The following is a 110,057-nucleotide window of genomic DNA, read 5'->3' on the forward strand; positions in this document are numbered from 1 at the left end:
GGGGGCTGAGCTGGCCTAGTTGAGCCAGCCAGTGGTGAAAGGCTTGAGTATCCATGAGCGGCAGACCTCCCGAGCGGATGCCTGCCTTTCAGATTAGTTCTTGCAACACATCATTGGGACATAGCCTTTTTTATGGCCTGGATTCCTCCGGCCTATCCTCGGCGAGCAGCTGGCTGCGCAGTTCGTCCGAGAGGCCCTGCGGGGCCAGCCAGATGGCCAGGTAGGCTGTCGCCAGTTGCGGGTCCTTGCTGGTGAACAGCCTTGCGCCGTTGCGGATCAGCTGTAGCCCTGATTGCGGGTGGTAGTCCAGGCTGTAGCGATCGCCGGCGCGGATGTCGCGAAAGCTCGCATGCAGGGCGTCCAGCTCATAACGCAGTTTGGCGAGCAGGCTGTCCGGCTGTTGGCGTCTGAGGGTGATCCAGGCGGCTTCGATCACGTCCTCGCGGTCGATGTCGCGAAAGTAATAGAGCGTCAGGCGCTTGCTGTGTCGCTCCTGCAGCGCCTGGCGTGGGTCGATCTGAGGCTCGCTGTAGAAAGCCGCTGCGTAAACATCGACCCAGAGGTAAGTCAGTACTGCCTGGTTTTTCAGTTCCAGGGTGGCCTGCGCCTGGTGTACCCGCTCGGGGAAGTTCGCCTCGCGCAGGCGGTCGCTGTCGTTGGCGAGCAGGCTGGGGCTGAGCATCAGCAGGGCGGTGAGCGCGAGTAACTGGTGCATGGCGAGGTTCCGGCTGCACTGGATGCCAAGGGTTCACCGATGCGGCATTTGCTGTCAAGTTCGCGCCTTTGCCCCGTTGCAGAAAGTTCAAAAAAAGCAAGCGCTTGGGTGGTCAGTGGAAGGGGCGGTCTCTATAATTGAGCGGATTTTTTACCCGCGCTCGGCATCGTCGTCCACACCTATATTCATGTCGGTATGGATGCGGCTATTCAGGTTACCGGTGCCGCTCGTATTCTAAAAAAAGCTTATAAATCAGTGGTTAGGCGAACCTATGATCAAATTGAAACATGGGCTTGATTTGCCCATAACAGGCGTGCCGACGCAGCGTATAGAGGCCGCGAGGCCGGTACGTAGTGTCGCAGTCATCGGCTCCGACTATCCGGGGATGAAGCCGACCATGCAGGTGCAGGTCGGCGACCGCGTCAAGCTCGGCCAGGTGCTGTTTTCCGACAAGCGAACCGCAGGGGTGCACTACACCGCGCCGGCCGCCGGGGTGGTGAGTGCCATCCATCGCGGCGAGAAGCGTGTGCTGCAGTCGCTGGTCATCGATATCGACGGCGATGAGCAGGAAACCTTCGCCCAGTATCCGGCTGCCCAGCTGGACAGCCTGAGCGAGGCCCAGGTGCGCGAAAACCTGCAGCAGTCCGGCTTGTGGACGGCCTTGCGCACGCGTCCATACAGCAAGGTGCCGGCAGTCGAAGCGGTGCCCAGCTCGATTTTCGTCACGGCCATCGATACCCATCCGCTCGCGGCCGATCCGGCCGTGGTCATCGCCGACTATGCCGCCGACTTCGAGAACGGCCTCAAGGTCCTCGGCTGCCTGGCCAAGGTCTACCTGTGCAAGGCCGATGGCGCCTCCCTGCCGGGCGAGCAGCTGAGCAAGGTCCAGGCCGAGGCTTTCGCCGGTCCGCATCCGGCCGGCCTGGCCGGTACCCACATCCACTTCCTCGATCCGGTCAGCGCCAGCAAGAGTGTCTGGTCGATCGGCTATCAGGACGTGATCGCCATCGGCAGGCTGTTCACCAACGGCCAGTTGTGGGTCGAGCGCGTGGTCGCTGTGGCCGGCCCGGTGGTCGATCAGCCGCGCCTGCTGCGCACCCGCCTGGGCGCGAATCTTCAGGAGCTGACCGCAGGCGAACTGCAGCCCGGCTACAACAGAGTCATTTCCGGTTCGGTCTTCGGCGGCCGTACCGCCCAGGGCCCCTTCGCCTTCCTCGGGCGCTACCACCAGCAGGTTTCCTGTCTGGCCGAAGGTTCCGAGCGCGAGCTGATGCACTACCTGCGCGCCGGGGTGAACAAGCATTCGGTGCTCAATATCTTCGTCTCCAAGCTGGCGGCGGCCAAGCGCTTCGCCTTCTCCACCACCACCAACGGCAGTCCGCGCGCCATGGTGCCGGTGGGTAACTACGAGGCGGTGATGCCGCTGGACATTCTGCCGACCCAACTGCTGCGCTACCTGATCGTCGGTGATACCGAGATGGCCCAGAAGCTCGGCTGTCTGGAGCTCGACGAAGAAGACCTGGCGCTGTGCACCTATGTGTGTGCCGGCAAATACGAATATGGCCCGATTCTGCGCGACAACCTCGCGCGTATCGAGAAGGAGGGTTGATCATGGGTATCCGTGCATTCCTCGATAAAATCGAGCACAACTTCGAGAAGGGTGGTCGTTACGAGAAGTGGTATGCCTTGTATGAGGCCATCGACACCTTCTTCTATCGCCCCGGTAGCGTGACCAAGACCACCGCCCATGTGCGCGACGGCATCGACCTCAAGCGCATGATGATCACCGTCTGGCTGTGCACCTTCCCGGCGATGTTCTTCGGCATGTGGAACACCGGCTATCAGGCCAACCTGATCTTTGCCGGCAACCCCGAGCTGCTCGCCGCCCAGGAAGGCTGGCGCTTCGCCCTGATCGGCTCGCTGGCCGGTTTCGATCCGAACAGCCTGTGGGACAACTTCGTCCAGGGCGCCGCCTGGTTTCTGCCGGTCTATGCGGTGACCTTCATCGTCGGCGGCTTCTGGGAGGTGTTGTTCGCCTCGATCCGCAAGCACGAGGTCAACGAGGGCTTCTTCGTCACTTCCGTGCTGTTCGCCCTGATCCTGCCGCCGAGCATTCCGCTGTGGCAGGTGGCATTGGGCATCAGCTTCGGCGTGGTGATCGGCAAGGAAGTGTTCGGTGGTACCGGCAAGAACTTCCTCAACCCGGCACTTACCGGTCGGGCCTTCCTGTTCTTCGCCTATCCGGCGCAGATGTCCGGCGATGCGGTCTGGACGGCGGTTGACGGTTTTGCCGGCGCCACCTCGCTGAGTCTGGCGGCGGCCGGCGGCATCGAGAACGTGATCGGCCACGGCGTTACCTGGATGGATGCCTTCGTCGGCACCATTCACGGCTCGCTCGGCGAGACCAGCACCCTGGCGATTCTGATCGGTGGCGGTGTGCTGGTGCTGACCAAGATCGCTTCCTGGCGCATCGTCGCCGGCACCATGCTCGGTATGGTCGCGCTCAGCCTGCTGTTCAACGCCATTGGCTCGGACACCAACCCGATGTTCGCCATGCCCTGGTACTGGCACCTGGTGGTCGGCGGTTTCGCCTTCGGCATGATGTTCATGGCCACCGACCCGGTGTCGGCCTCCATGACCAATACCGGCAAGTGGATTTTCGGTGCCTTGATCGGCGTGATGGTGGTGTTGATCCGTGTGGTCAACCCGGCCTTCCCGGAAGGCATGATGCTGGCGATTCTGTTCGCCAATTTGTTTGCGCCGCTGATCGACCACTTCGTCGTTCAAGCCAATATCAAGCGGAGGCTGGCTCGTAATGTCTAGTCAAAAAGAATCCACCGCCCGCACCCTGACGGTGGCCCTGCTGGTTTGCCTGGTGTGTTCGGTGTTCGTCGCCGGCGCCGCCGTGGCGCTCAAGCCGACCCAGGTGGAGAACCGCCTGCTGGACAAGCAGCGCAGCATCCTCAGCATCGCCGGCCTGGCCAAACCGGGCATGAGCGGCGCGCAGGTCAAGGAACTGTTCAAGAGCACGATCACCGCCAAGCTGGTCGATCTGCAGACCGGCAAGTTCTCCGATGCCAAGGATCCGATGACCTTCGACCCGCTCAAGGCCGCCAAGGATCCCAAGCTGTCGAGCGTGTTGCCGCCGGAGCAGGACATCGCCTCGATCAAGCGCATGGAGCGCTACACCACCGTGTACCTGGTGGAAAAGGACGGCGAGATCGACACCCTGATCATGCCCGTGCGCGGTTACGGGCTGTGGTCCACCCTGTACGGTTTCATCGCGGTCAAGGGCGACCTGAATACAGTGGTTGGCATGGGCTTCTACCAGCACGCCGAGACCCCCGGTCTGGGTGGCGAAGTGGATAACCCTAAATGGAAAGGCCAGTGGCCCGGCAAGACCCTGTTCGACGAGGACGGCAAGCTGGCCGTGCAGGTGGTCAAGGGTGGCGTCGATCCGCAGAGCCCGAAAGCCGTGCATCAGGTCGATGCCCTGGCAGGTGCGACCCTGACCAGCAAGGGCGTCGATCACCTGCTGAATTTCTGGCTCGGCCAGAATGGCTTCGGTCCGTTTATCGCTAACCTGCGCGCAGGGGAGGCTTGATCATGTCGCAGCCGACTGTAAAAGAAGTCCTGCTCAATCCGATTTTCAACAACAACCCGATCGGTCTGCAGATTCTGGGTATTTGCTCCGCCCTGGCGGTCACCTCGAACCTGAAGACCGCGCTGGTGATGTCGATCGCCCTGACCCTGGTGACCGCCTTCTCCAACTTCTCCATCTCGATGATCCGCAACCAGATCCCCAGCTCGATTCGCATGATCGTGCAGATGGTGATCATCGCCTCCCTGGTGATCGTGGTGGACCAGGTGCTCAAGGCGTATGCCTTCAGCCTGTCCAAGCAGCTGTCGGTGTTCGTCGGCCTGATCATCACCAACTGCATCGTGATGGGGCGCGCCGAGGCCTTCGCCATGCAGAACCCGCCGGTGCTGTCGTTCTTCGACGGTATCGGTAACGGCCTGGGCTACAGCGCCATGCTGATCGTCCTGGGCATCGTGCGCGAGCTGTTCGGTGCCGGCAAGCTGATGGGCTACGAGATCATTCCGGTGATCAACGATGGTGGCTGGTACCAGCCCAACGGGCTGCTGTTGCTGCCACCTTCGGCGTTCTTCCTGATCGGCCTGTTCATCTGGGGCCTGCGTAGCTGGAAAAAAGAACAAGTCGAGCAGCCGAGCTTCAAGATGGCGCCGCAGGTCTCGCATAAGGAGGCTTACTAATGGAGCATTACATCAGCTTGCTGGCCAAGGCAGTGTTCGTCGAGAACATGGCACTGGCCTTCTTCCTCGGCATGTGCACCTTCATCGCCATCTCCAAGAAAGTCGAGACGGCGATCGGCCTGGGTATCGCAGTAGTGGTGGTGCAGGTGATTACCGTCCCTGCAAACAACCTGATCTACACCTACCTGCTCAAGGACGGTGCGCTGGCCTGGGCCGGCCTGCCGGAAGTTGACCTCAGCTTCCTCGGCCTGCTCAGCTATATCGGTGTGATCGCGGCGATCGTGCAGATCCTCGAGATGCTCCTGGATAAGTATGTCCCCAGCCTGTACAACGCCCTCGGCGTGTTCCTGCCGCTGATCACGGTGAACTGCGCCATCATGGGCGGCACCCTGTTCATGGTCGAGCGTGACTACAACCTGGCGGAAAGTACCGTGTACGGCTTCGGTTCGGGCCTGTCCTGGGCACTGGCGATCACCGCCCTGGCGGGTATTCGCGAGAAGCTCAAGTACAGCGACGTCCCGGCCGGTCTGCAGGGGCTGGGCATCACCTTTATCACCATCGGTCTGATGTCCTTGGGCTTCATGTCCTTTTCCGGCGTGCAGTTGTAAGGAAGGGATGAATAGATGATCAATTCAGAGATTTTTATCGCGATCGGGATGTTCACCGCCATCGTTCTGGCGTTGGTGCTGATTATCCTGGCGGCACGCGCCAAGCTGGTCTCCAGCGGCGACGTGAGCATCGAGATCAACGGCGAGAAAACCATCGTGGTGCCCGCCGGCGGCAAGCTGCTGCAGACCCTGGCGGCCAACAACATCTTCCTGTCGTCGGCCTGCGGTGGCGGTGGTACCTGCGCGCAGTGCAAGTGCGTGGTGGAAAGCGGGGGTGGCGAAATGCTGCCGACCGAGGAGTCCGCCTTCACCCGTCGCGAAGCCAAGGCCGGCTGGCGCCTGTCCTGCCAGACCCCGGTCAAGCAGGACATGAAGATCGAGGTGCCGGAAGAAGTGTTCGGCGTGAAGAAGTGGGAATGCACGGTCGAGTCCAACCCGAACGTTGCCACCTTCATCAAGGAGCTGACGCTCAAGCTGCCGGAAGGCGAGAACGTCGACTTCCGCGCCGGTGGTTACGTGCAGCTGGAGTGCCCGCCGCACACCGTGGCCTACAAGGACTTCGACATCCAGGAGGAGTACCGCGGCGACTGGGACAAGTTCAACCAGTGGAAGTACGTGTCCAAGGTCGAGGAGACCACCATTCGCGCCTACTCCATGGCCAACTATCCGGAAGAGCGCGGCCTGGTGAAGTTCAACATCCGTATCGCCTCGCCACCTCCGGGCAAGGACGATCTGCCACCGGGCAAGATGTCTTCGTACGTGTTCAGTCTCAAGCCGGGTGACAAGATCACCGTCTACGGCCCCTTCGGCGAGTTCTTCGCCAAGGACACCGATGCCGAGATGGTCTTCATCGGCGGCGGCGCGGGCATGGCACCGATGCGTTCGCACATCTTCGACCAGCTCAAGCGCCTGAAGTCCAAGCGCAAGATCAGCTTCTGGTACGGTGCGCGCTCCATGCGCGAGGCCTTCTACGTCGAAGAGTACGATCAGCTGCAGGCGGAGAACCCGAACTTCGAGTGGCACCTGGCGCTGTCGGATCCGCTGCCGGAAGACAACTGGACCGGCCTGAAGGGCTTCATCCACAACGTGCTGTACGAGAACTACCTGAAGGACCATCCGGCACCCGAGGATTGCGAGTTCTACATGTGCGGCCCGCCCATGATGAACGCCGCCGTGATCAAGATGCTGGTCGACCTGGGTGTGGAGGAGGACAACATCCTGCTCGACGACTTCGGCGGCTAAGCATGAGGTCTGTGGTACTTCGGCCCGTTATCGCTGTCGCCCTGGCGGCAGCCTTAACGGGCTGCTGGTTTTCTGAACGGGTCGAAGAGTTCGGCGGCCCGACCATGGGTAGCAGCTATTCGATCAAGTACGTACGCGGCAGCGGCGGCCCGGATCCGCAGACGCTGCAGCGCGAGACCGAGGCGATCCTCGCCGAGGTCGATCAGCAGATGTCCACCTACCGTGACGACTCTGTGCTCTCCATCTTCAACCGGGCCCCGGCGGGTAGCTGCATGCCGGTGCCGGCGCCAATGCTGGTGTTGGTACGTGCAGGCGAGGAACTGGCCGCGGCAAGCGAGGGCGCCTTCGACCTGACCCTGGAGCCGCTGCTCAACCTCTGGGGCTTCGGCCCGCAGGCGCGGGTGGAGCGGGTGCCGAGTGCCGAGCAGCTGGCCGAGGCGCGCCGGCACACCGGTCATCAGCATCTGCGCATCGAGGGGCAGCATCTGTGCAAGGATGTAAACCTGCAGGTCGATCTCAACAGCATCGCCGCCGGCTATACGGTCGACAGGATCGCCGCGCACCTGGGCGAGCGGGGTATCGGCAGCTACCTGGTGGATGTCACCGGCGAGCTCAAGGCTGCCGGGCGCAAGCCCGATGGCCAACCCTGGCGGATCGCCATTGAGGCCCCCCGCGACGATCAACGGGTGGCGCAACGGGTCCTTGAGCTCGATGGTTACGGTATTTCGACCTCCGGCGATTACCGCAACTACTTCGAGGAGGCCGGCATCCGCTATTCGCATACCCTCGACCCGCGCACCGGCGCGCCTATTCGTCACAAGCTGGCGTCGGTCACGGTGGCGGATCGTTCCACCCTGCGCGCGGATGGCCTGTCGACCCTGTTGATGGTGCTGGGGCCGGAACGCGGCCTGGCCTACGCCGAGCAGGCGGGTATCGCCGCCTTCTTCGTGACCCGCGACGGTGAGGGCTTCGTCACACAGACTACAGCGGCATTCGAGCAGTTGTTTGCCGCGGGAGAAGAGCAATGACCTGGTTAATCGTTTTTTTCACCATGCTGCTGGTGGTGGCATTGATGGCAGTCGGCGTGATCATGGGGCGCAAGCCGATTGCCGGTTCCTGTGGTGGCATCGCCAACCTGGGCATCGAGAAAGAGTGTTCGATCTGCGGCGGCAGCCGGGAGAAGTGCGAGGAGGTCAATCGCACGCCCGACGCGGGCGCTGCCAAGCAACTGGCCTACGACGCGACCAAGCGCTAATCGCCAGTCGGCAGCCGTGCGACTAGGCTGCCCCACGTTATCGTGCCAGGCTGCATGACGGCAGCGCTGGCCCTGCCGAGGGTGCGTCATAAGCACTCCGGTGTGATCTCAAGGAGTAATCATGGCGGTCTACAACTACGACGTAGTGGTACTGGGCTCGGGTCCTGCGGGAGAGGGGGCGGCGATGAACGCCGCTAAGGCCGGGCGCAAGGTGGCGGTGGTCGATAGCCGTCGCGAAGTCGGGGGCAACTGCACCCACTTGGGCACCATTCCTTCCAAGGCGCTGCGCCACTCGGTGCGGCAGATCATGCAGTTCAACACCAACCCTATGTTCCGCCAGATCGGTGAACCGCGCTGGTTCTCCTTCCCGGACGTGCTCAAGAGCGCCGAGCGGGTGATCGGCAAGCAGGTGGCCTCGCGCACCGGCTACTACGCGCGCAATCGTATCGACCTGTTCTATGGCACCGGTAGCTTCGCCGACGAGCAGACCATCGAAGTGGTCTGCCCCAACGGGGTGGTCGAAACCCTGGTGGCCAAGCAGGTGGTGATTGCCACCGGTTCGCGGCCCTACCGTCCGGCGGATGTCGACTTCCGGCACCCGCGGGTCTACGACAGCGACACCATCCTCACCCTCAGCCATACCCCGCGCCGACTGATCATCTATGGGGCCGGGGTGATCGGCTGCGAATACGCGTCTATCTTCAGCGGCCTGGGGGTGCTGGTCGACCTGATCGACAACCGCGACCAACTGCTCAGCTTCCTCGATGCGGAAATCTCCGACGCGCTCAGCTATCACCTGCGCAACAACAACGTGCTGATTCGCCACAACGAGGAGTACGAGCGCATCGAGGGCCTGGACAACGGCGTGATCCTGCACCTCAAGTCCGGCAAAAAGATCAAGGCCGACGCCCTGCTCTGGTGCAACGGCCGTACCGGCAACACCGACAAGTTGGGCCTGGAGAACATCGGCATTCAGGTCAACAGCCGCGGTCAGGTCGAGGTCGACCAGCACTACCGCACCGAGGTGTCCAATATCTTCGCGGCCGGCGACGTGATCGGCTGGCCGAGCCTGGCCAGTGCCGCCTACGATCAGGGCCGCTCGGCGGCCGGCAATATCGTCGAGAACGACAGCTGGCGCTTCGTCGATGATGTGCCGACCGGTATCTACACCATTCCGGAGATCAGCTCGATCGGCAAGAACGAGCGCGAACTGACCCAGGCGAAGATCCCCTATGAAGTGGGCAAGGCATTCTTCAAGAGCATGGCGCGGGCGCAGATCTCCAACGAGCCGGTAGGCATGCTGAAGATCCTCTTCCATCGCGAGACGCTCGAGGTGTTGGGCGTGCACTGCTTCGGCTATCAGGCCTCGGAAATCGTCCACATCGGACAGGCGATCATGAACCAGCAGGGCGAGGCGAACAGCATCAAGTACTTCGTCAATACCACCTTCAACTACCCGACCATGGCCGAAGCCTACCGGGTAGCGGCGTTCGACGGCCTCAATCGGCTTTTTTGAGCGACTCCGACCGGTGGCCTGAGCCGGTTGGGGAAGACCCGTTCAGCGACTCTCGAAGCTGGCGCTGGCCGAATCGGGAGAGTTTCTGATCAGGCAGCAAGAGAAACCGGCCCTGGCGGCCGGTTTTTTTATGTCCCTGCGACGGTATTTCGGTGCGACAGGGTCGTCACGGCCAGTCCGGGATAGTCGGTAATCAGGCTGTCCACCCCGAAGTCGGCGAGCCGGCGCATCAGGGCCGGCTCGTTGACCGTCCAGACCGAGACATGCAGGCCGGCTTTCTGTGCCTTCTGCAGGCGCTCGGGGGTGCAGAGCGTCCAGTTCAGGGCGAGCAGGTCGCAGCCGTAATGGTCGGCGACCTTCAACGGATCGAGCCAGGCGTATTCGGCGACCAGGCCGCGCGACAGGTGCGGCGTCAGGCGCTGCAGGGCGCGGAGCACTTCCCGCGAGCCGGAGGTCACGGTGACCTTGTCGTTCAGTCCGTAGCGTTCGGCCAACTCGGCAATCGCCGTCACGGTTCGGGCCGCGCGGGTTTTCGAGGCGCTTTTCACCTCCAGTTGCCAGTGGTCGAAGTCGCATTGCTCGAACAGCTCGGCCAGGCGGGGAATGGGGCAGGGCGTGATCCAGCCGGGGCCACCCTCACGGGCATCGTAACCAACCAGGTCATCGGCATTGTGCTGGGCAACCTTGCCCCGGCGGCCGGTAGTGCGCTTGAGGGTCGGATCATGGATCACCATCAACTGATTGTCGCGCGAGAGGTGCAGGTCCAGTTCGCAGCGGCGTACGCCATGTTCCAGGCAGCGCTGGAAGCTGACCAGGGTGTTTTCCGGGGCTTCGCCCTTGGCTCCGCGGTGGCCGTAGATCAGGGTCACGGTTGCTCCTTGATGGGTGTGGTGGTGCGGGCCTGGTGGTGGCGTACGCTGTCGATCACCTGGTCGTGCTCGAAATAGACGCTGAACTCGCGGTAGTCCCAGCGGGTTATCGGCGGCTGGCCGATGGCCGGGTGCTCTTCGTCGGCCAGGCCGAAGTGTTCGAGTACGGCGCGGCGGGAGTCGCCCCGCTGCGGCAGGAGGCTGCTTGCGGCCCCCTGCTCGCCGAGTGGGATTTGCAGGCTGTCGGCGCTGGCGCAGAGCGGCAGCAGCAGGGCGAAAAGAAGTGGGTAGCGCGGCATCTGGTTATTCATTCCTGTGGCAATTGTTCGCGGGCCTGGCGACGCTCCAGGGCCTGCCGTTGCAGGATATGCCGGGCGAGCAATTGACGCTGTGCGTCGGTCAGCGCTTCGAACTCGGTGCCGATCTCGAAGCACGGACCCGCTTGCGCCTGGCAGTGCACGACCTTGGCGCGCAGCAGCAGTCCGAGGGCCTGGGGCATCAGCACCATCTTGATCGCCAGGTGGGTGCCCAGGGGAATCTCCTGGGCATTGCTGAAGCTGACCCCGCCTTCGGATAGGCTGACCTTGCGCGGCGTGCCGATATCGCGCAGCAGACTCTGTGCCACGGCTTGGCCGAGCAGGTCGATCCGCTTGTTCATCACTTTCAGGTAGTTGGCCAGGGTGCGGTCGCGTTCGCTGATATGGCGCAGCAGGTGCTGCGACTCGAAATCCATCAGGTGCAGGTCGCTGAGCAGGTTGAACAACGGGGAACTGTCGTGGAGCTGGTCGCTGGCTTGCGCTTCGGCGCCGGCCAGGGGGGTGAAATCCAGTGCGATCGTATCGACGATACGATAGTATTCGCGGCGATCTTCTTCATCTTGAGTCGACATGGCGAACCCATGGCAGCAGTAGTGGTCTGAGTGTAAGGCTGCGCGCCAAGCCCCGCCACAAGGACGTTTCTCTTTCCCCGAATCAGCCCCCGACATGTTCAGACCTCTGTTCGTATTCATTGGTACGCGCTACACGCGCGCCAAGCGCCGCAATCACTTCGTTTCCTTTATCTCCCTGACTTCGATGATCGGGCTGGCCCTCGGTGTGCTGGTAATGATCGTGGTGCTGTCGGTGATGAACGGCTTCGACCATGAAATGCGCACCCGTGTGCTGGGCATGGTGCCCCACGCGACAATCGAGAGCGCGACGCCGATCGACGACTGGCCAAGCCTGGCCGCGCAGGCGCAGCAGCACCCGCAGGTGCTGGCGGCGGCGCCCTTCAGCCAGATGCAAGGCCTGCTGACCCATGAGGGCAGGGTGCAGAAGGTGTTGATCAACGCGATCGATCCGCTGGAGGAGCCCAAGGTCTCGATCATTGGCGATTTTTTCCAGCAGGGCGACTTGTCCGTGCTGCAACCCGGCGGCTTCGGCATGGTCATCGGCGACAAGGCGGCCGCCAAGCTGGGCGTTGGCATCGGTGACAAGATCACCTTCGTCGCCCCCGAGGTCACGGTCACGCCGGCCGGGATGTTCCCGCGACTCAAGCGCTTCACCGTGGTCGGCATCTTCCACGTCGGTGCGGGGGAAATCGACGGCTATCTGGCCCTGACCCATGTGCAGGATCTGGCGCGCCTGCAGCGCTGGCGGCCCGATCAGGTTCAGGGGGTGCGGCTGAAGTTCGCCGACCTGTTCCAGGCGCCACGCACGGCCTGGGAGCTGGCGCAGACCCTGGGCGAGGGTGATTACTACGCAAGGGACTGGACCCGTACCCATGGCAACCTGTACCAGGCGATTCGCATGGAGAAGGCGATCATCGGTTTGTTGCTGCTGCTGATCGTGGCGGTGGCCGCCTTCAACATCATCTCGACCCTGGTCATGGTGGTCACCGACAAGAAGGGCGACATCGCGATCCTGCGCACCCTGGGTTCGACACCCCGGCAGATCATGGCGATCTTCATGGTCCAGGGCACGGTGATCGGCGTGGTCGGTACGGCAATAGGCGCACTCCTGGGGATCTGGGCCGCGCTCAATATCAGCGCCGGGATCGCCGCGCTGGAGCGTCTGCTGGGCATCAAGTTCCTCAATGCCGATGTGTATTTCATCGACTACCTGCCCTCGCAACTGATGGGCGCGGATGTGCTGCTGGTTTGCGCCGCCGCCTTGTTCCTGAGTTTTCTCGCTACCCTGTATCCGGCCTGGCGCGCGGCGCGCATCCAGCCCGCGGAGGCATTGCGTTATGAGTAATCCGCTGACCCACGATGGCGCCGTGCTGAGCTGCCGCAACCTGGGCAAGAGCTACGAGGAGGGCCCCCAGTCGGTGGTGGTGCTCGACAATCTGCAGTTCGAGCTGCACCCCGGCGAGCGGGTGGCGATAGTCGGCAGCTCGGGTTCCGGCAAGAGCACCCTGTTGAACATGCTCGGCGGTCTTGACACGCCCAGTAGCGGCAGCGTCTGGCTGGCGGGCGAGGAGCTGTCGGCGCTGGGCGAGAAGGCGCGTGGGTTGTTGCGCAACCGCGCGCTCGGGTTCGTCTACCAGTTTCATCACCTGTTGCCGGAGTTCACCGCCCTGGAGAACGTCTGCATGCCGCTGCTGATCGGCCGCGCGGCGATCGCCGAGGCGCGCCAGCGGGCGACGGCGTTGCTCGAGCGGGTGGGCCTGGGTCATCGCCTGGCGCACAAGCCGGCCGAGCTGTCCGGCGGCGAACGCCAGCGCGTGGCGATCGCCCGCGCGCTGGTCAACCGGCCGGGGTTGGTGTTGCTCGACGAGCCCACCGGCAACCTCGACCACCACACTGCCCAAGGTATTCAGGAACTGATGAAGGAGCTCAGTCGCGACTCGCAGACCGCCTTCCTGGTGGTGACGCACGACATGCAGCTGGCCCTGCAGATGGACCGGATACTGCGTCTGGAAGACGGCAAGTTGGTGGCGGTCTGATGTTCCGTCCTCTGAGTATCTTCATCGGCAGCCGCTATACGCGCGCGAAGCGGCGCAACCACTTCATCTCCTTCATTTCGCTGACTTCGATGATAGGGCTGGCCTTGGGCGTGCTGGCGATGATCGTGGTGCTGTCGGTGATGAACGGCTTCCAGCAGGAGATGAGCGCGCGGATTCTCGGCACGGTGCCCCATGCGAGCATTTCCGCTCGCCAGCCGCTCGACGACTGGCAGGCGGTCGCCGGAGTCGCCCGGAAGCATCCCGAAGTGCTCGGCGCGGCGCCCTTCGCCGAGCTGGAGGGGATGCTCTCCTACCGCGGCGCCATGCAGCCGATCCAGTTGCAGGGCATCGAACCTGCCCTGGAGGCGCAAGTTTCCAGCGTCGGCCAACACATGGTGCAGGGGCGCTTGGATGACTTGCAGGCCGGGGAGTACGGCGTGGTGATCGGTGAAATCACCGCCCGTCGCTTTCAGCTCAAGGTCGGCGACAAGCTGGCGCTGATCGTCCCCGAGCTCAGCTCGGTGCCGGGCGGGATCAGTCCGCGCATGCAGCGACTCAATGTGGTCGGGGTGTTCAAGGTCGGGGCCGAGCTGGACAGTTCGCTGGCGCTGATCCATGTCGCCGATGCGGCGCAGATCCAGCGCCTGGCGCCGGGCCAGGTGCCGAGCGTGCGCCTCAGGCTGAAGGATCTGTACCAGGCGCCGCAGCTTTCGGCAGCCATTGCCGGCGAACTGGGCGAGGGCTTTAGCGCCAGTGACTGGACGCTGACCCAGGGCAGTCTGTTCAGCGCGATGAAAATGGAAAAGACCATGATCGGCCTGCTGCTGCTGCTGATAGTGGCGGTGGCGGCGTTCAATATCATCGCCACCCTGATCATGGTCGTGGCCGACAAGGGCGCCGATATCGCCATCCTGCGCACACTGGGGGCCACGCCCAGACAGATCATGGGTATCTTCATGGTCCAGGGCTCGGTGATCGGTCTGGTCGGCACCTCGATCGGCGCGGTGCTGGGCGTGCTGGCAGCATTGAATGTTACCCAGCTGGTCGGCTGGGTCGAGCGCTTGAGTGGTCAGCAGGTGCTCAGTTCGGATGTCTACTTCGTCAGCAACCTGCCTTCGCAGCTCCAGGGCACGGACGTGTTGCTGATCTGCGGCGCAGCCTTGATCCTGAGCTTTCTCGCCACCCTCTATCCGTCCTGGCGTGCCGCCGGCATCCAGCCTGCCGAGGCGCTGCGCTACGAATGAGCTACCCTGACTGAAACAAAAAGGCCGTTACCCCTGTAACGGCCTTTTTGTTTCAGTCCTTGAGGTCTCGGTTGCGACGTTTTTCCTGGCGCTTGCGCCAGTTGTGGCGGACCCACCAGTGCCAGTAGGTGTTGGTCAGTACGTAGCCCAGCACCGAGAGGACCAGCGCCAGCACCAGGGAGCCGAGCAACAGGGGCTGCCAGTGGGTCTGCAGCACCTGGCCGACCCAGCTCAGGGTGATGTGCTCGGGCATTTTCAGGGTCGGCGTGCCGGTCATCCAGGCGCCGAACTTGTAGCTGCAATAGAACACCGGCGGCATGGTGATCGGGTTGGTCAGCCAGACCAGGCCGATGGAGATCGGCAGATTGGCCCGCGCCGGAATCGCCACCGCGGCGGCGGCGGCCATTTGCATGGGCATCGGGATCATCGCCCAAAACAGGCCGATGGCCATGGCCCGAGCGACGGAGTGGCGGTTCAGGTGCCAGAGGTTGGGGTCGTGGATCAGCGTGCCGAGGAAGCGCAGAGATTTGCTGGCCTTGATGCGGTCTGGGTGAGGCATGTAGCGCTTGAATAGGCGACGCGGCATGTGGGCTCTCTGGCGGGCTAGAAGCGCCGATATTATGCACGGATTAATGACCAGTCGCCGACACACTTTGTGTCAGAAAGTTCGCCTGCGACGGTCGTTCGGCAGGGTCTTCGGGATGGGGGCCAAAGGAGTGTGCGATTGTGCGCTTAGGGATGTTGGCGCTGGCGGCAGGCCTGCTCCTGCTGCGATGGCTCCCGGCGTTGCCGCCGACCTGGCTGTTCTGCCTGTTGCCGGTGCTGGGGCTGATGTTGTTGCCATTTCGCAGCTATCCGCTGGCACTGTTGCTGTTTGGCTTCAGTTGGGCCTGTATCTGCGCGCAGTGGGCACTGGACGACAGGTTGGCGCCAGAGCTGGACGGGCGCACCCTGTGGCTGCAAGGGCGGGTCGTGGGCCTGCCGCAACTGGGCGACGAGGTGGTGCGCTTTCAGCTCGACGGGGCCGTGTCTCGCCATGGCAAGTTACCAGAACGACTGCGCCTGGCCTGGCATGGCGGACCCGCGTTGCGCGCTGGCGAACACTGGCGTCTGGCGGTACGCCTGAAGCGTCCCCGTGGCCTGGTCAATCCGCAATCCTTCGACTACGAGGCCTGGCTGCTGGCCCAGCGTATCGGTGCCACTGGGACGGTCAAGGCCGGAGAGCGGTTGTCTGCTGCCGGCGGCTTCGACGGTTGGCGCGACGGGCTACGCCGACGGTTGCTTGCCAGCGAGGCCTGGGGACGAGCGGGGGCGTTGTCGGCCTTGGTCCTGGGCGACGCTTCGGGTCTGTCGACGGCGGACTGGCGGTTGCTGCAGGACACCGGCACCGTGCACCTGCTGGTGATTTCCGGCCAGCATATCGGCCTGCTGGCCGGCCTGCTCTATGGCCTGGTCGCCGGCCTGGCGCGCCTGGGCTGGTGGCCGCGCGGTTGTCCCTGGCTGCCCTGTGCCTGTGCGCTGGGCTTCGCCGGCGCCCTGGCCTATGGCCTGCTGGCCGGGTTCGAGGTGCCAGTACGGCGCGCCTGCGTGATGATTGGCCTGGTGCTGTTATGGCGTTGGCGCTTTCGTCATCTGGGTATCTGGCTGCCCTTGCTGTGCGCTTTGCTGCTGGTCCTGCTGGTCGAGCCATTGGCCAGCCTGCAGCCAGGCTTCTGGCTGTCTTTCGGCGCGGTGGCGCTGCTGGTTCTGACCTTCTCGGGTCGCCTGGGCGCCTGGCCGTGGTGGCAGACGCTGGGGCGAGCGCAATGGGCCATGGCCCTGGGCCTGCTGCCGTTGCTGCTGGCGCTGGGGTTGCCGATCAGTGCCAGTGGACCGCTGGCCAATCTGCTGGCCGTGCCCTGGGTCGGTGTGGCGGTGGTGCCGTTGGCAATGTTCGGCACCCTGCTGCTGCCGGTGCCCTGGCTGGGCGAGGCGCTGCTCTGGCTTGCCGGCGGATTGCTGGAGCTGTTGTTCTTTCTGCTGGCGCAGATCGCCGCCTGGCAGCCTGCCTGGCTGCCAGGCGCGTTGCCGCTCTGGGCTCTGCTGCTCTGCGCGCTCGGCAGTCTGCTGCTGCTGATGCCGGCCGGAGTGCCGATGCGCAGCCTGGGCTGGTTGCTGTTGCTGCCACTGCTGTACAGCCCGCCGCCGCGCCCGGCGCCCGGTCAGGCGCAGGTATGGATGCTGGATGTCGGTCAGGGCTTGGCGGTACTGGTGCGCACCCGCGAGCATGCGCTCTTGTACGATGCCGGGGCGCGCTCTGCCGACTTCGACATGGGCGAGCGGGTGGTGGTGCCGTCGCTGCGCGCTTTGGATGTGCGCCGGCTCGACCTGTTGCTGCTCAGTCACGCCGACAATGATCACGCCGGCGGAGCCGCGGCTGTCCTGCGTGGCCTGGAGGCCGCGCGGGTGCTGAGCGGGGAGGCCGCCGAGCTGCCCCGGCGGCTCCAGGCCGGGCCCTGTGCCTCGGGGCAAAGCTGGCAGTGGGATGAGGTGCGCTTCAGTACCTGGCGCTGGGCGCAGGCGGGCACTGGCAACCAGGCTTCCTGCGTATTGCAGGTCGAGGCATCCGGCGAGCGCCTGCTGCTGACCGGCGACATCGACAGCCAGGCCGAGCAGGCCCTGCTCACCAGTGGCCTGGACCTGCGTGCCGATTGGTTGCTGGTGCCCCACCACGGCAGCCGCAGCTCATCCTCGGCAACGTTCCTGCAGGCGGTCGCGCCCCGCGCGGCGCTGATTTCGCGGGGCGCGCTGAATGCTTTCGGCCATCCCCACGCCTCGGTACTGGCACGTTATCAGGCGCTGCCCGCCAGGCTCTACGACAGTGTCGAGCAGGGAGCGGTGCGCCTGCGCCTGGGGGCTTTCGAGGCGGGTTGGGGACTGCGCCAGGAGATGCGATTTTGGCGGGAAAAATGAGAACGGAGGCGGTCGGCGACACCTCGACCCTATGCTAGAGTGGCGCCACTTTTGTGAAGGGGATCTGCCACCGTGTGGGAACTGGTCAAAGCTGGCGGCTGGATGATGCTGCCAATCATTCTGTGTTCTATCGCCGCGGCCGGCATCATTGCCGAGCGCCTGTGGACGCTGCGGCCCGGCCGCGTTACCCCGCCGCACCTGCTGGGTCAGGTCTGGCGCTGGATCAAAGACAAGAAACTGAACAACCAGAAGCTCAAGGAGCTGCGCGCCGACTCGCCGCTGGGACAGATCCTGGCCGCTGGCCTGGCCAACTCCAAGCATGGCCGGGAGATCATGAAGGAGTGTATCGAGGAGGCGGCCGCGCGGGTGATCCACGAGCTGGAGCGCTACCTCAACGCCCTTGGCACCATCGCCGGCATCGCACCGCTGCTAGGCCTGCTCGGTACCGTACTGGGCATGATCGAGATCTTCAGCTCCTTCATGGGTTCGGGCATGGCCAATGCGCCACTGCTCGCCGGGGGGATCGCCAAGGCGCTGATTACCACCGCGGCCGGCCTGATAGTGGCGATCCCAGCCTTATTCTTCCACCGCTACCTGCAGCGTCGTATCGACGAGCTGGTGGTCGGCATGGAGCAGGAGGCAATCAAGCTGGTCGAGGTGGTACAGGGCGATCGTGACGTCGACATGGCCGAGGGCAAGGCGTGAAATTCCGACGCAAACCACGGGAGAACGTCGAGATCAATCTGGCCTCGTTGATCGATGTGGTGTTTATCCTGCTGTTGTTTTTCGTGGTTACCACCACCTTTACCCGCGAGACCCAGCTCAAGGTCGATTTGCCGGAAGCCGCCAGTGGCACGCCGCCGGAGCAGTCCGAACTCAAGCAGCTGGAGGTACTGATCGGCGCCGACGGCAGCTATTCGCTCAATGGTCGGCAGCTGTTGAAAAACGACCTGAGCAGCCTGATGGCCGCTCTGCAGAAGGAATCGGAGGGTGACAACAGCCTGCCCCTGACCATCAGCGCCGATGCCAAGACCCAGCACCAGGCGGTGATCACGGCCATGGATGCGGCGGGCAAGCTCGGCTTCGCCCATCTGCGCATCACCACGGTCGAGGCGCAGGCCGCGCCTTGAGGGTCGTCCGCTGATGGCCTTTTCCGATCGACTGTTGGCCGCCTGGTATGCCGGTCATCCCGCACTCGTTCTGCTGCGGCCGCTGGAATTCCTCTATCGGCAGGTGGTGCAGCGCAGGCGCGCGCGCTTCCTGGCGGGCGAGGGCGGTATCTACCGGGCGCCGTTGCCGGTGCTGGTCGTGGGCAACATCACCGTTGGCGGCACCGGCAAGACCCCGATGATTCTCTGGATGATCGAGCATTGCCGCCGGCGCGGGCTGCGAGTAGGGGTGGTCAGTCGCGGCTATGGCGCCGCGCCCCCGCAGTTTCCCTGGCGGGTGACGGCCGAGCAGACGGCCATGATCGCCGGCGATGAGCCGCTGCTGATCGTCCAGCGCAGCGGCGTGCCGCTGATGATCGATCCCGACCGCGGGCGTGCGGTGCAGGCACTGCTCGCCGCCGAACCCCTGGATCTGGTGCTCAGCGATGACGGCCTGCAACATTACCGGCTGGCCCGCGACCTGGAGCTGGTGCTGGTCGATGCCGCGCGTGGCCTGGGCAATCGGCGCTGCCTCCCGGCCGGACCCTTGCGCGAGCCGGTCGAGCGCCTGAACGGGGTCGATGCGCTGCTGTTCAATGGCGCCGAGAGCGATCCGCCAGGCGGCTATGGCTTCAGCCTGCGGCCCAGCGCCTTGGTCAATCTGCGCAGCGGCGAGCGTCGGCCGCTGGCGCACTTTCCCCCACAGCAGGCGCTGCATGCCGTGGCCGGCATCGGCAATCCGCAACGTTTCTTCAAGACGCTCGAGGCGCTACACTGGCGGCCAATTGCGCACCCCTTCGCCGACCATGCGCAGTACAGTGCCGAATGCCTGGATTTCAGCCCGACGCTGCCGCTGGTGATGACGGAAAAGGATGCGGTCAAATGCCGAGCCTTCGCCGCCGCCGACTGGTGGTACCTGGCGGTGGATGCCCAGCCTTCCGCGGCCTTTACTGCCTGGTTCGACGATCAGCTGAGCCGAGTGCTGCCACCCGCGCAGTGATTCGACCACCCGGCGCCATTCAAAGCTGTCGTACCTCAAGGACCCATCATGGACCCGAAACTTCTCGATATCCTGGCCTGCCCGCTGTGCAAGGGGCCCCTCAAGCTCGCTGCGGACAAGTCCGAGCTGATCTGCAAGGCCGATGGCCTGGCGTTTCCCGTGCGCGACGGGATTCCGGTGATGCTGGAAAGCGAAGCCCGTACCCTCAATGTCGACGAGCGCCTGGACAAGTAGATGAGTGACGTCTTTACCGTTGTGATTCCGGCGCGTTACGCCTCCACACGCCTACCGGGTAAGCCACTGCAGGATATCGCCGGCAAGCCGATGATTCAGCATGTCTGGCAGCAGGCCTGCAAGAGCAGTGCCGAGCGAGTGGTGGTGGCAACTGATGATGCGCGCATCGTTGAGGCTTGCCGGGCCTTTGGCGCGGAAGTATTGCTGACTCGCGCCGACCACAACTCTGGCACCGATCGTCTGGCGGAGGTCGCCACTGCGCTAGGATTGCCGGACGATGCCATCGTGGTCAATGTGCAGGGCGACGAGCCCATGATTCCACCCGCCATCATCGACCAGGTCGCCGCCAATCTCGCGGCGCACCCGCAGGCGGCCATCGCCACCCTGGCCGAGCCGATCGAGGAGGCCGCCGCGCTGTTCAACCCGAACGTGGTCAAGGTGGTCAGCGACCGCGACGGCCTGGCCCTGACCTTCAGCCGCGCGCCGCTGCCCTGGGCGCGCGACGCCTTTGCCGCCAGCCAGGAGGCATTGCCAGATGGCGTGCCCTATCGCCGGCACATCGGCATCTATGCCTATCGCACCCAGTTCCTCCATGATTTCGTCGCCTGGGGCCCGTGCTGGCTGGAGGACAGCGAATGCCTGGAGCAGCTGCGGGCCCTCTGGCATGGTGTGCGCATCCATGTCGCCGACGCCCTGCAGGCCCCTCCGGCAGGCGTCGATACGCCGCAGGATCTGGAGCGCGTGCGCCGGTTGCTGGGGGGCTGATGCGCGTCTTGTTCGTCTGCCTGGGCAATATCTGTCGCTCGCCCACGGCCGAAGGCGTGCTTCGCCACAAGCTGCGTGAGGCGGGGCTGCACGGGCGAATCGAAGTGGACTCGGCGGGCACCGGTGACTGGCATGTCGGCAAGACGCCGGACCGGCGTACCCGACTGGCGGCACAGCGGCGCGGGTATGAGCTGGATGCCCTGCGCGCGCGTCAGGTGTCGCCCCAGGACTTCGCCAGCTTCGATCTCATCCTGGCCATGGACGCCAGCAACCTGCAGCACTTGGAGCGTCTGCGACCGAGCCAGGGCAAGGCCGAGTTGGACTTGTTTCTGCGTCGTTACCGGCTGGCGCTGGATGAGGTGCCCGACCCCTACTATGGCGGCGAAGATGGCTTCGAACGGGTCCTGGACCTGATCGAGCAGGCATGTGATGCCTTGCTGGTCGAGCTTGAGGGGCGTCTATGAGTCTGCAGTTGCGAGAAAAGGTGTCGCTCAAGGCCTACAACAGCTTCGCTGTCGAGGCCTCGGCGCGGCTGTTCGCCGAAGCGCATGACGATGAGCAGGTGCGTGAGGCGTTGGCCTGCGCACGCAGGCGCGAGCTGCCGTTGCTGTTGCTCGGCGGAGGTAGCAATCTGCTGTTGACCGCCGATGTCGAGGCGTTGGTGCTGCGCATGGCCAGTCGCGGTATTCGTCAATTGGCGGATGATGGCGAGCGGGTCGTGCTCGAGGTCGAGGCGGGTGAGCCCTGGCATCCGTTCGTGCAATGGACACTGCAGCAGGGGTTGGTCGGCCTGGAAAACCTCAGCCTTATCCCCGGTACCGTCGGCGCCGCGCCGATGCAGAATATCGGTGCCTATGGTGTCGAGCTGAAGGATGTGTTTGCCGGCCTGACGGCGCTCGATCGAAACAGTGGTAGCCTGCGCGAATTCGCCCTGGACGAATGTGCCTTCGCCTACCGCGACAGCCTGTTCAAGCGTGAGGCCGGGCGCTGGATAATCCTGCGGGTGCGCTTCGCCTTGCAGCGCACGGCGCCTCTGCATCTGGACTATGGGCCGGTGCGCCAGTATCTGGCCGAGCAGGGTATCGGCAAGCCGACGGCCGTCGATGTCAGTCGCGCCATCTGTGCAATTCGCAGTGAGAAGCTGCCGGATCCGGCCTTGCTCGGCAATGCCGGCAGCTTTTTCAAGAATCCCCTGGTCTCCGCCGAGTTGGCCGAGCGCCTGCGCGCCGAGCACAGCGATCTGGTCGCCTATCCGCAGGCCGACGGCCAGGTCAAGCTGGCGGCGGGCTGGTTGATCGAGCGAGCCGGCTGGAAAGGCTATCGCGAGGGCGATGCGGGCGTGCATCGATTGCAGGCGTTGGTGCTGGTCAATTACGGCCGGGCCAGTGGCCTGCAGCTGCTGGCGCTGGCGCAGCGTATCCAGGCGGATGTGGCGCGGCGCTTTGCGGTGAACCTGGAGATCGAGCCCAACGTGCTGTGAGGCTAGCGGGGCGGTGCCCTTGGTTGTTGCTGTGCGTCAGCGCTTGGCAGCACAAATAAAAAGGGGATGCCGATGGCATCCCCTTTTTATTGTCCCTAGTTCGAACCTAGGGCTTTACGGCCTGCTCGTCTTGCTTCTCTTCAGCTTCGACTTCGCCTGTGTCCTTGCTCGGGGCCTCGTCGCTCGGAGCCGCTTGCGGTTCCGGCTGCTCGGCTGCAGTCGCTTCGCCATGCGCTGCTTTCTGCGCTTGCGCTACCGTTTCGCTTTCGGCGACGCCGGCTTCGACCTGTGGAGCCGCGGCGGCGGCCTCGGCAGCTTCGCGTGCCAGGCGCTCGGCCTCGCGCTTGCGCCGACGCACTTCGCGCGGGTCGTTCGGGGCGCGGCCGGTGCTGCTTGACGCTACGTTCGCGGCAGCTTCGACTGGCTCTGCGGCGGCGGTTTCGGTCGTTGCTTCGGGCGCAGGGGTTTCTACGCTGGCCTCGCTAGGGGCGGGGCTGGCGATCACCACGGGGGCTTCGATGGCAGGCTCCTCGGCAGTTTCAGGCTCGGCAACCGGTTGGATGACCGGTTCGGCCTCGACTTCGGCCGGCGCCACGGATTCAAGCGGCTGCTGCTCGGCAAGGGTTTCGCTGGCGCGGGGTTCGGCCGGCTGGGTGGCGATTTCCGCCGCCGGTTGTTCGACGGCGTGAGTCGACTCGGCAGCCGCCTGATCGGGCGCCTGCACCACCACCTGCTCGGCCTCTTCAGCGGTCGCTGCCGCAGCCACTGCGGCTACGGCTGGCTTGGCTGCACCTTCGCTACCGTCTTCGCTGGCCTCTTCGCCACCCTCGATCAGGTTGCCGTTGGCATCGCGTTGGCGTTCGCGGCGGTTGCTGCGACGACGCTGGCCGCGCGAGCGGCGACGAGGACGTTCGCCGGTCTCGCCACCTTCCTGCTCGGCGTCTTGCGCCTGCTCCTCGGTAGTCAGTACCTCTTCTTCGGCTGCAGGAGCCTGCTCGCTGCGCGGCTGGCGCTCCTCGCGCGGAGCACGGGGCTGGCGCGGTTCGCGTTGCGGGCGCTCGGCACGGGCTTCTTCTGCGTCGGCGCTAGACGGGCTGTCCAGCGGTTCGCGCAGTTCGCGAGGCTGACGTTCTTCACGCGGCTTGCGCTCGCGGCGGTTATCCTGGCCTTCGCGGGGCTCGCGTGGCGGACGCGACTGACGCACTTCCTGGGGTTCGCGAACCTCCACCGCTTCACGCGGCTGGCGTTCTTCGCGCGGGGCGCGCGGCTGGCGCTCCTCGCGCGGCGCACGTTCCTCGCGTGCAGCACGCTCTTCGCGCGGCTGGCGTTCCTCACGCGGCTTGCGCTCTTCGTCGCGGCGACCGCCGCGGCTACGGTTCTGCTGGCGACCGCTGCGGCGCTCCTCGCTGCGTGGCGGACGTTCGCTTCTCTTCTTCTCGACGACTGCCGGCTTTTCCTCTTCCTTGCCGGCAAACAGGCTGACCAGGGACTTCACCAGCCCCTTGAACAGGCTCGGCTGGCTGGCGGCGGTCGGCTCGCTGATCTCGCTCGCCGGGGCCGGCACTGGCGCCGGTGCTGCGCGTTGCGGGGCGGCCTTGATCGCGGCTTCCTGGCGGACCAGGGTGCGGGTTGCGGCGGCCGGTTGGACCTCTTCGACCTCGGCCGCGGCCATCTCGTAGCTGGACTGGGCTACCTGGGCTTCCGGGCTGTCGTCACGGATGCGCTGCACTTCGAAGTGCGGGGTTTCCAGATGATCGTTCGGCAGGATGACGATGCGCGCGCGGCTGCGCAGTTCGATCTTGGTGATCGAATTGCGCTTCTCGTTGAGCAGGAAGGCGGCAACCGGGATAGGCACCTGGGCACGAACCTCGGCGGTGCGGTCCTTCAGGGCCTCTTCCTCAATCAGGCGCAGGATCGCCAGCGACAGCGACTCGACATCACGGATGATGCCCTGGCCATTGCAGCGTGGGCAGACGATGCCGCTGCTTTCACCCAGGGATGGGCGCAGGCGCTGACGGGACATCTCCAGCAGGCCGAAGCGCGAGATGCGACCGACCTGGACGCGGGCGCGGTCGGCCTCGAGGCTCTCGCGGACCTTCTCTTCCACGGCGCGCTGATTCTTTGCCGGGGTCATATCGATGAAGTCGATGACGATCAGGCCGCCGATGTCGCGCAGGCGCAGTTGTCGCGCGATCTCTTCGGCCGCTTCAAGGTTGGTCTGCAGCGCGGTTTCTTCGATATCGCTGCCTTTGGTGGCGCGTGCCGAGTTGATGTCGATGGACACCAGTGCCTCGGTGGGGTCGATGACGATGGAGCCGCCGGATGGCAGCTTCACTTCGCGCTGGAAGGCGGTTTCGATCTGGCTTTCGATCTGGAAGCGGTTGAACAGCGGCACGCTGTCTTCATACAGCTTGATCTTGCTGGCGTATTGCGGCATCACCTGGCGGATGAAGCTCAGGGCTTCCTCCTGGGCTTCCACGCTGTCGACCAGTACTTCGCCGATGTCCTGGCGCAGGTAGTCACGGATGGCGCGGATGATCACATTGCTTTCCTGGTAGATCAGGAAAGGGGCGGCGCGGTCCTGCGAGGCTTCCTTGATGGCGGTCCAGAGCTGCAGCAGGTAGTCGAGGTCCCACTGCATTTCTTCGCTGGAGCGACCGAGGCCGGCGGTGCGCACGATCAGGCCCATGTCGCTCGGTGCGACCAGGCCATTGAGCGCCTCGCGCAACTCATTGCGCTCTTCGCCCTCGATGCGCCGCGAGATGCCGCCGGCGCGGGGATTGTTGGGCATCAGCACCAGGTAGCGGCCGGCCAGGCTGATAAAGGTGGTCAGGGCCGCGCCCTTGTTGCCGCGCTCTTCCTTCTCGACCTGGACGATGACTTCCTGGCCTTCCTTGAGCACGTCCTTGATGTTGACGCGACCTTCGGGGGTCTTGCTGAAGTACTCGCGGGAGATTTCTTTCAGGGGGAGAAAGCCGTGGCGCTCGGAGCCGAAGTCGACGAACGCCGCTTCGAGGCTGGGCTCGACGCGGGTGATGCGGCCCTTGTAGATGTTGGCCTTCTTCTGTTGGCGGGCACCAGATTCGATGTCCAGATCGTACAGGCGTTGGCCGTCGACCAGAGCGACACGCAACTCTTCGGGTTGAGTTGCGTTAATCAGCATTCTTTTCATGTAGTACCGTCGGTTTCCGGGGCTGCCGGAAGCGGCGTTCGGCACACACGACTCTCAGGGTCGGTGTCAGGCGCGTCAGAAACGGTCGTAAATCGTTTCATTGTCGAGCGGCAGTCAACCGGTTGGGCTGGGCCGCGACGGACGTCTCCTGCTTGCTGTTGTGACAGAAAGCACTCACTCAGGAGGAGGAATCAATTGCCGGTAGCGGACGAGATGAAGCGTCTTGGATAAAGCTACGCAGACCGACTGTTGTACATCTCCACCCTACACGTATCGCTGAAAATCGGGTGCCGCTCGCAGAATCCGCAGCGGGTTGGCATTAATCGCAGTCGTCCAATGGGGATGGCCGCGCATCTATTGCAAAGGCTTTGTTTCCGAGCTCTCCGAGGGGGCTTTGCAGCCTTGTCTGTCTCTGAAGAATCCGTCGGACGGCCTTACGTCCTGAAAGGGTTGCATCGGCCGGGGATGGCAGTTTTGGCGATCATCCGCGTACCGGACCGCTTTTGGCGGCGTTCGCGACTATAGCAGCAATGATTAAGTGCTTCAAATCCATAAAAAATTGTTATGATTGCGCGATGACAATCTCTCCTTCTCCGACCTCCGGCGTTCAGTTGCTCGAGGTCGCACCGGAACTCGCCGGTCAGCGTATCGATAACTTCCTTCGCACTCAGCTCAAGGGTGTGCCCAAGACATTGATTTACCGCATTTTGCGCAAGGGCGAAGTGCGGGTGAACAAGGGGCGGATCAAGCCCGAGTACAAGCTGCAGCCCGGCGATATCGTGCGTGTCCCGCCGTTGCGCCTGGCCGAGCGTGATGAGCCTGAACCTCTGGCGCAAGGGTTGTTGGCGCGACTCGAGGCGGCCGTCATCTATGAGGACAAGGCGCTGATCGTGCTGAACAAGCCTGCCGGCATCGCCGTGCATGGCGGCAGTGGCCTCAACTACGGGGTGATCGAGGCGTTTCGGCAGCTGCGTCCGGATGCCAAGGATCTGGAATTGGTCCATCGTCTGGATCGCGATACTTCGGGTTTGCTGATGATCGCCAAGAAGCGCAGCATGTTGCGCCATCTGCATGAGGCCTTGCGTGGCGATGGTGTGGACAAGCGCTACATGGCGCTGGTGCGCGGGCACTGGGCGACGGCCAAGAAACAGGTCAATGCACCCTTGCTGAAAAGCAACCTGCGTTCGGGTGAGCGCATGGTCGAGGTCAACGATGAGGGTAAGGAGGCACTCACCGTGTTTCGCGTGCTGCGGCGCTTTGGCGAGTTTGCCACCTTGGTCGAGGCCAAGCCGGTCACCGGGCGTACCCATCAGATTCGCGTGCACTCCAAGCATGCGGGTCATTGCATCGCCGGCGACAGCAAATACGGGGACGATGACTTTACTCGCGAAATTCGCGGTCTGGGTGGCAAGCGCCTGTTCTTGCACGCCTACGCGCTGGTCGTGCCGCTGCCGGATGGCGGTGAGCTCAGGCTCGAGGCGCCTGTCGACGAGGTCTGGGCGCATACCTTGGAGCGGCTGAGTGTCTGATTACGAGCTGCTTATCTTCGACTGGGATGGCACGCTGGTCGACTCGATTGGGCGAATTGTCGAGGCCATGCACCGGGCCGCTGATACCTGTGATATGCCCAGGTGTAGTGATCTTGAAGTCCGGGGTATCATCGGGCTTGGCTTGCCGGAGGCTGTTCGTTCTCTGTACCCGGATCTTGTCGATTCGCTTCGGGTTGCACGCTTTCAGCGTTGCTACAGCGAGCATTATCTGGCGCTGGAGGCCGAGCCGTCGCCCTTGTTTGATGGGGTGGCCGAGGCGTTGGAGGCTTTTCGCGACCAGGGCTATCGCCTGGCTGTGGCGACCGGCAAGGGGCGTCATGGGCTGCAGCGGGTTCTGGCGGGGCACGGCTGGCTGAATTATTTCGATACCACTCGTTGCGCCGATGAAACGGCAAGCAAGCCGAATCCGCTTATGCTTGAAGAGATAATGTCGCATTGCGGTGTGGCTGCGCGGAATGCCTTGATGGTTGGCGATTCGGTCTTCGACTTGCAGATGGCCAGGTTGGCTGGCGTAGATTCGGTGGCGGTCGGGTATGGGGCTCAGTCGTTGGCGATGCTGCGTGAGCATGGTCCAAAGTTGGCAATTGAGCGATTTTTCGAATTGCGTGCCTGGCTGGAGCGGGGCGTAAGCGAGCAACGGGCAAGGGTGGGTGATTATGTCGGATGAATGGAAGGCGTCGGCAGTCAACGAGGCTGAAGCCAAGAGCTGGAAGCTGCTGGAGAAAACGCTGCTGGCAGGCGTTCAGGAGCAGCGGCGAGCGCGGCGCTGGGGGATTTTCTTCAAGACGCTGATGTTCGTGTATCTGTTTGTCACCTTGTCCTTGTTTGTGCCTCTGCTTGACTGGCGCAAGGGTGCGGTGACCACCGATGGTCATACGGCGTTGGTCGAGTTGCGCGGCATGATTGCCGATCAGGAGGCGGCCAGCGCCGACAATATCGTCGGTGCCTTGCGTGCGGCGTTCGAAGATGGCAAGACCAAGGGGGTGGTCTTGCGTATCAATAGTCCGGGCGGTAGTCCGGTGCAGTCGGGCTATGTGTATGACGAGATTCGACGTCTGCGCGCCGAATACCCTGCGATCAAGCTCTATGCGGTGATCAGTGATCTGGGGGCGTCGGGGGCCTACTACATCGCCAGTGCGGCGGATGAGATCTACGCCGACAAGGCGAGCCTGGTCGGTTCGATCGGCGTCACGGCAACGGGCTTCGGCTTTGTCGGGGTGATGGAGAAGCTGGGGGTCGATCGGCGGGTCTATACCTCCGGTGAGCACAAGGCCTTTCTCGATCCGTTCCAGCCGCAGAAGGCTGAAGAGACCCGGTTCTGGAAGGAGGTGCTGAAGGTAACTCATCAGCAGTTCATCGACAGTGTTGTGCGGGGGCGTGGCGAGCGGCTGAAGGTCGATGAGCACCCGGAGCTGTTCTCCGGTCTGGTCTGGTCTGGCGAGCAGGCGCTGCAGTTGGGCTTGATCGATGCGCTGGGCAATACCAGCTATGTGGCGCGCGAAGTGATTGGCGAGAAGAATGTGGTCGATTTCACGGTGCGTGAAAGTGCATTCGATCGTTTTGCCAAGAAGATCGGAGCCAGTGTTGCCGAGCACCTGGCCCTGTGGATGGGCTTTCAAGGGCCGGTATTGCGCTAGTTGTTGCTCGGTGCGTGAGTGGAGCCCGGCCTTGGTCGGGCTTTTTGTTGGTCAGGGGATGTCGATGCCGGCGTTATGCAGCATATCGACCAGGCGAATCAGTGGCAGGCCTATCAGGCTGCTGGCGTCTGCGCCTTCGGTGCTGCGAAACAGGCTGATGCCCAGTCCTTCGGCCTTGAAGCTGCCAGCGCAGTCGTAGGGTTGTTCGGTTTTTAGGTAGCGCTCGATCTGTGCTTCGCTCAGTTCCCGGAAATGGACGGTAAAGGGAATGCTGTCGACCTGGCAGTGGCCGCTATGGCTGTTGAGAAGTGCCAGTCCGGTGAGGAAGGTCACGCTCTTGCCGCTGGCGGCCAGCAATTGGTCGCGGGCGCGCTCGTAGGTGTGGGGCTTGCCGAGGATCTGCTGGTCGAGGACGGCTGCCTGGTCGGAGCCGATAATCAGGTGGTGGCTATGGGTGTTGCTGAGTGCTTGAGCCTTTTCCGTGGCGAGGCGGCGGACCATGCTGTCAGCGTCTTCGCTGGGGTGGCGGGTTTCGTCGATTTGCGGCGCAGCCCAGCTGTAGGGTAGGCGCAGGCGGTTCAGCAATTCGCGGCGATAGGGTGAGCTGGAGGCAAGTACCAAGGGCAGCATAGCGATCTCCTTTTATGTAAGGTGGCGATTCTAGTCACGGCGCGGCGCGCAGGACAGCGCGGCAGGCCTAAATTCCTTTGACAGGGGCAGGTTGCATCCATAGAATGCGGCGCCTATGTCGAATGGTCAGATTCCACCTCACGTTGATCCGCGCAAATTGGCTGATCGTGGCACCACCCTCCAGGGTGATCTGCCGCTGGCCAGCTTGGCGCGACTCTGTGATCCGCTTGCCGATAATCAAGGCGTGGTCAGCGCGAAGTTCTTCTTCGGGCGCGACGAGCGTAACGCTGTGGTTATACATAGCGAGCTTGAGGTTGAGGTCAAGATGGTTTGCCAGCGTTGTCTGGAACTCGTTGCTCTGCCGATCCAAAGCGCATGTGATTACGCCGTGGTGAAGGAAGGTGCGAATACCCAGTCGGTGCCGAAAGGCTATGACGTGCTGGAGTTGGGTGAAGACCCATTGGATCTGTTGGGATTGGTTGAGGATGAGTTGCTGCTCGCCTTGCCCATTGTTCCAGCGCATGACCCTATAGATTGCCAGCAGCCGGCCGGCCTCGATGAGCCCGAGTCGAGCGAGGACGAGGTAAAGCGGTCCAACCCGTTCAGTGTATTGGCGCAGTTAAAGCGTGACCCAAACGTTTAGGAGTTAATCAGTTATGGCTGTTCAGCAGAACAAAAAATCCCGTTCCGCACGCGACATGCGTCGTTCCCATGATGCCCTCGAGGGTAATGCCCTGTCCGTCGAGAAGACGACTGGCGAAGTTCATCTGCGCCACCACGTATCGCCTGAGGGCGTATACCGTGGTCGCAAAGTGATCGACAAGGGCGCCGACGAGTAATCCTTGTCCGCTCCGATCATCGCGATTGACGCAATGGGTGGGGACTTCGGTCCCCACTGCATTGTCAGGGCGAGTATCGCCGCTCTTGCCGAGCACCCTTCGTTGCACCTGGTCCTAGTCGGCCAAGCCCCCCTCATAGAAGATCTGATTGCTCAGTCGCCGACTGTCGATCGCGCACGTCTGCGCGTCGAGCATGCCGGTGAGGTGGTCGCCATGGATGAGCTTCCGGCTAAGGCGCTACGAGGCAAGCCGGACTCCTCCATGCGGGTTGCCCTGGAGTTGCTGCACAGTGGCCGGGTGCAGGCATGCGTCAGTGCTGGTAATACCGGCGCCCTGATGGCGTTGTCGCGCTTCGTGCTGAAAACACTGCCGGGCATCGATCGCCCGGCGATGATCACGGCGGTGCCGACTCGGGCGGGCTGCTGCCACCTGTTGGACTTGGGCGCCAATGTCGATTGCAGTGCTGAGCAGCTCTACCAGTTCGCCGTGATGGGGGCGGTTGCAGCTCAGGCTTTGGGTGTGAGTCGGCCGCGCGTGGCCTTGCTGAATGTCGGTACCGAAGAGGTCAAGGGCAATCAGCAGGTCAAGCTGGCTGCCAGCTTGCTGCGCCGGGCTCGTGGCTTGAATTACATCGGTTTTATCGAGGGCGATGGCCTTTATCGCGGGGACGCCGATGTGGTGGTGTGTGACGGCTTCGTTGGCAATATCGTGCTCAAATCCAGTGAGGGATTGGCAAGCATGATCTCGGCGCGTATCGAGGCCTTGTTCAGCAGTAGTCTGGCGGCGCGCATGGTCGGCTTGCTGGCGCTGCCCCTGTTGCGTCGGCTGCGTGCCGACCTCGCTCCGGCGCAGCACAATGGTGCGAGTTTTCTCGGCCTGCAGGGGGTTGTGGTCAAGAGTCACGGCGCTGCCGGGGTCGAGGATTTCAAGAGCGCTATTCGTCGGGCGCTGATCGAGATTGAGGAGAATCTGCCACAACGTCTGTATGGTCGGCTTGAGGATCTGTTGCTCTAGGGCGTCGGATCATCGGGTATGTGACCGCAGAGAGTGGTCGGTCATCCAACTGTCAGCTAATTGCGCTTGGCTATGCCTGGCGTGAATTTTTACGACGATCAGATCAATAGGGACCCGTTTATATGTCTGCATCCCTCGCATTCGTCTTCCCCGGTCAGGGCTCGCAGTCGCTGGCCATGCTGGCCGAGCATGGTGCACAACAGCAGCTGGTGCTCGATACTTTTGCCGAGGCCTCCGAGGTGCTGGGCTACGATCTCTGGGCCCTGACCCAGCAGGGGCCGGAAGAGCAGCTGAATCAGACCGACAGAACCCAGCCAGCGATCCTGACCGCCTCTACAGCGCTCTGGCGACTGTGGCGTTCTGAGGGCGGTGCGCTTCCTGCGTTCGTTGCCGGGCATAGCCTGGGTGAATACTCGGCCCTGGTGGCTGCTGGCAGCCTGCCATTCGCCGAGGCGGTGAAGCTGGTCGAGTTGCGTGGCCAGCTGATGCAACAGGCCGTGCCGGCAGGGCAGGGCGGCATGGCGGCGATACTCGGGCTTGAGGATGCCGACGTGTTGGCGGCCTGTGCCGAGGCGGCGCAGGGCGAAGTGGTCAGTGCGGTGAACTTCAATGCGCCCGGTCAGGTGGTGATTGCCGGCGGCGCCGCGGCGGTGGCCCGTGCGGTAGAGGCGTGCAAGGCGCGTGGAGCCAAGCGCGCCATGCCGTTGCCGGTCAGCGTACCTTCGCATTGTGATCTGATGCGCCCGGCAGCCGAGCGCTTCGCCGAGGCGGTTGCCGCTGTTGCCTGGCAGGCGCCACAGATCCCGCTGGTGCAGAATGTCAGTGCGGCGGTGGTTGCTGATCTCGAAGGTCTGAAGCGCAACCTGCTCGCGCAGCTGTATAGCCCGGTGCGCTGGGTCGAGTCGATGATCTGTCTGTCTGACCAGGGTGTGACCGACTTGGTCGAGTGCGGTCCGGGCAAGGTGTTGTCGGGATTGAACAAGCGCTGCGTCAAAGGCATAAACACCCATAATTTGGATACCCCGGACGCCTTCGCCGCCGCTCGTGCGGCCTTGGCCTGATTGAGGAGAGATTGGATGAGCCTGCAAGGTAAAGTTGCTCTGGTTACCGGCGCGAGCCGTGGCATCGGTCAAGCGATCGCCCTGGAGCTGGGGCGCCAGGGTGCTGTGGTCATCGGCACGGCAACCTCTGCTTCGGGTGCTGAACGCATTGCCGAAACCCTGAAGGAGAACGGTATCGAGGGGGCCGGGCTGGTGCTGGATGTCAGCAATGACGAGTCGGTAGCCTCTACCCTCGAGCACATTCAGCAGCATTTGGGGCAGCCGCTGATCCTGGTCAACAATGCCGGCATCACCCGCGACAATCTGATGCTGCGCATGAAGGATGACGAGTGGTTCGATGTCATCAATACCAACCTCAACAGCCTGTATCGCCTGACCAAGGCCGTGCTGCGCGGCATGACCAAGGCCCGCTTCGGACGCATCATCAATGTCGGCTCGGTGGTGGGCGCCATGGGTAATGCCGGGCAGGTCAACTACGCGGCGGCCAAAGCCGGCCTGGAAGGTTTCGGTCGTGCGTTGGCGCGCGAGGTGGGTTCGCGAGGGATCACGGTCAACGCCGTGGCGCCGGGCTTTATCGATACCGATATGACCCGCGAACTGCCGGAAGCGCAGCGCGATGCGCTGCTGGCACAGATTCCGCTGGGCCGCCTGGGGCAAGCAGAAGAGATCGCAAAAGTGGTCGCTTTTCTCGCTTCTGATGGCGCAGCTTATGTCACAGGGGCTACTATCCCAGTGAATGGCGGTATGTACATGAGCTGAATGTGACGAGCACCAACAAAAAGCTGTCATAGATGCTGTCTAAAATCCGTTACAAAGCTACAAGCGATTTATAGGCGGGTCGTTGAGGTGTTCTTTTTGGGGAACTCACGCATTCAGCTTGAAATGCTAAAAACCCTTTCTATACACTTGGCCGCAGACCAGCTGCCTGGATTTGTCCAATAGGAGTGAAAACAAGGTATGAGCACCATCGAAGAACGCGTCAAGAAAATCGTTGCCGAGCAACTGGGTGTTAAAGAAGAGGAAGTCACCAACAGCGCTTCCTTCGTTGAAGACCTGGGTGCCGACTCTCTTGACACCGTTGAGCTGGTGATGGCTCTCGAAGAGGAATTCGAGACCGAAATCCCGGACGAGCAAGCTGAGAAGATCACCACTGTTCAGGAAGCTATCGATTACGTTACTGCGCACGCGCAGTAAGTTAATCGTCGGTTCCCGACTCGGAAAAGCCGCACTCCCTTTGCCGGGTGTGCGGCTTTTCTTTGGCCGGCAACCAACGGAAAGCGCACATTGGCGGGCGGTGCTGCGAGACGGCAGCATGCCGAGCGACCGAGGTGCGTCAATAGGTCTGGAAAACAGCGTGCCGCAAGCGCATGAGCGTGGCTCGGTGCGTACGTCAGCGTTTTGCCATCGGCCAAGTCTCGTGCGCTCTGTTCATGCAGTGCGACGACTTGTGTTCCCGACTTTGTTTGGGCGCCAGTCAGGTATATTCCAGGCATCGTAAACCCGAATTTGAGGAGATTGCTGTGTCGCGTAGACGCGTCGTGGTTACCGGTATGGGCATGTTGTCGCCGCTGGGTAACGATGTGCCGAGCAGCTGGCAGGGCATTTTGGCTGGGCGCAGCGGTATAGGCCTGATCGAGCATATGGATCTCTCGGCCTATTCGACCCGCTTTGGCGGCTCGGTTAAGGGCTTCAATGTCGAGCAGTACTTGTCGGCCAAGGAGGCGCGCAAGCTCGACCTGTTTATTCAATATGGTCTGGCTGCCAGCTTTCAGGCGATGCGCGATAGCGGCCTGGAGGTCACCGATGCCAACCGTGAGCGTATCGGCGTAGCGCTCGGCTCCGGCATTGGCGGCCTGACCAATATCGAGAACAGTTGCATCTCTCTGCATGAGCAAGGGCCGCGGCGGATTTCACCCTTCTTCGTGCCTGGCTCGATCATCAACATGATCTCCGGTTTCCTGTCGATCCATCTGGGCTTGCAGGGGCCGAACTACGCCATCGCCACCGCTTGCACCACCGGCACCCACTGTATCGGTATGGCGGCGCGCAACATCGCCTATGGCGAGGCCGACGTGATGGTCGCCGGTGGCGCGGAGATGGCGGCCTGTGGCCTTGGGATTGGCGGTTTCGCCGCGGCGCGGGCATTGTCGACGCGCAACGATGACCCGACCAGGGCCAGCCGCCCATGGGACAAGGGACGTGACGGCTTCGTGCTGTCCGATGGTGCCGGTGCGCTGGTGCTGGAGGAGTTGGAGCATGCCAAGGCCCGCGGCGCGACCATCTATGCCGAGCTGATCGGTTTCGGCATGAGTGGCGACGCCTATCATATGACGTCGCCACCCGAAGACGGCGCCGGGGCCGCGCGTTGCATGGCCAACGCCCTGCGTGATGCGGGCGTGAATCCCGAGCAGGTGCAGTACATCAATGCCCACGGCACCTCCACGTCCGCGGGCGACAAGGCCGAAGTGTCGGCAATCAAGTCGGTGTTCGGTGAGCACGCCTACAAGCTGGCGGTCAGCTCGACCAAGTCGATGACCGGTCATTTGCTGGGCGCCGCGGGCGCGGTCGAGGCGATCTTCAGTGTGCTGGCCCTGCGCGAGCAGGTGGCGCCACCGACCATCAACCTGGATGAGCCGGACGAAGGCTGCGACCTGGACTTCGTTGCGCACCAAGCCAAGGCCATGCCGATCGATGTGGTGCTGTCGAATTCATTTGGGTTTGGCGGAACCAACGGCTCGCTGGTGTTCCGCCGGTACGCCGGCTGATGCCAAGCTGGATCGACGGGCAGCCAGGCGACGCACTGTCCGTCAGGGATAGAGGCCTGGCCTACGGCGATGGCCTGTTCGAGACCATCGCCGTCAGTCGGGGTGAGCCGACGCTCCTCGATCGCCATCTTGCTCGCCTGGCCGACGGCTGCGCGCGCCTGCAGCTGACGCTGGACCTGGCCTTGGTCCGGGCGGAGCTGCTGGGGTTTGCTCGCGAACTCGGGGATGGCGTGGCCAAGCTGATTGTGACCCGCGGCGATGGGGTGCGCGGCTATGCGCCGCCGCAGCCCGCAGTGCCGCGGAGGATCCTGCAGGGCAGCGCCAGGCCAAACTACCCGGCCAGCAATGCCGAGCGAGGAGTACGCCTGTATCCCTGTGCTACGCGTCTTGCCGAACAACCCCTGCTCGCCGGCCTCAAGCATCTCAACCGCCTCGAGCAGGTCTTGGCCCGCAGCGAATGGCAGGATGTCGAGCATGCCGAGGGACTGGTGCTGGATACTTCCGGGCGGGTGATCGAGGGGGTCTATAGCAATCTGTTGTTGGTCAAGGACGGCATCCTGTCGACTCCGGACCTGTCGCGCTGCGGCGTGGCCGGGGTGATGCGTGCGGAATTGCTGGCCCAGGCCGAGTCCATGGGCGTTTCCTGCCAGGTACGCGATATCAGTATCGATGAGCTGCTGGCGGCCGACGAGGTTCTGCTCTGCAACAGCCTCTATGGCGTCTGGCCGGTGACCGCTCTGCAGGGCCATCGCTGGCCGGTTGGCGTGCTCACCCGTAAACTGCAGGCCATCGCCCTCGATCTACTGGACCGCTGATTCGTGATTCGCAAACTCTTGTTGCTGTTGGAAGGCGGGGTGCTGCTGGCAGCCATGCTTGTGGTTTTCGCCGCCTGGCAACAGCATTCCGCACTGGAGCAGCCGCTGCGCCTGGCTGAGGAGTACCTGCTCGAAGTGCCTGCCGGGGCCACTCCGGGCGGAGTGCTCAACCGCCTGCAGGCCGAGGGCGTGCTGCACGATGCCTTCTGGCTGCGCCTCTACTGGCGTTTCAATTTGCGTGGTCAGCCCCTGCACAGTGGCGAGTACCGCCTGACGCCGGCGCTCAGCGTGCGCGACATGTTGGGGCTATGGCGCCGTGGTGAAGTGGTGCAGTACAGCGTCACCCTGGTCGAGGGCTGGAGCTTTCGCCAGGTCCGCGCGGCGCTCGAGCGAGAGAGCAAGCTGGAGCTTCATTCGCTGGGGCTGAGCGATGCTCAGTTAATGGAGCGTCTGGGGCTGCCGGGCGTTGCCCCTGAAGGGCGCTTCTTCCCGGATACCTACAGGTTCGTGCGCGGTATGAGCGACCTGGACCTGCTTGAGCAGGCATACACCCGTCTGGAGCGGATCCTGGAGGAGGAATGGCAAGGCCGTGCCGAGGGCTTGCCGTACAAGAATCCCTATGAGGCGCTGATCATGGCCTCGATGATCGAAAAGGAAACCGGAGTGCCGGAGGAGCGTGGAGCCATCGCGGGAGTCTTCCTGCGCCGGCTGCGCATAGGCATGCGCCTGCAGACCGACCCGACGGTCATCTACGGCCTGGGTGATCGCTATAACGGCAAGTTGACGCGTGCCCACCTGCAGGAGGCGACGCCCTACAATACCTACGTGATCGATGGCATGCCGCCGACCCCGATCGCCATGGTCGGGCGCGAGGCGATCCATGCGGCGCTGCATCCGGCGCCGGGCAAGAGCCTGTATTTCGTCGCGCGTGGCGACGGCAGCCATGTCTTTTCCAATACCCTTGAGGCACACAATCGTGCAGTGCGCGAATACCAGCTCAAGCGCCGTGCCGGGTATCGCTCCAGTCCCGCCCCAATCTCTCAGACCAACAACTAAGGACAGCCCGTGAGCGGTTTGTTTATCACCCTCGAAGGTCCGGAAGGTGCAGGCAAGAGCACCAATCGTGACTACCTCGCCGAGCGCCTGGCCGAACGCGGGATCGAAGTCGTGCTCACGCGCGAGCCCGGCGGTACACCGCTGGCGGAACGTGTGCGCGAGTTGCTGTTGGCGCCGAGCGAAGAGCCAATGGCGGCGGATACCGAGTTGCTCTTGGTGTTCGCTGCCCGGGCTCAGCACCTGGCGCAGGTGATCCGTCCGGCCCTGGCGCGGGGTTGTGTGGTGCTCTGCGATAGGTTCACCGATGCTACCTATGCCTATCAGGGGGGCGGACGTGGCTTGTCCGAGGCGCGCATCGCCGTGCTGGAGCAGTTCGTGCAGGACGGGCTGCGCCCGGGGCTGACCTTGGTCTTCGATTTGCCGGTAGAGGTTGGTCTGGCGCGTGCCGCCGCCCGTGGCCGGCTGGATCGTTTCGAGCAGGAAGGCCGGCAGTTCTTCGAGGCCGTGCGGCAGACCTATCTGCGCCGCGCCCGGGCCGAACCGTCGCGCTACCGGATTCTCGACGCGGCGCAGACCCTCGAGCGGGTGCAGCGAGATCTGGATGCCTTGTTGATGGAGATCGTGGAGCTGTACCGTGGCTGAAGCCTATCCCTGGCAGGCCGGGCTCTGGCAGCAACTGGCCGGTCGTGCGCAGCATGCCCACGCCTATTTGCTGCATGGCCCGGTAGGTATCGGCAAGCGCGCGCTGGCCGAGCGACTGATGGCGCGCCTGTTGTGCCAGCAACCGCAGGGATTGGATGCCTGCGGTCATTGCAAGGCCTGCCATTTGCTGGCCGCCGGCACGCACCCAGACAACTTCATCCTCGAGCCGGAAGAGGCGGACAAGCCGATCAAGGTCGACCAGGTGCGCGAGCTGGTCAACTTCGTGGTGCAGACGGCGCAGCTCGCCGGGCGCAAGGTGGTGCTGGTCGAGCCCGCCGAGGCGATGAATCTGAACGCCGCCAACGCCCTGCTTAAAAGCCTCGAGGAGCCCTCGGGCGATACCGTGCTGCTGCTGATCAGCCACCAGCCCAGCCGCTTGCTACCGACGATCAAGAGTCGCTGCGTGCAGCAGGCCTGTCCCTTGCCCAGCGAGGCTATGAGCCTGGCATGGCTGGCCCAGGCGCTGCCTGAGAGCAGTGAGCAGGAGCACAGCGAATTGCTCTGTCTGGCCGCGGGTTCGCCGCTGGCTGCCGTGCGCATGCAGGCCCAGGGCGTGCGTGAGCAGCGCGCTCAGGTGGTCGAGGGGGTCAAGAAGCTGCTCAAGCAGCAGATCTCACCGAGTCAGCTGGCCGAGAGTTGGAATGCCGTTGCCTTGCCGCTGTTGTTCGATTGGTTCTGCGATTGGGCGCAGTTGATGTTGCGCTATCAGTTGACCGGTGACGAACAAGGACTGGGCCAGGCCGACATGCGCAAGGTGGTGCAGTATCTGGCCGACAAGGCGGCGCAACCCAAGGTGCTGAAGATCCAGGACTGGTTGCTGCAGCAGCGGCAGAAAGTCATCGGCAAGGCCAATCTCAATCGTGTCTTGCTTCTCGAAGCTCTGCTGGTGCAGTGGGCAAGCCTGCCCGGGCCGCGCTAGAATCGGCGATCAAGCAATATGAAATCAGGAATGCCGCATGAGTCTGCCACCTAATTTGGGTCCGCGTAATGGCATCTTGTCCCTGACCATCAAGGACAAGTCCGTGCTCTATGCCGCTTACATGCCCTTCATCAAGAACGGTGGGCTGTTTATCCCGACCAACAAGAGCTACAAGCTTGGCGATGAAGTGTTCATGCTGCTCAATCTGATGGATGAACCGGAGAAGATCCCGGTGGCCGGCAAGGTGGTGTGGATCACCCCCAAAGGCGCCCAGGGCAATCGGGCAGCAGGGGTCGGTGTGCAGTTCAACGATGGTGACAACACGGCGCGCAACAAGATCGAAACCTACCTGGCCGGTGCGCTGAAGTCGGATCGCCCGACTCACACCATGTAAGCCTGCCTCCGAGCCCGAAACCCCTTCCGAGTAGCTGCTACCCATGCTGGTTGATTCCCACTGTCATCTCGATCGTCTCGATCTGGCCGCCTATAGCGGCTCCCTCGATGCTGCGCTGGATGCGGCGCGCGCCCGCGGCGTCGGCCACTTCCTCTGCATCGGTGTCAGCGCGAAGAACGCCGGGGCGGTCAAGGGTCTGGCCGAGCGCTACGCCGATGTCGATTGCTCGGTGGGTGTCCACCCGCTCGACCTCGAGCCCCCTGCTGCGCCGGCGCTGGACTGGTTGCTGGCCGAGCTGAATCATCCGCGAGTGGTGGCCATCGGCGAGACTGGCCTGGACTATCACTACGAACCGGAAACGGCGGCGCTGCAGCGCGAGGCGTTTCGCCTGCACCTGCAAGCGGCCCGGGTCACTGGCAAGCCGGTGATCGTGCATACGCGCGAGGCGCGGGCCGACACCCTGGCCCTGCTGCGCGAGGCGGCGCTGCCGCAGGCAGGCGTGCTGCACTGTTTCACCGAGGATTGGCCGATGGCCAAGGCCGCGCTGGATATGGGCTTCTATATTTCCTTGTCCGGGATCGTCACCTTCCGCAATGCCGAGGCGCTGCGCGAGGTCGCCCGTCAGGTGCCTGCCGATCGCCTGCTGGTGGAGACCGACTCGCCTTACCTGGCGCCGGTGCCCTACCGCGGCAAGCCGAATCTTCCCGAGTACGTGCGCGAGGTCGCCGAGTACCTGGCGTTGCTGCGGGGCGAAGATTTCGAGCGGCTGGCCGAGCAGACTACGGCCAACTTCAAGCGCCTGTTCCCTCTGGCGCGGGTCGCTTAGGCGGCTGTCGAGGCGCCGGTTCTGAACCCGAGGCAAAAAAAACCCGGGTTCTGGGGGATGAATCCGGGTTAAGACCATTAGGAGTAAATCAAGGTACGCGGTCCACGGTACCTTGCCTGAGGGAGCACTTGGGGGGAGATGCTACACCTCAGTAACCTTGAGTATTGGCGAAGTTGGCTGATCGTCCAGGCTGTTTCCGCTCATTTTTAAACATATTTGGAATACCGGTGCTTCTGTTGAGTTCTCATCGAGCTGCCAGCAGGCGCAATACCTGCAGCGTTTCCTCGATCACGCGGGCCTCGCTGTAGAAGTGCGGCGACAAGCGAATCCCACCTCCGCGCAGGGCACAAACCACCTGACTGGCCTTGAGTTGTTGAAACAATGCCTGGTGATCCCGACCGGCCAGGCTGAAGGTGACTATCCCGGCGCGACGCTGTGGCGCGCTCGGGCTGAGCAGGCTGGTACCGGGAATTCGCGCCAGGCCATCGAGCAGCCACTGTACGCGTTCCTGCAATGCCTTGGCCACTTCGCCCGGTCCCACCTCCTCGAGCAGTGACAGGCTGGCCTCCAGTGCCGTAGCGCCGAGCATGTTCGGGCTGCCGCATTCGAAACGCCTGGCGCTGCGCGCTACCTGCCAGTCCTGGCGCTCAAAGTCGCCACTGTGCTCCAGCATGTGCCAGCCGAATTCATGCAGCTTGAGCTGCTCGCGCAGATCGCCGCGGCAATAGAACACGCCCAGTCCCTCGGGGCCGAGTAGCCATTTGTGGCCGTCCGCCATGGCAAAGCCGCACTGGCTGGCCTGCACGTCCAAGGGCAGGGCGCCGAGCTGCTGGATGGCATCGACACACAGCAACACGCCGCGCTGGCGGCAACCGTCGCCCAGGCGCGACAGATCCAGGCGCAGGCCGCTGGCATATTGCACGGCGCTGATTGCCATCAGGCGCGTTCGCCGCCCGCAGGCGTCCAGCAGCTCAGCCTCGGGATCGTTTTGTTGCAGGCTGACCTGGATGACCTCGACGCCCTGCGGCGCCAGTGCCTCCCAGACCACCCGGTTGGAGGTGAACTCCTCGTTGCTGATCACGACTTGGTCGCCCGGCCGCCAATCGAGGCCGAATGCGACGAATGACAGGGCCTCGGAGGTGCTCTTGACCAAGGCGATGTCGGCGCACGACGGGGCGTTGAGCAGACGCTGCAGGCGGATGCGCAGGCGTTTCTCGACCTCGAGCCAGTCGGCATAGTGCAGCGCACCGCTGCGTGCATTCTGCTCGGCGAAGCGGCTGACGGCCTCGGCGCTGCGGCGCGGCCAGGGGCCAACGGCTGCGTGGTTGAGGTAGCGTAGCCCGGGAAGCTGGGGAAACTCGTCGCTAATGCTGCGCATGGTCTGATGATCCGTGCAATTTGCCGCTAGATAGGCATAATATCCGGCTTCGTTTTCGGCCCAATTAGTCATTTTATATGCACAAAGAACCCCGCAAGGTCCGAGAGTTTCGCCGTCGTGAACAGGAAATTCTCGATACCGCACTGAAACTGTTCCTCGAACAGGGCGAGGACAGCGTCACCGTCGAGATGATCGCGGACGCCGTCGGTATCGGCAAAGGCACCATCTACAAGCACTTCAAGTCCAAGGCGGAGATCTACCTGCGCTTGATGCTCGACTACGAGCGGGACCTGAACGAGCTGCTGCACTCGGCCGATGTCGATCGGGACAAGGAAGCCCTGTCGCGTGCCTATTTCGAGTTCCGTATGCGCGACCCGCAACGCTATCGGTTGTTCGACCGCCTCGAGGAAAAGGTGGTAAAGGGCAATCAGGTGCCGGAAATGGTCGAGCAGTTGCACAAAATCCGGGCATCCAACTTCGAGCGCCTGACCCAGCTGATCAAGGGGCGTATAGCCGAGGGCAAGCTGGAGGACGTGCCGCCTTACTTCCACTACTGTGCGGCCTGGGCGCTGGTGCACGGCGCCGTGGCGCTGTATCACTCGCCGTTCTGGAGCAATGTGCTGGAGGATCAGGAGGGTTTCTTCCAGTTCCTTATGGATATCGGCGTGCGCATGGGTAACAAGCGCAAGCGTGACGGCGATACCCCGGCCAGTTGACGTTATTCGGCCGGTTTATAGCGCATGCGACGCATATGTGGGGGGCGGCTGCGGCGATATACTCCAAGGTATCCATAGCCGGAGCCGCTCATGATCGTTGATCGTCAAGGCAGACGTTTTCGCAACCTGCGAGTCAGTCTGACCGCCGCCTGCAACTACGCCTGCACCTACTGCGTACCGGATGGCAAGCGCCTGGTGGCCGCGCAGGATGAGTTATCCGCAGAGTCCATGGCGCGCGGTGTGGCCTACTTGATCGAGGCGGCGGGCATCGAGCGCCTGCGCATCACCGGGGGCGAGCCCCTGGTCAGCCCGAAGCTGGAGGTGTTTCTCCGTGAAGTCAGTCAGCTGGGGTTGGCCGATGTCAGTCTGACCAGCAACGGTCAGTTGCTTTCACGCAAGTTGCCGCTATTGCTCGACAGCGGCATTCGTCGCCTCAATGTCTCCCTGGATACCCTCGATGCCACGGCATTTCGGGCGATCGCCCGCGGCGGTGACCTGGGCGCGGTGCTGGCCGGGCTGGAGGAGGCCCGGGCGGCCGGGGTGAAGATCAAGCTGAACATGGTGCCGCTGCGGGGGCAGAACCTCGACCAGGTCTTGCCGCTGCTGGACTACTGCCTGGAGCGAGGTTTTGAGCTGCGCTTCATCGAGTTGATGCGCATGGGCCACCTGGCGCGAGATGGCAACGGCTTTTTGCAGCAGTTTGTCGGCATGGCGGAGCTGCTGGCGATGATCGGCCAGCGGCATGCCTTCGTTCAGGCCGATGCCCCTGTGGATGCCACGGCACTGCGCTACGAGATTCCCGGGCAGGGTTTCTTCGGGGTGATTGCCAACGAAAGCGTACCCTTCTGCCGTACCTGTTCGCGCCTGCGCTTGTCGTCGACCGGTTGGCTGCATGGCTGTCTGTCTTCGAGCAACCGGCACTACGTAGGCGACCTACTCGACAAGCCTCGCCATCAGGCGCTGCCCGCTCTGCAGCGGCTGCTGGTCAGGGCGCTGGGCGACAAGCAAGAGGTTGCCTTCTCTGGTGGCGTGACCGTCATGAAGATCATCGGTGGCTGAGCCGCTGAATCAATCGAGTCTGGCCTATGCCCGCAGCCCAGTTTCCGATCAGCTATATCGAGCCGGTGTTTCGCCCGCCGAGTGAGGCGCATTCGCTTATCCTGCCGGTGACCAATGGCTGTTCCTGGAACCACTGCACGTTCTGCGAGATGTACAGCGCCGAGCAGAAGAGGTTTCGCGCCCGCGACGAGCAGCAGGTGCTTGAGGAGATTCGCCGTGCCGGCGAGCAGCTGATCGTTCAGCGGGTGTTTCTCGCCGATGGCGATGCGCTGGTGTTGCCAACGCGCCGCTTGCTGGCGATCCTCGAGGCGATTCGGCGGCATATGCCCCAGGTCCAGCGGGTATCCAGTTACTGCCTGCCGCGCAATCTGCGCAAGAAGTCGGTCGGCGAGCTCAAGGAATTGGCCGATGCCGGCTTGCGCATGGCCTATGTAGGGTGTGAGTCGGGCGATGACGAGGTTCTGGCGCGGGTCAACAAGGGCGAGACCTTTGCCTCCAGCCTGAGCGCGCTGGACAAGCTGGGTCAGGCCGGCATCAGCCGCTCGGTGATGATCCTCAATGGTCTGGGCGGTGCCACCCTGAGCGACCAGCATGCGGACAACTCGGCGCGCCTGATGAATGCGGCCCAGCCTGAGTTTCTTTCCACGCTGGTGGTCAGTTTTCCCCAGGGCGAGCGGCGCTTTCGCGAGGCGTTTGCCGACTATCAACCGCTCAGCCGGGCGCAGCTGTTTGCCGAGGTCGAGCGCCTGTTGCAAGGGCTCGACCTGCACGAAACGGTCTTTCGCAGCGATCATGCCTCCAATTATCTGGTGCTCAAGGGCACCCTGGGAGGTGACAAGCAGCGCCTGCTGGCCGAAGTTCGGCAAGCCATCGAGCGACCGCAACAGGTAGGCCTGCGTCAGGAATGGCAGCGCGGTCTCTAGTGAGCAGGAGCTGGCGTGGAACCTGCATTGCCGTTCTGTCCGCCGGTATTATGTCGCCGGCAAGGGGAGGAGAGTGATGCGTAGCCTGATTCTATTGCTGCCGCTGGCCCTGGTGGGCTGCATGAAGGTCAGCGACCTGGCCGATGGTGCCGAGTACCACCTGCGCGATGCGGGCATTCTCGATCACGGCAGCACTGAGCGCATGGCTTCGCGGCGTCTGCAGCAGGACTCGTTCATCTACATTGCCCAAGGGCACTTCGTGCCGCCGGGTCATGGTTATCCGCGACCGAATGTGGTGGCCGAGGAGGCGTTCAAGGGCTTCGTCGAGTATTTTCCGATGGTTCGCCGCGCGCGCGCTCCGCTGGGGCTGGAGGAGGCGATGGGCCAGGCCCGGGCGGCCGGCGCGCACTACCTGCTGTACAGCCGCTTCGCCTTTGTCGATGACCGCATCGGTCGGGTCGAGGAGTGGGAGGACCAGCAGGCCCTGGATCGCCTCGGCATCGACCGCAGCGTGATCCAGCTGATGTTGATCGAGACCAATACCCGCTTCCTGGTCGATACCGCGCGAATCCGCAGTCGTGGCGGTTTCCTGACGTTCTATGACGCCAAGCCGGAGGATCTGATTGGTCCGCCATTGCACGACTATGCCCGCAGCCTGCTCGGGGTCGGTCGTTGAGGAGAGGTTATGAGTGACCCTGGCAAGGCCGGCGACCTGCTGGCGCAGATTCCCACGGACGCGGCAAAGGGGCTGCCGCCGGTGCATCTATGGAACCCGGCGTTCTGCGGCGACATCGACATGCGCATCGCCCGCGATGGTGGCTGGTTCTACATGGGCACACCGATCGGTCGGCCGGCAATGGTCCGGCTGTTCTCGACCATTATCCGGCGTGATGGCGATGATTATTTCCTGGTCACCCCAGTGGAGAAGGTCGGGATCCGCGTGGATGATGCGCCCTTCGTCGCGGTCTCCCTGCAGGTGACGGGCGAGGGCGAGGCGCAGGTGCTGCATTTCACCACCAATGTAGAAGACAGGGTGACGGCCGGCGCCGAGCACCCCCTGCGCTTTGCGCTCGACGAGCAGACCGAAGAGCCGTCGCCCTATGTTCGGGTGCGCAGCAACCTGGAGGCGCTGATCCACCGCAATCAGTTCTACCAGCTGGTCGAACTGGCGGTTCCGCGAGAGATCGACGGTCGGGTCTGGCTGGGGGTGTGGAGCGCCGGGGTGTTCTTTCCGATCGCGCCCCAGCCCGAATAGCGTTCGGCCACCCGCGAGCGGCCGGGTGATTGCAGTCATGAAAAAAGGCTCCCGAGGGAGCCTTTTTGTCGTTATTACATATTGGGGTAGTTCGGCCCGCCAGTGCCTTCCGGCGCCACCCAGTTGATGTTCTGGGCCGGATCCTTGATGTCGCAGGTCTTGCAATGCACGCAGTTCTGCGCATTGATCTGGAAGCGCTTCTCGCCGTCCTCCTGGGTCACCACCTCGTACACGCCTGCCGGGCAGTAACGCTGCGCGGGCTCGTCGTAGAGCGGCAGGTTCTTGGTCAGCGGGATGCTCGGGTCGGTGAGCTTGAGGTGGCAGGGTTGCTCCTCTTCGTGGTTGGTGTTGGAGAGGAATACCGAGCTGAGCTTGTCGAAGCTGAGCTTGCCGTCGGGTTTCGGGTAGTCGATCTTCTTCGCTTCGCTGGCCAGTTTCAGGCAGGCATAGTCCGGCTTGGTGTCGTGCAGGGTGAACGGGATCTTGCCTGCGAACAGGTTCTGATCGATGTAGTTGAACGCGCCGCCACCCAGCACGCCGAACTTGTGGATAGCCGCGCCGAAGTTGCGGCTGCGGAACAGTTCGTCATACAGCCAGCTGGCCTTGAAGGCGTCGACATAGCCGGTCAGCTGGTCGCCGCCTTCCTTGCCGGCAAACAGCGCGTCGGCCACGGCCTCGGCGGCGAGCATGCCGGACTTCATGGCGGTGTGGCTGCCCTTGATCTTGGCGAAGTTGAGGGTGCCGAGGTCGCAACCGATCAGTGCGCCGCCATTGAACACCATCTTCGGCAGCGAGTTGAGGCCGCCCTTGCAGATGGCTCGGGCGCCGTAGGCCACGCGCTTGCCGCCTTCCAGGTACTGGGCAATCACCGGGTGATGCTTGTAGCGCTGGAACTCGTCGAACGGCGACAGGTGCGGGTTGCTGTAGGACAGGTCGACGATCAGGCCGACCACCACCTGGTTGTTCTCCAAGTGATAGAGGAAGGAGCCGCCGGTATTTTCGCTGTCGACCAGCGACAGCGGCCAGCCGGCGGTGTGCACGACCAGGCCCTGCTCGTGCTTGGCCGGGTCGACGTCCCAGATTTCCTTGATACCGATGCCGTAGTGCTGGGCGTCGGCCTCGCTGTCCAGGTTGAATTTCTGGATCAGCTGTTTGCCGATATGGCCACGGCAGCCCTCGGCAAAGAGGGTGTACTTGGCGCGCAGTTCCATGCCCGGCGTGTAGTAGCCTTCCTTCGGGTTGCCTTCGCGATCGACGCCCAGGTCGCCGGTGACGATGCCACGCACCACGCCTTGCTCGTCGATCAGCGCTTCCTGAGCGGCGAAGCCCGGGTAGATTTCCACGCCCAGGTTTTCTGCCTGCTGGGCCAGCCAGCGGCACAGGTTGCCCAGGGAGATGATGTAGTTGCCCTGGTTGTGCATGGTCTTGGGCACGAACAGGTCAGGAATGCGGCTGGCCTTTTCGGCGTTCTTGAGCAGGTAAATATCGTCGCGCTTGACCGGGGTGTTCAGCGGCGCACCCAGCTCTTTCCAGTCGGGAAACAGCTCGTTCAGGGCGCGCGGTTCGAAGACCGCCCCGGAGAGAATGTGAGCGCCAACTTCCGAGCCTTTCTCGACCACGCAGACGCTGATTTCTTTACCCGCTTCGGCGGCTTTCTGTTTCAGTCGGCAGGCGGCGGACAAACCAGCAGGGCCGGCGCCGACAATGACGACGTCGAACTCCATAAATTCGCGTTCCACAGGCTATCTCCTACTCAAGGCTCTCTAGTTTTATTTGACGATCAGGCTCGTTCCCCGGGTGGTGCGGGCGCATTATATCTAGCAGGCGGGTTCGATCCAATACAAACGTTTGTTTGAATTTTCTGTAGGGCTGGTAGAATCTTACTACATCAGCACGGCCGATTGGTCGCCCGCTGTATTGACCGGGCTAGATCGTGCGGTCAAGATACGGGCGGTTTTGCGCTCGCCGTCTGGGCTGAAGGTCGGTTCCGGCCGACTGGCATCACCCGCCATGTTCGCTTTGGCGACATCCTTATTCACCGGAGAGTAACGAGGAATCCATGAAGGTTCTTGTAGCTGTCAAACGAGTGGTCGACTACAACGTCAAGGTTCGCGTCAAGGCGGACAACAGCGGCGTTGATCTTGCCAACGTCAAGATGTCGATGAACCCCTTCTGCGAAATCGCCGTGGAAGAAGCCGTGCGCCTGAAAGAGAAGGGCGTTGCCAGCGAGATCGTCGTCGTCTCGATCGGCCCGACTGCTGCTCAGGAGCAGCTGCGCACCGCGCTGGCGCTGGGCGCCGATCGTGCCATTCTGGTCGAGTCCGCTGACGAGCTGAACTCCCTGGCCGTGGCCAAGCTGCTCAAGGCCGTGGTCGACAAGGAGCAGCCGCAGCTGGTGATCATGGGCAAGCAGGCCATCGACAGCGACAACAACCAGACCGGTCAGATGCTCGCCGCCCTCAGCGGTTACGCACAAGGCACCTTCGCCTCCCAGGTCGAAGTCGCTGGCGACAAGGTCAATGTGACCCGTGAGATCGACGGCGGTCTGCAAACCGTTGCCCTGAATCTGCCGGCGATCGTCACCACCGACCTGCGCCTGAACGAGCCGCGCTACGCGTCGCTGCCGAACATCATGAAGGCCAAGAAGAAGCCGTTGGAAGTGGTTACCCCGGACGCCCTCGGCGTTGCCACCGCCTCCACGGTCAAGACCCTGAAAGTCGAAGCCCCGGCGACCCGCCAGGCCGGCATCAAGGTCAAGTCCGTGGCTGAACTGGTCGAGAAATTGAAGAACGAGGCGAAGGTAATCTAATGACTATCTTGGTTGTTGCAGAACACACTAACGCTGCCCTGGCTGCTGCCACCCTGAACACCGTAGCCGCCGCCAAAGCCATCGGTGGCGATATCCACGTACTGGTCGCCGGTGCCGACTGCGCTCCTGCCGCAGAAGCCGCGGCCAAGGTCGAGGGCGTGTCCAAGGTGCTGGTGGCCGACAACGCCGCCTTCGCCCATCAGCTGCCGGAGAACGTCGCACCGCTGGTAGCGGAGCTGGGCAAGGGCTACAGCCACATCCTGGCTGCCGCCACCAGCAACGGCAAGAACATCCTGCCGCGCGTTGCCGCTCAGCTGGACGTCGATCAGATCTCCGAGATCATCGCGGTAGAAAGTGCCGACACCTTCAAGCGGCCGATCTACGCCGGTAACGCCATCGCCACCGTGCAGTCCAGCGCTGCCGTGAAGGTGATCACCGTGCGTGCCACCGGTTTCGACCCTGTGGCTGCCGAGGGCGGTTCCGCAGCCGTTGAAGCCGTGACCGTTGGCGGCGACGCCGGCATCTCGGCGTTCGTCGGCGAAGAGCTGGCCAAGTCCGACCGTCCGGAGCTGACCGCTGCCAAGATCGTCGTGTCCGGCGGCCGCGGCATGCAGAATGGCGACAACTTCAAGCACCTGTACGCTCTGGCCGACAAGCTCGGCGCCGCCGTTGGCGCCTCGCGCGCCGCGGTCGACGCCGGTTTCGTGCCCAACGACATGCAGGTCGGCCAGACCGGCAAGATCGTCGCCCCGCAGCTGTACATCGCCGTCGGTATCAGCGGTGCGATCCAGCACCTGGCGGGCATGAAGGACTCCAAGGTGATCGTCGCGATCAATAAGGACGAGGAGGCGCCGATCTTCCAGGTGGCCGACTACGGCCTGGTTGCCGACCTGTTCGAAGCCATCCCGGAGCTGGAGAAGCTGGTGTAAACCGGTCTTTATCGATCCACAAAGAACCCGCTCATCGAGCGGGTTTTTTGTTGTTGGCGCGGCGGTCTCTCTAGCTGCCCGAGGTGGCGATCTTGTCGAGGAATGCCTGATAGTGCAGGGCGGTTTCCTGCGGCCGTTCGATCATCGGCGCGTGGCCGCAGTCTTTCATCAGCACCACGCTCGGCTGTGACAGCAGTGGGCGCATGACCGCGATACTGGACGCATCCAGCACGCGATCGCGATCGCCCCAGAGCAGCAGAGTCGGCGCTTGGACCTTCGGCAGTTCCGGCTCCAGGGGAATGTAGCGCTCGACCAGTTGGCGGAATATCCGCCGATGGTGGGCATGCCGGGCAATGGCTCGCTCGGCCAGGTAAGTCTTCAGCGCGGCGGGCAGTGGCGGTACCTCGACAAAGACTAAATCCAGCAGGCGCTCAAAGTCCTCGGTGCTATTAACCAGCAGCGGATTGCTCCTGTTCTGCTCGAGACGGCTCAGCAGCTCGCTTTTTTGCGGTGCGCTGATGCCGGCATTGGCGAGCAGTCCCAGGCTCAGTACCTGCCGCGGGTAGCGCGCGGCGTAGAGGGCGGCGATATGGCCGCCCATGGAGTTGCCGAGCAGATGCAGCTTGTCGATCTTCAGCGCCTGGGTAAATGCGGCGATGCGCTCGACCTGGGTGCCGACGTCGTAGCTGCTGCCCTCGGGCCGACTGCTGTCGCCGAAGCCGGGCAGGTCGATGGCGATCACGTCGTAGCGCTCGGTGAAGTGCCGGGCGAAGCGCAGCCAGTTGTCCTTGTCGGCGGCGAAACCGTGGATCATCAGGAGGGTTTCGCCATTGGTCGGGCCGCCGCGGTAGTAATGAATGCTAAGATCGGCCACTTCTGTCTGCTCATTGGATAGTCCGGCAACCTGCCGTCCCAACCACTGCAAACCAGTGAATTGCGCCCCGGGGCTGAGATAAAGCGCGGTGGCTGAGACGCCGATGAGCAGGAATATGGCGAGCAGTAGTTTTTTCATGGCATATCCTTATCGCGAATTATTATTGCGTTGCCGCTACGCTAGCATGAAGTACAACTTTGGCGTGCGGACGCTCTGTGTGCCCGGCCATTTGTCTAGTCGAGACCCTTTCAATGTTTGACCGTTATTTCCTCAGATACCTGCTGTTGTCGCTTGTCTTGTTCAGCATGCCTGGCCTGGCCACGGCGGTGGGCAAGTGCGAGCGCCTGGTCGCCACCGGGCATCCGGATTATCCGCCGTTCATGTGGCGCGATCCGCAAAACCCACAGCAGCTGCTCGGCGCCCAGGCAGATCTGCTGGCTCTGCTGGGCAAGGAATTGGGGGTGCGCATCGATGTGCTGGCCAGCCGCAGCTGGGACAAGGCGGCGGAGGAGGTACGCGCCGGGCGTATCGACCTGTTGGCGGGCGCTGCCCTGACCTTGCCTGGCCTGGAGACGATGGACTATATCCATCCCTCGCTGTTCAGTCGCGCCAAGGTGGTCCTGGTGCGTAATATCGCAAGTTTTCCCTATATCGAGTGGGCCGACCTGCGCGATCGCCGCGGGGCTGTCGTCAGCGACGACCTCGGTCAGGCGTTCGATGAGTACGCCAAAGCCAACCTGAACCTGCAGCGAGGTGACAAGCTGAGTCAGTTGCTGCAGAAGCTGATGCTCGGTGAGATCGACTACCTGGTGCACGAGCGCGAGCCGGCGTTCGCCCAGGCCTATACCCTGGGGCTGCAGAACGACCTGCTGGCCTTGAGCCCAACCATCGACAGTGAAGGCCTATATCTGGCCCTGTCGCATAACTCGGCCTGCAACGATGCCTGGCTGCGCGGACAGCTGGCGAAAAAGATGACAGAATTGGCCGCAACCGACCTGGCGGAAACCTTGCTGGAGCGCAACCTGCAGCTCTGGAAGGAGCAGCAACTGCAGCCCGCCAACGCCCCGAAGCAGTAGGACAATCCAGTGATCAATCGAACCTTGTGTATCGGGCTGAGCCTGCTCGCCCTGTCTGGTTGCGCCAGCGATCCGGCGCCGGTCGAGCAACTGCGTCTGGCCGACCAGGCCCTGACGCAAGCCAAAGCGGTTGGCGCTCATGAGCAGATCGCCGAACTGAAGCTGGCCGAGGACAAACTGGCGCAGGCCCAGGCCGCCATGAGCGACGAGGAATTCAAGCAGGCGCGCCTGCTCGCCGAACAGGCCGAACTGGATGCGCGTCTGGCCGAGGCACGGGTCCTGAGTGAAAAGAGCCAGGCGCAACTGCTCGATTTGAACAACCGGATCGATCGTCTGCGCAAGCAACTGGGAGAGCTGCAATGAGTGCGTCGCGGCAATGCATGACCGCCGGCGCCCTGCTGGCGCTGCTGCTCAGTGGTTGCGCAGCCCCGCAGCGAGCAGATGATGGCGCGCTCGAGGCCGCCCGTACCCGGTATCAGGCGCTCAAGGAGGATCCGGCGGTATTGCGCAGTGCGCCCAAGGATCTGATTCGCGCCGGCGAGTCCCTGGCGCGCGCCGACAGCTTGTCGAGCTACTGGGGCAGCGCCGACGATGTGGCTCACTACGCCTACCTGAGTCAGCGCTACAGCGATATTGCCGAGCAGAAGAGCCGTCTGCTGCTCAATCAGGAGCGCGCGGCCAAGCTGGGCCTGGAACTTCAGCGCCTGCAGCTGGGGCTGCGGGAGGCCAAGCTGCTGAGCATTCAGGAGCAGAGCCAGTGGCTGGAGGAGCAGCTTGTCAGCCTGTCGACCACTGCCACCGAGCGCGGACTGGTCATGACCCTGGGCGATGTGCTGTTCGACGCCGGCCGCGCCGATCTCAGGACGGCGGCCAACCGTACCGTGCTCAAGCTGGTGCAGTTTCTCCAGCTCAACCCGCAGCGGGTGGTGCGCATCGAGGGTTACACCGACAGCCGTGGCGACCGGCAGGGCAACCTGGAACTGTCGCGGGCGCGGGCGCAGACGGTGGCCGATGTCCTGATCGATCTGGGTATCGATGCCAAGCGTATCGAGGTGCAAGGCTATGGCGAGGACTTTCCCGTGGCGGAGAACGCCTCGGCCAGGGGGCGCGCGCAGAATCGTCGGGTCGAGATCGTCTTCTCCGACGAGCAGGGGCGCCTGGGCGCCAGCCGCTGAATCGGCTCCACCAAAGAGCCCCGGCTGCCTCAGGCGCCGGGGCTTTTTCGTGGGTGATCGCCATGGGGCAGGATCCAGGACCTCTGCCGGTGAACCTGCTCGGTGCGCGCTGGTTGTCCCGCTGCCTGCGTGGCAACGACTGCGCGAATCACGCTATAACAGTTCGGCTTCCTATTAATTGAACCAATACAGTCTCTGGTATGGGGGCACTGTATCGTCCACAATCAGGGGAGCTGTACCGGTTCACTTTCGGCGAGTCGGGTTACTGTTACGGTTCAGTACTGTGGGAAAAGGCGGCCATGACCAATCTGTTGCTTTATCAACGCATCGCCCAGCAACTGGCGGAAGATATCCGCCGCGGTGTCTACCAGCCGGGGGAGCGGGTGCCCTCGGTGCGCAAGATGAGTTCGCAGCTCAACGTCAGTCATGCCACCGTCCTGCAGGCCTACGCCAACCTGGAAGACCAGGGCCTGATTCGGGCTCGCCCGCAGTCGGGCTTCTATGTCCACCAGACCCCGGCGCTGACCGCGCCGACCCCGGATATCGCCAGGGTGGAGCGCCCCAGCCTGGTGACCCGCAGCAGCATCATCAACCAGGTGCTCACCGAGTCGCGCCGCGAGGGCGTGTTTCCCCTGGGCGCAGCGGTGCCCCACGTGGAATACCTGCCGGTGCGGGCCCTGCATCAGCAGCTGGCCAAGGTCACCCGCTTTCATAGTGCGCGGGCTTTCAGCTACATGTTCAGCCCGGGGTTCGAACCGCTGCGCCGCCAGGTGGCGATCCGCATGCGCGACGCCGGCGTGGTGGTCGACCCTTCGGAAGTGGTGATCACCCACGGCTGCGTCGATGCCCTGCAGATGTCGCTGCGGGTGCTGACCAAGCCCGGCGACCTGATTGCCGCCGAATCGCCGACCTACTATGGCCTGCTGCAGCTGGCCGATCTGCTCGGCCTGAAGGTCATCGAGATCCCCAGCGATCCGACCACCGGCATCAGCCTGGAGGCGCTGCAGCTGGCCGCCAGCCAGTGGCCGATCAAGGCGCTGGTGCTGACCGCGCGGCTGAGCAATCCGCTCGGCGGCACCATTCCCGAGGACCGCCAGCGCCAGTTGCTGCGCCTGGCCTCGGATTTCGATATCCAGATCGTCGAGGACGACATCTACGGCGAGCTGATGTTCGAGCAGGGGCCGATCAAGGCGCTTAAGTCCCATGACCGCGAGGGCCGGGTGCTGTACTGCTCGAGCTTCTCCAAGACCCTCTCGCCCGGTGTCCGTATCGGCTGGATCATTGCCGGCAAGTACCAGGACGAAATCCAGCGCCTGCAGACCTTCAGCACTCATTCGGCCTGCAGCGTGACCCAGATGGCGGTGGCCGCGTACCTGGAGAACGGCGGCTACGATCGCCACCTGCGCTATATCCGCCAGGAGTACCGCAAGAACCTCAGTGCCTTCCAGCTGGCGGTGCAGCAGTACTTCCCCGAAGGCACCCAGATCACCCGACCCAAGGGCGGCTTCATTCTCTGGGTCAGCCTGCCGGCCCGGGTCAACACCAAGGACCTGCACATACGCGCGCTGCAGCAGGGCATCAGCATCGCGCCGGGGCTGATCTTCAGCAACACCGAGCAGTTCAACCACTGCATCCGCCTGAACTGCGGCATCCCCTGGAATCGCGAGGCCGAGCGAGCGCTGATGACCCTGGGCATGCTGGCCAGCCAGCTGTGCCAGGAGGCCGCCAGCCCGGTCTGAAGATTCTCGCCGCGCTTAACCCGAATGGGGCGTGCACTGCGTCTACCTGGGCGAAGAGGTTCTTCGCCCCGAGGAGAGACAGTATGTCGAGGATTTTCGCGTTCCCCCCGCAAGCGCTGCTGCATGGCTTGGCCGCCAGCCTGTTGCTGGCCCTGGTAGCCTGCAATGTCTCGCAGCCGCCGCAGTCAAAGGCACCGGTTCAGGCGCAGGAGCGGCTGGCCGCCGATCATGCCAGGCAGTCGCCACGCGAGAAAAAGGTCGAACTGACGGGCGATACGAGTCCGGCGCAGACGAGCCCGGTGCTGCCGGCGGCAGCACCGGCCGACGCTCTGCTGCCTGGCTATCGCGAGGAGAGCCGCGAGCAGTACCAAGGGCTGGCAGCCAACCCGGTGCAGGTGGTAGCCAAGGCGCCGGTTTCGACCTTCAGCATCGACGTCGATACCGGCAGCTACGCCAATGTCCGCCGCCTGCTCAACCAGGGCCAGTTGCCGCCGGCCGCGGCGGTGCGCCTGGAGGAGATGGTCAACTACTTTTCCTACGCCTATCCGCAACCGGAGGGTGAGGCGCCGTTCGGTGTCGCTACCGAATTGGCGCTGACGCCGTGGAACCCGCAGAGTCGCCTGCTGCGCATCGCCATCCAGGCGGCCGATACTTCGCTGGCGGCGCTGCCGCCGGCCAATCTGGTGTTCCTGGTGGATGTGTCCGGCTCGATGGATCGCCGCGAGGGGCTGCCCCTGGTGCAGGCGAGCCTGAAGCTGCTGGTCGAACAGCTGCGCGCCCAGGATCGGGTGTCGCTGGTGGTCTACGCCGGCCAGGCGCGGGTGGTGCTAGTGCCCACCGCGGGCAGCGAAAAAGCCAGGATCCGCGCGGCCATCGAGCAGCTGCGGGCGGGTGGCTCGACCGCCGGCGAATCGGGCATTCAGCTGGCCTACCGGCAGGCCGAGCAGGGCTTCGTCGAAGACGGCATCAACCGCATCCTGCTCGCCACCGATGGCGACTTCAATGTGGGTGTCAGTGATTTCGACTCACTCAAGGCGCTGGCGGCGGATAAGCGCCGCACGGGCATCTCCCTGACCACCCTGGGCTTCGGCACGGGCAACTACAACGAGCGGCTGATGGAGCAGCTGGCCGATGCCGGCGACGGCAACTACGCCTACATCGACAACCTGCGCGAGGCGCACAAGGTGCTGGTTGCGCAGTTGAACTCGACCCTGGCGACCGTGGCCAGGGACGTGAAGCTGCAGATCGAGTTCAATCCGGCCCAGGTCAGCGAATATCGTCTGCTCGGCTACGAGAACCGTGCCCTGCGCCCCGAGGATTTTCGCAACGATAGGGTCGATGCCGGCGAGATCGGCGCCGGCCACAGCGTCACGGCCCTCTACGAGATAGTGCCGGTGGGGCGCGAGGGATGGCTGGAGCCGCTGCGCTATCGGACCGCGGTCTCGCCTGCAGTTGGTGCGGCGGGCAAGCGGGACGAACTGGCCTGGCTGCGCATCCGCTACAAGGCGCCGCAGGAGTCGCGCAGCCGCTTGTTGGAGCGACCGATCCGGGCCTCGTCAGCCGTGCCGGCCATCGCCGAGGCCAGCGAAGACCTGCGTTTCGCCGCGGCCGTGGCGGCCTTCGCCCAGCAGCTCGGCGGTGGGCAGTACCTGGGTGACTTCGACCTTTCGGCAAGCGCCGAACTGGCGCGCAGCGGCAAGGGCGAAGACCGCTTCGGCCTGCGCGGCGAGTTCATCCAGCTGGTCGAACTGGCCCGCAGCCTGCAAACTGCCAGGCCCGATTCCCGATCAACTGCCGCCAGGGACGACTGAGTGTGACTGCCGATCGCGTTGCGCCCTTGTCAGATGAAGAAGACGCCGCGCTGTTGCGGCGCTATCGGCAGGGCGACGCCGAGGCCTTTGCGTTGCTCTACGGGCGTCACCGCCTGGGCCTCTACCGTTTTCTCTGCGGCCTGTGCGGCGACCCGGCGCTGGCCGAAGAAGTCTTCCAGGACACCTGGCTGAGCCTGATCCGCAGCGATTCCGTGCCACGCGAGGCCTTGCTGTTCAAGACCTGGCTGTACCAGATCGCGCGCAACCGGCTGATCGATAATTGGCGCAAGCACGGGCGGCGTGAAGGGCTGCAGGACGCATTCGACGAGCAGCGCCATGCACCGGTCGTGGCCGAGGCCAATCCCGAGCAATTGCTCGGCCTGAGCCGGGACCGGCAGCGCCTGCGCGCGGCGTTGGACGAGCTGCCGGCCGAGCAGCGCGAGGTCTTTCTGCTGCGTGCCCACGGCGACCTGCAGTTGCACGAGATCGCCGCGTTGACCCGCACACCGGCGGAAACGGTGAAGAGCCGCCTGCGCTATGCGTTGCACAAGCTGCGCCGGTTGCTGGCCGACCCCGCCGCCGAAGAGGTATCCCCATGAAAGAACGGCACCCGTCATCCCCGGTCGACGAGCAGCAACTGCTCGAGCACTTTCGCGAGCACCAGCGCGATGAGCCCTCGGCTGCGCTGGACGCACGGATTCTCGCGGCGGCCAGCAGGCCACAGGCGGCACGGCCAGGCCTCATCGCCCGGCTGCGAGCGTGGCTGCAGGCCTGGCTGGCCGGCGCCGCCGTCCCGCTGCGCTGGCGCCTGGCCTTGGGCAGCGTTGCCCTGCTGGGCCTTGGCCTTGGCCTGAGCCTGAGCTTGCGCAGCGTCGAACCGCTCTACGAGCGTTCGCTACCCGCTGCCCCGGTCGCTGCCCCCGTGGCGCAGAACAACGCCAAGGGCGAGGCCGCCCGCTTGAGCGAAAGGGGCATCGAGGTGATGGCCGACGCCGCCGAGATGGCGCAACAGGCCGAGGCCCCGGAGGTCGCAGCCGCCTCGCCGGCGCGGGCCAAGGGCGGCGCGGCGCCGCCGCCAGAGGCACTGCGCGCCGCCTTGCGCCAGATCCAGGCACTGCGCGATAGCGGACAACAGCAACAGGCCGCCGAGCGCTTGCGCGGGTTGCAGCAACGCTATCCGCAGCTGGATCTGGAGCAGCGGTTGCAGCAGCTGCGCGAGCAGGACGAGGCAGCGGTCGCCGACTGAAATTCCGACTTGTCAGGCGACCCTGGGCACGCCAGCATAGGCGCCATCTGCCTCCTGTTTTCAGCCTCATCATGACTTCGAGCCGCTACCTGTCCCTCGCCCTGCTGATACCGCTGTTGAGCGCTTGCGAGTCCAAGGTGGAACCGGTCAAGGTCGAGGAGCAGGTGGAACCCGCTGCGGCGACGGTGGTGGTGGATCGCCCCGTTGTGCTCAGCCCTGCTCCTGCTCCCGCTTCCTCGCCGCGGCCTGCGGTCAAGGCGGCCGCTCCCTCGGCCAAGCCTGAAGTCGCGGCGGACGAGGTCGCGATTGCGCAAGCGCCCAGGCCCCAGCTGGACCTCAGCCTGCCGCCCGAGCTGATTGAGTCGGCTGGTAGCGCCGACAGCGGCGTGGCGCCCGCGCCGCTGTTGCCGCCGATGTTCGAGGCCGAGCAGGCGCAGGTCGAGCCATTCCAACTCAGTGGCCGCTTGATCAACAACGAGGGCGAGGAGGATTACTGGGATTCGCTGGACGGCGCCGAGCTGCAGTTCGAGTTCAAGCGCTGACGATCCAGATGGGCGAGCGCTGACGCCTCCTTGGCGGCCAGAGCGCGGCGCGCCCCCGGCCGGCAACTGCCCGAGGCACTCGTTGCACTCGTTGTCCGTCCAGGGCCGCTCTCGCGGTTGCGCGCCCGGCGCCGGGCGCCGGGCGCCTCCCTCAGAAGCGCAGCTGCTCGGTGGTGATGGCCTGGTACAGCGGCTCCGTCAGGGGCGTGAAGCAATCACTGCCGGGCAGGCGCACCAGCAGGGTTTGCTCGACCAGCGCGGGGTTGTAGGCGGCCTGCTTGAGGTCGGTTTTCTTGTACTTGAAGGTGCCGGTGGTTTCCACCTCGGCCAGCTGGCGGATGAACAGCGGCGCCGCGTAGCCGGGTAATGCCTGGTCCAGATGGGCGGCCAGGGCTTCGCCGTCGAGTTGCATACCGGCCTTCAGGCGTAGCGCGGCCATGCCGCAGCGACCGTTGGTGCCAGGAATTTCCACGCCATAGACCACCGCATCCTCGACGTCGGGGAGGGCGCCGAGGACGTTCTCCACTTCGGTGGTGGAGACGTTTTCACCCTTCCAGCGGAACGTATCGCCGAGGCGGTCGACGAACTGCGCATGCTTGCAGCCCAGGTCGCGCATCAGGTCGCCGCTGTTGAACCAGGCGTCGCCCTGGCTGAATACATCACGCAGGATGGCCGCCTCGTTCTTGGCCGGGTCGGTGTAGCCGTCGAACGGCCATTTGCTGCTGATCTCGCAGATCAGCAGGCCCGCCTCGCCCTTGTTCACCCGCTGCAGGAAACCCTGCCGGTCGCGGACGACGCAGTCGCTTTCGAGGTCGTAGCGGACGATGGCGAACGGGGAGGGTGAGAAGCCGACGGTATTGTCGAAGTTGAACAGGTTGGTGAAGCCGACGTTGCCCTCGCTGGAGGCATAGAACTCGGTGATCCGCTCGATCCCGAAGCGCTCCTTGAATGCGCCCCAGATCGATGGCCGCAGGCCATTGCCGATCATGTAGCGCAGGCTGTTGCCGCGCTCCTCGGGACACTCCGGCTGGTTCAGCAGGTAGCGGCACAGTTCGCCGATATAGCCGAAACAGGTGGCGTTGTAGCGGGCCACGTCCGGCCAGAAGGCGCTGGCGGAGAACTTGCGCCGCAGGGCGATGGCCGCGCCGCCGGCCAGGGCGGCGCCCCAGCACACCGTGACGGCGTTGTTGTGGTAGCAGGGCAGGGTCAGGTAGAGCACATCGCGATTGCTCAGGCTCAGGCCGGAATGGCCGAAGCCGCCATAGGCCTTGATCCACTTGCCGTGGCTGAGGATCGACGCCTTGGGCAGGCCGGTGGTGCCCGAGGTATAGACGAGGAAACAGGCATCCTTCATCTGCACCCGCGCGCTGTCCGGCAGGTTGACCACCGCCTGGCTGCGCGCCAGTTGCATCAGGTTGCCCCAGCCGGCGGGGGCGTCACCGGCATCGGTCAGGCAGTCCCGGTCGGCGATCCAGTAGCGCGCCGCCGAGGGGTTGCCGAGTTGACCGGCGACCTCCTCGAAGGCGGCGAGCAACTCGGCGCCGACCACCTGGAAGGCGGGTTTGACCAGGTTCAGGCTGTGGGCCAGCACCGGGCCGCGCTGGGTGGTGTTGATCAGGGCGCCGACCGCGCCGAGCTTGCTCAGGGCGGCCAGAATCGCCAGCAGTTCCAGGCGGTTCTCCAGCATCACCGCGACCACGCTGCCATGGCGCACGCCCTCGGCCTTGAGGGCCCAGGCCAGGCGGTTGGCCCAGCTGTTGAACTGCTGGTAGCTGAGCCGGCGCTGTTCGTCGAGCAGGGCCGGGCGGTCGGGGTTGAGGCGGGTGGCACGCTCCAGCGCCCAGGCCAGCGACAGGTGCTTGTCGCGGTTGCGAATGCCGGTGTAATAGAGGCCGCGCAGCAGGCGCGGCAGCCTTGGCAGGTGCTGGGGCAGACGGGCTAGGAAGTGGATCGGGGAAATCAGGTCGGTCTGGCTCATGGCTCTCGCTTTCGTCCTTGTTGTGCGGGAAATGGCACTCTAGTTGCCTCGCCTGCGTTGCGCCATGATGCCGGCGCCAAGCCGCGCGGTGTCGAGGTGCAATCAGGGGCTGCTGCCGCGCGGCGGCCGCACTCGCGGTGCACCCGGGGCGGGTGAATCAGTCGACGAACAGGTCGGTCATCAGCGGGCCACCGTGCGGGTCGAAGCGATACTGCTCGAAATCGCTCTGGCCCTGTTCGCGCAGGATCTCCTCGTCGATCAGCAGGCGTCCGCTGATGCGACGGCCGCTGCTGGCGAGAATGGCGTGGGCGGCATCGGCCATGATCGCCGGGGTGCGCGCGCGCTTGAAGGCATCGCGCCCGCCCAGTTCGAACTCGATGGCGGCGGTGGCGATCAGGGTTCGCGGCCAGAGCGCATTCACGCTGATCCTGTAGCGCTTGAACTCCTCGTGCATGCCCAGGGTGAGCATGCTCATGCCGTACTTGGTCACAGTGTAGGGACCGTGCTGGGCGAACCACTTGCTGTCCATGTTCAGCGGTGGCGACAGGCTGAGGATATGGCCGCTGTCACTCTGCTTGAGGTAGGGCAGCGCCGCTTGGCTGCAGACCATCACCGCGCGGGTGTTGATCTGCAACATCAGGTCGAAGCGCTTGGGCTCCAGCCGCTCGACGCCGGCCAGCTTGATCGCGCCGGCGTTGTTGACCAGCGCATCGATGCCACCGAAGTGCTCGGCGGCCCGGGCCATGGCGGCGGCGACCGCCGTTTCGTCGCGCACGTCCAGCTGCAGGGCCAGGGCCTGGCCACCGGCGGCGCGGACCTCATCGGCGACGCTGTGGATGGTGCCGGGCAGTTTCGGGTGAGGCTCGGCGCTCTTCGCCGCGATCACCAGGTTGGCGCCATCGCGCGCGGCGCGCAGGGCAATCTCGCGACCGATGCCGCGGCTGGCGCCGGTGATGAACAGGGTCTTGTTGGCCAGGCTCATGGTGTTCCTCCGTGTGCTGATGGAAATCCTTGTCATGGCGGCCGGGTCAGGCGCCGACCGTCTGCCCCAGCAGTGCCTGCAGCGCGGTGACGGTCAGGGGCCTGCTAAGATGGTAGCCTTGGGCCTCGTGGCAGCCGTCCTGCTGCAGCAGTTGCAATTGCTGCTGGTTCTCCACCCCTTCGGCGGTGACGCCCATCGACAGCGCGCGGCCGAGGCCGATGATAGCCTGGACGATGGCCCGGCTATGGGCCGAGTCATCGAGGTCACGAATGAAGCTGCGGTCGATTTTCAGGGTGTCGAAGGGATAGCCGCTCAGGTAGCTGAGCGACGAATAGCCGGTGCCGAAATCGTCCATGGACAGGCGCAGACCAAGTGCCTTGAGCTGCTGCAGGGTCAGCAGGGCGCCTTCGGCATCATCGAGCATCACGCTTTCGGTGATCTCCAGCTCGAGGCGCTGCGGGGGCAGGCCGCTGGCCTCGAGCGCCGCCTTGACCCGGGCGACCAGGTCGCCGCAGCGAAACTGCCGCGGTGACAGGTTGACCGACACCAGCAGCGGCTGTGGCCAGCGCATCGCCTCGCGACAGGCGCTGTGCAGCACCCAGTCGCCCAGGGGCACGATGAGCCCGGTGTCTTCGGCCAGGCCGATGAAACGGTCGGGGCCGAGCAGTTCGCGTTGCGGGTGCTGCCAGCGGACCAGGGCCTCGACGCCGACCATGCGCATGTCGTCGAGCCGGTAGCGCGGCTGGAAATGCAGGCACAGCTGCTCGCCCAGCGCCAGGGCGTGGCGCAGGTCCTGCTCCAGCTGGCGGCGCTCGACGATGCGCTGGTTCATCTGCTGGTCGTAGAAGCGCCAGCCGCTGCGACCGCCGGCCTTGGCCTGATAGAGGGCGATATCGGCGTAGCGCAACAGCTCTTCGACCTGGGTAGCGTCCTGCGGAGCGCTGCTGATGCCGATGCTGGCGCCGATGAACACCTGGTGACCATTGATCCAGAAGGGTTGCTCGACCTGCTCGATCAGGCGCGTGCAAAGCTGTTCGATCACCTGGCCCGAGTAGCTGCCGCTGAGCACCATGATGAACTCATCGCCACCGTGGCGGGCCACCAGATCCTGATCGTGGATGCAGGCCTGCAGGCGCTGGGAGACCTCGTGCAGGACCCGGTCGCCGGCGGCATGGCCGAAGGCATCGTTGATCGGCTTGAAGCGATTGAGGTCGATGCTCAGCATCACCAGCGGCTGACTGAGGGTGGGCGCCTTATCGAGTTTGCCTTCGAGGAATTCGTGCAGGCGATGGCGATTGGGCAGGCCGGTCAGCGAGTCGTGGGCAGACAGGTACTGGATCCTTGCCTGGGCGGCCACTTCCTCGGTGATGTCGCTGGCGGTGCCGCGGCAGCTGGCCTGGCCGGGCGTATCGTGCTCGCCAGGCGCTTCAGCGCCAGCCGGGCCGCTTTCGGCATGGCCGGCAGCCCGGTGGCCGGCAATCCGGTGGCCGGCAATCCGGCAGGTGCGCAGGCGGCCATCGGCCGCGGTGTAGCGGCAGATCAGGGCGGCGCGTCGTTCGGCCAGGGGTGGGGAATCGCTCAGCCAGGCGGCCAGCGACCATTCCTCGGATTCGAGCAACTGGTCTAGCCTGCGTCCCAGCCACAGGATTGGCGGGTAGCCGGTGACGGCCTCAAAGCGTTCGGAGAGGTAGGTGATCCGCTGCGCGGCATCGACCTCCCAGAACCAGTCCGAGGCGATCTCGGCCACGTCACGAAAGCGCGCTTCACTCGCCGCCAGCTGCGCCCGGCTTTGCGTCAGGCGCGCATAGCTGCGGTCCATCAGGCGCGCCGCTTTGAGCGCGTGGCGCAGCACCAGCCCTGTGAGTATCGCCAGCACCAGGGCGACGATGCCCATCAGCGGCAGTACCAGATTCAGCAGGTGGCGGCCGGGCAGGGGCTGGTCCCAGGTCAGCACGACCGGGGGCGCGGCGCTCGGTACCAGGGTCAGGCTGGCGGGTGGCTGCTCGGCCATGGCGGCGTCGCCCAGGCGCAGGTTGGGCAGGCCGTAGTCCTGTCCCAGTTGCAGGAGCTTCTCTTCGCTGAGCACGTCGACGAACAGCAGCACCGAGGCCGGACCGGGCAGCAGGGGGACCCGCGGATCGTCATCGTTGGTGAATTCGGCGGCGGCGACCAGGGCCGGACGGCCATCCACGTGCAGCAGGCCGATCACCCCCTCGTCGTCCTCCACGGCGTCGCGGGCCTGGGCGATCAGCGCGTCGAGATCGCCGCGCAGCCAGCGATGGGCATCCTCGCTGCGCAGTTGGCCGTCGATCACCGCATAGGTGGTGTCGCCGTCTGGGTTGACCACCAGCACCCCCTCGTAGCCGAAGGTCTCGAACAGCGAGGGGCCGAGGTTCTGGCTCTCATAGGCCCAGCCGGTATCCACCCGGCCGCCAAGGTGCCGGTAGGCGTCGCCCCAGAAGGCGTTGTCGGTAATGCTGCGCAGCATGCCGGCCCGGCGAGCCTGGATGGCCTTGTCGGCATAGAAACGGCTCTGCTGCAGGGCCTGGCGATCCTGATTTTGGGCCAGCTGAACCAGAACCGCGGCGCTGGCGAGCAGCGCCAGCAGCAGCAGCCCGACGATGGCGGGCAGGGTACGACGAGCGAAGGTCCTGCCCAGGGCCAGGGCGTCTTCGCCATCGATGGCCTGTTCAGTAACCGGCATGGGGGATCCTTGTTGCGGGGCTCGCAGGATCATCGCCGGGTTTAGGCCAAAATGCCACTTCTCCAGCGCCAGAAACACAGCAGAAGACGACATCACTCGTCGGTCACTTCCACCAGCAGCTGGCGGTTCTTCACCTGGTCGCCCTGGTTCACCTGCACCCGGCGGATGACTCCGTCGACTCTGGCCTTCAGTGGGTGTTCCATCTTCATCGCTTCCAGCACCAGCAGCAATTGGCCCTTGGCGACCCTTTCTCCTTCCGTGACCAACACCTCGACGATGGCGCCGTCCATCGGCGCCTTCACCCGGCCTTCGCCGGCTCCTTCGCCGACGCTGACCGGTTCGTGGCTGACATCGCTAAGCTCCAGGTTGCCGTGCCGGCCATACAGCCACAGCTGCCGGTCGCGTTGGCAGTACGCCAGGCGCAGGCGCACGCCATCACGCTCCAGGGTGGCCCAGTGCCCGTCGCTGGCGAGCAGGTGCAGCTGGATCTGCTGGTTGCTGACGCGAATGGCGAGTCGTGGCTGCGGGCCGGATTGCTCCACGCTGAGCTGGACGTCGAAGCGCTGCTCGCCGTGCTGGAGCAGGAACTGCCAGGGGGCGTTGCCGGCATTGCGCCAGCCAGCCAGTGCGCCCTGGTGGGCACTGGCCTGGGCCGATGCCTGATAGAACAGGGCGGCGGCGCTGGCCAGTTCGGCAGCGCTCGGCGGCTTTGCGGCGAGGCTCGGGTCGTCGCGCAGGTGCTCGTCGATGAAGGCCGTGCTGGCCTGGCCTGCGGCGAAGGCGGGGTGGCCGAGCAGGTTGGCGAGAAAATGCTGGTTGGCGTTGATCCCCAGCAGCACGCAATCCTCGACGGCGCGCAGCAGTTTGCGTCGCGCTTCCTCACGGGTGCGGCCATGTGCGATCAGCTTGGCCAGCATGGGGTCGTAGAAGGAGCCTATGACCTGGCCCTCGATCAGGCCATGATCGATTCGCACCCCCGGCGATTCGGCGGGCTCCCAGCGCAATACCCGACCGGTCTGCGGCAGAAAGTCTCGGGCCGGGTCCTCGGCATACAGGCGCACCTCGATGGCATGGCCGTCCAGGTGGATGTCCTCCTGGCCGAGCGGCAGCGGCTGACCCTCGGCGACCTGAATCTGCCAGGCCACCAGGTCCTGGCCGGTGACCAGCTCGGTGACCGGATGCTCGACCTGCAGGCGGGTGTTCATCTCCAGGAAATAGAACGCGCCACCAGCCTCCAGGAGGAATTCCACGGTGCCGGCGCCGACATAGTTGACCGTGGCCGCGGCTCTGACCGCCGCGGCGCCCATGGCCTGGCGCAGTTCGGCCGTCATCAGCGGGCAGGGCGCCTCCTCGACCACCTTCTGGTGTCGCCGCTGTACCGAGCAATCGCGCTCGCCGAGATGGACGATCTGACCGTGCTGATCGCCGAACACCTGGATCTCCACGTGGCGCGGCTGCAGCAGCGCCCGTTCCAGAATCAGCTCGCCTGAGCCGAAGGCATTCAGCGCCTCGGAGCGCGCGCTGCGCAGTTGCCCGGCCAAGTCGTCGACGCTGTGAACCAGGCGCATGCCGCGGCCGCCGCCGCCGGCGCTGGCCTTGATCATCAGCGGGTAGCCGATACGCTCGGCCTCGCGGGTCAGGGTTTCGTCGTCCTGGGCGGCGCCCTGGTAGCCGGGGATGCAGGGCACCCCGGCCTCCTGCATGGCCAGCTTGGACAGGCGCTTGCTGCCCATCAGCTGAATGGCCTCGACGCTCGGGCCGATAAAGACGATGCCGGCCGCCTCGCAGGCGCGGGCGAACTCGGCGTTCTCCGAGAGGAAGCCGTAGCCCGGGTGAATGGCGTCGGCGTCGGTCAGGCGCGCGGCGGCGATGATGCGCTCGATCGCCAGGTAGGACTGGCTGACCTGAGCCGGGCCGATGCATACCGCCTGGTCGGCCAGTTGCACGTGGCGCGCGTCGGCGTCGGCCTCGCTGTACACCGCCACAGTGCGGTAGCCCAGCGCGTGGGCGGTACGCATCACCCGGCAGGCGATCTCGCCGCGGTTGGCGATCAGGATCTTGTTGAATGCAGCCATGTCGTCGTTCTACTCCTGCCGTTCAAACCGCTTCGGTCTATGTAGGGTGGATCGCGCTTCATCGATCCACCGGGCGATGTTCTGGTGGATGTGAAGAGCGACATCCCCCCCTATGAGCGTCTGCCGCTCACTTGGCCCAGTCGGGTTTGCGTTTTTGCACGAAGGCCAGGGTGCCCTCGGCGCCTTCGGCCCCGGTCACCGCGGCGCCGAACTGATCGGCCGCGCTATCCAGCAGCGGCCCCAGTGGCTGCTCTTCGCTGGCCAGCAGCAGGGCCTTGGTCTGCGCGTTGGCCTGCGGGGCGCAGCGCTGGATCTGCGCCAGGGTGTCGGCCAGGCGGCGCTCCAGGGCCTGCTCATCGGCTTCGCTGAAATGCACCAGGCCCAGGCGCGCCGCCTCGGCGCCGTCGAAGCGCGCGGCGGTCAGCGCCAGGCGGCGGGCCTGGGTCAGGCCGATGCGCTTGGCGACGAAGGGGGCGATCTGCGCCGGCAGGATGCCCAGGGTGGTTTCCGGCAGGCCGAACTGGGCGTCCTGGCGGGCGATGGCCACGTCGGACACGCAGGCCAGGCCGAGGCCGCCGCCGAGCACCGCACCTTCCAGCACCGCGACCAGCACCTGAGGCGTGTGCTGCGCCTCTTCCAGCAGGCTGCCGAAGGCGCGGTTCAGCTCGCGGTAGGCCGCCTGGCCGGCGTTGCGGGCCGTGGCCATGTCCTTGATGTCGCCGCCGGCGCAGAAGTGCCCGGAGGCGCCACGCAGCACCAGGGCGCGGATGCCCGGCTGCTGGCGCACGCTGGCCAGCACCGCGCGCAGTTCGCCGACCATGGTCAGGCTCATGGCGTTGCGGCAGTCCGGGCGGTTGAGGGTGATATGCAGCACGCCGCAGGCGTGCTCCAGTAGCAGGGTTTCGCATGTCGGCAATTCATTCATGCCGGGTTCCTCGTTCTAGGGTCAGCCTTTCTTACGGCCTGCCATCCCTGGCGGCCAGCCTGCGGGCCGTCGCTACGCGACGTTAGGAATGGCTCCAGGCTATTTTTTCTTGCCCGGCAGGGTGCCCATCAGCTTGCAGATGATGCCGAGCATGATTTCGTCGGCGCCGCCGCCGATCGACACCAGGCGGGTGTCGCGGTAGGCGCGCGAGACCGGGTTGTCCCACATGAAGCCCATGCCGCCCCAGTACTGCAGGCAGCTGTCGGTGACTTCGCGACCGAGGCGGCCGGCCTTGAGCTTGGCCATGGAGGCCAGTTTGGTGACGTCCTTGCCGGCCACATACAGCTCGGTGGCCTGGTAGACCAGGGCGCGCAGTGCCTCGACCTCGCAGGCCAGCTCGGCCAGGCGGAAGTGGATGACCTGGTTGTCGATCAGCGGGTTGCCGAAGGTCTGGCGCTCCTTGCAGTAGTCGATGGTGCTGTCGATGCAGTGCTCCAGGCCCTTGATCATGTTGGCCGCGCCGAACAGGCGTTCCTCCTGGAACTGCAGCATCTGCATCATGAAGCCGCTGCCTTCGGCGCCGATGCGGTTGCGCTGCGGCACCCGCACGTTGTCGAAGAACACCTGGGCGGTCTCCGAGCTGCGCATGCCGAGCTTGTCCAGGTGCGGGCTGACGCTGATGCCCGGGCTGTTCATCGGCACCACGATCAGCGACTTGTTGACGTGGGGCTTGTCGTCCGAGGTGTTGGCCAGCAGGCAGATGAAATCCGCGGAGGGCGAATTGGTGATCCACATCTTGCTGCCGTCGATGATGTAGTCGTCGCCGTCCTTGCGCGCCCTGGTCTTCAGCCCGGCTACGTCGGAGCCGGCGCCGACCTCGGAGACGCCGATGCAGCCGACCATCTCGCCGGCAATCGCCGGGCGCAGGAACTGCTCGCGCAGCTCGTCGGAGCCGAAGCGGGCCAGGGCCGGAGTGCACATGTCGGTCTGCACGCCGATCGACATGGGAACGCCGCCGCAGTGAATGGTGCCGAATTCCTCGGCGGCGACGATCGAGTAGCTGTAGTCCAGGCCCATGCCGCCGAATTTTTCCGGCTTGGAAATGCCCAGTAGGCCGAGCGCCCCGGCCTTCCTGAAGATCTCGTGGATCGGGAAGCGGCCGTCCTTTTCCCACTGGTCGACGTGCGGGTTGATCTCGCGCTCGACGAAGGTACGCACGGTACGCCGCAGTTCTTCGTGTTCCTGGGTGAAGATCATGATTTTGCTCCTTGTAGGGTGCGCTGTGCGCACAGGTCACTGGATGTGGTGCGCGCAGCGCACCCTACGGGTTAAAAACGGGCGACGCCGAAGGTGGTGGGTTTGAGCGGCCGCATCGCGGCTTCGGCGCAGATATCCAGCAGGTAGCCGAGCAGTTTGCGGGTATCGCGTGGGTCGATCAGGCCATCGTCCCACAGGTTGGCGGTGCCATAGAGGGCGGTGGACTGGCTGTCGAGCTTCTGCGCGGTGGCCGACTCGAGCATGTCGAGCATCTTCGGATCGGCCTCCTTGCCTTCCTTGCGCTGCTTGTCCTCGGTGACGATGCGCAGCACCTTGCCGGCCTGGGCGCCGCCCATCACCGCGGTCTTGCTGTTGGGCCAGGCGAAGATGAAGCGCGGGTCCAGGCCGCGGCCGCACATGGCGTAGTTGCCGGCGCCGTAGGAGCCGCCGACCACCAGGGTCAGCTTGGGCACAGTGGCGTTGGCCACCGCCTGGATCATCTTCGAGCCGTGCTTGATCACCCCCTGTTGTTCCGATTCGGTGCCGACCATGAAGCCGGTGGTGTTGTGCAGGAACAGCAGCGGCGTGTTGCTCTGCTCGCACAGCTGGATGAACTGCGCCGCCTTGGCCGCGCCCTGGGGGGTGATCGGGCCGTTGTTGCCGATCAGGCCGCAGGGCTGGCCCTCGATCCGCAGGTGGCCGCAGACGGTCTGGTTGTCGAACTCGATCTTGAAGTCGAGGAACTCGGAGCCGTCGGCGAGGCGGGCGATGACTTCGCGCACGTCGTAGGGCTTCTTGGCATCAAAGGGCACCACCCCGAGCAGTTCGTCGATCGGGTACAGCGGCTCGCGCCAGGTCTTCTGCGGGCGCGCCGGCAGCTGCGCGTTCCACGGCAGCATGGCGAGGATCTCGCGGGCGATGCGCAGACCGTCGGCGTCGTTCTCGGCCAGGTACTCGGCGGTGCCGGCGACCTGGGCGTGCATCTCGGCGCCGCCCAATTGCTCGTCGCTGGCGATCTCGCCGGTGGCGGCCTTGAGCAGCGGCGGGCCGGCGAGGAACAGCTTGGCCTTGCCGCGCACCACCACCACGTAGTCCGACAGGCCCGGTTGGTAGGCCCCGCCAGCGGTGCTGGAGCCGTGTACCACGGTGACCTGCGGCAGGCCCATGGCCGACATCCGCGCCTGGTTGGCGAAGCCGCGCGCACCCTCGACGAAGATCTCGGCGGCGTAGTTGAGGTTAGCGCCGCCGCTCTCGGTCAGGGCTACCAGTGGCAGCTTGTTCTCCATGGCGATCTGCTGCAGGCGCAGGGTCTTCTTCAGCCCGGCCGGGGAGATGGTGCCGCCCTTGATCGCGCTGTTGCTGGCGCTGATCAGGCAGCGTACCCCGGCGATGTAGCCGATGCCGGCGATGATGCCGCCGCCGGCCTGGGTGCCGTCCTTGTCATCGTGCAGCCGATAGCCAGCCAGCGAGGCCAGCTCGAGGAAGGGGCTGCCGGGGTCGAGCAGCAGGCTCAGGCGTTCGCGCGGCAGGAGTTGGCCACGCTTGTCGAATTTGGCTTTGGCTTCCTGCGCCTTGTCCAGGCAGCGCTGCTCGATCTCGCGGAAGCTGGCGATGGCGGCGAGCATGGCCTCGCGGTTGCGGGCGAAGTCCGCGCCTTGCACGTCGATTTCGGACTGGATCACCGGCATTGTTTATTTCTCCTGTTCATTCAGCACAGCGGGCAGGTAGGCGCGGTGGAAACCGTTGTAGGCCTGGACCTGCCCCGGCTTGGCCTTGAGCAGCGGGAAGGCGCGGCTGCCCTGGCTGGCGGCACCGTCGATGCGCACCGTGTTGCCGCTGATGAAGGCGGCGCCCGGCGACAGCAGGAAGACGATGGTGGCGGAGACCTCCGATTCGCTGCCGATGCGCTGCAGAGGCACCTGGTCCTTGAGCGAGCGAATCATGGCTTTCATCGATTCGGGGTAGGTGTCCATGCCGCTGGAGGCGATCCAGCCCGGCGCCACGGCATTGACCCGTACTCCGGCGTGGCCCCACTCGACGGCCGCGGTCTTGGTGAAGTTCTCCATGCCGGCCCGGGCCGCGCCGGAGTGGCCCATGCCGGGCATACCGCCCCACATGTCGGCGAGCATGTTGACGATGCTGCCACCGGTCCTGCTCATGCTCTGGTTGAATACCTCGCGGGCGACCAGGAAGCCGCCGACCAGGTTGGTGCGCACCACCGTCTCGAAGCCCTTCTGGTTGATCGAGGCGAGGGGGGCGGGGTACTGGCCGCCTGCGTTGTTGACCAGGTGGTGGATCACCCCGCGCTCGGCGACGACTGCCGCGACCATGGCCTTGACCGACTCCTCGTCGCGGATGTCGCAGACCTGGTAACTGGCGCTGCCGCCGTCTGCGCGGATTTCGTCGACGGTGCTTTCCAGCTTGTCGGCCTGGCGCCCGACCAGCACCACGTGGGCACCGAGGGCCGCCAGTTCGTGGGCGGTACAACGGCCGATGCCACTGCCGCCGCCGGTGACCAGGGTGCACTGGCCGGCGAACAGGCCGGGGCGGAAGATCGAGTCGTATGCCATGGTTCCTATCGTCCTCGTCGTGGGCTGGGAAATGGCCAGCGGCCTTTCCCGCCGCGATTGATCGCTGTCAAACCGCTGCGCGGGTTTTCCAGCCTACAGCTGTTCGGCCAGGCCCTTGGGCACCGGCACCGGGAACTCCAGCAGCTGCTGGGCGAAGGCTTTGCCCTGCGGGTCGATGCGCAGGCTGGCCACGCCGCCGCCGCCGAGGGCGTTCTCCAGCAGGAAATTGAGGCTATGGCTGCCGGGCAGATACCAGCGCTGCACCCGGCCGGACTGCGGATCGAGAACGTGGCTCATCCAGTCGACCACCGCCGCGCAGCTCAGGGCCTCGGCGATCCACGGCAGGTACTCGGGCTTTCTCGCCATCACACCGATATTGCTGTGGTTGCCCTTGTCGCCGGAGCGGGCCACGGCCAGCTTGACCAACGGCACGCTGGCATCGGCCAGACCTTCGGCCGGCGGCGGCTCGGCGGCGTCGGCCAGGTCTGCGCCGGCGAGGGCGTCCAGGGCCGGCAGCTCGACTGGCGTGCGTGTGCCATTAAGTTCCATGGCCAGGGCGCAGGTCGACTTGTCGACCAGCAGGGAAAACAGGCGGATCACCGGGTAGACCGTCGGGCGGCCGCCGACGATACCGGTCAGCCCGGGGGCCATCCCGGTGGCGGCCTGGGCGATCTCGCGGGAGAACAGCACCAGGGCCTCCTTCTGCGGGTGGCGCACGGCAATCTTGATCACCACCTCGCGGCTGTCCTGGCGTCGGCCGTGGGGGCCGTAGGTGGCTTCCGTGCCGAGCAGTTCGATGCTGACTTCCTGATAGGGGCCCCAGCCACGTTCGGTGAAGAGCTCCTCGGTCTTGGCGATGATCGCCCGGCTGACCCGTTCGGCCTTCTTGATCGCGTCGATGCCGGCCATCAGGCAGCTGGCGGTGCAGCGAAAGCCGTCCGGATAGGTGGCGCTGACCTTGTATTGCCCGGTGGGCGGCAACCCCCTGGCACCGGCGAGTTCGACGCGGTTGTCGCCGACCTGGCGCAGCTGCACCCGGGTGAAGTCGCAGACCACGTCCGGCAGCAGGTAGGCGCGCGGGTCGCCGATCTCGTAGAGCATCTGCTCGCCGACGCTGAAGGGCGTGACCAGGCCGCCGGAACCTTCCGGCTTGGTCACCACGAAGCGGCCGTTGGCCTGTACTTCGATGACGGGGAAACCGATGTGCTCGTAGTCCGGCACGCTCTGCCAGTCGGTGAAGTTGCCGCCGGTGCACTGCGCGCCGCACTCGATGATGTGGCCGGCCAGGGCGGCCTGGGCCAGCTTGTCGTAGTCGTTCCAGGCCCAGCCGAACTCGTGCACCAGGGTCGCGCTGACCACGGCGCTGTCGACCACCCGGCCGGTGATGACGATATCGGCGCCTCGCGCCAGTGCCGCGACTATGCCTGGCGCACCCAGGTAGGCGTTCAGCGACAGGCAGTGCGGCGGCAGCGGCGCGCCGCTGAACATCTCGACGCCACCGGCCCGCGCCAGTTCGGCTTGCCTGGGTTGCAGGTCATCGCCATGCAGCACCGCGATCTTCAAGGCGACGCCGGCCTTGTCGCAGGCGGCGCGCAGCGCGGCGGCGCAAGCGCCGGGGTTGACCCCGCCGGCATTGCTGATCACCCGGATGCGCTTCTCGGCGATCTCGCCCAGGAGCGGCGCCAGTACCTCGACGAAGTCGCTGGCATAGCCTTGTGCGGGGTTCTTCAGCCTGGCCCCGGCCATGATCGACAGGGTGATCTCGGCCAGATAGTCGAACACCAGGTAATCGAGTTCGGCGCCGCGCACCAACTGGGCGGCGGCGGTACAGGTGTCGCCCCAGAAGGCAGAGGCGCAGCCGATGCGTACGGTTTTGGTCATGGGAGGGCGCCGTTGCACGCTGATAGGATGCCCTCAACACTACCAAGCAAGCGCTTGGTTTTAAAGCGGGAAAAGAGGGCTTTCCTGCCAAAAGTGCGCCCAAGCGCTTGCTTGGCTGGCCCCCGAGGCATAAATTTCACTAACTACGACAAGCACTTGGGCAAAATATGCAGACGTCCGAGCATTGCTGTGTTTCGGCGACATCTGGCCAAGCGGCGAAGGGGACGGGGAGTAAACAGCGTGGACGATCTACAAGCTCAGGCGGTGATGCGCGATCTGGTGGCCGACGGCCAGATCACCGATCCTGACAGCGCCCGGGGCAAGCTGCTGCAGACCGCCGCCCACCTGTTTCGCAGCAAGGGCTACGAGCGCACCACGGTGCGCGACCTGGCCAGTGCGGTGGGTATCCAGTCGGGCAGCATCTTTCATCACTTCAAGAGCAAGGACGAGATCCTGCGCTCGGTGATGGAGGAGACCATCCGCTACAACACCGCCCTGATGCAGGCCTCGCTGGCCGAGGCAAGCGACCTGCGCGAGCGAGTGCTGGCGCTGATCCGCTGCGAACTACAGTCGATCATGGGTGGCACCGGCGAGGCCATGGCGGTACTGGTCTACGAGTGGCGCTCGCTCTCGCCTGACGGCCAGAGATTCATCCTCGAGCTGCGTGACACCTATGAGCAGCTATGGCTCGAGGTGCTGGAGGAGGCCAGGGCGGCCGGTTATTTCAAGGCCGACCCCTTCATCCTGCGGCGTTTCCTCACCGGCGCATTGAGCTGGACCACCACCTGGTTCCACCCCGAGGGCCCCATGAGCCTGGAGCAGCTGGCAGAGCAGGCGCTGTCGCTGGTTCTTAAAGAAAGCTGAGTGACTTCGGCTATGCTTGCAGGGCATTTGGATATCAGGGCAGGGCAGGCCGTTGGTAGCACACAGGGAGCAGCGTGCGGTCTGGTTTAGTTTAAGAGGTAGCCGTGTGCCGATGCTGTTCAAGAGTCTACTGATTGCCCTGTGTCTGCTGACCGGCCTGCCGGCGATGGCCGGCGAGCAGGTGCGCGTGGGCGTGGGCGCCTATCATTTTCCGCCCTATGCGGTCAAACCGGAGGGCGCCGAGCCCGGCGGGCTGTTGCCGGAACTGCTGGCCGCCTTGAATGGCCTGCAGGACGACTATCAGTTCGATCTGGTGCCGACTTCGGTGGCCAGGCGCTACCGTGATCTGCAGAGCGGCCGTTTCGACCTGATCCTGTTCGAGTCGCCGAGTTGGGGCTGGCAGGATACGCCGCACCGGGCGCTGGATTTGCATATCGAAGATGCCGAGGTCTACGTCGCCCATGCCGAACCTGGGCGCGATGAGCGCTACTTCGAGCGTCTAAAAGGCAAGCGCCTGGCGTTGTACAGCGGTTATCACTACGGCTTTGCCGGGTTCAATGCCGATCCCGACTATCTCAACCAGCATTTCGATGCAATCCTCACCTACTCCCATGACAGCAATCTGCAGATGATCCTGCGCCAGCGCGCCGACATCGCGGTGATTACCCGCTCCTACCTGGAAATCTATCGCGAGCGCCATCCCCGTGAGCGTTCGCAGCTACTGGTGTCGCAGCGGGTCGATCAGGTGTATCAGCATCAGGCCTTGTTCCGCCCTCAGGCGCCGCTGACCTCAGCGGTGTTTGCCGATTTGCTGCGCGAACTCAATCGTCAGGGTCAACTCAATGACTTGTTGGCTCGATACCATCTGGCGCTGCAGGTCACCGGGGCGGTCCCCTGAAACCGGGCTGTTCGGCCGGCCTTGCCCCGAGTAATCTGTCTACAGGCGGCGATGACCCGGCAACTGGAAGGAGTAGATGAGCATGTCCATGCACAGGTTTGCCCGGGCCGGGGGATTGCTGGTGGCCATGTTGTTGGGCGGGCCGCTGGCCGCCGAACAGCTGGTGAACGTCGCCGGGGTGCATTTCCCGCCCTATGTGGTCAAGCCAGAGTCGACGCCAGCCCAGGGCTTGCTGCCGGAGCTGCTGGAGGCATTGAACCAGGCCCAGGGCGAGTTCCGCTTCGTCCTGGTGCCGACCTCGGTGCCCCGACGTTTTCAGGATTTCGAGAAGGGCCGACTCGACCTGGCGATCTTCGAGAACCCGGCCTGGGGCTGGCAGGGTATTCCTCACGAGGCGCTGGACATGGGCCTGGAGGATGCCGAGGTGTTTGTCGCCCGGGTCGCTGCGGGGCGTGATCAGAGCTATTTCAACCGCCTGCGCGGCAAGCGGCTGGCCTTGTACAGCGGCTACCACTATGCCTTTGCCGACTTCAACTCGGACCCCGAGTTCCTGAAGAGGGACTTCAATGCAACCCTGACCTACTCCCACGACAGCAACCTGCTGATGGTCCTGCGCAAACGCGCCGACATCGCCCTGATCACGCGTTCCTATATCGGCGACTTTCTCGGTCGCCATCCCGAGTATGTCGACCAGTTGCTGGTCTCCGAGCGTATCGACCAGCTCTATCGCCACCAGGTGCTGGTGCGCCCCGGCTCGCCGATCAAGGCCGAGCAGATCGCCGTGCTCCTCGACCGGTTGCGTGGCAACGGCCGCCTGGCCGGAATATTCGGCCGTTACCAGATCGCCGTCAGGCCACGCGCAGCGGATAGCTCAGCAGCAGCAGGTGGAGGAGGTTGACCGCGCCGTGCAGGGCCAGAGCCAGACTCAGGCGACCGCTGTAGTGGAAGACCAGTCCGTAGGCCAGGCCCGCCGCCAGTGCGACCAGGGCGAACAGCGGGCTGAAGGGCGCATGTACGGCGCCGAACAGCAGGGCGGTCAGGACGATTCCGGGCCAGATACCCAGCCAGCCCACCAGGCGGGTCTGCAGTAGCCCGCGAAACAGCAACTCTTCGGCCAGCACCGCAACCCCCAGGTTCACCGCCAGCCACAGCCACAGGCCGTCCGGCCATTTCGGCTGCCACGCGACCAGGCCCAGCTCCAGCGCCAGCAAGGGAACGCAGACCAGCGTCAGCAAACCCAGGGACCAGGCGAAGCGGGGGCAGCTCGCGGGCTGGCGCGGTTGGCCGAGCCACCAGCTCAGCAGGGTCAGGCCGACCAGCAGCTTGTCCCAGGACAGGCGTAGCGCATAGGGCGGCGCATCACCGCTGATCTGCCGCGCCGGCCACAGCTGCCAGGCGCCAAAGCCCGGCAGCAGGTGAGCGGCCAGCGCGGTGCTGGCGAGCAGGCTCAGGCTCCACCAGAGCGGTCCCGGCAGCAGCTTGTCGGCGGCCAGCAGCAGAAGAATGTAAGCGGCGCCAATGGCCAGCCCGCTCGAGTCGATAAAGCCAAAGATGCCGCCCAGGGCCAAGACCAGACAGGGGAACAGCAAGCGCTTGTACAGGGGCATGGCACCTCCAGTTGGGGGCGCGCAGTCTAGCGATTGCTTGTGTCCAGGGCCAATGGCGCTTCAAGGACGCGTGAAGTAGCGCTCAAGTAGCTGCGGATCGTCGAAGTGGGCGCGGCCGATAAAGGCCGTGGCGTGGTGCCCCCACTGGCGCATGGCGCCGGGTGAGGGGACTCCGGAGGGCCACAGCAGCCAGCGCTCCAGGCGCTCGCTGCCGCGCACCAGACCGCCGGCGTCATACAGGCTGCGCCGACCTCGGGGGTGGGGCAATCGCCGCAGATGATCGAGCGCGGCCTGCTGATAGCTCAGCGAAGGCATTGCTGGCCTGCGTCCGTCGACCCAGACCAGGCTGTGCTCGCTGGCGTTCAGCCATAGCGTCGGCGCTTGCCGGCCGTCCAGGGCGAGGCGGGTGGCCAGGCGGGACTCCTCGTCGGGCGGTTGGCGAAAACGCAACGGCGAGCCTGCCGGCAGGTAGAAGCGGTGCCAGCAGCCACAGGGATGGATGCTGTCGTAGAGCAGTGCATTGCCCTGCTGGTCCAGGGTCACGCGCCAGAGCAGGCCGTCCAGCTCGCCGCCATAGAGGTCCAGGGCGCTGGGTTTAGGTCGCCGGGCGAACCAGAACTGGTAGACCAGTTGCAGCTGCCAGCGACCATCCAGCCGACTCCAGCCGTGGTGGCGATAGACGCGCGCCTGGGCGGTGTTGAAGGCGCGCCTGCCGTCGATCGCGTAGTAGGGGCTGCCGATGCGATCGCTGTGGCTGGCCTGTTCGACGCGAAGCCAGGGAGCATGGCGCGCGAACAGCAACAGAAGCTGTTCGCCGCTCGTCTGCGGCAGACCCAGGGCATCCTCGCGCAGCTCCAGCGGGACGGCCGGCGATGCGGGCTGGAGCGGTTGATAGCTCAACCAGTCTGGCCTGTCCTGCGGTGCTCGCGTCTGCGCTGCCGCCTGCTGCCAGGCGGCGATGCCGCGACGAAAGATGGGCTCGAACAGCGGGTTGAGGCCCAGTACCCTTGCCCAGTCGTGGTAATCGTCCGGTACCTGGGCGGCTTGGACGGCGCTGGCGAAGCCTTGTGGGTCGTCGCTCAGACCTCGTATCTGCGCGTGACGGCAGGCGGCAAGCTGATCCTGGCGGGATGCGGTCGACCAGTGGCGACGCGGGCCGGCGGGCAGTTGGGCGATTTCGACCTGGCTGGCTTCGGCGTCACGCGCGGCCGAACGCTGCAGCCACAGGCGGCGCTGCTGCGCAGTGTCGGCGCTGCGGCCAAGCGTCGCCAAAAGGCGATCGCTGCGCAGCCCTGGGAATCCGGGCAGAAGACGGTACTGAGCATCCCGGTGGGGTTGGCTGACCCTTGCCAGTCGATCGAACAGCTGCGTGCAGTGATCGGCGTGCGGCGCCGGCGCGAGCTGCGCGCAGCCCGCCGTGAGCAGCAGCACAGCCAGCAGGCTAGCGCTTGTCAGCTTCCTTGGCGTCCCGGGCTTCCATCTCGGCTTTGCGTTCACGGATTTTCTGCAGTTGCTCTTCGCTCAGTGGCAGTGGCTTGGCGGTGCGCAGCAGCACCAGCAACCCGCCCACAATAGAGCCTAGGACGAGAATGATCAGTAGCCAGATATACCAGGGCATGCATGGCTCCTTGAGGCTCGGATGCTTCACCATATCGCGCCGGGCCCGGCTTGTCAGGTTACTGGTTGCTGGTCGACCCGGCGGGCCGGAGCCCGCCGCCGGGTGATTGCCTAGCGGCGCACCTGCTTGAGCGTCTCGGCGATCAGGAAGGCCAGCTCCAGCGACTGGTCGGCGTTCATCCGCGGGTCGCAGTGGGTGTGATAACGATCCGACAGGCCGTCCTCGGTGATCGGCCGGGCGCCACCGATGCACTCGGTGACGTTCTGCCCGGTCATCTCGATGTGGATACCGCCGGCGTAGCTGCCCTCGGCCTGGTGCACGGCGAAGAACTGCTTCACTTCGGCGAGGATCTGCGCGAAGTCACGGGTCTTGTAGCCGCTGGAGGCCTTGATGGTGTTGCCGTGCATCGGGTCGGAGCTCCACAGCACCTGGCGCCCCTCGCGTTGTACGCTCTGGATCAGGCGCGGCAGGTGGGCCTCGACCTTGTCCGCGCCCATGCGCACGATCAGGTTGAGACGACCCGGGTCGTTGTCCGGGTTGAGCACATCGATCAGGCGGATCAGCTCCTCGCTGTCCATGCTCGGGCCGACCTTGACCCCGATCGGGTTGCCGACCCCGCGCAGGAATTCGACGTGGGCGCCGTCCAGTTGGCGGGTGCGGTCGCCGATCCAGAGCATGTGCGCCGAGCAGTCGTACCAGCCGCCGGTGAGGCTGTCCTTGCGTACGAAGGCCTCTTCGTAGTTGAGCAGCAGCGCCTCGTGGGCGGTGAAGAAGCTGGTCTCGCGCAGCTGCGGCGAGCCGTCCATGCCGCAGGCGCGCATGAACGCCAGGGTCTCGTCGATGCGGTCGGCCAGGTGGCTGTACTTCTCGGCCAGCGCCGAATTGGCGATGAAGTCGAGGTTCCACTGGTGCACCTGGTGCAGGTCGGCGAAACCGCCCTGGGCGAAGGCGCGCAGCAGGTTGAGGGTCGCGGTGGCCTGGTGGTAGGCCTGCAGCAGGCGCTCCGGATCGGGCACGCGGCTGGCGGCGTCGAAGCCGATGGCGTTGACGATGTCGCCGCGGTAGGCCGGCAGGGTGGTGTCGCCGATGGTCTCGTCGTTGGCCGAGCGCGGCTTGGCGAACTGGCCGGCCATGCGCCCGACCTTGACCACCGGGCAGCCGGCGGCGAAGGTCATGACGATGGCCATCTGCAGCAGCACCTTGAAGGTGTCGCGGATCTTCGCCGCGCTGAACTCGGCGAAGCTCTCGGCGCAGTCGCCGCCCTGCAGTAGGAAGGCGCGGCCCTGGGTCACCTCGGCGAACTGGCGACGCAGCTCGCGCGCTTCGCCGGCGAACACCAGCGGCGGGTAGCCGGCCAGGGTCTGCTCGACCTTGGCTAGGTGGGCGGCGTCGGGGTAGATCGGTTGCTGGAGGATTGGCTTGTTTCTCCAGCTTTCGGGGCTCCAGGGTTGCGACATCGGGGTTCTCGGCTCGGGGCAGTTTATTAGGCAGATGGGCATGGTAACCCATAGCCGCGCTACGGCAAGCCGATCGCCGTGATAGAGCGTCTGCATGGATGGCGCCGTCGTAGGCGGAAATTATCGCGTGACCGGGGTGGCGCGCTTCGTCGACAATTATCACTTACTCCCGGCGCCATCCGGCCAGGGGAGCCACGCCGGAGAGTGCGGGATGCCAGGTTTGCCCCCTGTGGACGAAATGAAAGACGAGGTCGTGCTTGCCGAGGTGCATGACCCCTTCGGCGTGATCCGGGTGGTCGAGATCGGCGACTACCGCTTTCTCGAATTCGGCGATTCGATCGAGCAGAGCTGCGTGTTTACCGCCGACCCCAGCTGGCTGGAATACGACTACACCCGCGCCATGCTGCTTGGCGCGCTGTGCCACCCGGCGCCGGAGAGCGCATTGTTTCTCGGCCTGGGGGCCGGCAACCTGACCCAGGCGTGCCTCAGGTTCCTGCCGCTGGACGACGTCGAGACCATCGAACTGCGTCCGGAGGTGCCGCGCCTGGCCATGCAGTACCTGGGTCTGGAGGACGACCCGCGCCTGACCATCCGCATCGGCGACGCCCTGCAACTGCTGGAAACCGCGGAGACCGCCGACCTGATCTTTCTCGATCTCTACACCGATCACGGTCCCGGGGCGGGTCACCTGGCCTGGCGCTTTTTGGAGAGCTGCCAGAAGCAGCTCAATCCCGGCGGCTGGCTGATCATCAATCAGTGGGCCAACGACGATGGCAAGCCCCTGGGGGCACCGCTGCTACGCGGCCTCTATCATCGCCATTACTGGGAGTGCCCGGTGAAGGAGGGCAACGTGATCCTGCTGGTGCCGGCCGACCTCGATCAGCAACTCGACCTGGACGGCCTGCAACAGCGCGCCGAGGACCTGGCGCCGCGGCTCGGCTATTCCTTGCGGCCATTGATCCAGGCGCTGCGGCCCGCCAGTTGAGTATTGGGGGGGCCGCGCTCAGCGCCCCCGAAAGTCGCCGGGGCGGCGCTCGAGCATGGCGCGCACGCCTTCCTGGGCGTCTTCGCTGGCCATCAGGCGGGTCACGGTCGGGTGCAACTTGGCCACTGCCGCGGCCTCACCCTCATACACCGCCTGACGCGCCGAGGCCAGGGTCGCCTGTACGCCGAGTGGCGCTTGGGCAGCGATCCGCTCGGCCAGCCGGAGTGCGCGCGGCATCAGCTCCTCGCTGGCCACCACTTCCTGAACCAGGCCCAGGCGGTAGGCCTCGTGGGCATCGAACGGGTCGCCGGTGAGCAACCAGCGCATGGCGTTGCCCCAGCCGGCGCTCTGGTGCAGGCGCAGGGTGGCGCCACCGAACGGGAAGATGCCGCGCTGCACCTCCATCTGGGCGAAGCGGGTGTTGCTGGCGCACAGGTTGATATCCGAGGCGAGCATCAGTTCGATGCCGATGGTGTAGCAATAGCCCTGGGCGGCGACTATCACCGGCTTGCTCACCCGCGGTCCGCCGAACACGCCCCAGGGGTCGCACCCGTCTTCGGGAATCTGCCAGCCGGCGGCGAAGCTCGCGGCAACCTTGGTCAGGTCCAGGCCGGCGGTAAAGTGTTCGCCATGGGCGTGAATCAGCGCGACCCTGGCGTTGCCGTCGCGCTCGAACTCGCCATAGGCCAGGCACAGGTCATTGAGCAGGTCGAGGTCGAAGGCGTTGCGCTTGGCCGGGCGGTCCAGGCCGATCAGCATGATATGGCCGCGATTTTCGCGGCTGACACGGCCGTTGCTGCTGTGAGTCATGGCGCAGGGTCCTTGTGCAGAAAATGAGGGAGACTGCAAGGGTATAGCCCCCCTGCATGGCCATGTCCAAGGCTGTCCGGCTCGGGGCCAGCTTGCCGGTGAAATATGACCGTCCAGCGGTCCTTGGCTTTTATTCGGGCAAAACCAGCACAACTGTCAGGATTTCGGGTATAGTGCGCGCCGGTCAATTCATGGCCACGTTCAGGTAGCGCAATTCGCTCGAGGGCTATCCTCGGCAGCCGGTTCGCCTAGCGGACTATCCTTGACGATTCATTTTTCACTACGTTTTCGCAAATCCCCGCCGACAGGGCTGCCAGGGTGACTTTCGGGTCTTACACGGCATGCGCAGCTTTGGAACATGGGTCTTTGCGGATGCACTTGAGGCAGACCCATGACCCAGGAAATCGGCGGCTTCGCCGCGCTCGGACTTCACCCCAACATTCTCGCCGCACTGACCGCCGTCGGTTACGAAGAGCCTTCGCCGATTCAGGCGCAGGCCATTCCGGTGATCCTCGCCGGCCAGGACATGATCGGTCAGGCGCAGACCGGTACCGGCAAGACCGCGGCCTTCGCTCTGCCACTGCTGTCCAAGATCGACCCGGCCAAGCGCGAGCCGCAGGCGCTGATCCTGGCGCCGACCCGCGAGCTGGCCCTGCAGGTGGCCACCGCCTTCGAAACCTATTCCAAGCAGATGCCCGGCCTGAATGTCGTTGCCGTCTACGGCGGCGCGCCCATGGGCCCGCAGCTCAAGGCCATCCGCCAGGGCGCCCAGGTGATCGTCGCCACTCCGGGACGTCTGGTCGACCACTTGCGCCGTGACGAGAAGGTGCTGTCGACCATCCAGTACCTGGTCCTCGACGAGGCCGACGAAATGCTCAAGCTGGGCTTCATGGACGACCTCGAAGTGATCTTCGAAGCCATGCCGGAAAGCCGTCAGAGCGTGCTGTTCTCCGCGACCCTGCCGCACTCGATCCGCGCCATCGCCGAGAAGCACCTGCGCAATCCGCAGCACATCAAGATCGCCTCCAAGACCCAGACAGTGACGGCCATCGAGCAGGCTCACCTGATGGTCCATGCCGACCAGAAGCACGCCGCGGTCCTGCGTCTGCTGGAGGTCGAGGAGTTCGATGCGCTGATCGGTTTCGTGCGCACCAAGCAGGCCACCCTGGATCTGGCCGCCGCGCTGGAAGCCAAGGGCTACAAGGCCGCTGCATTGAACGGCGACATCGCCCAGAACCAGCGCGAGCGGGTGATCGACTCGCTCAAGGATGGCCGCCTGGATATCGTCATCGCCACCGACGTCGCTGCCCGCGGCCTCGACGTGCCGCGCATCACCCATGTGATGAACGTGGACATGCCCTACGATCCGGAATCCTACGTGCACCGTATCGGTCGTACCGGCCGCGCCGGTCGTACCGGTCGCGCCCTGCTGCTGGTGACCCCGCGCGAACGCCGCATGCTGCAGGTGATCGAGCGCGTTACCGGGCAGAAGGTTGGCGAGGTCAAGCTGCCCAACGCCCAGCAGGTGCTGGACGCGCGGATCAAGAAGCTCACCGCCAGCCTGGCGCCGCTGGTGGCCGATGCGGAGGCCAGCCATGGCGATCTGCTCGACCGCCTGACCGCCGATATCGGCTGCAGTCCGCGTGCGCTGGCCTCCGCCCTGCTGCGCAAGGCCACCAATGGCCAGGCGCTGACCCTGGCGGAAGTCGAACGCGAGCAGCCGCTGGTGCCCACCAGTGGTCCCCGTGAGCGCAGCGAGCGGTCCGAGCGTGGCGACAGCCGCGAGCGTCGCGCACCGATGCCGCTGGGCGAAGGTCGCGCCCGCTGCCGTACCGCGCTGGGTGCGCGTGACGGTATTGCGGCGAAGAACCTGCTGGGCGCCATCCTCAACGAGGGCGGGTTGGCCCGTGACGCCATCGGCCGTATCCAGGTGCGCGAGAGCTTCAGCCTGGTCGAGCTGCCCGAAGATGGTCTCGAGCGCCTGCTCGGCAAGCTCAAGGACACTCGTGTCGCTGGCAAGCCGCTGAAGCTGCGTCGCTACCGCGAAGATTGATCCTGGCGTGAATCGAAAAAGCCCCGCTCGCGGGGCTTTTTTGTGTCTGTCGCGTGCTGTGACGGTTAATTGAAGCTGTAGATATCCATGCCCAGGACGCCGAGGGTGAAGCCGCTGTGCTCGACCTTGAAGCTACCACCGGCGCCGCGGGCGAAGTACAGCGGCAGCAGGTGTTCGTCGGTTGGGTGATTGCGCGCGGCGTGGGGAGCCTGTCGGCGGTAGTCGTGCAGCGCCGCTTCATCTCCGGAAGCCAGCATTTCCACCATCCAGTCGCGAAAAACCTGGGCCCAGGGTGCGACCGCCTCAGGCCCGGCGTGCCAGTCCAGCTCGCCAAGGTTATGGGTAATGCTGCCGGAGCCGATCAGCAGCACGCCCTGTTCGCGCAGTCCGCTCAGGGCCTGGCCGACGCGGGTCTGTGCGGCGGGCCCCTGATGGCTGGGCAATGACAGCTGGACCACCGGGATCTCGGCCTGCGGATACATCAGCGTCAGCGGCACCCAGGCACCGTGATCGAGAGGCCGCTGCGGATCGATTCGTGCAGGCAGGCCGGCCCTGGCCAGTTGTTCGACGACTTCGCCGGCCAGTGCCGGGTTACCCTGCGCCGGGTATTGCACCTCGTAGAGCGCGTCCGGAAATCCGTAGAAGTCGTGCCAGGTCTTGGGCCTGGCGGCGCCGCTGACCAGCAGTTCGCGGCTCTCCCAGTGCGCCGAAAGCACCAGGATGGCGCGGGGGCTGGGCAGTTCGGCAGCCAGGCGGGCGAGGGCAGGGCCGCTGGCGCCAGGCTGCAGCGCAAGCATGGGTGAGCCATGGGAGATGAACAGGGTGGGTAGCATCGGATAACTCCAGCGGTAGCATGTGACCATGGTCGCGGTTGGGTAGATCGATATCCAGCGTAAAATCCTGAGCTTATCCATCGAATTAGTGAGGTCATGGTGCACGAGGAATTCTGGCTGGAGCGCTGGGCGCGGGATCAGATCGGCTTTCACCTGGGTGAGGTCAATCCCTATCTGCAACGGCACTGGTCGGCGCTGGATCTGCCTCAGGGCGGGCGGGTGCTGGTGCCTTTGTGCGGCAAGAGCCTTGACTTGGTCTGGCTGGCGGCGCAGGGGCATCGGGTGCTGGGGGTGGAGCTGGCGCAGAAGGCTATCGAAGACTTCCTTGCCGAGCAGGGCCTGCAGGCCGAAGTGATCGAGCGCGGGGCATTCAAGGTCTACCGTGCCGGGGCGCTGGAGCTCTGGTGTGGCGACTTCTTCGCCCTGACTGCAGCGGACGTGGCCGACTGTGTCGGCCTCTATGACCGGGCCGCGCTGATTGCCTTGCCGGAGGCGATGCGAGAACGCTATGCGGCGCATCTGCAGGCGATTCTGCCGACGGGCTGTACGGGCTTGTTGATCACTCTGGACTATCAGCAGAGCCAGATGAATGGCCCGCCTTTCTCGGTCGGCGACGCCGAGGTTCGCGAGCGTTTCGGCGAGGGTTGGCAGATCGAGGAGCTGGAGCGCTTGGACGTGTTGGCGGGCAACTGGAAGTTCATCAAGCATGAGCTGCGGGCGCTGGACGAGGCGGTCTATCGTTTGCGCAAGCGTTGATCCAGGCAGTAAAAAGGCGACCCCAGGGTCGCCTTCACTGTGCCGCTCAGCCGCGCTGGCGCAATGCCTCGATGCGCTCTTCCAGCGGCGGGTGGCTCATCAGCAGGCCGGCCAGGCCCTGCTTCAGGCCGCCATTGATGCCGAAGGCGGTCAGGCTGTCGGGCATGTGCACCGGGACCCCTTGCTCGGCGCGCAGGCGCTGCAGGGCGGCGATCATCGCGCCGGTGCCAGCCAGGCGGGCGCCGGCCTCGTCGGCGCGGAACTCGCGCTTGCGCGAGAACCACATGACGATGATGCTGGCCAGGATGCCCAGCACCAGCTCGGCGAAGATGGTCGCCACGAAGTAGCCGATACCATGGCCCCCTTCGTTCTTGAGGATGGCCTTGTCGACGAAGTTGCCGAAGATCCGCGCGAAGAACATCACGAAGGTGTTCACCACGCCCTGGATCAAGGCCAGGGTGACCATGTCACCGTTGGCCACGTGGCCGATCTCGTGGGCCAGCACGGCGCGCACCTCATCCGGCGAGAAGCGCTCGAGCAGGCCCTGACTGACCGCGACCAGTGCGTCGTTCTTGTTCCAGCCGGTGGCGAAGGCGTTGGACTCGTAGGCCGGGAAGATCCCCACTTCCGGCATCTTGATGCCGGCCTCGCGCGACAGTTCCTCGACGGTCTGCATAAGCCACTGCTCGTGGCGGGTGCGCGGTTGGCTGATGATCTCGGTGCCGGTGCTCATCTTCGCCATCCACTTGGAGATGAACAGCGAGATCAGCGAGCCGGCGAAACCGAACACCGCGCAGAAAATCAGCAGGCTGCCATAGTTCTGGCCGGTGTAGCGATCAACACCCAGCAGCTTGAGCGTGATACTGGCGATGATCAGAACCGCCAGGTTGGTGGCCAGGAACAGAAAGATGCGCATCATGGTGTGAAACTACTCCTCACGGGGAAAGACGTCCTGCTTATGCCGGCTATATAAGGGCGGGCCCCTCGGCTATTCAACCGAGCGACTATTTCAAACTATGTCGCTTGTCCCGTTCAGGGTGCTTTCGAACAGCAGGCGGGTGAGGCGGGCGACTCGTTCGCCGTGTCGCTGGGTCAGCGCTTCGCGCAACTGAAAGGCCAGGGTGGCATGTACCCGACGCACGCTGGGGGGCAGGGGCTCGCCCTCGCGCAGGGCGTGTGGCACGCTGCGCGACAGGCGCAGAAAGCCCTTCTCGGTCAGCACCGCCTGGTCCAGGGCGTCGTAGGCGATGGTCGAGTCGAAGCGGATATAGCCTTCCTCGGCCAGCCACAGCAGGGTGCCCAGGCAGCTCTGGTGGCGTTTGCTCGGCAGGCCGAACTCGTCCGGCTCCTCGCGCCCGATCAGGTCCTCGACGTAGAGCGCCACCTTGCGCGGAAAGGCCTGATAGAGCAGCAACAGGCCGGCGGCGGCATCCTTGTAGAAGTCGTCTATCTGCAGGTCCATGGGCTTACTGGCGGTAGCTTCTGAGGAAGGTGCCGATGCGCCCGATGGCCTGCTCGAGTTCGTCGACCCGGGGCAGGGTGACCACCCGGAAATGGTCGGGCCAGGGCCAGTTGAACGCCGTGCCCTGGACGATCAGCAGCTTCTCGGAGAGCAGCAGGTCGAGCACGAACTTCTCATCGTTGTGAATCGGACAGACCTTGGGGTCGATCTTTGGGAAGGCGTAGAGCGCCCCCATGGGCTTGACGCAGCTGACCCCGGGGATGTCGTTGAGCAGCTCCCAGGTACGGTTGCGCTGTTCCAGCAGGCGGCCGTTGGGCAGGACCAGGTCGTTGATGCTCTGGTAGCCGCCCAGGGCGGTCTGGATAGCGTGCTGGCTCGGCACGTTGGCACACAGGCGCATGTTGGCGAGGATATCGAGGCCTTCGATGTAGCTCTGCGCCCGTTGCTTGGGCCCGGAAATCGCCACCCAGCCGGAGCGGAAGCCGGCGACCCGGTAGGATTTGGACAGGCCGTTGAAGGTCAGGCAGAGCACATCCGGCGCCAGCGAGGCGGTGGAAATATGCTGGGCCTCGTCATAGAGGATCTTGTCGTAGATTTCGTCGGAGAACAGCACCAGGTTGTGCTGGCGCGCCAACTCGACGATGTCCGCCAGCACTTCCTTGGAGTAAACCGCGCCGGTCGGGTTGTTCGGGTTGATCAGCACCAGGGCCTTGGTATTGGGCGTGATCTTGGCGCGCATGTCCGCCACGTCGGGGAACCAGCCGGCCTGCTCGTCGCACAGGTAGTGCACCGGCTTGCCGCCGGATAGCGCCACCGCCGCGGTCCACAGGGGGTAATCGGGGGCCGGGATCAGCACTTCGTCGCCGTTGTTGAGCAGCGCCTGCATGGCCATCACGATCAGTTCGGAGACGCCGTTGCCCAGGTAGATGTCTTCGATGCCGACGCCTTCGACCTGCTTTTGCTGGTAGTACTGCATCACCGCTTTGCGCGCGCTGAACAGGCCCTTGGAATCGCTGTAGCCCTGGGCGGTGGGCAGGTTGCGGATCACGTCCTGAAGGATTTCCTCCGGCGCTTCGAAGCCGAAGGGGGCGGGGTTGCCGATGTTCAGCTTGAGGATGCGATGGCCTTCCTCTTCCAGGCGTTTGGCGTGCTTGAGCACCGGCCCGCGAATGTCATAACAGACGTTGGCGAGCTTGTTGGATTTGCTGAACTGCATGTAAATGATCCCGAATAGAGGAAACCCCCGCTGAATAACGCTGTAAAAGTCTCGATTCGGCGAGTCTTGGCAGCGGGTAACGCGGGTGACAGACTGGGGTCGAATGATACGTGGCGGCCCGACCTTGGCAAAGGTACTGGTCGGGCTTTTTTCAGTTGAGGAGACCTGCCGTGGACAAGCTCGAGAAACCCCTGGAAGCCTGGCGTGAAGAGTTGTCGGATGCCCAGTTCCATGTCTGCCGCCTGGGCGGCACGGAGCGGGCCTTCACCGGCGAATACCATGACAGCAAGATTCCGGGCACCTATCACTGCGCCTGTTGTGGTACGGCGCTGTTCGATTCGCAAGCCAAGTACGACTCGGGCAGTGGCTGGCCCAGCTATTTTCAGCCGGTGAGCCAGGAGGCGATCATCAGCCAGGATGACTTCAGTCATGGCATGCACCGCATCGAGGTGAAATGCGCCAAGTGCGATGCCCATCTGGGCCACGTGTTTCCCGATGGCCCCAAGCCAACCGGCCTGCGCTACTGCATCAACTCGGTAGCGCTCAAGCTGGTGCCGCGCGAGTAACGCTCGATTCGGTGCCTGGGGTGGCTGTGGCCGGTCATTGGCCGGCCTTATTTTGCGGCAATTAGATTGCGTACGATTTAATTGCTCGCTATGGTGCTGTCGAATTCCTCTCCACACAGGCGCTATCCCCATGAGCAACGAACTCTTCGATATTCCCGTCACCACCATCAAGGGCGAGCAGAAGACCCTGGCCGACTTCGGCGGCAAGGCCGTGCTGGTGGTCAACACGGCCAGCAAGTGCGGCTTCACCCCGCAGTACAAGGGGCTGGAGGCGCTGTGGGAGCAATACAAGGACCAGGGGCTGGTGGTATTGGGTTTCCCCTGCAACCAGTTCGGCAAGCAGGAGCCGGGCAATGAGGGGGCGATTTCCGAGTTCTGCGAGCTGAACTTCGGCGTCAGCTTTCCGCTGTTCAAGAAAGTCGAGGTCAATGGTGCCAACGCCCATCCGCTGTTCGTCCAGCTGAAGAAGCGGGCGCCGGGCCTGCTCGGCAGTCAGGGCGTGAAGTGGAATTTCACCAAGTTCCTGATCAGCGCCGACGGCAAGGCGGTCAAGCGTTTCGCCCCGGCCACCAAACCGGAAGACCTGAGTGCCGAGATCGAAGCCCTGCTCAAATGAACCAGGCTGCCATCGATGAAGATGAGGCGCTGCGGCTGGACCGGCAGCTGTGCTTCAAGCTCTATGCCGCCTCGCGGGCGGTGATCCGCGCCTACAAGCCGATGCTCGATCGACTGCAGCTGACCTACCCGCAGTACCTGGCCATGCTGGTGCTGTGGGAGTGGCAGCAGACGCCACCGTCGCAGCCGACGGTCAAGGCACTGGGCGAGCGCCTGATGCTCGACTCCGGAACCCTGACCCCCTTGCTCAAGCGCCTGGAGCAGCTGGGGCTGGTGCTGCGCCAACGCTCACGAGACGACGAGCGCGAGGTGCACCTGCTGCTGACTGCCGAGGGGCGCGCGCTGCGTGAGCAGGTGGGGCCGCTGAGGGACCGGTTGCTCTGCACGCAGGGGATCGATCAGGAGGAGCTGGCCGAGCTGCACAGGCGGCTAAGCGGCCTGCTGGATCGCTTCACGGGGTAACCCCGGCCGGCAGCCACTGGTCGAGCAGCGCCGCCAGCTCTTCGCGGCGAAATGGCTTGGCCAGGTAGTCGTTCATGCCCGCGGCGCGGCAGCGATCGCGCTCGTCGGGCAGGGCATTGGCGGTCAGGGCAATGATTGGCAGTGCCGCGTTGTTTCTGCTCTGGCGAATCCGGCGGCTGGCCTCGTAGCCGTCCATGACCGGCATATTGCAGTCCATCAGGACCAGGTCGACCGGCTCCTGTTCGAGCAGGCGCAGGGCATCGCCGCCATGGTTGGCCAGCAGCACCTCGCAGCCGAGCTTGATCAGCATGCCTTTGGCTACCAATTGATTGACCGGGTTGTCCTCGACCAGCAATACCCTGGCCTGACGCCCGCTGTGCGGTTGCGCCTCGGCTGAGGCGATGACGGCTTCCATCGGCTCCTGCAGGCCCTGGCGCAGGGCATGCAGTAGAGCCTGGCGCGACAGGGGGCGGGCAATCTGTTCGAGTGGTGCGAGGGCGCGCGCCTGCTCCTCGGGCAGAAAGCTGCCGTAGGCGGTGACCAGCAGTATCGGTGCGCTGCAGTGCGGGCGCAGGCCGGCCAGGCACTCCGGGCAGTCGCTTATCAGCAGGTCGGCCGCCACCTCGCGCAGGCTGGCGTCGGTGTCCAGTCGTTGATAGTCGAGCCCCCACAGGGGCAGCAGGCTGCCGAGCAGCTCGCTCAGGCCCGAGTTGACCGAGCTGAGTGCCACCACCCGGCCGCTCAGGTGCGGCAGTGGCGCTGGCGGGCAGTGACTGGGCAGGGGCAGCTCGACGCTGAATTGGCTGCCGAGGCCTTCTTCGGAGGTCAGGCTGAGTTGCCCGTGCATGGCTTGGCTCAGGCGGCGCGCCAGGGCCAGGCCAAGGCCGGTTCCGCCGAACTGGCGGGTGATGCCGAGGCCGGCTTGGGCGAATGGCTGGAAGATGCGTGCTTGGGCTTCCTTTGCAATGCCGATGCCGGTGTCGCGAACCAGGATGCTGACCCCGTTCGGGCTGGCGCTGGCGCGGATGTCGACGCGGCCGAAGCGGGTGAACTTCAGCGCATTGGCCAGCAGGTTGCTGACGATCTGCCGCACCCGGGTCGGGTCGCCCAGTACTTGAGCCGGCAACTGCGGGTCGATCATGCAGGTCAGTTCGGTGCCGGGCGCGGCGTTCTGCGAGAGCAGGCTGGCGGTGTCCTCGACCAGGGCGCCGAGGTCGAAGGGAATGCTTTCGAGCTGCAGTTGGCCGGCCTCGAACTTCGACAGGTCGAGGATGTCGTTGAGCAACTCGACCAGCACCTTGCCCGAGTCGTGGGCGATGGACAGCTGTTGGCGCTGTTCCTTGCTCAGGGGGCCATCCAGGGACAGGGAAAGCATGCCGAGCAGGCCGTTGAGTGGGGTGCGGATCTCGTGGCTCATGTTGGCGAGAAAGGCCGAGCGGGCCTGCGCCGTGTCCATGGCATTGCGCCGGGCCTGTTCCAGCTCCCGGTTGGATTCGAGCAGCCGGGCGTTGGTGGCCTTGAGTTCGGTGGTGCGCGCCGAAACGATGTTCTCCAGTTCGCCGAGGTACTGGGTGAGGCGACTCTCCGCTTCGCGGCGCTGTTCGATCTCGCTGGCGATGCTGGACAGCTGTTGGTTGGTGACATCCACCAGGATGCCGATTTCGTCGCGCTCGTGACCGTGCGGGCAGGGCAGGCGCTTGCGATCGGGGCTGTGCAGGTCGCGTTCGCTCAGGGCGCGGATCAGTTCGGTCAGTGGTTTGGTGAGCATGAAGTAGAACAGCACCAGCAGAATCAGCGAGAGCAGCAGACTGCGTACGAAGCCGCTCAGCAGCGTGAGCACCGCGCGGCGCAGGAAGCGATTGCCGAAGGCGAAGGTGTCGACCTCGAGACGCAGGGCGCCGAGGGCCTCCTCGGGCGCATGGCTGACGAACAGCGGGGTCTCGAACTGGCGTTTTTCGCCGAACAGGAAGTCGCTGAATACCCGGTAGCCACTGGTGCTGGGCGGACGGGCGACGGAGGCCAGGGGCATGCCGTCGTTGTCGATGATCTGCGCCCGGGTCACCGCGGGCGAGCGGAGCAGGCCCAGCACCAGCTCCTGAGCCAGTTCGGCGTCGATGTTGTAGGCGATGCGCGCGGCGGGGTTGTGGCTGATCTCCATCAGGGCGCCAATTTCGCGGTTGATGGAGGCATCTTCACTGGCATAATCGATGCCCACCTGGATCAGGCTGAGCGCGGTGCCAAGGATAAAGGCGACCAGCACGGTCAGGCCGGCCTGTTTGAACGACAGCCGTTGGGTAAGCGATATATCCATAAGTAGTGGGCTGGTCCATGTTCGCGCGCTTGCCTAGCATAGCCCATCTCATTTGCCGGCTGGCAGCCGTGTGGTCGGGTCAGCGGCAAAAAATCGAGGAGTAGTCGTGGATTCCCGTTTAAGCGTTTTTCTCCAGCGCGCCGAGCATGTGCTGGCGCGGATAGAGCCGTTGCTGCCGGTTCAGCGCGCCGATATCGATTGGCAGCAGACGCTGGCGGCGCGCTGGCACCGCGAAGGGCGCGGTGGCTATCTGCAGCCATTGCAGATCAGTCTCGACCTGGGCCTGGCCGACCTGATCGGCGTGGATCAGCAGCGCGAGCAACTGGCGCGTAACACCGCGCAGTTCGTGCGTGGCTTGCCGGCCAACCATGCCTTGCTCTGGGGCGCGCGGGGAACCGGGAAGTCGTCGCTGGTGCGTGCGCTGTTGAGCGAGCATGCGGCGTCGGGGCTGCGTCTGATCGAGATCGAGCGTGACCAGCTGGCCGATCTGCCGCGCCTGGTCGAGTTGCTGGTCAGGCTGCCGCAGCGTTTCGTGCTGTTTTGCGATGACCTGTCGTTCGAGGCGGGCGAGGGCGATTATCGGGTACTCAAGAGCGTGCTGGACGGTTCGCTGGAGCGCGCCCCGGAGAATGTTCTGCTGTATGCCACCTCCAATCGCCGTCATCTGCTGCCCGAGCGCGAAAGCGACAACCAGAACTGGCAGCGGGTCGACGGCGAGTTGCACCCGAACGAGGCCGTGGAGGACAAGATCGCCCTGTCCGATCGCTTCGGCCTGTGGTTGTCCTTCTATCCCTTCACTCAGGAGCATTTCCTGCAGGTCGTGCGTCACTGGGTGGCGGTGCAGGCCGGCGTGGCGGCGCTGGATTGGCAATGGAGCGAGGAGCTGGAGAAGGCGGCCATCCGCTGGGCGCTGGGGCGTGGCAATCGCAACGGGCGCTGTGCCTACCAGTTCGCCCGGCACTGGGTCGGGCTTCGACTGTTGGAGCGTCAGCGATGATCGACCTGCGCCAGGCTGGTCACGGGCTCAGTGGTTATCCGCTGCTGGCGGCGCAGCTGCAGGCCTTGTTGGCCGGCGAGCGCGACTTCATCGCCAATGCCGCGCAGTTTTCCGCCTTTCTCTTCCAGGAACTGGCCGACCTGAACTGGGCCGGTTTCTATCTGGTGCGCGGCGATGAATTGCTGCTGGGGCCCTTCCAGGGTCGCGTGGCCTGCGTGCGCATACCCATTGGGCGTGGGGTGTGCGGAGTGGCGGCGGCCACCCGGCAGACGCAGCGGGTCGATGACGTGCATGCGTTTGCCGGACATATCGCCTGCGACAGCGCCTCCAACAGCGAGCTGGTGGTGGCGCTGCTGAAGGACGATCGCCTGATCGGTGTGCTGGACCTGGACAGTCCGAAGCTGGCGCGTTTCAGCGCCGAGGATCAGGCCGGAATCGAGTGGCTGGCCGAGTTGTTTCTGCAGCTCAGCGACTGTTGAGGCGGGCGGCTCTGGTCTAGGCGCTGAACTTGGCGAGGGGTTTCAGTTCTGCCGGCAGGATGGCCTGCATCGAGGCGCGCTGCTGGATTCGGGCGAACAGCGCCGCCAGGTTCGGCCAGCGCCGAGCGTCGAGCTGCTCGCCACCATGCTGCATGTTCTGTAACTGGCAGGCGAATGCCAGGTCGGCCAGGCTGAGGCGGTCGCCGACGAAGAATTCGGCGGTACCCAGGGTGCGTTCCAGGTAGTCGAAATGGCCCGGCAGTTTCTCTTCCAGGGCGCTGCGTACGGCCTGCTCATCACACGATTTGCCCATGCTCGGCTTGAGCACGCGGTTGCGGAATACGCCAAAGGTGCACAGTGGGGCCAGCTCGTAGTCGGCATACTTCTCCAGCCAGCGTACTCGGGCGCGAGCCTGGGGATTCTGGCCGAGCAGGGGTGTGCAGGCGGGATACTGCTCCTCCAGGTACTGACAGATCACGCTGGAGTCGGCCAGGTTGAAGTCGCCATCTTTGAGCGCAGGAATGCGTCCCAGCGGGTTTAGTTCCCGGTACCAGTCCGGCTGACCGAACGGCAGAACCATTTGCAGTTGGTAGTCCAGGCCTTTTTCCCCCAGGCACAGACGCACCTTGCGGACGAAGGGGGAGAGCGGGGCGCCAAACAGGGTCAGGCTCATGGGTGTCCTTGCTTGCTCGGGGTGGGGAAGTGGTTCAATCGTAGATGTTCTTCTTCTTCCAGTCTTCCTCTGACTCCAGGGCCTTCAGGCCCTCGGTCAGCTCGCTGCTGTCCTCGGCATCGGCGCTGGGCGTGTTGCTGTTCAACACCAGCGCATTGGCGCGGGCGAGCTGGCCCTCGAACTGCTTGAGCTGAGCCTGGTAGCGAGCCGGGTCTGGCTGCTTGCGCAGGAATTGTACGCCGCGCTCGAATGCCAGGCGTGCCTGGCCGGGGTGATTCTGCTGCAGGCCTTGCTGGCCTAGATTGGCGAACAGCTCCAGATGTACTTGCACCAGCATGTGGCGAATCTCGCCAACCCATTGCTTGGCTTCTTTGCCCGGTAGCAAAGCTTCCTGGGCGGCACGGGTGATCTGCCCGTGGAGGTTTTCCAGCTGAAAGCGCACTTCCTTGGCCTGGGCCTCGGTGAGAATGGGTTGCACCGGGTTGCGCACGGCAATCGACTCGCCCTGGTCGACCAGTTGGCGCAGCTCTTCGAGGCGTGAGCGTATGTCGGCGCTGCCTTTGTCCAGCGCCAGTAGGCGTTCGAGCAACTGCAGCTGCAGGCGGCTGAGCAGGAGCTTCAGCGGGGCCGTCATCAGCTGGCCGGGTATGGCCTCGCAGACATTGGCGCAGCGGCGGACACGATCGCTCAGGTCGGCTTTCAGGCGGGCCTTTTCCAGTTTGTTCTTCTCGACCATTTGATTGACAAAGGCGATGAGGATCAGGATGGCGATGCCGCTGACGATCAAGAGGGTAATCACGAGTGGGGACATCGTTATGGTCTCTCGAATACTGGATTTTCGCCCGAGTGTAGTGCCTTAGCCATCGGGCTGATAGAGCAGCCTCATAAACAGGCCTGAAGTCATTGATTTTAAAAAAAAATTACAGAGAGGTTGACGGCCTCGCAGATGCTCCATAGAATGCGCGCCACTTCCAGCGCAATGCCTCTTGGTGTTGAGTCGGAAGTCGGGAAGTAAGCAGTCTTCCGGGCAATGTCCCCTTCGTCTAGTGGCCTAGGACACCGCCCTTTCACGGCGGTAACAGGGGTTCGAGTCCCCTAGGGGACGCCACTTCCTGTTGGGAAGTGTGTTGTTTAGCGGGAATAGCTCAGTTGGTAGAGCACGACCTTGCCAAGGTCGGGGTCGCGAGTTCGAGTCTCGTTTCCCGCTCCAATTTTCAAGGTGTCGCCCGGCAGGCGGTGCCTGAGTCGGCCAAGCCATGGGCTAAGCTGACGGTTAAAGTTCCAGGTCCCCTTCGTCTAGTGGCCTAGGACACCGCCCTTTCACGGCGGTAACAGGGGTTCGAGTCCCCTAGGGGACGCCAATTTGCTGTAGAAAGTCTGTTGTAACGCGGGAATAGCTCAGTTGGTAGAGCACGACCTTGCCAAGGTCGGGGTCGCGAGTTCGAGTCTCGTTTCCCGCTCCATATTTCAATGCATAGCAACGACAACGCCGCTCATCGAGCGGCGTTGTCGTTTCTGCGCTTTCGTATTGCCGCAATGACCCAAGGCCCGCCGGCAATGCCGCGCGGGCTTTGCTATGGGCGCGTCTTCAGTGCTTGCTGCTTTGTGGCGGCAGGGCCAGCAATTGCTTTTCCTGATTCCAGTCGAAGGGTTCGTCGTTCTCCTGCGCTTCGAAGCGGCGCTCGTCGAGGCGCTGGAACAGCTCGATTTCTTCGTCGGGCATGAAGTGCAGGCAGTCGCCGCCGAAGAACCACAGCAGGTCGCGCGGCACCAGATGAGCAATCTGCGGGTAGCGATGGAAGATCTGGCTGATCAGATCCTGGCCAAGATAGAGGCTGGCCTCGGTGTCTTCCGGCAGCTGGCTGAGCAGTTCATCGAAGCGTTCGAGGAACAGCGCATGGCTGTCGTCGAGAATCTGTTCGGCTTCGCCCAGGGCGACCAGGATGCCGCGCAGGTGGGCGAGCAGGGCGAGATGGTGATCGAGGTAGGCGCTGGCCATGGCGAGAGTCCTGTTGAGTAAAACGGGCGCGGGAGTATAAGACCCCCGGCGCCCGCTGTCCCGTCTGCCGGTACGCCGATCAGCGGACCTTGCCGCGACCGAGCTTCAATTCGTCCTTGGCGAAGTCATCGACGTCGATCACCCGACGCCGCGCGGCGTCCAGCTGCTGCAAGCTCTGGGCTTGCTCGCGGGTCAGGCAACCGGCCTCGACTGCCGTCTCGAGCAGGTCTTGCCCCGGCGCTTCTTTCACCTGTCCAGCCTTGAGCGCCTGCTGCAGCTGCTGGCGCGCGGCTTGAGTCGCCTGCAGCAGGTCCTGCGCCTGCTGCAAGGCGGCGACCGGTTCGGCTTCGGCCTGCGGGCGATGGCAGCCCTCGAGCAGCAGCTCCAGGGCGGGATCGCCGCGGTTGCGCCCGAGAATCTCGGCCACCTGGGCATCCAGCTTGTCGCTTGGCCCTTTGTGGCGGCGGCCGAAAGGAAATACCAGCAGGCGCAGCACCCAGCCCAGCGAGCGTTCGGGGAAATTGCCGAGCAGCGCATCCAGGGCCTGCTCGGCCTGCTGCAGGCTGTCCTCCAGGGCCCAACGCAGCAGGGTGCGCGAATGATCCGGATAGTCCAGGTCGTGGTAGCGCTTGAGGGCAGCCGAGGCCAGGTAGAGGTGGCTGAGGGCATCGCCCAGCCGTGCCGACAGACGTTCGCGGCGTTTCAGCTCGCCGCCGAGCAGCAGCATGCTGCAGTCGGCGAGCAGGGCGAAGGCGGCAGCCAGGCGGTTGAGGGCGCGGAAATACGGCTGGCTGAGGTTGTCGCCCGGCACTGCACCGAAGCCGGCGAAGCTCAGGCTGAGCAGCAGGCTGCTGGCGGCGTTGCCGACGGCGAAGCCGATATGCTGCAGCAGCAGTTCATCGAACTCGCGCAGCGCCTGGTCGTGGTCCTCGCGCCCGGCCAGGGCCATCTCCTTGAGTACGTAGGGGTGGCAGCGTATGGCGCCCTGGCCGAAGATCATCAGGTTGCGCGAGAGGATATTGGCGCCTTCCACGGTGATCGAGATCGGCGCGGCCTGCCAGGCCCGTGCCAGGTAGTTGTTCGGGCCCATGATGATGCCCTTGCCGCCATGCACGTCCATGGCGTGACTGATGCATTCGCGGCCGCGTTCGGTCAGGTGGTACTTGAGGATCGCCGAGAGCACCGAGGGCTTTTCCCCCAGATCCACGGCGTTGGCGGTGAGGATGCGCGCGCTGTCCATCAGCCAGGCATTGCCGCCGATTCGCGCCAGGGCCTCCTGGATGCCCTCGAAGGCGGCCAGCGGCACGTTGAACTGCTCGCGCACCTGGCAGTACTGGCCGGTGACCAGGCTGGCGAACTTGGCCGCGCCGGTGGCGCCGGCTGGCAGGGAGATGGAGCGGCCCACCGACAGGCAGTTCATCAGCATCATCCAGCCCTTGCCGAGCATGGCCTGGCCACCGATCAGGTAGTCCAGGGGGATGAACACGTCCTTGCCGGCGTTCGGCCCGTTCATGAAGGCGGCGCCGAGGGGCAGGTGACGGCGGCCGATCTCCACCCCGGGGGTGTCGGTTGGCACCAGGGCCAGGCTAATGCCGAGGTCCTCCTCCTCGCCCAGCAGGTGGTCGGGGTCATAGGCCTTGAAGGCCAGACCGAGCAGGGTGGCCACCGGGCCCAGGGTGATGTAGCGCTTCTCCCAGTTCAGGCGCAGGCCTATGACCTCTTCGCCCTGCCATTGGCCCTTGCAGACGATGCCGCTGTCCGGCATGGCGCTGGCGTCGGAACCGGCCAGCGGGCCGGTCAGGGCGAAGCAGGGAATGTCTTCGCCGCTGGCCAGGCGCGGCAGGTAATGCTGACGCTGTGCATCGGTGCCGTAGTGCAGCAGCAGTTCGGCCGGGCCCAGGGAGTTGGGCACCATGACGGTGGAGGCCAGGTCGCCGCTGCGGGTGGCCAGCTTCATGACTACCTGAGAGTGGGCGTATGCGGAGAAGCCCTTGCCGCCATATTCCTTGGGGATGATCAGGGCGAAGAAGCCGTGCTCCTTGATGTGCTCCCAGGCCTTGGCGGGCAGGTCCAGTTGCTGGCCGATCTGCCAGTCGCTGACCATGGCGCAGAGTTCCTCGGTGGGGCCGTCGAGAAAGGCCTGCTCCTCGTCGCTCAATTGTGCCTTGGGGTAGGCCAGCAGCTTGTACCAGTCCGGGCGGCCGCTGAACAGTTCGCCGTCCCACCACACGCTGCCGGCCTCGATAGCCTCGCGCTCGGTATCCGACATGGGCGGCAGCACCCGTTGAAACCAGGCGAACAGCGGCGCAGTGAGCCATTTGCGACGCATCTCCGGCAACACCAGGGGCAGCGCAACGCCCAGCCAGAGCAGCCAGAACAGCGCCAGCAGCCACCCGGGCGCGTGGCTGAACAGGCCCATGGCGAGCAGGTAGGCGGCCACGCCGGCGAGGGCGGGCAGCGGGGCGCAGCGGCGGTGGGCGAGATAGGCCGTGCCGAATGCCAGCACGAGCAACCAGACAGCGAGCATGCACAATCCTCCATGGAAATCGCCGTGACGGCGACTGTGATCAGCTTAGTCGGCATCCCGACAGGATGGCGACAAGGGCGGTGAGCTTGGCCGAATCGTCATGACATGGGCGTGATCGCCTTGATTAGACTGGTGGCCAGTCCCGGGAGTACTTCCTCATGCGCGAATTCCTCGACCCAGCTCGCTTCATCGACAGTGACCACCCGGCGGTGGTGGAGTTCGCCGAACAGAACCGCGGCCGCAGCGACGACCCTGGCGAGCAGGCGGTGGCGCTGTACTACGCGGTGCGTGACGGCGTGCGCTACAACCCCTACGTGTTCAGCCGCGACCCGGACACCCTGAAGGGCAGTCACGCGCTGCTCAGCGGGGAAAGCTACTGCGTGCCGAAAGCCACGCTGCTGGCGGCCTGCGCGCGCCACTGCGGCATTCCGGCGCGAATCGGCCTGGCCGATGTGCGCAACCACCTGGCGACCCCGCGCCTGCTGCAGTTGCTGCGCAGCGAGGTGTTCGCCATGCACGGCTACACCGAGTTGTACCTGGACGGTCGCTGGGTCAAGGCGACCCCGGCCTTCAATCTGGACCTGTGCCGCCTGTTCAAGGTCGCGCCGCTGGAGTTCGATGGCCTCAGTGATAGCGTGTTTCACCCGTTCAACCAGCAGGGCGAGCGCTACATGGAGTACCTGGCCGACCATGGCCAATTCGCCGACCTGCCGGAGCGTTTCTTCTTCGCCCACCTGCGCAACTGCTATCCGCACCTGTTCACCGCGCAGGCGTCATTGGCAGGCGGTGACCTGCATGCCGAGGCGCGGGGCGAAGGTGGGCGCGATTAGCTGCCGGCGCCTGCCGGGCGCGCCTGCCCGGCAGGCCGCTCACCCCGGGCTCAACGCGCGGGGGCGAAGCCGTAGTTCTGGTAGCCCGGCTCTAGCTGGCCCGAGGCGTTGCGGTAGGCGCTACCCGCCGCCGCGCTCTGGCCGTAGATCTGGATGGCCGGCGCGGCGCTCGAGCCGGGGGCATAGGCATAGTTCAGGTAGCCGGGCTCGTGGTAGCCAGCACCCTGTTGCGCCTGCGCCGGGCTCGACTGCGGGGCATAGTCATAGTTGAGGTAACCCGGCTCCCTGTAGCCTGGCGCGCTCTCGGCCGCGGCAAGGCCGGTGCTCAACGCCAGGCCGGCGATGGCCAGGGGAGCAAGATAAGCGTTCATGAGAACCTCCCATCGATTGCACTTGAGTGGCAATTCATTAGAGGGCCGTGCGCCTCGATTGTTACCCGCGGTGGGGCCGTCGCCTCGCTCGCGCGGGGTGCCGCGACCTTGGGTGATGGCAAAGATGAGGTGACGCCGGTTGCATTTGTCGGCGCCAGCCCTTATCTAACAGGCTTCCTTCGCTAAGGGCGCATTTCCCCCATGACTACCGCTCTGTCCATTCGGCAGCTGACCAAGACCTACGGTAATGGCTTCCAGGCCCTGCACGGCATCGATCTGGATGTGGCCGAAGGCGACTTCTTCGCCTTGCTCGGCCCCAATGGCGCCGGCAAGTCCACCACCATCGGCATCCTCTCGACCCTGGTAACCAAGACCAGCGGTACGGTGAACGTGTTCGGCCACGACCTGGACAAGGATCCAGCGGCCCTTAAGCGCTGCCTGGGCGTGGTGCCCCAGGAGTTCAATTTCAACCAGTTCGAGAAGGTCTTCGACATCGTCGTTACCCAGGCCGGCTATTACGGCATCCCGGCGAAGATTGCCAAGGTCCGCGCCGAGCAGTACCTGCGCCAGCTGGGGCTGTGGGACAAGCGCGATGTGGCCTCGCGCGAGTTGTCCGGCGGCATGAAGCGCCGTCTGATGATCGCCCGCGCGTTGGTCCATCAGCCACGCCTGCTGATTCTCGACGAGCCGACCGCCGGGGTGGACATCGAGCTGCGCCGCTCGATGTGGAGCTTCCTCACCGAGCTCAACCGGCAGGGCATCACCATCATCCTCACCACCCATTACCTGGAGGAGGCCGAGCAGCTGTGCCGCAACATCGGCATCATCGACCACGGCCGCATCGTCGAGAACACCAGCATGAAGGCGCTGCTGAACAAGCTGCACGTGGAGACCTTCCTGCTCGACCTCAAGGAGTCGCTGCTGGTGCCGCCGCAGTTGGACGGCTACCCGGCCCAGCTGCTCGACCACCACACCCTGCAGGTACAGGTGGACAAGAGCCAGGGTATGAGCGGGCTGTTCCGCCAGCTGGCCAAGCAGCATATCGAGGTGCTCAGTCTGCGTAACAAGACCAACCGCCTGGAGGAGCTGTTCGTTTCCCTGGTCGAGAAGAACCTGGACAAGGTGGCAGTATGAACACGACTTACCTCAACTCCGAGCTGGCCGCCAACATGGTGGCGCTGCGCACCATCGTCTATCGCGAGGTCCGTCGCTTCACCCGGATCTGGGCGCAGACCCTGCTGCCGCCGGCGATCACCATGGTGCTGTACTTCGTCATCTTCGGTAACCTGATCGGCTCGCGCATCGGCGACATGGGCGGCTTCAGCTACATGGAGTACATAGTGCCGGGGCTGATCATGATGTCGGTGATCACCAACTCCTACGGCAACGTGGTGTCGAGCTTCTTCGGCAGCAAGTTCCAGCGCTCGATCGAGGAACTGATGGTCTCGCCGGTCTCGCCGCACACCATTCTGGTCGGCTTCGTCGTCGGCGGGGTGTTGCGCGGCCTGGCGGTGGGGCTGATCGTCACCCTGCTGTCGCTGTTCTTCACCCATCTGCAGGTGCATCACCTGGGCGTCACCGTGCTGGTGGTGCTGCTGACCGCGACCATCTTCTCCCTCGGCGGCTTCATCAACGCGGTGTTCGCGCGCAACTTCGACGATATCTCGATCATCCCAACCTTCGTCCTCACGCCCCTGACCTATCTGGGCGGGGTGTTCTACTCGATCGCCCTGTTGCCGCCGTTCTGGCAGTCGGTGTCGCTGGTCAACCCGATCCTGCACATGGTCAATGCCTTCCGCTACGGCATCCTCGGCGTCTCGGACATTCGCATCGGTGTGGCCATCGCCTTCATGCTGGCGGCCACGGCGCTGCTGTATCTGGTCTGCATCCGCCTGCTGGTCGGCGGCCGGGGGATGCGCCAGTAGTACCAAGGAACGGGCTGTATTAGCGGCGTCAGCTGGCTAGACTCGACCACTACGAGTGGATGAGGTTAGCCATGGCCGCCCTTATACGTTGCATTGCTGCCGCTGCGCTGCTGTTCGCGAGCCTCGCGCTGTACGCGCGGGCAGGCGAAGGGCCGCTGGTCGAAGTGGTGCCGGTAGCCAAGGCGCTGGTCCGCGACGAACTGGTCACCTTCGGCACGCTGCGCTCGGACGAGTCGGTGATGATTCGTCCGGAGATCGACGGACGCCTGGCCCACCTGCACTTTCGCGAGGGGCAGGCGGTTGCCGCCGGCGACCTGCTGGTCAGCCTGGACGATGCCATCGCCCGTGCCGAGCTGGCCCAGGCCCAGGCCAACCTGGGCCTGGCCGAGAGCAGCTTCCGCCGCAGCCAATTGCTGTTCAGCCGCGGCGCCAGCAACGCCCAGGCCCTCGACGAGGCGCGCGCCCAGCAGCAGGCGGCCCGTGCCAGCCTGGCGCTGGCCCAGGCACGGCTGGACAAGACCCAGATCCGCGCGCCCCTCGATGGCCAGCTCGGCCTGCGCCAGGTCAGCCCCGGCGATTACCTGGAAGCCGGTCAGGACATCGTCAACCTGGAGGTGCTCGACCCGCTCAAGCTGGACTTTCGGGTGCCGCAGAAGGCGGTGGGGCAGATCCATCTGGAGCAGCGCGTGGAGGTTGGCCTGGATGCATATCCCGGCGAGCTGTTCCGCGGCCAGGTCGCGGCCATCAATCCGCGCCTGGACGAGGCTGGCCGTAGCCAGGCGATCCGCGCGCGACTGGCCAATCCCGGCCGACGGCTTAAGCCGGGACAGTTCGTGCGGGTGACCGTGATCCTCGCCGAGCGTCCCCAGGCGCTGCTGATCCCGGAGGAGGCGGTGATGCCGCTGGGCGAGCGGCTGCTGGTCAACCTGGTGGTCGAGGGCCGGGTCGAGCAGCGCGAGATCAAGCTGGGCCGGCGCCTGGGCGGTCGCGCCGAGGTGCGAGAAGGGCTGCAGGGTGATGAGACCCTGATCAGCGCCGGCTGGCAGAAGGTTCGCCCGGGTATGGCGGTACGCACCCGGCCGGCTGCGGAGGCGCTGTGACCCTGTCGGAGCTGTGCATCCGCCGGCCGGTGCTGGCCAGCGTGCTGTCGCTGGTGCTGGTCCTGCTTGGCCTGATGGCCTACCAGCGCCTCAACGTGCGCGAATACCCGAACATCGACGTGCCTATCGTCACGGTCAACGTCAGCTACCCGGGCGCCAGCCCGGAGATCATGGAGTCGCAGGTCGCCCAGCCGATCGAGGACGTGCTTTCGGGCATCGAGGGCCTGGATTTCGTCAGCTCCATCAGCCGCAGCGAAAGTACCCAGATCAGCGCGCAGTTCCGCCTCGGCAGCGATGCCGACGAGGCCGCCAACGATGTGCGCGACCGCCTCGGCCGGGTGCGCGGCCTGCTGCCGGACGAGATCGACGAACCGATCGTGCAGAAGGTCGAGGCCGATGCTCAGCCGATCATCTACCTGGCGTTCTTCAGCGAGCGGCATTCGCCGATGGCCATTACCGATCTGCTCGAACGGGTGGTCAAGGACCGCCTGCAGGTGATTCCCGGGGTCTCCGAGGTACAGATTCGCGGCGCGCGCAGCCCGGCCATGCGCATCTGGCTGGACCCGGAGCGCCTGGCCGCGCACAACCTGACCGTGCAGGACGTGGAGGCCGCTCTGCGCCGGCAGAACGTGGAGATTCCGGCCGGACGCATCGAGTCGCGCCAGCGCGAGTTCAATGTGCTGTCGGAGACCGACCTGCGCAGCGCCGAGCAGTTCAACCAACTGATCCTCGACGACTCCCAGGGCTACCTGCTGCGCCTGGCCGATGTCGGCCACGCCGAGCTGGGGCCGGCCAGCGAGCGCAGCGTGGTGCGCTACAACGGTCAGCCGGCCGTGGTGATCGGCATGGTCAAGCAGGCCACGGCCAATCCGCTGGACATCTCCAGCGGGCTCGAGGCGGCCATGCCGGAAGTACGCGCCTTGCTGCCAGAGGGCATGCAGATGGCGGTGGGGCACGACAGTTCGCAGTTCATCCGCGAATCCATCGACAACGTCTACACCACCATCTGGGAGGCGGTGGCGCTGGTCATCCTGATCATCTTCCTGTTCCTGCGTTCGTTGCGCGCCACCCTGATCCCGCTGGTGACCATCCCGGTTTCCCTGATCGGCGCCTGCGCCCTGATGGCGCTGATGGGCTTCACCATCAATACCCTGACCCTGCTGGCCATGGTCCTGGCCATCGGCCTGGTGGTGGACGATGCCATCGTCATGCTGGAGAACATCCACCGGCATATCGAGCAGGGCCAATCGCCGCTGCAGGCGGCCTTCACCGGCAGCCGCGAGATCGCCTTCGCGGTGATCGCCATGACCCTGACCCTGGCCGCGGTCTACGCGCCCATCGGCTTCATGCCCGGGACCACCGGCAAGCTGTTCACCGAGTTCGCCTGGACCCTGGCCGGCGCCGTGGTGGTGTCGGGCTTCGTCGCCCTGAGCCTGTCGCCGATGATGTGCGCGCAGCTGCTCCAGCCGCACCGGCCGGGGGCGCGGCACAGTGCGGCCTACAACCTGATCGAACGCTGGCTGCACGGCCTGAGCGATGTCTACCAGGCGTTGCTGGGGCGGGTCCTGGGGCTCTGGTGGCTGATCCTTGGGCTGCTCGCGGCGGTGCTGCTGGCCTGTGTCTGGCTGTTCACCGGGCTCAAGGCGGAGCTGGCGCCGACCGAGGATACCGGCACCATCATCGGCGTGTTCAGCGCCCCCGATGGCGCCACCATCGACTACACCAGCCGCTACGCGCGCGAACTCGAGGCCATCTACGACCAGGTTCCGGAGACCAACCGCTATGTGGTGGTGACCGGCTTTCCCACGGTGACCCAGGGCATTTCCTTTATGAAGCTGGAAGATTGGGACAGGCGCGAGCGCAGCCAGTTCGAGATTCGTCAGGCGCTGGTGCCACGGCTCGCCGACATCCCCGGCATACGCGCCTTTCCGGTGAACCGTCCGCCGCTGGGGCAGAGCGCACGCAACCAGCCGGTCAACCTGGTGGTTCGCTCGTCGCTGGAATACGCCGAACTGGAAGGCTATGTCGAGCAGCTGTTCGAGCGCCTGCGTGACTACCCGGGGCTGGAGAGTCTGGACAGCGATCTCAAGCTGAACACTCCGCAGCTCCAGGTCAGGGTCAACCGCGAGCAGGCGGTGACGGTCGGCAGCGACGTGGCGACCATCGGCCGCAGCCTGGAGAGCCTGTTCGGCAGCCGCCAGGTGACCCGCTTCAAGCGTCTGGGCGAGCAGTACGACGTGCTGGTGCAACTGGCCGAGGTCGACCGGCGCAACCCCAGCGACCTGGACCGGGTCTACGTGCGCGATCGCAATGGCGACATGGTTCAGCTGTCGAACCTGATCGAGGTGCGCGAGACGGTGGCGCCGCGCGAGCTCAACCACTTCAACCAGCTGCGTGCGGTGACCCTGAGCGCCAACGTCGGCGCCGGCCACACCCTCGGCGAGGTGCTCGATCACCTGGAAGGCGTGGCCCGCGAGATCTTCCCGGCCGATACCCTGTTCGACTACAGCGGCACCTCGCGCGAGTTCAGGGAGTCCAGCGCCGGTATCGCGCTGATCTTCGCCCTGGCCCTGGCCTTCATCTACCTGGTGCTGGCGGCGCAGTTCGAGAGCTTCATCGACCCGCTGATCATCCTGCTCAGCGTACCGCTGTCGATGGCCGGCGCCTTGCTGGCCCTGACCCTGTTCGGCGGCACCCTGAATATCTACTCGCAGGTCGGCCTGGTGACCCTGATCGGCCTGATCACCAAGCACGGCATCCTCATCGTCGAGTTCGCCAACCAGCTGTTGCACAGGGGGGTGGCGTTGCGCGAGGCGGTGCTGCAGGCCTCGGTGCAGCGCCTGCGGCCGATCCTGATGACCACCGGGGCGATGGTCCTCGGTTCGCTGCCGCTGGCCCTGGCCAGTGGCGCCGGGGCTGAGAGCCGTCAGCAGATCGGCCTGGTGATCGTCGGTGGTCTGCTGGTCGGCACCTTCTTCACCCTGCTGGTGATTCCCACGCTGTACCTGCTGCTGCGGCGCTGGCGGCCGCTGCAGGTGGAGGGCAGGGCAAGCGCCGAGACGCAGGCTGGATGACGCTCTAGCCATCCACCGAACGGCGGTGATGGATGAAAAAAGCGTCATCCGCCCTACAAGGCGGGAGCCGCTCGGCGGCTCCCCGTGCATCGACTCAGTCGACCTTGAGCACCAGCTTGCCGAAGTTCTCGCCGCTGAACAGCTTGAGCAGGGTCTCCGGGAAGGTCTGCAGGCCTTCGACTATGTCCTCCTTGGATTTGAGCTGGCCGCTGGCCAGCCAGCCGGCCATCTCCTGGGCCGCTTCGGCGAAGCGCGGGGCGTAGGTCATCACCACCATGCCTTCCATGCGTGCGCTGTTGATCAGCAACTGCATGTAGTTGGCCGGGCCCCTGATCGCTTCCTTGTTGTTGTACTGGCTGATGGCGCCGCAAATGACCACCCGTGCCTTGAACGCGAGACGGGTCAGCACGGTATCGAGAATCTCGCCGCCGACGTTGTCGAAGTACACGTCCACGCCTTTCGGGCATTCGCGCTTGAGCGCGGCGTGCAGGTCCTCGTTCTTGTAGTCGATGGCGCCATCGAAGCCCAGCTCGTCGACCAGCAGCTTGCACTTGTCGGCACCGCCGGCGATGCCGATCACGCGGCAACCCTTGAGCTTGGCGATCTGCCCGGCGACGCTGCCGACCGCGCCGGCGGCGCCGGAGATCACCACCGTTTCACCGGCCTTGGGCGCGCCGACATCGAGCAGGGCGAAATAGGCGGTCATCCCGGTCATGCCCAGAGCCGAGAGGTACAGCGGCAGCGGCGCGCGCTTGGGGTCGACCTTGTAGAAGCCCTTGGGCTCGCCGAGGAAGTAGTCCTGTACGCCGAGAGCGCCGTTGACGTAATCGCCGACGGCGAAGTCCGGGTGCTGCGAGGCGATCACCTCGCCGACGCCGAGCGCGCGCATCACCTCGCCGATGCCAACCGGCGGGATGTAGGAGCGGGCATCGTTCATCCAGCCGCGCATGGCCGGGTCCAGGGACAGGTAGGCGTTCTTCACCAGAATCTGTCCCGGACCGGGCTCATCGAGCGGGGTTTCCACGTAGCTGAAGGTGTCGCGGCTGGGCAGGCCGACCGGGCGTTGGGCCAGCAGGAATTGGCGATTGAGAATGGCAGTCATGGCAGGTACTCGCTGAACGGAAAGCATGGTGATAGCCCCTCGCCGGACGGGCGACAAGGTTTACCCCCATGCCGAATGGCATTAGATCCATTCGGCTGATGTACGGCGGCGGTGTTAATCATTCTTCTGGATGAAACGCCAACCGCTGTCCTGATAGTGCTGCCGCCTCGGCCGGCTCTCTGACTAGACTGGCCGCTGACTTTCACTCCTTGCGAGGACATGCAGATGAGCTTGAGCTTTTCCGGCCAGGTCGCCCTGGTCACCGGTGGTGCCAACGGTATCGGTCGCGCCACCGCGCTGGCCTTCGCCAACGAAGGCCTCAAGGTAGTGGTTTCCGATGTCGACGTGGTGGGCGGCGAAGGCACCGTCGAGCTGATCCGCGGGGCCGGCGGCGAGGCGATCTTCGTGGCCTGCGACGTGACCCGCGACGCCGAGGTCAAGGCGCTGATGGACGCCACCCTGGCCGCCTACGGGCGCCTGGACTATGCCTTCAACAACGCCGGCATCGAGATCGAGAAGGGCAAGCTGGCCGAGGGCAGCGAGAGCGAGTTCGACGCCATCATCGGCGTCAACGTCAAGGGCGTATGGCTGTGCATGAAGCACCAGATCCCGCTGTTGCTGGCCCAGGGCGGCGGCGCCATCGTCAACACCGCCTCGGTCGCCGGCCTCGGTGCGGCGCCGAAGATGAGCATCTATGCCGCCTCCAAGCACGCGGTGATCGGCCTGACCAAGTCCGCGGCGATCGAGTACGCGAAGAAGAAGATCCGGGTCAATGCGGTGTGCCCGGCGGTGATCGATACCGACATGTTCCGCCGCGCCTACGAGGCCGATCCGAAGAAGGGCGAGTTCGCCGCCGCCATGCACCCGGTCGGGCGTATCGGCAAGGTCGAGGAGATCGCCAGCGCGGTGCTCTACCTGTGCTGCGATGGCGCCGCCTTCACCACCGGACACGCCCTGGCGGTGGATGGCGGCGCGACGGCGATCTGATCGCCAGGTCCTTCCGAGCGGCAAAAAGGCGCCTCATCGGGCGCCTTTTTGCAGTGCGTCGCACGGGACCTGCTCTGGGGCGCGCCCTGCGCCAGCCCATCGCCATGCGGTCCGGCGTTCACAATGGCACTCTGGCCCTCTGCTGATCGACTCGAGCTGGGGCGATACCGCCGCTGCAGGCTGCCGGGTGAGTACGGTCCTTGTGACAGGTTCGGGGAAACTGCCGCGATTCTGTTCAGTCAGGTTTACAGGTTGCCATGACCTGCGCCGATTTCCCAAGCCAATACATTGATCCGTAAGGATTAACGCTATCTGGCGTAATTGTTGCTCCGTGTTCTGATACGCGAGTACTAGCGTAGCTGTCACCGTCTGTTTGTGTTCGTCATGGCTCGCCCTGGTTGTCTAGCAGCCGGTCTCAGGCAGACGGCAGCACGAATCAGAAGAGGTGATCGGCCATGAAACGGCGCGACTTCCTGACGCTCAGCATCCGTTCGGCGATGGCGGCCGGGCTGACCGCGAGCATTCCCCTGGCACTGCTGCGCAGCCACAGCAGCCATGCGGCACTACTGGCCGCCGGCCTGTCCGATCCGGCGGCCCAGCCGCTGTTCGTCAATTCGGCGCCCAATGCATTGAGCCCAGGATTCAGATACGCGGCCAGTGGCGGCAACCTGCGCATCCGTGTCGCCGAGACCGTACAGATGACCGGCTTGCTGGGGGCCGGCGGGCTGCCCGTGGCGACCCGCGTCTGGGGCTATGGCCCGCACAACGGCCCGGTGAGCTGGCCGGGGCGGACACTCGAGCTCCAGGCCAATGGGGCACCACTGGACGTCACCTGGGAAAACGAGTTGATCGATGGCGCCATGCCACTGAGCCACCTGCTGCCGGTCGACGGCAGCCTGCACTGGGTCTACTCACTGGCCGGCTACCAGCACCTGGGGATCGACACGGACGGTGTTCCCGTAGTCACCCACGTGCACGGTGGGCATAACGACAGTCCGTTCGACGGCAACCCCGAGTTCTTCTTTTCCCCGCGCTTCAAGGTCACCGGGCCGCGATGGGAGGCGCGCAGCTATCGCTATGGCGGGCCCGACTGGAACGCGGTGGCCGGCACCCTGTGGTATCACGACCATGCCCTGGGGATCACCCGGCTCAATGTCTACGCCGGCCTCGCCGGCTTCTTCATCCTGCGCGACGCGGACGACACCGGCTTGCCGGACAATCCGCTGGGGTTGCCCGCGCCCCCCTATGAACTGGGCTTCGCCATTCAGGACCGGATGTTCCGGCACACCGGCGAACTGTTCTATCCCGCCTTCCCCGGCGATCCGTTCTACGGCGATTTCATCGACGAGGAGGGGGCCGAGTTGCCGGAGGAGATCTTCCCCGGCGGCGGTCCTAGCGCGCTGGCCGAGTTCTTTGGCGACCATATGCTGGTCAACGGCGTCATCTGGCCCCGCTACGGGGTCGAGCAACGCCAGTACCGGGTCAGGTTGCTCAATGGCTGCGACAGCCGCTTCATGCGCCTGTGCTTCAAGCTGGTGATGGCCGGGGAGACCGATCCGTCCATGGGCGTGCGCCTGCCGTTTCAGGTCATCGGATCCGACCAGAGCCTGCGGCAGACGGCTGCGCAGGTCGAGCAGGCCGATTTCGCCCCGGGCGAGCGCCTCGATCTGCTCGTCGACTTCAAGGCAGTGCCCTGGGGTGCCCGGGTGATCATCGAAAACCTGCTCGGTGACGCACCCTTCGGCGGTCGCGAGCCAAAGCGCGAAGACCTGTTCCCGGACCGGCGGACCGACCGGATCATGGCCTTCGATGTGGTCGTGCCGCTCTCTGCCAGGGCGGACACCGGGATCGTCCACGGCAGCTGGCTAGGCGGCGGCGCGCCGGTCACGGCTGCCAGTCGGACCCGCAAGCTGGCCTTGTTCGAGGGCACTGACCAGTACGGGCGCCTGCAGCCGCTGCTCGGCACGGCCGAGCCGGTCATGGATGTCGCCGGCAACTGGGTCAACGGTGCGCTGGCCTGGCACAGCCCGGTCACCGAAAACCCGGATCTGCACAGCAGTGAAATCTGGGAACTCTACAACGCCACCGGCGACGCCCACCCCATCCATCTGCATCTGGTGCATTTCGAAGTCCTCGATCGCCAGCCATTCAAGGCCAGGCTGATCGAGCAGCCGCTGCTGGAGTTCGACGGCAGTTTCGGCCAAGGCTATCGCCTGGAGGACATCAAGCTGCTCGGCCAGCCCCGTGGGCCGGCGCCGCAGGAGCAGACCCGGCGCGACATGGTGGTCGCTCTGCCGGGCGAAGTCACCCGAATCAGGGCGCGATTCGACAAGCCGGGGCACTTTGTCTGGCATTGCCACATCCTCTCGCACGAGGATCACGAGATGATGCGGCCCTTCCATGTCGGCCCGGGGCCCTACTAGCTAGCGGTCGCGCCTGGGCACCATTCGCGGCTCGCGGGCGAATGGCGTTCAGTCGGGCTGCTTGCCGGCATTGAGGATCGCCAGGCACAGCAGGCCGGCGACTATGCCCCAGAAGGCCGAGCCGACCGAGAACAGGGTCATGCCCGAGGCGGTGACCAGGAAGGTGATCAGCGCCGCCTCGCGCTCCTTCGGCTCGCTCATGGCCTGGGTCAGGCCGCCGATGATCGAGGCGAACAGGGCCAGCGCCGCGATCGACAGGATCAGCGCCTTGGGCAGGGCGGTGAACAGGGCGGCGAGGGTGGCGCCGAAGATCCCGGCGACGCCGTAGAACACCCCACACCAGACCGCCGCGGTGTAGCGCTTGCTCGGGTCCTCGTGGGCCTCGGGGCCGGCGCAGATCGCCGCGCTGATAGCCGCCATGTGAATGCCGTGGGAACCGAAGGGAGCCAGCAGGATCGAGATCAGCCCGGTGCTGGTGAGCAGCCGGGAGGCCGGCACCCGGTGGTAGCCGTTGGCGCGGAGCACGGCGATGCCCGGCAGGTTCTGCGAGGCCATGGCGACGATGAACAGCGGAATTCCGATGCTGATCGCCGCGGCCAGGGAGAAGCTCGGCGTGGTCCATACCGGCGTGGCCAATTGCAGCTCGAACTCGCTGAAATCGAGCAGGCCGAACAGTGCCGCCAGCAGGCAGCCGACCAGCAGTGCGGCGAGCACCGCGTAGCGTGGCAGCAGGCGCTTGCCCAGCAGGTAGGCGAGCAGCATGGCGGTCACCAGCAGCGGTTGCTGTTCGGCGGCGCCGCAGATCTCCAGGCCGATCTTGAACAGCACGCCGGCCAGCAGGGCGGCGGCGATGGAGCCGGGAATGCGGCGCATGATGCGGTCGAAGCTGCCGGTCAGGCCGATCAGCACGATCAGCCCGGAGCAGACGATATAGGCGCCGATCGCCTCGGCGTAGGGCACGCCCGGCAGGCTGCTGATCAACAGCGCCGCGCCCGGGGTCGACCAGGCGATCATCACCGGCGCCCGGTAGCGCAGCGACAGGGCGATGGAGCCGACGGCCATGCCGATCGACAGCGCCCAGATCCAGGAGGAGATCTGCCCGCTGGACAGGCCGGCGGCCTGGCCGGCCTGGAACATCAGCACCAGCGAGCTGGTGTAGCCGGTGAGCATGGCGATGAAGCCGGCGACCACCGCGGAGGTGGAAGTGTCGCTCAGCGGGCGTAGCCGGGCCTGGGTCGCTTCGGGCATTACAGGGTTCCTTTGACGTCGGCGAGAATCGGATAGAGCGAGGCGACCAGCAGCAGGGCCATGCCGACATTGAAACCGCGCAGCACCCGCGGGCTGCTCAGCCACTGGCGCAGCAGGCTGCCGGCAACGGTCCAGACGCTCATGGTCGGGCAGTTGACCAGGGCAAACAGGGCGGCGATGCACAGCACGTTGACCACGAAGTCGTCCTGAGGGGTATAGGTGGTTATGGCGCCGATGGCCATGATCCAGGCCTTGGGATTGACCCACTGGAAGGCGGCGGCCTGGAAGAAACCGAAC

General features: G+C 64.7%; 106 protein-coding genes and 4 tRNA genes (1 of these 110 running past the window's edge). 73 read left to right on the top strand and 37 right to left on the bottom strand.

Translation table 11 applies throughout. The features are described from left to right. Nucleotides 1-130: 130 nt before the first annotated feature. Nucleotides 131-715, bottom strand: coding sequence for a chalcone isomerase family protein (locus AB5S05_RS14075; protein WP_369288155.1), 585 nt, complete (start codon nt 713-715; stop codon nt 131-133). Nucleotides 716-986: 271 nt separating this feature from the next. Between AB5S05_RS14075 and AB5S05_RS14080 the strand changes: the two genes are divergently transcribed. The 9 genes from AB5S05_RS14080 (at nt 987) to sthA (ending at nt 9,611) form a co-directional block, all read left to right on the top strand. Continuing rightward, nucleotides 987-2,324 carry a Na(+)-translocating NADH-quinone reductase subunit A gene (locus AB5S05_RS14080; RefSeq protein ID WP_369288156.1) on the top strand — a complete coding sequence of 446 codons (1,338 nt, stop codon included), beginning with the start codon at nt 987-989 and terminating at the stop codon, nt 2,322-2,324. 2 nt (nt 2,325-2,326) lie between these two features. Continuing rightward, on the top strand, nt 2,327-3,538 hold the full coding sequence (locus AB5S05_RS14085; RefSeq protein WP_369288157.1) for an NADH:ubiquinone reductase (Na(+)-transporting) subunit B: 1,212 nt from the start codon (nt 2,327-2,329) through the stop codon (nt 3,536-3,538). Further along, the gene (locus tag AB5S05_RS14090; protein WP_369288158.1) at nt 3,531-4,319 is read left to right on the top strand and encodes a Na(+)-translocating NADH-quinone reductase subunit C; all 789 of its coding nucleotides are present in this window, start codon (nt 3,531-3,533) and stop codon (nt 4,317-4,319) included. The genes AB5S05_RS14085 and AB5S05_RS14090 overlap by 8 nt, the downstream gene beginning before the upstream one ends. After that, a complete protein-coding gene (locus AB5S05_RS14095; RefSeq protein WP_369288159.1) occupies nt 4,316-4,990 on the top strand; it encodes an NADH:ubiquinone reductase (Na(+)-transporting) subunit D in 675 nt (224 codons plus the stop codon). The genes AB5S05_RS14090 and AB5S05_RS14095 overlap by 4 nt, the downstream gene beginning before the upstream one ends. Then, nucleotides 4,990-5,598, top strand: coding sequence for an NADH:ubiquinone reductase (Na(+)-transporting) subunit E (nqrE, locus tag AB5S05_RS14100; RefSeq protein ID WP_369288160.1), 609 nt, complete (start codon nt 4,990-4,992; stop codon nt 5,596-5,598). Before AB5S05_RS14095 ends, nqrE begins: the two co-directional genes overlap by 1 nt. 15 nt (nt 5,599-5,613) lie before the next feature. Beyond that, the gene (gene nqrF, locus AB5S05_RS14105; RefSeq protein ID WP_369288161.1) at nt 5,614-6,840 is read left to right on the top strand and encodes an NADH:ubiquinone reductase (Na(+)-transporting) subunit F; all 1,227 of its coding nucleotides are present in this window, start codon (nt 5,614-5,616) and stop codon (nt 6,838-6,840) included. Between the two features lie 2 nt (nt 6,841-6,842). Then, nucleotides 6,843-7,868, top strand: coding sequence for an FAD:protein FMN transferase (locus AB5S05_RS14110; RefSeq protein WP_369288162.1), 1,026 nt, complete (start codon nt 6,843-6,845; stop codon nt 7,866-7,868). Beyond that, on the top strand, nt 7,865-8,095 hold the full coding sequence (gene nqrM / locus AB5S05_RS14115; protein ID WP_369288163.1) for a (Na+)-NQR maturation NqrM: 231 nt from the start codon (nt 7,865-7,867) through the stop codon (nt 8,093-8,095). Before AB5S05_RS14110 ends, nqrM begins: the two co-directional genes overlap by 4 nt. A gap of 121 nt (nt 8,096-8,216) precedes the next feature. Next, nucleotides 8,217-9,611: a Si-specific NAD(P)(+) transhydrogenase gene (sthA, locus tag AB5S05_RS14120; RefSeq protein WP_369288164.1), complete on the top strand. Its 1,395-nt coding sequence runs from the start codon at nt 8,217-8,219 to the stop codon at nt 9,609-9,611. A gap of 128 nt (nt 9,612-9,739) precedes the next feature. Here the strand turns inward: sthA and AB5S05_RS14125 are convergent, their stop codons facing one another. The 3 genes from AB5S05_RS14125 to AB5S05_RS14135 are packed head-to-tail and all read right to left on the bottom strand — an operon-like array spanning nt 9,740 to nt 11,369. Next, complete coding sequence (locus AB5S05_RS14125; protein WP_369288165.1) at nt 9,740-10,480, bottom strand: glycerophosphodiester phosphodiesterase; 741 nt, start codon at nt 10,478-10,480, stop codon at nt 9,740-9,742. After that, nucleotides 10,477-10,779: a phosphodiesterase gene (locus tag AB5S05_RS14130; protein WP_369288166.1), complete on the bottom strand. Its 303-nt coding sequence runs from the start codon at nt 10,777-10,779 to the stop codon at nt 10,477-10,479. Before AB5S05_RS14130 ends, AB5S05_RS14125 begins: the two co-directional genes overlap by 4 nt. A gap of 8 nt (nt 10,780-10,787) precedes the next feature. Then, nucleotides 10,788-11,369, bottom strand: coding sequence for a PilZ domain-containing protein (locus AB5S05_RS14135; protein WP_369288167.1), 582 nt, complete (start codon nt 11,367-11,369; stop codon nt 10,788-10,790). 94 nt (nt 11,370-11,463) lie between these two features. Between AB5S05_RS14135 and AB5S05_RS14140 the strand changes: the two genes are divergently transcribed. The 3 genes from AB5S05_RS14140 to AB5S05_RS14150 are packed head-to-tail and all read left to right on the top strand — an operon-like array spanning nt 11,464 to nt 14,649. Continuing rightward, complete coding sequence (locus AB5S05_RS14140; protein WP_369288168.1) at nt 11,464-12,714, top strand: lipoprotein-releasing ABC transporter permease subunit; 1,251 nt, start codon at nt 11,464-11,466, stop codon at nt 12,712-12,714. Next, nucleotides 12,707-13,405, top strand: coding sequence for a lipoprotein-releasing ABC transporter ATP-binding protein LolD (gene lolD / locus AB5S05_RS14145; RefSeq protein ID WP_369288169.1), 699 nt, complete (start codon nt 12,707-12,709; stop codon nt 13,403-13,405). The genes AB5S05_RS14140 and lolD overlap by 8 nt, the downstream gene beginning before the upstream one ends. Continuing rightward, entirely contained in the window at nt 13,405-14,649 is a 1,245-nt protein-coding gene (locus AB5S05_RS14150) for a lipoprotein-releasing ABC transporter permease subunit (RefSeq protein ID WP_369288170.1), read from the top strand. The genes lolD and AB5S05_RS14150 overlap by 1 nt, the downstream gene beginning before the upstream one ends. A gap of 52 nt (nt 14,650-14,701) precedes the next feature. Here AB5S05_RS14150 and AB5S05_RS14155 read toward each other — a convergent pair whose 3' ends face one another. Next, on the bottom strand, nt 14,702-15,235 hold the full coding sequence (locus AB5S05_RS14155) for a DUF2062 domain-containing protein (protein ID WP_369288171.1): 534 nt from the start codon (nt 15,233-15,235) through the stop codon (nt 14,702-14,704). 152 nt (nt 15,236-15,387) lie between these two features. Here AB5S05_RS14155 and AB5S05_RS14160 point away from each other — a divergent pair, with 152 nt between their 5' ends. The 8 genes from AB5S05_RS14160 to murB all read left to right on the top strand — a co-directional run bounded on the left by AB5S05_RS14160 (nt 15,388) and on the right by murB (nt 22,228). Beyond that, nucleotides 15,388-17,601 (top strand): DNA internalization-related competence protein ComEC/Rec2, encoded by a 2,214-nt coding sequence (locus AB5S05_RS14160; RefSeq protein WP_369288320.1) that lies wholly within the window; start codon nt 15,388-15,390, stop codon nt 17,599-17,601. A gap of 72 nt (nt 17,602-17,673) precedes the next feature. Continuing rightward, nucleotides 17,674-18,306 (top strand): flagellar polar localization protein PocA, encoded by a 633-nt coding sequence (pocA, locus tag AB5S05_RS14165; protein WP_369288172.1) that lies wholly within the window; start codon nt 17,674-17,676, stop codon nt 18,304-18,306. Continuing rightward, nucleotides 18,303-18,731, top strand: a complete 429-nt coding sequence (gene pocB / locus AB5S05_RS14170; protein ID WP_369288173.1) for a flagellar polar localization protein PocB — start codon at nt 18,303-18,305, stop codon at nt 18,729-18,731. Before pocA ends, pocB begins: the two co-directional genes overlap by 4 nt. A gap of 13 nt (nt 18,732-18,744) precedes the next feature. After that, nucleotides 18,745-19,749, top strand: coding sequence for a tetraacyldisaccharide 4'-kinase (lpxK, locus tag AB5S05_RS14175; protein WP_369288174.1), 1,005 nt, complete (start codon nt 18,745-18,747; stop codon nt 19,747-19,749). 48 nt (nt 19,750-19,797) lie between these two features. Beyond that, on the top strand, nt 19,798-19,983 hold the full coding sequence (locus AB5S05_RS14180) for a Trm112 family protein (protein ID WP_079201660.1): 186 nt from the start codon (nt 19,798-19,800) through the stop codon (nt 19,981-19,983). Further along, the gene (kdsB, locus tag AB5S05_RS14185; protein ID WP_369288175.1) at nt 19,984-20,748 is read left to right on the top strand and encodes a 3-deoxy-manno-octulosonate cytidylyltransferase; all 765 of its coding nucleotides are present in this window, start codon (nt 19,984-19,986) and stop codon (nt 20,746-20,748) included. It begins immediately after the preceding gene. Then, nucleotides 20,748-21,212, top strand: coding sequence for a low molecular weight protein-tyrosine-phosphatase (locus tag AB5S05_RS14190; protein WP_369288176.1), 465 nt, complete (start codon nt 20,748-20,750; stop codon nt 21,210-21,212). The genes kdsB and AB5S05_RS14190 overlap by 1 nt, the downstream gene beginning before the upstream one ends. Continuing rightward, nucleotides 21,209-22,228: a UDP-N-acetylmuramate dehydrogenase gene (gene murB / locus AB5S05_RS14195; protein ID WP_369288177.1), complete on the top strand. Its 1,020-nt coding sequence runs from the start codon at nt 21,209-21,211 to the stop codon at nt 22,226-22,228. The genes AB5S05_RS14190 and murB overlap by 4 nt, the downstream gene beginning before the upstream one ends. A gap of 106 nt (nt 22,229-22,334) precedes the next feature. On the opposite strand, the gene rne is transcribed toward murB, so the two are convergent. Continuing rightward, nucleotides 22,335-25,400 (bottom strand): ribonuclease E, encoded by a 3,066-nt coding sequence (gene rne, locus AB5S05_RS14200; RefSeq protein WP_369288178.1) that lies wholly within the window; start codon nt 25,398-25,400, stop codon nt 22,335-22,337. 575 nt (nt 25,401-25,975) lie between these two features. Here rne and rluC point away from each other — a divergent pair. From rluC to AB5S05_RS14215, 3 genes are read left to right on the top strand one after another with little or no spacing between them, the layout of a single operon-like run. Continuing rightward, nucleotides 25,976-26,929, top strand: a complete 954-nt coding sequence (rluC, locus tag AB5S05_RS14205) for a 23S rRNA pseudouridine(955/2504/2580) synthase RluC (RefSeq protein ID WP_369288321.1) — start codon at nt 25,976-25,978, stop codon at nt 26,927-26,929. Continuing rightward, nucleotides 26,922-27,617, top strand: coding sequence for an HAD-IA family hydrolase (locus tag AB5S05_RS14210; RefSeq protein ID WP_369288179.1), 696 nt, complete (start codon nt 26,922-26,924; stop codon nt 27,615-27,617). Before rluC ends, AB5S05_RS14210 begins: the two co-directional genes overlap by 8 nt. Beyond that, complete coding sequence (locus AB5S05_RS14215) at nt 27,607-28,587, top strand: S49 family peptidase (protein ID WP_369288180.1); 981 nt, start codon at nt 27,607-27,609, stop codon at nt 28,585-28,587. The genes AB5S05_RS14210 and AB5S05_RS14215 overlap by 11 nt, the downstream gene beginning before the upstream one ends. 51 nt (nt 28,588-28,638) lie before the next feature. Here the strand turns inward: AB5S05_RS14215 and AB5S05_RS14220 are convergent, their stop codons facing one another. Continuing rightward, complete coding sequence (locus AB5S05_RS14220; protein ID WP_369288181.1) at nt 28,639-29,217, bottom strand: Maf family protein; 579 nt, start codon at nt 29,215-29,217, stop codon at nt 28,639-28,641. Between the two features lie 115 nt (nt 29,218-29,332). Here AB5S05_RS14220 and AB5S05_RS14225 point away from each other — a divergent pair, with 115 nt between their 5' ends. From AB5S05_RS14225 to AB5S05_RS14285, 13 genes are all read left to right on the top strand, one after another. Then, nucleotides 29,333-29,860, top strand: a complete 528-nt coding sequence (locus AB5S05_RS14225; RefSeq protein ID WP_369288182.1) for a YceD family protein — start codon at nt 29,333-29,335, stop codon at nt 29,858-29,860. Nucleotides 29,861-29,873: 13 nt separating this feature from the next. After that, the gene (rpmF, locus tag AB5S05_RS14230; protein ID WP_369288183.1) at nt 29,874-30,056 is read left to right on the top strand and encodes a 50S ribosomal protein L32; all 183 of its coding nucleotides are present in this window, start codon (nt 29,874-29,876) and stop codon (nt 30,054-30,056) included. 3 nt (nt 30,057-30,059) lie between these two features. Further along, entirely contained in the window at nt 30,060-31,070 is a 1,011-nt protein-coding gene (plsX, locus tag AB5S05_RS14235; RefSeq protein ID WP_369288184.1) for a phosphate acyltransferase PlsX, read from the top strand. A gap of 122 nt (nt 31,071-31,192) precedes the next feature. Beyond that, complete coding sequence (gene fabD / locus AB5S05_RS14240) at nt 31,193-32,131, top strand: ACP S-malonyltransferase (protein WP_369288185.1); 939 nt, start codon at nt 31,193-31,195, stop codon at nt 32,129-32,131. A 15-nt stretch (nt 32,132-32,146) separates the two neighbouring features. After that, nucleotides 32,147-32,890, top strand: a complete 744-nt coding sequence (fabG, locus tag AB5S05_RS14245) for a 3-oxoacyl-ACP reductase FabG (protein ID WP_369288186.1) — start codon at nt 32,147-32,149, stop codon at nt 32,888-32,890. 198 nt (nt 32,891-33,088) lie between these two features. Further along, nucleotides 33,089-33,325 (top strand): acyl carrier protein, encoded by a 237-nt coding sequence (acpP, locus tag AB5S05_RS14250; RefSeq protein ID WP_003245177.1) that lies wholly within the window; start codon nt 33,089-33,091, stop codon nt 33,323-33,325. 326 nt (nt 33,326-33,651) lie between these two features. After that, nucleotides 33,652-34,896, top strand: a complete 1,245-nt coding sequence (gene fabF / locus AB5S05_RS14255) for a beta-ketoacyl-ACP synthase II (protein ID WP_369288322.1) — start codon at nt 33,652-33,654, stop codon at nt 34,894-34,896. Continuing rightward, on the top strand, nt 34,896-35,711 hold the full coding sequence (pabC, locus tag AB5S05_RS14260) for an aminodeoxychorismate lyase (protein ID WP_369288187.1): 816 nt from the start codon (nt 34,896-34,898) through the stop codon (nt 35,709-35,711). The genes fabF and pabC overlap by 1 nt, the downstream gene beginning before the upstream one ends. Nucleotides 35,712-35,714: 3 nt before the next feature. Next, nucleotides 35,715-36,767, top strand: coding sequence for an endolytic transglycosylase MltG (gene mltG, locus AB5S05_RS14265; protein ID WP_369288188.1), 1,053 nt, complete (start codon nt 35,715-35,717; stop codon nt 36,765-36,767). Between the two features lie 9 nt (nt 36,768-36,776). Beyond that, on the top strand, nt 36,777-37,409 hold the full coding sequence (gene tmk, locus AB5S05_RS14270) for a dTMP kinase (protein ID WP_369288189.1): 633 nt from the start codon (nt 36,777-36,779) through the stop codon (nt 37,407-37,409). Further along, nucleotides 37,402-38,388, top strand: a complete 987-nt coding sequence (locus tag AB5S05_RS14275) for a DNA polymerase III subunit delta' (RefSeq protein ID WP_369288190.1) — start codon at nt 37,402-37,404, stop codon at nt 38,386-38,388. The genes tmk and AB5S05_RS14275 overlap by 8 nt, the downstream gene beginning before the upstream one ends. A gap of 37 nt (nt 38,389-38,425) precedes the next feature. Continuing rightward, the gene (locus AB5S05_RS14280) at nt 38,426-38,782 is read left to right on the top strand and encodes a PilZ domain-containing protein (protein WP_003245164.1); all 357 of its coding nucleotides are present in this window, start codon (nt 38,426-38,428) and stop codon (nt 38,780-38,782) included. A gap of 43 nt (nt 38,783-38,825) precedes the next feature. Continuing rightward, a complete protein-coding gene (locus AB5S05_RS14285) occupies nt 38,826-39,608 on the top strand; it encodes a TatD family hydrolase (protein WP_369288191.1) in 783 nt (260 codons plus the stop codon). Between the two features lie 244 nt (nt 39,609-39,852). On the opposite strand, the gene AB5S05_RS14290 is transcribed toward AB5S05_RS14285, so the two are convergent. Continuing rightward, nucleotides 39,853-40,986, bottom strand: coding sequence for an aminotransferase class V-fold PLP-dependent enzyme (locus tag AB5S05_RS14290; RefSeq protein WP_369288192.1), 1,134 nt, complete (start codon nt 40,984-40,986; stop codon nt 39,853-39,855). A gap of 77 nt (nt 40,987-41,063) precedes the next feature. Between AB5S05_RS14290 and AB5S05_RS14295 the strand changes: the two genes are divergently transcribed. The 5 genes from AB5S05_RS14295 to AB5S05_RS14315 all read left to right on the top strand — a co-directional run bounded on the left by AB5S05_RS14295 (nt 41,064) and on the right by AB5S05_RS14315 (nt 44,939). Next, on the top strand, nt 41,064-41,702 hold the full coding sequence (locus tag AB5S05_RS14295) for a TetR/AcrR family transcriptional regulator (RefSeq protein WP_369288193.1): 639 nt from the start codon (nt 41,064-41,066) through the stop codon (nt 41,700-41,702). 90 nt (nt 41,703-41,792) lie between these two features. Then, nucleotides 41,793-42,761 carry a GTP 3',8-cyclase MoaA gene (locus AB5S05_RS14300; protein ID WP_369288194.1) on the top strand — a complete coding sequence of 323 codons (969 nt, stop codon included), beginning with the start codon at nt 41,793-41,795 and terminating at the stop codon, nt 42,759-42,761. A gap of 26 nt (nt 42,762-42,787) precedes the next feature. Continuing rightward, nucleotides 42,788-43,684 (top strand): radical SAM protein, encoded by an 897-nt coding sequence (locus tag AB5S05_RS14305; RefSeq protein WP_369288195.1) that lies wholly within the window; start codon nt 42,788-42,790, stop codon nt 43,682-43,684. A gap of 76 nt (nt 43,685-43,760) precedes the next feature. Beyond that, nucleotides 43,761-44,360 (top strand): DUF4823 domain-containing protein, encoded by a 600-nt coding sequence (locus AB5S05_RS14310; RefSeq protein WP_369288196.1) that lies wholly within the window; start codon nt 43,761-43,763, stop codon nt 44,358-44,360. Nucleotides 44,361-44,369: 9 nt separating this feature from the next. After that, entirely contained in the window at nt 44,370-44,939 is a 570-nt protein-coding gene (locus AB5S05_RS14315; RefSeq protein ID WP_369288197.1) for a DUF1285 domain-containing protein, read from the top strand. Nucleotides 44,940-45,013: 74 nt separating this feature from the next. On the opposite strand, the gene AB5S05_RS14320 is transcribed toward AB5S05_RS14315, so the two are convergent. Further along, entirely contained in the window at nt 45,014-46,678 is a 1,665-nt protein-coding gene (locus tag AB5S05_RS14320) for an electron transfer flavoprotein-ubiquinone oxidoreductase (RefSeq protein WP_369288198.1), read from the bottom strand. A 320-nt stretch (nt 46,679-46,998) separates the two neighbouring features. Here AB5S05_RS14320 and AB5S05_RS14325 point away from each other — a divergent pair, with 320 nt between their 5' ends. Together AB5S05_RS14325 and AB5S05_RS14330 are read left to right on the top strand one after the other, a co-directional pair. Then, the gene (locus AB5S05_RS14325; protein WP_369288199.1) at nt 46,999-47,748 is read left to right on the top strand and encodes an electron transfer flavoprotein subunit beta/FixA family protein; all 750 of its coding nucleotides are present in this window, start codon (nt 46,999-47,001) and stop codon (nt 47,746-47,748) included. Beyond that, entirely contained in the window at nt 47,748-48,677 is a 930-nt protein-coding gene (locus AB5S05_RS14330; RefSeq protein ID WP_369288200.1) for an electron transfer flavoprotein subunit alpha/FixB family protein, read from the top strand. Before AB5S05_RS14325 ends, AB5S05_RS14330 begins: the two co-directional genes overlap by 1 nt. Nucleotides 48,678-48,747: 70 nt before the next feature. Here the strand turns inward: AB5S05_RS14330 and AB5S05_RS14335 are convergent, their stop codons facing one another. Continuing rightward, nucleotides 48,748-49,689 carry an alpha/beta fold hydrolase gene (locus AB5S05_RS14335; protein WP_369288201.1) on the bottom strand — a complete coding sequence of 314 codons (942 nt, stop codon included), beginning with the start codon at nt 49,687-49,689 and terminating at the stop codon, nt 48,748-48,750. A 113-nt stretch (nt 49,690-49,802) separates the two neighbouring features. Between AB5S05_RS14335 and AB5S05_RS14340 the strand changes: the two genes are divergently transcribed. The 8 genes from AB5S05_RS14340 (at nt 49,803) to AB5S05_RS14375 (ending at nt 57,140) form a co-directional block, all read left to right on the top strand. Further along, nucleotides 49,803-50,627 (top strand): substrate-binding periplasmic protein, encoded by an 825-nt coding sequence (locus tag AB5S05_RS14340; protein WP_369288202.1) that lies wholly within the window; start codon nt 49,803-49,805, stop codon nt 50,625-50,627. Between the two features lie 9 nt (nt 50,628-50,636). Then, entirely contained in the window at nt 50,637-50,990 is a 354-nt protein-coding gene (locus AB5S05_RS14345) for a DUF4398 domain-containing protein (protein ID WP_369288203.1), read from the top strand. Further along, on the top strand, nt 50,987-51,802 hold the full coding sequence (locus AB5S05_RS14350) for an OmpA family protein (protein ID WP_369288204.1): 816 nt from the start codon (nt 50,987-50,989) through the stop codon (nt 51,800-51,802). Before AB5S05_RS14345 ends, AB5S05_RS14350 begins: the two co-directional genes overlap by 4 nt. Nucleotides 51,803-52,101: 299 nt before the next feature. Next, complete coding sequence (locus AB5S05_RS14355; protein WP_369288205.1) at nt 52,102-53,541, top strand: aminotransferase-like domain-containing protein; 1,440 nt, start codon at nt 52,102-52,104, stop codon at nt 53,539-53,541. A gap of 83 nt (nt 53,542-53,624) precedes the next feature. Further along, the gene (locus AB5S05_RS14360; RefSeq protein WP_369288206.1) at nt 53,625-55,352 is read left to right on the top strand and encodes a vWA domain-containing protein; all 1,728 of its coding nucleotides are present in this window, start codon (nt 53,625-53,627) and stop codon (nt 55,350-55,352) included. A 2-nt stretch (nt 55,353-55,354) separates the two neighbouring features. After that, complete coding sequence (locus AB5S05_RS14365) at nt 55,355-55,951, top strand: RNA polymerase sigma factor (RefSeq protein WP_369288207.1); 597 nt, start codon at nt 55,355-55,357, stop codon at nt 55,949-55,951. After that, nucleotides 55,948-56,598, top strand: coding sequence for a hypothetical protein (locus AB5S05_RS14370; RefSeq protein WP_369288208.1), 651 nt, complete (start codon nt 55,948-55,950; stop codon nt 56,596-56,598). The genes AB5S05_RS14365 and AB5S05_RS14370 overlap by 4 nt, the downstream gene beginning before the upstream one ends. A gap of 71 nt (nt 56,599-56,669) precedes the next feature. Continuing rightward, nucleotides 56,670-57,140 carry a hypothetical protein gene (locus tag AB5S05_RS14375; protein WP_369288209.1) on the top strand — a complete coding sequence of 157 codons (471 nt, stop codon included), beginning with the start codon at nt 56,670-56,672 and terminating at the stop codon, nt 57,138-57,140. Nucleotides 57,141-57,291: 151 nt separating this feature from the next. On the opposite strand, the gene AB5S05_RS14380 is transcribed toward AB5S05_RS14375, so the two are convergent. The 9 genes from AB5S05_RS14380 to AB5S05_RS14420 all read right to left on the bottom strand — a co-directional run bounded on the left by AB5S05_RS14380 (nt 57,292) and on the right by AB5S05_RS14420 (nt 71,512). Then, the gene (locus AB5S05_RS14380) at nt 57,292-59,118 is read right to left on the bottom strand and encodes a long-chain-acyl-CoA synthetase (RefSeq protein WP_369288210.1); all 1,827 of its coding nucleotides are present in this window, start codon (nt 59,116-59,118) and stop codon (nt 57,292-57,294) included. Nucleotides 59,119-59,275: 157 nt separating this feature from the next. Next, the gene (locus tag AB5S05_RS14385) at nt 59,276-60,100 is read right to left on the bottom strand and encodes an SDR family oxidoreductase (protein ID WP_369288211.1); all 825 of its coding nucleotides are present in this window, start codon (nt 60,098-60,100) and stop codon (nt 59,276-59,278) included. 46 nt (nt 60,101-60,146) lie between these two features. Then, nucleotides 60,147-62,804, bottom strand: a complete 2,658-nt coding sequence (locus AB5S05_RS14390; protein WP_369288212.1) for a bifunctional diguanylate cyclase/phosphodiesterase — start codon at nt 62,802-62,804, stop codon at nt 60,147-60,149. Between the two features lie 92 nt (nt 62,805-62,896). Then, a complete protein-coding gene (locus AB5S05_RS14395) occupies nt 62,897-64,879 on the bottom strand; it encodes an acetyl/propionyl/methylcrotonyl-CoA carboxylase subunit alpha (protein WP_369288213.1) in 1,983 nt (660 codons plus the stop codon). Between the two features lie 127 nt (nt 64,880-65,006). Further along, complete coding sequence (locus AB5S05_RS14400) at nt 65,007-65,804, bottom strand: enoyl-CoA hydratase/isomerase family protein (RefSeq protein ID WP_369288214.1); 798 nt, start codon at nt 65,802-65,804, stop codon at nt 65,007-65,009. A 99-nt stretch (nt 65,805-65,903) separates the two neighbouring features. Next, nucleotides 65,904-67,061: a citronellyl-CoA dehydrogenase gene (atuD, locus tag AB5S05_RS14405; RefSeq protein ID WP_369288215.1), complete on the bottom strand. Its 1,158-nt coding sequence runs from the start codon at nt 67,059-67,061 to the stop codon at nt 65,904-65,906. Nucleotides 67,062-67,132: 71 nt separating this feature from the next. Further along, a complete protein-coding gene (gene atuC / locus AB5S05_RS14410) occupies nt 67,133-68,749 on the bottom strand; it encodes a geranyl-CoA carboxylase subunit beta (protein WP_369288216.1) in 1,617 nt (538 codons plus the stop codon). Between the two features lie 3 nt (nt 68,750-68,752). Next, nucleotides 68,753-69,631: an SDR family oxidoreductase gene (locus AB5S05_RS14415; protein WP_369288217.1), complete on the bottom strand. Its 879-nt coding sequence runs from the start codon at nt 69,629-69,631 to the stop codon at nt 68,753-68,755. 93 nt (nt 69,632-69,724) lie between these two features. Then, nucleotides 69,725-71,512: an acyclic terpene utilization AtuA family protein gene (locus AB5S05_RS14420; protein WP_369288218.1), complete on the bottom strand. Its 1,788-nt coding sequence runs from the start codon at nt 71,510-71,512 to the stop codon at nt 69,725-69,727. A gap of 240 nt (nt 71,513-71,752) precedes the next feature. Between AB5S05_RS14420 and AB5S05_RS14425 the strand changes: the two genes are divergently transcribed. The 3 genes from AB5S05_RS14425 to AB5S05_RS14435 all read left to right on the top strand — a co-directional run bounded on the left by AB5S05_RS14425 (nt 71,753) and on the right by AB5S05_RS14435 (nt 74,172). Continuing rightward, nucleotides 71,753-72,376 (top strand): TetR/AcrR family transcriptional regulator, encoded by a 624-nt coding sequence (locus tag AB5S05_RS14425; RefSeq protein WP_369288219.1) that lies wholly within the window; start codon nt 71,753-71,755, stop codon nt 72,374-72,376. A gap of 112 nt (nt 72,377-72,488) precedes the next feature. Then, nucleotides 72,489-73,274: a substrate-binding periplasmic protein gene (locus AB5S05_RS14430; RefSeq protein WP_369288323.1), complete on the top strand. Its 786-nt coding sequence runs from the start codon at nt 72,489-72,491 to the stop codon at nt 73,272-73,274. Between the two features lie 76 nt (nt 73,275-73,350). After that, nucleotides 73,351-74,172 (top strand): substrate-binding periplasmic protein, encoded by an 822-nt coding sequence (locus tag AB5S05_RS14435; RefSeq protein WP_438943580.1) that lies wholly within the window; start codon nt 73,351-73,353, stop codon nt 74,170-74,172. Here the strand turns inward: AB5S05_RS14435 and AB5S05_RS14440 are convergent. From AB5S05_RS14440 to AB5S05_RS14455, 4 genes are all read right to left on the bottom strand, one after another. Beyond that, nucleotides 74,123-74,881, bottom strand: a complete 759-nt coding sequence (locus tag AB5S05_RS14440) for a CPBP family intramembrane glutamic endopeptidase (protein ID WP_369288220.1) — start codon at nt 74,879-74,881, stop codon at nt 74,123-74,125. The two genes, AB5S05_RS14435 and AB5S05_RS14440, sit on opposite strands and share 50 nt — an antisense overlap. A 60-nt stretch (nt 74,882-74,941) precedes the next feature. Then, complete coding sequence (locus AB5S05_RS14445; protein ID WP_369288221.1) at nt 74,942-76,153, bottom strand: hypothetical protein; 1,212 nt, start codon at nt 76,151-76,153, stop codon at nt 74,942-74,944. 169 nt (nt 76,154-76,322) lie between these two features. After that, nucleotides 76,323-76,499: a DUF2897 family protein gene (locus tag AB5S05_RS14450; protein WP_369288222.1), complete on the bottom strand. Its 177-nt coding sequence runs from the start codon at nt 76,497-76,499 to the stop codon at nt 76,323-76,325. 110 nt (nt 76,500-76,609) lie between these two features. Continuing rightward, nucleotides 76,610-77,956 (bottom strand): class II 3-deoxy-7-phosphoheptulonate synthase, encoded by a 1,347-nt coding sequence (locus AB5S05_RS14455; RefSeq protein ID WP_369288223.1) that lies wholly within the window; start codon nt 77,954-77,956, stop codon nt 76,610-76,612. 211 nt (nt 77,957-78,167) lie between these two features. Between AB5S05_RS14455 and AB5S05_RS14460 the strand changes: the two genes are divergently transcribed. Continuing rightward, nucleotides 78,168-78,941 (top strand): spermidine synthase, encoded by a 774-nt coding sequence (locus AB5S05_RS14460; protein ID WP_438943581.1) that lies wholly within the window; start codon nt 78,168-78,170, stop codon nt 78,939-78,941. A gap of 18 nt (nt 78,942-78,959) precedes the next feature. Here AB5S05_RS14460 and AB5S05_RS14465 read toward each other — a convergent pair whose 3' ends face one another. Next, nucleotides 78,960-79,751, bottom strand: coding sequence for a crotonase/enoyl-CoA hydratase family protein (locus AB5S05_RS14465; RefSeq protein WP_369288225.1), 792 nt, complete (start codon nt 79,749-79,751; stop codon nt 78,960-78,962). 391 nt (nt 79,752-80,142) lie between these two features. Here AB5S05_RS14465 and AB5S05_RS14470 point away from each other — a divergent pair, with 391 nt between their 5' ends. After that, nucleotides 80,143-81,804 carry a DEAD/DEAH box helicase gene (locus AB5S05_RS14470; RefSeq protein WP_369288226.1) on the top strand — a complete coding sequence of 554 codons (1,662 nt, stop codon included), beginning with the start codon at nt 80,143-80,145 and terminating at the stop codon, nt 81,802-81,804. A 65-nt stretch (nt 81,805-81,869) separates the two neighbouring features. On the opposite strand, the gene AB5S05_RS14475 is transcribed toward AB5S05_RS14470, so the two are convergent. Beyond that, entirely contained in the window at nt 81,870-82,637 is a 768-nt protein-coding gene (locus AB5S05_RS14475) for a DODA-type extradiol aromatic ring-opening family dioxygenase (protein ID WP_369288227.1), read from the bottom strand. 99 nt (nt 82,638-82,736) lie between these two features. On the opposite strand from AB5S05_RS14475, the gene AB5S05_RS14480 reads away from it, so the two are divergent. Next, a complete protein-coding gene (locus AB5S05_RS14480) occupies nt 82,737-83,393 on the top strand; it encodes a thiopurine S-methyltransferase (RefSeq protein ID WP_369288325.1) in 657 nt (218 codons plus the stop codon). A gap of 46 nt (nt 83,394-83,439) precedes the next feature. On the opposite strand, the gene htpX is transcribed toward AB5S05_RS14480, so the two are convergent. From htpX to AB5S05_RS14495, 3 genes are all read right to left on the bottom strand, one after another. Next, entirely contained in the window at nt 83,440-84,312 is an 873-nt protein-coding gene (gene htpX, locus AB5S05_RS14485; protein WP_369288228.1) for a protease HtpX, read from the bottom strand. Between the two features lie 90 nt (nt 84,313-84,402). Continuing rightward, a complete protein-coding gene (locus AB5S05_RS14490) occupies nt 84,403-84,855 on the bottom strand; it encodes a hypothetical protein (RefSeq protein WP_369288229.1) in 453 nt (150 codons plus the stop codon). Between the two features lie 4 nt (nt 84,856-84,859). Continuing rightward, a complete protein-coding gene (locus AB5S05_RS14495; protein WP_369288230.1) occupies nt 84,860-86,071 on the bottom strand; it encodes a pyridoxal phosphate-dependent aminotransferase in 1,212 nt (403 codons plus the stop codon). A gap of 170 nt (nt 86,072-86,241) precedes the next feature. On the opposite strand from AB5S05_RS14495, the gene msrB reads away from it, so the two are divergent. From msrB to AB5S05_RS14510, 3 genes are all read left to right on the top strand, one after another. Then, a complete protein-coding gene (msrB, locus tag AB5S05_RS14500) occupies nt 86,242-86,637 on the top strand; it encodes a peptide-methionine (R)-S-oxide reductase MsrB (RefSeq protein ID WP_369288231.1) in 396 nt (131 codons plus the stop codon). 130 nt (nt 86,638-86,767) lie between these two features. Next, complete coding sequence (locus AB5S05_RS14505; protein ID WP_369288232.1) at nt 86,768-87,253, top strand: glutathione peroxidase; 486 nt, start codon at nt 86,768-86,770, stop codon at nt 87,251-87,253. Further along, on the top strand, nt 87,250-87,714 hold the full coding sequence (locus AB5S05_RS14510) for a MarR family winged helix-turn-helix transcriptional regulator (RefSeq protein ID WP_369288233.1): 465 nt from the start codon (nt 87,250-87,252) through the stop codon (nt 87,712-87,714). The genes AB5S05_RS14505 and AB5S05_RS14510 overlap by 4 nt, the downstream gene beginning before the upstream one ends. On the opposite strand, the gene AB5S05_RS14515 is transcribed toward AB5S05_RS14510, so the two are convergent. Then, nucleotides 87,704-90,025, bottom strand: coding sequence for an ATP-binding protein (locus tag AB5S05_RS14515; protein WP_369288234.1), 2,322 nt, complete (start codon nt 90,023-90,025; stop codon nt 87,704-87,706). The two genes, AB5S05_RS14510 and AB5S05_RS14515, sit on opposite strands and share 11 nt — an antisense overlap. A 106-nt stretch (nt 90,026-90,131) precedes the next feature. Here AB5S05_RS14515 and AB5S05_RS14520 point away from each other — a divergent pair, with 106 nt between their 5' ends. Together AB5S05_RS14520 and AB5S05_RS14525 are read left to right on the top strand one after the other, a co-directional pair. Then, nucleotides 90,132-91,022: an ATP-binding protein gene (locus AB5S05_RS14520; protein WP_369288235.1), complete on the top strand. Its 891-nt coding sequence runs from the start codon at nt 90,132-90,134 to the stop codon at nt 91,020-91,022. Beyond that, complete coding sequence (locus AB5S05_RS14525) at nt 91,019-91,501, top strand: free L-methionine (R)-S-oxide reductase MsrC (protein WP_369288236.1); 483 nt, start codon at nt 91,019-91,021, stop codon at nt 91,499-91,501. Before AB5S05_RS14520 ends, AB5S05_RS14525 begins: the two co-directional genes overlap by 4 nt. 16 nt (nt 91,502-91,517) lie before the next feature. Here AB5S05_RS14525 and AB5S05_RS14530 read toward each other — a convergent pair whose 3' ends face one another. Beyond that, nucleotides 91,518-92,174 (bottom strand): glutathione S-transferase family protein, encoded by a 657-nt coding sequence (locus AB5S05_RS14530; protein WP_369288237.1) that lies wholly within the window; start codon nt 92,172-92,174, stop codon nt 91,518-91,520. A gap of 34 nt (nt 92,175-92,208) precedes the next feature. Beyond that, a complete protein-coding gene (locus tag AB5S05_RS14535; protein ID WP_369288238.1) occupies nt 92,209-92,985 on the bottom strand; it encodes a hypothetical protein in 777 nt (258 codons plus the stop codon). A 221-nt stretch (nt 92,986-93,206) separates the two neighbouring features. Between AB5S05_RS14535 and AB5S05_RS14540 the strand changes: the two genes are divergently transcribed. From AB5S05_RS14540 to AB5S05_RS14555, 4 genes are all read left to right on the top strand, one after another. Then, nucleotides 93,207-93,282 (top strand) — tRNA-Glu (locus AB5S05_RS14540). A gap of 26 nt (nt 93,283-93,308) precedes the next feature. Beyond that, nucleotides 93,309-93,384, top strand: a tRNA-Gly gene (locus AB5S05_RS14545). Between the two features lie 75 nt (nt 93,385-93,459). Beyond that, nucleotides 93,460-93,535: transfer RNA gene (locus AB5S05_RS14550), tRNA-Glu, on the top strand. Between the two features lie 26 nt (nt 93,536-93,561). Continuing rightward, nucleotides 93,562-93,637, top strand: a tRNA-Gly gene (locus AB5S05_RS14555). Nucleotides 93,638-93,762: 125 nt separating this feature from the next. Here the strand turns inward: AB5S05_RS14555 and AB5S05_RS14560 are convergent. Further along, the gene (locus AB5S05_RS14560; protein ID WP_369288239.1) at nt 93,763-94,173 is read right to left on the bottom strand and encodes a PA2817 family protein; all 411 of its coding nucleotides are present in this window, start codon (nt 94,171-94,173) and stop codon (nt 93,763-93,765) included. A 79-nt stretch (nt 94,174-94,252) separates the two neighbouring features. Then, entirely contained in the window at nt 94,253-96,700 is a 2,448-nt protein-coding gene (locus tag AB5S05_RS14565; protein WP_369288240.1) for an acyl-CoA dehydrogenase, read from the bottom strand. 158 nt (nt 96,701-96,858) lie between these two features. Between AB5S05_RS14565 and AB5S05_RS14570 the strand changes: the two genes are divergently transcribed. Beyond that, complete coding sequence (locus tag AB5S05_RS14570) at nt 96,859-97,530, top strand: transglutaminase-like domain-containing protein (protein WP_369288241.1); 672 nt, start codon at nt 96,859-96,861, stop codon at nt 97,528-97,530. A 50-nt stretch (nt 97,531-97,580) separates the two neighbouring features. On the opposite strand, the gene AB5S05_RS14575 is transcribed toward AB5S05_RS14570, so the two are convergent. Continuing rightward, a complete protein-coding gene (locus AB5S05_RS14575) occupies nt 97,581-97,901 on the bottom strand; it encodes a hypothetical protein (protein ID WP_369288242.1) in 321 nt (106 codons plus the stop codon). 201 nt (nt 97,902-98,102) lie between these two features. Here AB5S05_RS14575 and AB5S05_RS14580 point away from each other — a divergent pair, with 201 nt between their 5' ends. The 4 genes from AB5S05_RS14580 to AB5S05_RS14595 all read left to right on the top strand — a co-directional run bounded on the left by AB5S05_RS14580 (nt 98,103) and on the right by AB5S05_RS14595 (nt 104,000). Further along, complete coding sequence (locus AB5S05_RS14580; RefSeq protein WP_369288243.1) at nt 98,103-99,035, top strand: ABC transporter ATP-binding protein; 933 nt, start codon at nt 98,103-98,105, stop codon at nt 99,033-99,035. Then, nucleotides 99,032-99,826, top strand: coding sequence for an ABC transporter permease (locus AB5S05_RS14585; RefSeq protein WP_369288244.1), 795 nt, complete (start codon nt 99,032-99,034; stop codon nt 99,824-99,826). The genes AB5S05_RS14580 and AB5S05_RS14585 overlap by 4 nt, the downstream gene beginning before the upstream one ends. A 71-nt stretch (nt 99,827-99,897) precedes the next feature. Continuing rightward, nucleotides 99,898-100,926, top strand: a complete 1,029-nt coding sequence (locus AB5S05_RS14590; protein WP_369288245.1) for an efflux RND transporter periplasmic adaptor subunit — start codon at nt 99,898-99,900, stop codon at nt 100,924-100,926. Continuing rightward, on the top strand, nt 100,923-104,000 hold the full coding sequence (locus tag AB5S05_RS14595; RefSeq protein WP_369288246.1) for an efflux RND transporter permease subunit: 3,078 nt from the start codon (nt 100,923-100,925) through the stop codon (nt 103,998-104,000). The genes AB5S05_RS14590 and AB5S05_RS14595 overlap by 4 nt, the downstream gene beginning before the upstream one ends. Before the next feature lie 94 nt (nt 104,001-104,094). Here the strand turns inward: AB5S05_RS14595 and AB5S05_RS14600 are convergent, their stop codons facing one another. Next, nucleotides 104,095-105,102, bottom strand: coding sequence for an NADP-dependent oxidoreductase (locus AB5S05_RS14600; RefSeq protein ID WP_369288247.1), 1,008 nt, complete (start codon nt 105,100-105,102; stop codon nt 104,095-104,097). A gap of 225 nt (nt 105,103-105,327) precedes the next feature. Here AB5S05_RS14600 and AB5S05_RS14605 point away from each other — a divergent pair, with 225 nt between their 5' ends. Both AB5S05_RS14605 and AB5S05_RS14610 read left to right on the top strand, forming a co-directional pair. After that, the gene (locus AB5S05_RS14605; RefSeq protein ID WP_369288248.1) at nt 105,328-106,089 is read left to right on the top strand and encodes an SDR family oxidoreductase; all 762 of its coding nucleotides are present in this window, start codon (nt 105,328-105,330) and stop codon (nt 106,087-106,089) included. A 455-nt stretch (nt 106,090-106,544) separates the two neighbouring features. After that, nucleotides 106,545-108,512, top strand: a complete 1,968-nt coding sequence (locus AB5S05_RS14610; RefSeq protein ID WP_369288249.1) for a multicopper oxidase family protein — start codon at nt 106,545-106,547, stop codon at nt 108,510-108,512. Nucleotides 108,513-108,560: 48 nt separating this feature from the next. Here AB5S05_RS14610 and AB5S05_RS14615 read toward each other — a convergent pair whose 3' ends face one another. Continuing rightward, nucleotides 108,561-109,760 (bottom strand): benzoate/H(+) symporter BenE family transporter, encoded by a 1,200-nt coding sequence (locus tag AB5S05_RS14615; RefSeq protein WP_369288250.1) that lies wholly within the window; start codon nt 109,758-109,760, stop codon nt 108,561-108,563. Further along, on the bottom strand, nt 109,760-110,057 hold the 3' end of the coding sequence (locus tag AB5S05_RS14620; RefSeq protein WP_369288251.1) for a LysE family translocator. The gene runs 317 nt beyond the window's last position; 298 of the gene's 615 nt are visible here — the last part of the coding sequence; its start codon lies off the right edge, out of view — the gene reads right to left on this strand; the stop codon is at nt 109,760-109,762. Before AB5S05_RS14620 ends, AB5S05_RS14615 begins: the two co-directional genes overlap by 1 nt.

Origin of the sequence: Pseudomonas zhanjiangensis (assembly GCF_041027545.1) — a bacterium.
GTDB classification, from domain to species: domain Bacteria; phylum Pseudomonadota; class Gammaproteobacteria; order Pseudomonadales; family Pseudomonadaceae; genus Aquipseudomonas; species Aquipseudomonas zhanjiangensis.

Coding starts and splice junctions, on each gene's coding strand:
- AB5S05_RS14075 (WP_369288155.1), bottom strand. CDS start 715: ATGCACCAGTTACTCGCGCTCACCGCCCTGCTGATGCTCAGCCCCAGC.
- AB5S05_RS14080 (WP_369288156.1), top strand. CDS start 987: ATGATCAAATTGAAACATGGGCTTGATTTGCCCATAACAGGCGTGCCG.
- AB5S05_RS14085 (WP_369288157.1), top strand. CDS start 2,327: ATGGGTATCCGTGCATTCCTCGATAAAATCGAGCACAACTTCGAGAAG.
- AB5S05_RS14090 (WP_369288158.1), top strand. CDS start 3,531: ATGTCTAGTCAAAAAGAATCCACCGCCCGCACCCTGACGGTGGCCCTG.
- nqrE (WP_369288160.1), top strand. CDS start 4,990: ATGGAGCATTACATCAGCTTGCTGGCCAAGGCAGTGTTCGTCGAGAAC.
- nqrF (WP_369288161.1), top strand. CDS start 5,614: ATGATCAATTCAGAGATTTTTATCGCGATCGGGATGTTCACCGCCATC.
- AB5S05_RS14110 (WP_369288162.1), top strand. CDS start 6,843: ATGAGGTCTGTGGTACTTCGGCCCGTTATCGCTGTCGCCCTGGCGGCA.
- nqrM (WP_369288163.1), top strand. CDS start 7,865: ATGACCTGGTTAATCGTTTTTTTCACCATGCTGCTGGTGGTGGCATTG.
- sthA (WP_369288164.1), top strand. CDS start 8,217: ATGGCGGTCTACAACTACGACGTAGTGGTACTGGGCTCGGGTCCTGCG.
- AB5S05_RS14130 (WP_369288166.1), bottom strand. CDS start 10,779: ATGCCGCGCTACCCACTTCTTTTCGCCCTGCTGCTGCCGCTCTGCGCC.
- AB5S05_RS14135 (WP_369288167.1), bottom strand. CDS start 11,369: ATGTCGACTCAAGATGAAGAAGATCGCCGCGAATACTATCGTATCGTC.
- AB5S05_RS14140 (WP_369288168.1), top strand. CDS start 11,464: ATGTTCAGACCTCTGTTCGTATTCATTGGTACGCGCTACACGCGCGCC.
- lolD (WP_369288169.1), top strand. CDS start 12,707: ATGAGTAATCCGCTGACCCACGATGGCGCCGTGCTGAGCTGCCGCAAC.
- AB5S05_RS14150 (WP_369288170.1), top strand. CDS start 13,405: ATGTTCCGTCCTCTGAGTATCTTCATCGGCAGCCGCTATACGCGCGCG.
- AB5S05_RS14155 (WP_369288171.1), bottom strand. CDS start 15,235: ATGCCGCGTCGCCTATTCAAGCGCTACATGCCTCACCCAGACCGCATC.
- AB5S05_RS14160 (WP_369288320.1), top strand. CDS start 15,388: ATGTTGGCGCTGGCGGCAGGCCTGCTCCTGCTGCGATGGCTCCCGGCG.
- lpxK (WP_369288174.1), top strand. CDS start 18,745: ATGGCCTTTTCCGATCGACTGTTGGCCGCCTGGTATGCCGGTCATCCC.
- AB5S05_RS14180 (WP_079201660.1), top strand. CDS start 19,798: ATGGACCCGAAACTTCTCGATATCCTGGCCTGCCCGCTGTGCAAGGGG.
- kdsB (WP_369288175.1), top strand. CDS start 19,984: ATGAGTGACGTCTTTACCGTTGTGATTCCGGCGCGTTACGCCTCCACA.
- AB5S05_RS14190 (WP_369288176.1), top strand. CDS start 20,748: ATGCGCGTCTTGTTCGTCTGCCTGGGCAATATCTGTCGCTCGCCCACG.
- murB (WP_369288177.1), top strand. CDS start 21,209: ATGAGTCTGCAGTTGCGAGAAAAGGTGTCGCTCAAGGCCTACAACAGC.
- rne (WP_369288178.1), bottom strand. CDS start 25,400: ATGAAAAGAATGCTGATTAACGCAACTCAACCCGAAGAGTTGCGTGTC.
- rluC (WP_369288321.1), top strand. CDS start 25,976: ATGACAATCTCTCCTTCTCCGACCTCCGGCGTTCAGTTGCTCGAGGTC.
- AB5S05_RS14215 (WP_369288180.1), top strand. CDS start 27,607: ATGTCGGATGAATGGAAGGCGTCGGCAGTCAACGAGGCTGAAGCCAAG.
- AB5S05_RS14220 (WP_369288181.1), bottom strand. CDS start 29,217: ATGCTGCCCTTGGTACTTGCCTCCAGCTCACCCTATCGCCGCGAATTG.
- AB5S05_RS14225 (WP_369288182.1), top strand. CDS start 29,333: ATGTCGAATGGTCAGATTCCACCTCACGTTGATCCGCGCAAATTGGCT.
- rpmF (WP_369288183.1), top strand. CDS start 29,874: ATGGCTGTTCAGCAGAACAAAAAATCCCGTTCCGCACGCGACATGCGT.
- fabD (WP_369288185.1), top strand. CDS start 31,193: ATGTCTGCATCCCTCGCATTCGTCTTCCCCGGTCAGGGCTCGCAGTCG.
- fabG (WP_369288186.1), top strand. CDS start 32,147: ATGAGCCTGCAAGGTAAAGTTGCTCTGGTTACCGGCGCGAGCCGTGGC.
- acpP (WP_003245177.1), top strand. CDS start 33,089: ATGAGCACCATCGAAGAACGCGTCAAGAAAATCGTTGCCGAGCAACTG.
- pabC (WP_369288187.1), top strand. CDS start 34,896: ATGCCAAGCTGGATCGACGGGCAGCCAGGCGACGCACTGTCCGTCAGG.
- AB5S05_RS14280 (WP_003245164.1), top strand. CDS start 38,426: ATGAGTCTGCCACCTAATTTGGGTCCGCGTAATGGCATCTTGTCCCTG.
- AB5S05_RS14285 (WP_369288191.1), top strand. CDS start 38,826: ATGCTGGTTGATTCCCACTGTCATCTCGATCGTCTCGATCTGGCCGCC.
- AB5S05_RS14290 (WP_369288192.1), bottom strand. CDS start 40,986: ATGCGCAGCATTAGCGACGAGTTTCCCCAGCTTCCCGGGCTACGCTAC.
- AB5S05_RS14295 (WP_369288193.1), top strand. CDS start 41,064: ATGCACAAAGAACCCCGCAAGGTCCGAGAGTTTCGCCGTCGTGAACAG.
- AB5S05_RS14300 (WP_369288194.1), top strand. CDS start 41,793: ATGATCGTTGATCGTCAAGGCAGACGTTTTCGCAACCTGCGAGTCAGT.
- AB5S05_RS14305 (WP_369288195.1), top strand. CDS start 42,788: ATGCCCGCAGCCCAGTTTCCGATCAGCTATATCGAGCCGGTGTTTCGC.
- AB5S05_RS14310 (WP_369288196.1), top strand. CDS start 43,761: ATGCGTAGCCTGATTCTATTGCTGCCGCTGGCCCTGGTGGGCTGCATG.
- AB5S05_RS14315 (WP_369288197.1), top strand. CDS start 44,370: ATGAGTGACCCTGGCAAGGCCGGCGACCTGCTGGCGCAGATTCCCACG.
- AB5S05_RS14325 (WP_369288199.1), top strand. CDS start 46,999: ATGAAGGTTCTTGTAGCTGTCAAACGAGTGGTCGACTACAACGTCAAG.
- AB5S05_RS14330 (WP_369288200.1), top strand. CDS start 47,748: ATGACTATCTTGGTTGTTGCAGAACACACTAACGCTGCCCTGGCTGCT.
- AB5S05_RS14335 (WP_369288201.1), bottom strand. CDS start 49,689: ATGAAAAAACTACTGCTCGCCATATTCCTGCTCATCGGCGTCTCAGCC.
- AB5S05_RS14340 (WP_369288202.1), top strand. CDS start 49,803: ATGTTTGACCGTTATTTCCTCAGATACCTGCTGTTGTCGCTTGTCTTG.
- AB5S05_RS14350 (WP_369288204.1), top strand. CDS start 50,987: ATGAGTGCGTCGCGGCAATGCATGACCGCCGGCGCCCTGCTGGCGCTG.
- AB5S05_RS14355 (WP_369288205.1), top strand. CDS start 52,102: ATGACCAATCTGTTGCTTTATCAACGCATCGCCCAGCAACTGGCGGAA.
- AB5S05_RS14360 (WP_369288206.1), top strand. CDS start 53,625: ATGTCGAGGATTTTCGCGTTCCCCCCGCAAGCGCTGCTGCATGGCTTG.
- AB5S05_RS14370 (WP_369288208.1), top strand. CDS start 55,948: ATGAAAGAACGGCACCCGTCATCCCCGGTCGACGAGCAGCAACTGCTC.
- AB5S05_RS14375 (WP_369288209.1), top strand. CDS start 56,670: ATGACTTCGAGCCGCTACCTGTCCCTCGCCCTGCTGATACCGCTGTTG.
- AB5S05_RS14380 (WP_369288210.1), bottom strand. CDS start 59,118: ATGAGCCAGACCGACCTGATTTCCCCGATCCACTTCCTAGCCCGTCTG.
- AB5S05_RS14385 (WP_369288211.1), bottom strand. CDS start 60,100: ATGAGCCTGGCCAACAAGACCCTGTTCATCACCGGCGCCAGCCGCGGC.
- AB5S05_RS14390 (WP_369288212.1), bottom strand. CDS start 62,804: ATGCCGGTTACTGAACAGGCCATCGATGGCGAAGACGCCCTGGCCCTG.
- AB5S05_RS14395 (WP_369288213.1), bottom strand. CDS start 64,879: ATGGCTGCATTCAACAAGATCCTGATCGCCAACCGCGGCGAGATCGCC.
- AB5S05_RS14400 (WP_369288214.1), bottom strand. CDS start 65,804: ATGAATGAATTGCCGACATGCGAAACCCTGCTACTGGAGCACGCCTGC.
- atuD (WP_369288215.1), bottom strand. CDS start 67,061: ATGATCTTCACCCAGGAACACGAAGAACTGCGGCGTACCGTGCGTACC.
- atuC (WP_369288216.1), bottom strand. CDS start 68,749: ATGCCGGTGATCCAGTCCGAAATCGACGTGCAAGGCGCGGACTTCGCC.
- AB5S05_RS14415 (WP_369288217.1), bottom strand. CDS start 69,631: ATGGCATACGACTCGATCTTCCGCCCCGGCCTGTTCGCCGGCCAGTGC.
- AB5S05_RS14420 (WP_369288218.1), bottom strand. CDS start 71,512: ATGACCAAAACCGTACGCATCGGCTGCGCCTCTGCCTTCTGGGGCGAC.
- AB5S05_RS14430 (WP_369288323.1), top strand. CDS start 72,489: ATGCTGTTCAAGAGTCTACTGATTGCCCTGTGTCTGCTGACCGGCCTG.
- AB5S05_RS14435 (WP_438943580.1), top strand. CDS start 73,351: ATGAGCATGTCCATGCACAGGTTTGCCCGGGCCGGGGGATTGCTGGTG.
- AB5S05_RS14440 (WP_369288220.1), bottom strand. CDS start 74,881: ATGCCCCTGTACAAGCGCTTGCTGTTCCCCTGTCTGGTCTTGGCCCTG.
- AB5S05_RS14450 (WP_369288222.1), bottom strand. CDS start 76,499: ATGCCCTGGTATATCTGGCTACTGATCATTCTCGTCCTAGGCTCTATT.
- AB5S05_RS14455 (WP_369288223.1), bottom strand. CDS start 77,956: ATGTCGCAACCCTGGAGCCCCGAAAGCTGGAGAAACAAGCCAATCCTC.
- AB5S05_RS14460 (WP_438943581.1), top strand. CDS start 78,168: ATGCCAGGTTTGCCCCCTGTGGACGAAATGAAAGACGAGGTCGTGCTT.
- AB5S05_RS14465 (WP_369288225.1), bottom strand. CDS start 79,751: ATGACTCACAGCAGCAACGGCCGTGTCAGCCGCGAAAATCGCGGCCAT.
- AB5S05_RS14470 (WP_369288226.1), top strand. CDS start 80,143: ATGACCCAGGAAATCGGCGGCTTCGCCGCGCTCGGACTTCACCCCAAC.
- AB5S05_RS14475 (WP_369288227.1), bottom strand. CDS start 82,637: ATGCTACCCACCCTGTTCATCTCCCATGGCTCACCCATGCTTGCGCTG.
- htpX (WP_369288228.1), bottom strand. CDS start 84,312: ATGATGCGCATCTTTCTGTTCCTGGCCACCAACCTGGCGGTTCTGATC.
- AB5S05_RS14490 (WP_369288229.1), bottom strand. CDS start 84,855: ATGGACCTGCAGATAGACGACTTCTACAAGGATGCCGCCGCCGGCCTG.
- AB5S05_RS14495 (WP_369288230.1), bottom strand. CDS start 86,071: ATGCAGTTCAGCAAATCCAACAAGCTCGCCAACGTCTGTTATGACATT.
- AB5S05_RS14505 (WP_369288232.1), top strand. CDS start 86,768: ATGAGCAACGAACTCTTCGATATTCCCGTCACCACCATCAAGGGCGAG.
- AB5S05_RS14510 (WP_369288233.1), top strand. CDS start 87,250: ATGAACCAGGCTGCCATCGATGAAGATGAGGCGCTGCGGCTGGACCGG.
- AB5S05_RS14515 (WP_369288234.1), bottom strand. CDS start 90,025: ATGGATATATCGCTTACCCAACGGCTGTCGTTCAAACAGGCCGGCCTG.
- AB5S05_RS14525 (WP_369288236.1), top strand. CDS start 91,019: ATGATCGACCTGCGCCAGGCTGGTCACGGGCTCAGTGGTTATCCGCTG.
- AB5S05_RS14530 (WP_369288237.1), bottom strand. CDS start 92,174: ATGAGCCTGACCCTGTTTGGCGCCCCGCTCTCCCCCTTCGTCCGCAAG.
- AB5S05_RS14535 (WP_369288238.1), bottom strand. CDS start 92,985: ATGTCCCCACTCGTGATTACCCTCTTGATCGTCAGCGGCATCGCCATC.
- AB5S05_RS14560 (WP_369288239.1), bottom strand. CDS start 94,173: ATGGCCAGCGCCTACCTCGATCACCATCTCGCCCTGCTCGCCCACCTG.
- AB5S05_RS14565 (WP_369288240.1), bottom strand. CDS start 96,700: ATGCTCGCTGTCTGGTTGCTCGTGCTGGCATTCGGCACGGCCTATCTC.
- AB5S05_RS14570 (WP_369288241.1), top strand. CDS start 96,859: ATGCGCGAATTCCTCGACCCAGCTCGCTTCATCGACAGTGACCACCCG.
- AB5S05_RS14575 (WP_369288242.1), bottom strand. CDS start 97,901: ATGAACGCTTATCTTGCTCCCCTGGCCATCGCCGGCCTGGCGTTGAGC.
- AB5S05_RS14580 (WP_369288243.1), top strand. CDS start 98,103: ATGACTACCGCTCTGTCCATTCGGCAGCTGACCAAGACCTACGGTAAT.
- AB5S05_RS14585 (WP_369288244.1), top strand. CDS start 99,032: ATGAACACGACTTACCTCAACTCCGAGCTGGCCGCCAACATGGTGGCG.
- AB5S05_RS14590 (WP_369288245.1), top strand. CDS start 99,898: ATGGCCGCCCTTATACGTTGCATTGCTGCCGCTGCGCTGCTGTTCGCG.
- AB5S05_RS14600 (WP_369288247.1), bottom strand. CDS start 105,102: ATGACTGCCATTCTCAATCGCCAATTCCTGCTGGCCCAACGCCCGGTC.
- AB5S05_RS14605 (WP_369288248.1), top strand. CDS start 105,328: ATGAGCTTGAGCTTTTCCGGCCAGGTCGCCCTGGTCACCGGTGGTGCC.
- AB5S05_RS14610 (WP_369288249.1), top strand. CDS start 106,545: ATGAAACGGCGCGACTTCCTGACGCTCAGCATCCGTTCGGCGATGGCG.
- AB5S05_RS14615 (WP_369288250.1), bottom strand. CDS start 109,760: ATGCCCGAAGCGACCCAGGCCCGGCTACGCCCGCTGAGCGACACTTCC.